Source organism: Bacteroides sp. 224 (genome assembly GCF_010500995.1).
Classification (GTDB): Bacteria; Bacteroidota; Bacteroidia; order Bacteroidales; family Bacteroidaceae; genus Bacteroides.
Map to the genome: position 1 here is coordinate 1 of NZ_QVMK01000032.1, position 86,199 is coordinate 86,199.

Here is an 86,199-nt window from a genome sequence, read left to right on the forward strand (position 1 = left end):
AGGTTCCTCATTACCCATTGAATGAGACAGGGGAATGAAAAACCTGAAACCTTAAAGTGAAAGCGAAAAGCTGACACAGTTTAATTTACGCTCCCGAAAAAAACAGAAAAGGAGTTTAATACTCCTTCTCCCCATTCACCTTTACATTCTTCAAAGTAAAATTTGATATATAATCGGTATGAATTTTACCGTTCTTCTTCGCCTGGATATCTAAATTTTCAAGCGTAAAGTCAGTCATTTCATACTGATCAGAGTTACGAACATCAAATAACACATCACAATCTAACTTAATATTTCTCATGGTTACATGAGAAGAGTAAGAGATCGGCATTTCTTTTTGTCCCTTCAAATCAAAAAACTGTGTCCACGGTTTAATATATAAAAAGCTGGAGGCATCTCCTTTTATATCTTCCACCAATACATATTCATAGTTTTGAGGAGTGTCCGGACGCATTTTTAACCACAAAAGGCGTTTAGCATTATTAATCTGACAACGACGTAATACAATATTCCGACAATGGATAGATTCGCTCCCAAACGTCAACGCACTATGGCAAAAACCATAAGTACAGTCTTCAATAATAATATTCTTATTAGCACCATTATTTTCATCTTTATTTGCCAACGGTCCCTTTCCCCCTTTTAACGCCACGGCATCATCATTCACCGACATATAACAACCTTTGATATGTACATTTGTACAAGCATCAATATCAACTGCATCTGTACTGGGTGCTTTCACGGGTTTCTCGGGTGAATAGATATACACATTCAACATCTTCACGTTCTCGCATTTATAAATATGAGTAGTCCAAAATGGAGAGTTTATCAGTCTGACACCGGATAATTGTACATCTTTACAATTTGATATATATACCAATCGTGGACGAAGCTCATCCATATTGGTACAATCGGGGTTTACTTTTCTACGCAACCAAAAAGACTTCCAATAACGCAAACCGTTTCCATTAATGGTTCCTTTACCGGAAATAGTAAAGCCATCTACCTGATCGGCATTAATTAAGGCTGCGAAATAATTCAAAGTCTGCCCCTCTACACGTGTTTTTACAATGGGAAAGTCACTAATATCATCACTTCCTTTCAATACGGCACCTTGTTCCAGATGCAAATGAGTACCCGGCTTAAAGAAAAGAGAACTACATAAAAAAGTCCCCTTAGGAATAACAATCACTCCGCCTCCTTCGCTGTGTGCCTTGTCAATGACAGTCTGTATAGCTTGGGTCTGAAGAACAGTACTATCATTCACAACACCAAAATCTGTGATATTAAATGCTTTACCCAGCGATTTCATATTTACCTCTTCATTCTGACGGAACCAATCCGGTACAGGTGTACCATCAGGAAATACATCCTTGGCAAAGGATTGCAAACTAAAAGAAGCACAGAATAATAATGCAATAAGCTTCACGGTTTTCATATTTATTGTTTTATGTTATTTATATCGTTTTGGGTTAATTCACCACAGAGTACGCAGAGGACACAGAGTATTAAATTACGATGCCGCAGGGAAATTAAAACCTCTGTGTCCTCTGCGTACTCTGTGGTGAAAAGTCTTCCTTTCCGAACCCTTTTAAACCACCCCTTCAATACAAAATTGTGAATTTTGTTTTTCTCCACAAAACGAAACGGACGATCGTTCACAACTAAAGTCAGATATTACAGTCTTTTGTTGCCTGATCTTAATTCTTATGGACAATATTACAGTCGGGTGAACAAAATTCCATATTTTTGTAGTATATAACTTATATAAATACCATAATGAAACAAAGCTATTTTTTCACAACGGCTTGCATCTGTCTGTTTGCATTTGCCGGTTGTACAAATTCCATGAACAAAGAAAAGAGTGAAAACCTGTCAAGAGCCGAGCTTACATTAGACTCTCTTTATGCACATTACTCCATTCCGGAAACAAATTTATTGAGAGAAAACCATCCGTTCGACGACAGCTACCGGGCTACTTATTTAGCGACGGAAGAACAATCAGACGCGCCAAACCCTTATGCCTATCTTTGGCCGTATTCTGGCACTTTCTCAGCAGTTAATGCGCTATTTGAAGCGACTAATGATTCCAAGTATCGTAAAATACTCGATTCAAAGGTGTTGCCCGGTCTTGAAGAGTACTTTGATACCCGCAGGGAACCACACGCATACGCCTCTTACATCCGATCTGCTCCTCTTTCCGATCGTTTTTATGATGACAATGTATGGATAGGTATCGACTTCACCGATACTTATATGCTCACTAAAGATGTTCGCTACTTAGATAAAGCGCTCCTTATCTGGAAGTTCATCCTTAGCGGAACAGACGACAAATTAGGAGGAGGTATCTATTGGTGCGAACAAAAGAAAGGATCAAAGAACACCTGTTCCAACGCACCGGGTTCCGTATATGCCTTCAAGCTTTTCGAAGCAACTAAAGACAGCCTCTACTTTCACCAGGGAAAAGCGCTCTATGAATGGACTAAACAAAACTTGCAAGATCCCAACGACTGTCTTTATTTCGACAACATAAACCTGAACGGACATGTAGATAAAGCCAAATTTGCATATAACAGCGGGCAGATGCTACAAGCAGCCGCTCTCCTATTTAAATTCACCGGAGAGCAAGAGTATCTTACCGAAGCGCAGCACATCGCCCAATCATGCCATAATTATTTCTTTTCCGACTTTTCGGGCAAAAATGGAGAAGCATTTAAACTACTCAACCGAAGAGATGTATGGTTTACAGCAGTTATGTTGAGAGGCTTTATCGAACTTTATCACTTAGACAATAATAGGCTCTATATAAATACCTTCCAACAGAACTTAGCTTACGCATGGGATCATGCACGCGAGGATACAGGTCTTTTTAATGCCAACTTCAGCGGAGAGAAAAAGGATAAAAAGAAATGGTTACTCACTCAAGCGGCTATGATAGAAATGTATGCCCGGCTGGCAACTATCACCCAAAGCAAGGACTGAAAACGTGGTTAATAAAATAAGTAAGTGAAATAATCCCGTTTTAACCGTCAAATAACCCTGTTTTTAATCTATTAATAATTAGATTTACAAACACGTTTTTCAACAACTATAAAGATATTATGAACAAGAAGAGCCTTAGATTATGTACTGTAGCAGCCATGCTATTGATTGGAGGACAAGTAAGTGCTTCCATATTCACACTACCTAAAGACAATACAACTGTAGTAAACCATGCTGCCGAAAAGGCAGCTTACAAAAGCAATCGCCCTCTAAAAAAGGATCGACTTTTTACCTCTAAAGCCGTAGAAGAAGAGATTGTAAGAGTAAAGAAACTCTTAACTAATCAGAAACTCGGATGGATGTTCGAAAACTGTTTCCCTAATACACTGGAAACAACCGTTCATTATCGTACTATAGATGGTAAACCCGATACATTTGTATATACAGGAGATATCCATGCCATGTGGTTGCGCGATTCCGGTGCACAGGTATGGCCTTATGTACAATTAGCGAACAGAGATCCTGAATTGAAGAAAATGTTGGCAGGAGTAATCAATCGCCAGTTTAAATGTATCATTATAGATCCTTATGCAAATGCATTTAATGATGGCCCGGTAAAAGATGGACATTGGATGAGCGACATGACAAAGATGATACCCGAATTGCACGAGCGCAAATGGGAAATTGATTCTCTGTGCTACCCTATCCGTCTGGCTTATCATTACTGGAAAACCACCGGAGACACCAGTATATTCGGCGAAGAGTGGTTGAAAGCCATTGAACTCGTACTCCAAACATTCAAAGAACAACAACGTAAAGAAGGAGTAGGACCGTATAAGTTCCAACGCAAAACAGAGCGTGCACTTGATACATTAAATAATGACGGTTTAGGAGCCCCTGTAAAGCCTGTAGGATTGATCGTTTCCTGTTTCCGTCCTTCGGATGATGCAACTACACTTCAATTCTTAGTGCCATCTAATTTCTTTGCAGTTACTTCTTTAAGAAAAGCAGCCGAAATATTGACTGCTGTAAATAAGAAAGCGAATCTGGCACAAGAATGTACAAATCTGGCACAGGAAGTTGAAACAGCCTTGAAAAAGTATGCAACCTATAACCATCCTAAGCATGGTACTATCTATACTTTCGAAGTAGATGGTTTCGGCAACCACTTCTTAATGGATGATGCCAATGTACCCAGCCTTTTAGCTATGCCTTACCTGGGAGATATGGATGTGAATGATCCGATTTACCAAAATACCCGCAAATATGTATGGAGTGAAGATAATCCTTACTTCTTTAAGGGAAAAGCCGGAGAAGGTATCGGAGGTCCTCATATCGGTTACAACATGGTTTGGCCTATGAGTATCATGATGAAGGCTTTCACCAGCCAATGCGATGATGAGATCAAAGCTTGCGTAAAAATGCTGATGGATACAGATGCCGATACAGGATTCATGCACGAATCATTCCACAAAGATGATCCTAAGAACTTCACCAGAGCTTGGTTTGCTTGGCAAAATACACTCTTTGGGGAGTTGATACTCAAATTAGTAAACGAAGGAAAAGTAGATTTACTAAACAGTATTCAATAATTTATTTAAACGATATAGTTTTTTAAACCGCAGATTAACGCGGATTAACGCAGATTTTTTTAATTTTCCTGCGGCATCGTAACTTTTAAACTCTGCGTTAATCTGCGTTAATCTGTGGTTCAAAATAATATAACCCAATTGCCATATACTTATACAATAACATCTAATTTATGAACAAGCCCTTATTATTAATGATATTATCTGCCTGTTTATTCTTTGCCTCTTGCGAAAAGAAACAGATAGTTTACAGCGGAAATCCCATATTCGAAGGATGGTACGCTGATCCGGAAGGTATTATTTATAATGATACTTATTGGATTTACCCTACCTGGAGCGATAAATATGAAAACCAGGTATTCTTTGATTGTTTCTCTTCTAAAGATCTTGTGAACTGGACCAAACACAGTCATATCTTGGATACGACGGCTGTGAAATGGGCTAAAATAGCCATGTGGGCACCATCGGTTATTAGAAACAACAATAAATACTATCTCTTCTTCGGAGCCAACGATGTTCATCCAGGAGAGATCGGAGGTATTGGTGTGGCTGTAAGCGATCGTCCGGAAGGTCCATACAAAGATTTGTTAGGTAAACCGCTCATCAATGAAAATGTGAATGGAGCACAACCTATCGACCAGTTTGTTTTCCGCGATGATGACGGTACTCACTATATGTATTATGGAGGCTGGGGGCACTGTAACATTACCAAATTGAATAATGATTTTACAGCGCTTGTGCCTTTCGAAGATGGCGAACTATTCAAAGAAGTAACCCCTGAGGGATATACTGAAGGCCCTTTTATGTTCAAAAAGAATGGCAAATATTACTTTATGTGGAGCGAAGGCGGCTGGGGAGGCCCGGATTATTCCGTTGCTTATGCCATTGCCAATTCTCCTTTCGGTCCTTTTAAACGTATAGCTAAAATTTTGCAACAAGACGATACGGTAGCAACAAGTGCCGGTCATCACTCCATCATGCATGTACCGGGATCGGAAGATTATTATATAGTATATCACCGTCGTCCTTTGGGAGACAATGGACGTGACCACCGCGTCACCTGTATTGATAAAATGACATTTGATGAAAATGGGCTTATCAATCCGGTTAAAATAACATTCGAAGGGGTTCCTCAGCGAACTATTAAATAGACACACAACGTATACCATTTTACAAATACCATGAACAAAAACAAATTATTTCTTCTTGCATCCTGCTTCGTCATAGCAGGATGCGGGAACAACGTGTCCAAAGAAAAAGAAGTTTCCATAGTCGATCGCCCATCAGTGGAAACTACCAACAGTTACTATACAAGTAATCGTCGCCCATTGCTCCCCGAGCACTTCATTAAACTTCCTGTGGGTCATGTAAAACCTCAGGGATGGACTAAAAGATATCTGGAGCTTCAACGTGACGGATTAACCGGACAATTGGGAGAAATCAGCGCATGGCTTAACAAAAAGAACAATGCCTGGCTGAATGCCGGAGGAGAATACGGATGGGAAGAAGTTCCCTACTGGCTGAAAGGATATGCCAATATCGGTTATATTCTGGAAGATACCAAAATGATTGAAGAAGCCAAAACATGGATTGAAGCTGCCTTCGCCAGTGTTCAGCCTGATGGTTATTTCGGTCCCATCAACGAACGAAGTGGGAAACGAGAACTATGGGCCAACATGATTATGCTGTGGTGCCTTCAATCTTATTATGAATATTCAAATGATCAACGGGTGATTGAGTTAATGACCAATTATTTTAAATGGCAATTAACCGTTCCCGATGAAAACTTCCTGAAAGATTACTGGGAAAACTCACGCGGAGGCGACAATATGTATAGTGTTTATTGGCTATACAACATCACAGGAGATGAATTCCTATTGGATTTAGTGCACAAGCTACACCGAAACACTGCCAACTGGATGCAAGATACCAACTTACCTAACTGGCACAATGTAAATATCGCGCAAGGATTCAGAGAGCCTGCCACCTATTATATGTTGACTAAAGACTCCGCACACCTGCATGCTGCCTACAATGTACATCATTTAATTCGCCGTACTTTCGGACAGGTATCGGGAGGTATGTTCGGAGCCGATGAGAACGCACGTATGGGCTATATAGACCCCCGGCAAGGAACAGAAACCTGTGGATTTGTAGAGCAAATGGCCTCGGATGAAATCATGTACCGTTACACCGGTGATCCTTTCTGGGCAGAACATTGCGAAGATATCGCATTCAACTCCTATCCGGCAGCTGTTATGCCCGACTTTAAAGCACTGCGTTATATAACCTGCCCTAATCATGTAATGAGTGATTCCGAAAATCACAAGCCCGGTATAGATAATGGAGGTCCCTTCCTATCTATGAATCCTTTCAGTAGTCGTTGTTGCCAGCATAATCATGCACAAGGTTGGCCCTATTTTGTGGAGAACCTGATATTAGCTACCGCCGATAATGGAGCAGCTGCCAGCATTTACAGTGCTTGCGAGGCGCGCATCAAGGTAGGAGACGGAACGGAAATCAAGGTAGAAGAAGACACACATTATCCTTTCGATGGAACCATCAAATTCCGCATAAGTACCCCAAATGAGGTTGTTTTCCCATTCTATTTCCGAATTCCTTCATGGACTAAGAATGCCAAACTACTTATAAACGGTAAAGATTATCCCTCTGCCATGACACCCGGAAAATACCTGTGTATCAGTCGGGAATGGAAAGATGGGGATGTTATTACCCTCACTTTCCCCATGGATTTCTCAATGAAAACATGGCAGGTTAACCAAAACAGTGTAAGCGTAAACTACGGTCCTCTAACTCTTTCTCTTAATATTGATGAAGAGTATAAAAAGGTAGACAGTAAAGAAAGTGCTATCTGGGATTCAAAATGGCAGGAAACCGCCGATCCAAGCAAATGGCCGACTTACGAAATTTACCCGAAAACACCTTGGAATTATGCATTGGTATTGAATAACAACAACCCGCTTTCCGGATTTAGCGTAGAAAAAAGAGCATGGCCAAAAGATAATTATCCATTTACCCAAGATTCATCGCCACTATTATTCAAAGCTAAAGGTCGCCAGGTTCCTTCATGGAAGATAGATCAATACAAACTTTGTGGAGTACTTCCGGCAGAAGAATGTCCGAAAGCTGAACAAGTGGAAGATATTACATTAGTTCCTATGGGAACAGCAAGATTGCGTATAACTTCTTTCCCGGCTTCGTGGGAATAAAATAAACAACATTAAGCCTTCCTTCAACCATATTAATGCGGTTGAAGGAGGCTAAAATGTCTATTCCGACAAGCTATTACAGATTCTACGATTCATTTCCCTTAGTCTATCCTCTTCAAGTTTAATCACCTTACGATCATAGGTAATTAGTCCGTTTACTTCCACTTCCACGTCGGTAGTTTGTGTATAAACAGCTCCGGATATACCTCTATTTACAAGTTTAAGAAGTTCCTCTCCATATTTAATATACTCATCTGTTACCTCTTTGGCACTTTTAAACTGAACATATCCCCAGTTTTTATCCGTTTGCCAGAGGTGGTCTTTCATTGGGAAGCCAATGCCGCCATACTCTCCTACCACAGTTACCCTTTCAGGATCGTACATCATAAACTCAGGTCCCGGATATTTATGGTAATCAAGTATATCTCCTACTTTATAATGATTACCTCCACTGGCCGGGTTAACCAAACGAGAAGGATCATAATATTTAGTCCACTCAGCTATTTCAACAGTCTTGAATTGTCCCCATGCCTCGTTGAATGGCACCCATACGGCTATAGACGGATAAGGCATCAAGTAATCCATAATCTCTTTCCATTCTTTACGGAAGTTATCTTCAGATTCTATGGAATGAGTCATCTCTTTCCCATCAAAGTACTGATACATTTGCCATTGCGGAGTCTTGTCACCATTCGGCATATCCTGCCACACAAGAATACCTAAACGATCACAATGTGTGTACCAACGGGCGGGTTCAACCTTCACATGCTTACGGATCATATTATATCCGAAGTCTTTGGTTTTCTGGATGTCATAAACAAGCGCTTCATCCGTAGGAGCGGTATATAAGCCATCGGGCCACCAGCCTTGATCGAGTGGACCAAAATGGAAACAATCCTTATTATTCAACTGCATACGTACAATTCCGTCTTTATCCTTCTTTCTGGAAATCTTGCGCATAGCTGCATAGCTATTTACTTTATCTACCGCTTTACCTTTATCTAATATAGCCACTTCCATATCATAAAGGAAAGGTGATTCGGGCCACCAAAGTTTCATATCGGGAACATACAAATCTACCGTCTGCCCCGGTACGCTTTTGCCAACAGCTACCACTTTATTACCATCTTTCAATGTAACTTGTATAAGATCAGATGATTGTGTGTTTTGAGTGTTGACTTTTACTTTCAGACTTCCTCCGTCAATATTGGCAGTTGGAGTAATAGATGTGATATGCTTCTGATTTACGGGTTCCAACCATACAGTCTGCCAGATACCGGACACGGGCGTGTACCAGATTCCATGAGGACGATTATGTTGTTTACCTACAGGTTGAAAACCTTCTGTGGTTGGGTCCCATACTTTAACAATTAGTTTTTGTGCACCCGACTTCAGATAAGGAGTAATATCAAAAGAGAAAGGAGCATAGCCTCCGGTATGGCTACCAATTTTGATATCATTCAAATATACTTCTGTTTTCCAATCAACAGCTCCAAAATGCAATAACACGTTTTTGCTTCTCCATCCGGAAGGAATGGTAAATGTACGCTTATACCACAGTTCATTATCTTTACCCAACTCCTTTTGAACGCCGGATAAACTTGATTCAACGGCAAACGGTACTAAAATCTGACCATCATATTTAGTAGGTTCCTGCTTGCCCACAGGTAATATGGCATATTCCCACAATCCATTCAGGTTTTGCCAATCAGGGCGTTCCATAATAGGCCGTGGATATTCCGGCAAAACATTCGTTGGGTCAAGAGTCTCTGCCCACTTCGTTTTTAACTTGTCACCCTTAGGCTCCCATTGTGCAAAAACACTGGTGCAAGATAGCGCCAGTGCTGCAACTAACAATTTTGTTCTCATTGATATTTGTTATTGGTAAATAATATAATAAATGTATTTAATCTAATAATCATGGCATTTTTCAATTGGATTATGATCTGTAAGCAATCACCCCGAATGGGGTGAGATGTGCATAACCCCGTGCAAGCGAAGCGCAGCTCGGGGTAGATATCACCCCCCTCTCACCCCAACCCCAAAGGGGTTGAACCCACTTCGGGGTTCAGTTTGACTGTGGTACCTTGCCACCCCCGGGTTACGCTACGCTCACCCGGGGTTATGCACATTTTACCCCTATCGGGGTAATTGCCTATAATTTATAATCTATTCAAAGAGCAATTGGACTTTTGACACCTCCCCTTAACTTTACTACCAAACCAGTAAAGGTTACAGTCACAAAAATAAGCAAACTCATATATTCACCTATATCATTTATTAGCCAAAAAATGTCACTTATTGTTCATTTAAGCAGATAGTCTCCATTTATATCTTCTGTATACCCAAAAACACATTCCGTCTACAAAACAATCCGTTCTATCTCATAAATAAAAAGAGCATTGAAATAGCCTTTACCTTCGTCTCAGAATCAAACAAAAAACAACGATTATGAACAGAACAGAAGTCATCACAGAAATCTCACAACTATCCGGAGTAACTCCCCAAGATTGTGATAAAGTTATAAATGCACTGGAACAAGTACTAAACAGAGAGTTAGAATCTTCCAAAGGAATAAAGAATGCATTTGGAAAAATCTATAAACTAATGAGCATATTTAAAAACAATTAATCTAATACACCCGATAGTCATGAAACAGTTTAAATTATTCAGCATTTTAGTAACAGTTCTATTGTTCGCCTCAGCTATACAGGCACAAAATCGCCCGACACAGACCATACGGGGCACAGTAGTCGATCATTCATCCGGAACTCCCCTCCCCTACATCCATGTTATACTTACCGATTTGCCGGAAATTGGCGCTTCGACAGATAACGACGGAAAATTTGTTTTATCCAATGTCCCTGTGGGTCGCCACGATTTGAGAGCAGGTGCTATCGGCTATGAAACAAGCATGTTTCGCGAAATAATGGTAACCTCTGCCAAAGAAGTAAACCTGGAGATACGCCTCAAAGAAAGTACACAACAACTTGAAGAAGTAACCGTTACTGTTAGAACCAACAAAGATCAACCCTTAAACAATATGGCACTTTCGGGAGCACGTATGTTAAGTGTAGAAGAAGCAAGCCGTTTTGCAGGAGGTATGGACGATCCGGCCAGATTGGTAAGTTCCTTCGCCGGCGTATCGCCGGGGGTAGGTAATAACGGAATTTCAGTTCATGGCAATGCGCCCAGTTTACTTCAATGGAGATTGGAAGATGTGGAAATACCTAATCCCAACCATTTTGCAGATGTTGCCACGCTGGGTGGAGGAATATTATCTTCATTAAGCAGCAATGTATTGGGTAATTCAGATTTCTTCACCAGCGCTTTTCCTGCTGAGTACAATAATGCTGTTTCAGGTGTATTTGATATGCGCTTAAGAAATGGAAACAGCCAAAAGTTTCAACATACACTTCAGGCCGGAATACTCGGATTAGATATTGCTTCTGAAGGTCCTATAAGCAAAAAACATAATTCCTCTTACATCTTTAATTACAGATATTCAACCACAGGACTTATGAACAAAGTAAGTCCGGCAGGAGATCTGGAACAAGTAATGGACTATCAGGACCTGAACTTCAAACTTAATTTTCCTACCCGGAAAGCAGGCGTATTCTCGGTATGGGGAACAGCTTTGAAAGATAAAATCAAACCCGAAATAGAATCGCCCGAGGAATGGGAATTTAAAGATGATGCCAAAGACTCTCGAATGAATCAAACCTCGGCGGCAGCAGGACTTAGTCATCGCTATTTCTTCAATGAAAATACCTCTTTAAAAACAACAGTTGCCACCACTTACTCCGAAGCTAAAGCATGGGAGAAGATTTATAATCAAGAGATGATTTCAACTCCCTGGCTCGACTTCAACAGCAAGTATACAAATTTAGTGTTAACATCTCACCTAAATAAAAAGTACAGTAATAAACACACCAACAAAACCGGATTTACAGTTACTAATATGAGATACGATACTCATCTTAAACTGGCTCCATTCGAGACTAAACCATTGGAAACCGTTTCAGAAGGAAAAGGTAACACCAATCTGATCTCAGCATATACAAGTTCTTTGTTTAATTTCAACGATCAGTTATCAGCTACCATAGGAGTAAACGGACAGATTCTTACTTTAAACAATCGTTGGACAGTAGAACCGCGTGCCGCCATCAAATGGCAAGCCTCTTCCAGAAGTTCTTTCGGCCTTGCTTATGGATTGCATAGCAGAATGGAGAAAATGGATGTGTACTTTGTGAAGACCAAAGAATCAGGAGATAAGTTAGTCAATAAAGACCTTGACTTTACCAAAACTCATCACCTTTCTTTATCCTATAATTACAAGTTGTCTGATAACATGAATCTAAAAGTAGAAACTTATCTTCAATACCTATACGACGTACCGGTAATGGCCGACAGCTCTTATTCTATACTTAATCGCAATCTGTTTTATGTGGAAAACGAGTTAGTCAATAAAGGTAAAGGACGAAATTACGGTGTAGATGTTACGCTCGAAAAATATATGACCAAAGGAATGTATTATATGCTCACAGCTTCTTTATTTAATTCTGAATATTGTGGCGGAGACGGCGTATGGCACAATACAAAGTTCAATCGTAACTATATTATAAACGGATTGGTAGGAAAAGAGTGGATGATGGGGCGCAACAAACAAAACGTATTAAGTGTAAACCTCAAACTTACCCTACAAGGTGGCGAGAGATACTCTCTGGTTGATGTAGCTGCCTCTATGGCGCATCCCGACAAGGAAACACAATACGATGAAACCCGTGCTTATTCGCAACAAATGTCTCCTATGTTTCTGGCAAACTATACCGTCAGTTACAGAATGAACCGGAAAAAAGTTTCGCACGAATTTGCAGTCAAAGGAATGAATGCTACCGGATACAAAGAATATTTCGGACATGAACACAACTTTCAAACCGGTTCTATTGAGCCTAAAAGAATCAAAAATTCTATCTTCAACGTTGTATACAGACTTGATTTTTAATGTATCTTTGTTTCACCCATAGAAAGGAAAAATGAATCGTAAAGGAAACAACATCTTATCTGACTTTTTAGTCAACCCTGCCTATAGGATTTGGAGACATCTACTCTTTATCCTGGCAGGAGCCATCATCACATTCAATCAGACATTTATTGCTTACCAAGATTGTGCCGGCTTATTAGGAAATCGCATTTACTGGATTTGTTTTTCCTCTTTCTTACTCTACCTGATTGCTATTTATTTCAATTATTGGTTCCTGATACCTAAATATCTTCTGACAGGAAAATATGCGGTTTACTCAGTCACACTATCTATCATTGTTTTACTGCTACCTATAAGCGCTATCGTACAAGAATATTGGGTGCGTACGCTGTTGGAGCTTCCGCATCGGATTTCATCCTATACCAATCCGCTTATATTGATAGATAGTTTGGCTGCGTTCATGATAACCGTCATCTGTTTCCTGGCGGTATCAGCCGTGGTTTTATTCAGAGAATGGGCTAACAGAACCAAGCGAATCAATGAAATGGAATATGAGCACCTTAAATCAGAGGTTAACAAGTTGAAAGGACAGATTACTCCGGATTTTCTATCTAAAACTTTGCTGAATGCCTCTTCATTAGCCAAGGAAAATCCTGATAAATCTTCTGAAATGCTGATGCAATTAGGACAGTTATTGAGATATCAATTGTATGACTGTAACAGAGACAAAGTATTATTAAAGTCTGAAATAAACTTCCTCGAGAATTTTCTTCATTTGGAGCAACTGAATAACGAAGCGTTTACATACAATATCCAAACGAAAGATTTAAAAGGTAACATTCTTATATCCCCTTTACTGTTCATATCTATTATCCAGTATATGGTTAACGGAAGTAATACATTAGATGTAAGCTTTCATTATAATGATGAACTGCTTTGTTTTGAAAGTCAATCAAACAACGATATTAATTGGACAGAGAATGATTTAGGCCTGATAAAAAAGAGATTAGACCTTTTGTACCCAACTAAAAATCATTTGTCTGTAAAGGCTCAATCTGTACAACTTCAACTTAACATAATAGAATAACAATGAATAAAGCAACACCCTATCATATACCTTCATTCTTATTCGATGATAAATATAGCTTATACAGACACCTTGCGTTACAAGCTGTAATCTTGCTCATTACACTTAGTATATTCTTTGATGCACCCGACAAGCTAAATCTTACAATCAATCGCTTTTATGGTTGGATAAGTTATTATCTATTTATGAATATGCTTGTTTATTTCAATGTTTATGTCTTGTTTCCACGCTTTCTGGCAAAAAACAAAATAGCTTTGTATATTCTGTCAGTCATAGCATTCACCCTTTTTTCTCTTTTCTTTATGATGATATTACAAGATCTTTTTTATGATATAGGTGTTACTCATCAAGAAGAGCCATCAGTCATGGCCATTTTTTTAAGCATAACCTCTTCCATGTTATCCATATTTCTTTTTCTGGGGGGAGTATCGGCATTCCTGTTATTCAAACGTTGGATGACGAGTAACTATCGCATGAATAATCTTCGATTGGCCACTTCACAATCGGAACTCAACTTTTTGAAGAGTCAAATAAATCCTCATTTCTTGTTTAACATGATTAACAACGCCAATATATTGGTGGATGAAGATCCAGAAATGGCTTCATCTATATTAGTTAAACTGGATGATTTACTCCGTTACCAACTGGATGGAAGTACAAAAGACAAAGTCTATCTGGAAGCCGACATCAATTTCCTGACTAATTTTCTGGAACTGGAAAAAACCAGAAGAGATCAGTTTGAGTACAAAATAAATGTTTGCGGAGATATAAGAAATGTCGAGGTAGCTCCCCTGTTATTCATTCCTTTTGTTGAAAACGCTGTCAAACATAATTCGGATAATCTGCAAAAATCATATATATATATATCGTTTGAAAGCCAGGCAGACACACTTATCTTCACTTGTGAGAATTCAATTCCTACCCATATCGTAAAAAAGAAAGATGGAGGATTGGGATTAGCCAATATCAAACGAAGGTTGGATTTACTCTTCGATAATAAATATACTTTAGAACAAATAAAAACGGATACCCAATATACCGTCAAATTACAATTGTATATATGAAATGTATTATAGTAGATGATGAGCCTATCGCTCGCAAAGGAATCAAAAAGCTGGTAGATCAAATCTCACAGTTAGAACTACTTGACAGTTTCAACAATGCAGAAACAGCTTCGGCATTTATGAGTACAACAACTGTGGATCTTGTCTTTTTAGATATTCAGATGCCGGGTATCAATGGCATTGAATTTGCCCGTAGCATTCCTAGACACACATTAATAATCTTCACAACAGCCTATTCAGAGTACGCTTTAGACAGTTATGAAGTAGATGCAATTGATTACCTTGTCAAGCCTATTGACCCGGTTAAATTCAGAAAAGCAGTCGATAAAGCCATTACTTACCACTCTTTATTAATGGATGAGGAAAAGAAAAGCGTGGAAACCTTTGAAGATGATTATATTTTCGTTAAATCAGACAGACGCTTTTTCAAGGTGAATCTTAAGGATATTCTTTTTATTGAAGGATTAAAAGATTATGTTATCATTCAGTTGGAAAACCAACGCCTTATCACCCGGATGAACTTAAAGTCAATACATGAATCACTTCCTCCAAGTATATTCCTCAGAATTAACCGATCTTATATTGTGAATAAAAATCACATCGATTCATTCGATAATAATGATGTGTTTATTAAAACGCATGAGATAGGTATCGGAAATTTCTATCGGGATGCTTTCTTTGAGGAGTTTATGAAGAAATCAGGAGGGGTTAAAGGGACTTAATAAATGATGCTTCTTATGTCAGATTTTGCTGCGGCCGCAGCAAAGTTTTGTCACGGCCGTGGCAAATTCTTGTTGCGGCCGCGGCAAAATCCTGCTACGGCCGTGGCTAAATCTTGTTACGGCCGTGACAAAATCTTGCTAAAGCAATCAGGATGGTTTTTATTTATGAATGTCTAAACGGCGGTTTTACTACCACAACCTTTAACTTACGTCCTCTCATATCTATCAACAATTCCGCACCTATTTTAGTATATTCAGGCTTCACATACCCCATACCAATTCCAATCTTGCGAGTAGGCGACATTGTACCGGAAGTAACCGTTCCAATCTTCTCTCCTTCTGCATTCACCAAATCATATCCCTGACGAGGAATACCACGATCCAGCATTTCAAAACCAATCAAACGACGGGCAACACCTTCGTTCTTTTGTTTCTCTAAAGCCGGGCGGTTGATAAAATCTTTTCCATCAACAAATTTAGTGATCCATCCCAGCCCCGCTTCAATTGGTGATGTTGTATCATTCAGGTCGTTGCCATACAAGCAAAAGCCCATTTCAAGACGTAGTGTATCACGGGCTCCCAATCCTATTGGCTTTATTCCATAATCGGCTCCCACTTCAAAAATAGCGTTCCATATCTTTTCCGCTGCTTCCGGATAGAAATAAAGTTCGAATCCTCCGGCACCTGTATATCCGGTATTTGAGATTATCACTTCCTTTTCGCCGGCAAACTCGCCTACCTTAAATGTATAATAAGGAATATCAGATAAGTTGATAGCTGTAAGCTTTTGCAATACCTCAATAGCTTTAGGACCCTGCACTGCTAATTGAGCAATATGATCGGAAGAGTTCTCCAAAATCGCACCCTCTGTATTGTTGGCTACACACCAATCCCAGTCTTTTTGAATATTAGAGGCATTCACCACCAACAGATATTTCTCCGGGTCGTATTGATAAACCAGGAAATCATCCACAATCCCTCCCTCTTTGTTTGGGAAACAGGAATACTGGATCTTACCCGGGGTAAGAGCTGCCACATTATTAGATGTTATCTTTTGAAGAAAAGGCAAAGCATTGGGTCCCTTCACCCAAAACTCACCCATGTGAGATACATCAAAAACTCCTACTGCATTACATACAGTGAGATGTTCGTCAATAATACCAGCGTATTCTATCGGCATATTATAGCCGGCAAACTCGTGCATCTTAGCTCCCAGAGCAATATGCTTTTCTGTAAATGGGGTGTTCTTCATAATTTTTAGTTCAACGTTATTTTATCTTTTTGCCACCAGCTCCGCAATCTTAACAATCACCCGAACTGCCTTTTCCATACTTTGTATAGGAACAAATTCATATCTACCATGAAAGTTAACGCCACCTGCAAAGATATTAGGGCATGGAAGTCCCATAAAAGAAAGTCGGGCACCATCTGTTCCCCCGCGAATGGGTTTTATATTGGGAACAACCTCCACAGCCTCCATAGCTGCAAAGGCAATATCAATGATATGCATCACAGGTGCTACTTTTTCTCGCATGTTGTAATACTGATCACGCAGTTCGATAACAGCTGTTCCTTCGCCAAACTCCGCATTGATTTTATTCACCAAGTGTTGCATTTCTTCTTTACGGCTTTCAAACTTTCCACGGTTATGATCGCGAATGATATAAGATAAAGTAGTTTGCTCTACTTCGCCCTGCATACCTATCAGATGATAAAAGCCCTCATAGCCTTCTGCATGTTCCGGAGTTTCGTGACGGGGCAACATGGAAATAAACTGATTGGCAATGCGCATAGAATTAATCATCTTATGCTTGGCATACCCCGGATGTACGTTTCTACCTTTAAAGGTTATTTTGGCAGAGGCAGCATTGAAGTTTTCATATTCCAACTCTCCTACCTCACTTCCGTCCATTGTATAGGCCCACTCACAGCCGAATTTGGCCACATCGAATTTGTCGGCACCACGACCAATTTCTTCATCAGGTGTAAATCCGATACGTATTTTCCCATGTTTAATCTCCGGATGCTCTTTCAGATAAGCAACAGCAGTAATGATTTCTGCAACACCTGCTTTATCGTCTGCACCCAACAAAGTTTTTCCGTCTGTAACAATTAAGTCTTCACCTAAATGGGCTAACAATTCCGGAAATTGATCGGGTGATAAAGTATAGCCTTCTTCGGCCGAAAGAATAATATCTTTTCCATCATAGTTTTCCACAATACGAGGATTCACATTCTGCCCACTCATATCAGGGCTTGTATCCAGGTGGGCAATAAACCCAATTGTTGGAACTTCTCTATCTATATTGGAAGGTAATGTAGCAAATAAGTATCCATTTTCATCTAAACTAATATCTTCCAGACCCAAAGACTCCAATTCCAACTTTAGATTTCGGGCAAAGTCCATCTGCCCGGGCGTACTTGGTGTAAGTTTACTATCCTCATTTGATTCAGTATTGATCTTTACATACCTCAAAAAACGGTCGGCTACATTCATTTTCCTATCTTTTTGCATTTAAAATCTTAAAAATAAGGGTAAAGGTAGAAAAAGAGGGGAGAAGAAACAAGAGTCACCAACTATTTTTATATCTTTGCACAAACAAACCATTAAAATACAGAATGTTTTTGTTTGAAGCGTACAATGCAAATTGTGTTCCCTACGCATCAGCTTAGATATTAAACAAATTCCTTAGGGAACAAGGAGGAGCAAAACTACTATATTTACATCGTAATGAAAACGCTACTTAAACTAGCACTCCTTACTGGAGTACTGACAGGCTTGATGGCCTGCATTGGTGACAAAGTTGTAATCTATGATCCTATCAGAGTTGTTGATGAATCCAAAGTCAATCAAAAACTTTATGCTGACGTTACAGAAGCCGAATTTAAATTTATACCGGAAGCTAACTGGCAAGTAGAACTTTATGAAATTGAGTGTTATGTAGGAAAAAACGTTCCGGATACACTGGGAAGTCCCAACTGGCTTCAATTTTACCCGGATCCTGATTTAGCCGGAGGCGAAGTTATAAACCCCAATGATACAGTTACACTAAAATTCAAACTCGAACCAAATTACATTGGTTTAGAGCGTGCAGCTGTAGTAAAGATTACATGTGGTGGACAGGTGAAGACTGTTGACCTCAAACAAGAAGCTACTTTAAAGAAAACAGGAAGAAAGTTGCTGAATACACGTTTGGTAAAAAGTATTTCGGGAACCAATGACAATCCCAATAGTTCTACTATATTAGACCTAACTTTTGAATACTTCAATGCAGGAGAAGGAGCATTAAAAGATAATTTGAGTAATTTCACTATCTCTGAGAGAAGGACAAACTACCACAATGCTTATAATTATAAGATTTATAATCAAGACTTTTATGAAGGGCTTGACAACAGAAGAATCCGCATAGAAAGAGACGCAGATAGCCCAGGAGGAATATTTCATACAGGTAGAACAACTACCCATCTGAATAGAGGACATTATGTAGACTCCTCTAGGTTTGGAGATATAAAAAACAATTGGGATGGAACAAGTGGAGACTGGCATTTCGAAATTATTGAATATATGAATGGATGGCCAGTTAGAATATTAACCCAAAGTGATAAAACATATCTTACCAATGACACTGTTGATCTTCAGTGGAACAAACCTGGTGATTTAACCAGAATAGATTGTATCCAATTTAGTAAAGAAGGTCAATTGCTACAACGCTATTCGTATGCTTATCAATATGATGAAACTTTGGTTAACAAAACCAATATTGATTTAAACTGGTTTATCTTAACTACCACCACCATTAATGCTACATTAAATATGAGAACAATTGCTACTCCCGATACTTCTCATTTAAATTTAGCCGGATTAATGGGAAAAAGAAGTAAACACTTGCTTACGTCAGCTGCGGAAACATATTATCAATCAAGTGATCCTATGCCTTCCAATGCTTACAATATCTCCTACAAATTTGATGAATGGGGATATGTAACCGAATTCGTTATTAATGGCGGGTTTGACACAACCGGTACTTATAAGATAGAATATGTTGCTCCTCCTATTCTTGACGAAAAATAAAAACTGAATAAATAAGAATAAACCCAACTAACTTGCAATGAGATAGTTGGGTTTATTATTTTAATCTAAATTAAACGTACATTACTTCCTCCCCACAAGCGCCTCCTTAATCCCCTCCAGATTTTCATTAAACTCAGTTAGCTGAGTGATCACCTGATTGGTTTGATTGCCTTGATTCATACCGGCAAACTTATTATTCTTGCGGAATATGCTCTTAATCTGTTCCCATCGTTCCTGTTCTTCCACAGATAGTAAACCTGCAATTTCTTTCAGTTTCAACAAATTGGCTTCACTGTCAGCGGTTAATGTTTGCGATTCACTTTCATAATGGGTAAGCACAAGAGAGGTTACCTCCTTCGTATTCATCAAAGGCACCAGTTGACCAACCATCTTGTTCATATCGCGATAAGAACCTTGCAGCTTAAAAGCAGGTTCTACTCGGTAAGCATCCTGCATGGCAGCACTGGAAATGTAGTTTTGATTAACCTTCTGCACTATATTTCTAACTAAAAGGGCATTCTTTATAACCGCTATAAAGTCATCAATATCTTGCTGGGTATGATTGGATTCCAAGTCGGGCATCAACTCTGCCTTTGTTTCAACGTACTCTACCAGGTTGTAGAAATCGGTAAAGCTTTTCGCTGTTATCTTCTGAATATACGGATTCTCTACCACCGCATTTTCGAGTAAGCTTAAATTGAACAAGTGGGCAGAATCACCAATCACATCTCCAAGGTTATATACATCGGCACGGTTGGCAAGCATATCGGGTATTTGGAATTTCTCTCCACTTTCCGTATAAGGATTACCAGCCATAATCACACAAAAACGCTTTCCACGCAAATCGTAGGTTTTGCTTTCTCCCTCAAAAGTACCGTCCATCTTGCGCTGACCATCGGCCAGGGAAATGAACTTTTGAAGAAACTCGGAACTACAGTGCTGAATATCATCCAAGTAAAGCATCACATTATCTGCCATCTCGAAAGATAGATTAATCTTTTTCAGTTCTTCCCGAGCACCCGACGTTTTAGCCTCATCGGGATCGATGGAGGTTATGGAATGTCCGATGGTAGGTCCGTTGATCTTCACAAAGTTAAGCCCCATAACGCTGGCCAGATACTCCATCAATGTAGTTTTACCATATCCGGGAGGAGAAAGCAATAACAGCATCCCCATACGAGCCGTACGTTTAGTTTCGCCTGCCACCCCAAGTTGCTTAGCCAAATTGGCTCCGATTAATGGCAGATATACCTGGTTAATCAGTTTGTTGCGAACAAATGAGGTCAGCACCCGAGGCTTCAGTTCATTGATTCTGAGTGTTTTCCGATATCCTCCAACAGTTTTCTCCTTCAATTCGGTGAAGGCGGTGAAGCGAGGCACACTCTGGTCGGTGAAGCGCGTTAACTTCTGCATCAGCCTATGATAGTCTGCCTTATACTCATTATTTATAATAACGGGGTGAGTTCCGCGCAAGTCGTGAATTTCGAGTACATCAGAACTTTTCCTTAATTCAAACTGATATTCTTTCAGCAATAATAAGCAAGCGGTTTCTCCTCTATACTTCTTATATTTCTTATGCTCATCGGCCAAATCGATAAAAGAGGTAAGCCAGTTGCGAACCAACAAAAAGCGCTCTACCGTTCCGAAAGACTTATTTTCCAAATCCGCATTAAAGCTTTCCGATAGTTTTTGTTCTTTCAAGTAAGCCAGAAACTCTTCTTTAAACTCCTTAGATTGCTGGGTTACTGTGAAAGAATGATTATTGCTGAACTCGCAAAACAGGTAATTAGCCACCCTCTCCGGCAATATTTTAGCAGAATTGAAATAGGTATTCCAGTTATTATATGCATCCTGAATGGTGTTAATCACATACTGATAATTACGAGAAGTAGGGAATGCTTTCAGTACATTATTGGCAGATACTATCAAGCCTTTCAGCAATTCCTTTTCCGCAGCATCTATACTGTACCAGAACAGTTGAGCAGCTACCCTTGCCTGAGGTTTGAAAGATAATACGCCCAACTGGTTGGTAATTCGGGTCAGTTCATTGAAAATAGCTACTGCATCATAATCGTGCACGCCTTTCAGGTAAGATTCGGCATAGCTGCTTTCTATCTTTTTAGAGATAAAGGCTTGTACATCAAATGAATTATTCTTCCGGCTTTCCAACCAGGCTAAATAGGCCAGGTATTCTGCCCGGTAAACCAGTTTGTTTTCAGACACCACATCTTGTTCCCAAATATCCTGATAGGAATTAATTTCCTCATTCTTTAGTTCGTGATAGAAGTTGGTACCTGTAAGATGGTAGAATAGTTTGTCTTCGCGTCTGACCACAGTCATATCGAGCAACTGCTTATTAACTGCAAATTTATAGTTGCCCAACGAAATAATGTTTTCGCCATCAGCAAAGAGTTCTGTTTTGTCTTTTAGGATTCTCAATGCATCTTCCAAAGACGTTTTCAGGCTATTCTCTAAATTCTCAGCTTTGGATATATCGCCCAGTTCTTTCAAATCGCCAATTAATTTGCGGACTTTATCCACCATCAAATCCGATGAATAGAAAGACTGTATTTCTTCTTTGGTTTTAAAAGATTGTGCTTTGTTTTCTACATTCTTCAATACACGGATCCCTATCTGCTCCAACGAAGAGGTGCGACGATTGATTTGTTCTACCAGTTGCGCCTTGCGTCCGTCAAAAGCCTTCACTACTTCGGAACGTTTATCGGCAATGACCAGAATAAACTCTTCAAAGTCGGCAAATTTACTTTCGAGTTCTTCGATCTGAACACTTACCTTCGTGAAATACTCGTCGCATTTATCCGGTGTGGAAGATAACTCCAGAAAATTAACGATGCTATGTTCAAGCAACGTTAGCTGAGCACGAAATTCGGCCATAGACTCTTTGCTTTTCAAAGAATCTACCTTCTTTTTAAGTTGCGCCCTAACCTCGTTCAGCGAAGAGAATATCAACGATATTTTTTCTATGATACGAGTGGTTTGGGTGGTATCTTCTATTTTCAGGCTGTTGAGAATATCAATCAGCAATTCCAATTCGGAAGAGATTTCTTTGCAGCCGGTTTCTATAAGCTGGGCATCTACCACTTTTTCTACCTGCTGAACTGCCTGTTTCTGAAGAACCACCTTTTCTTCATAAGGAGATAAAGCCTCGTCGCCAAGCAGAAACTCTACAGTTTTGGCAGAAAGATCGGCAGCGGTTTTAGATAATGCTTCCTTCAGCCCATCTACTCGTGCCGTATCCATATAGCGCAGGTTGACAAGCTCAATGATTTCTCCCTGCATCCGCCGGGTATCTGCCAATAGTTTTACCAACTGCTCTAAGGCATTGAACTTGGTGTTTTTTATGGCAAACAATAGTTTATCTACTTTCTGCGTGGCTTCTTCGAGCACCTGAGCCGAGTGTTTTTTCTGCTGTTTTACTTTCTCAAACTCATCAATGGCCGTATTGGCTATCTCTTTTATTTGAGTTAAGGGGTCGGACAAGGCAGAAGCCTCTTCATTAGCTATCCAGAAATAAGCATCTATAATATCATTCGACTTCTTAACAATGTCTTCGTAAAGCCCTTCGTAAGTATCTTCCTTATTCACTAAGTGAATAACTTCATGACACTCTGCCATAGCCTTTACGATTGATTTATTACCTATTTTATATAGCAGATGATCTTTCTTCTCATTGTTCTCGGGCAAGCGGTCGGCATAAGGTGTTCGCCATATTTGCACCTGATGGTGGCGAGTGGCTTCCTGCTCAGAACGGAAAAAGATTAAAGTGCCATCCTTATACAACGTAAATCCATTGCAGATAATAGGCGTTTCCACCTGCTGCCGGATAATATTGTAAGACATCAATACATACATATTCCGCTCGTTCTGATAAAATACATACAGAAAATCTTCTCCGTTGGGAGAAGCTACCTTACGAAAGAACTCAAGTTTATTGAGGTCGCTCTCGAATATCTTATATTCTCCGTTTTGCAGATAGTATCCGTTCGGGAAAATCACACCGTGATTGTCGGGGAGCAAGATACCGGCATCATTCAGCATCTTAATGTTCACCACTTCTTTGGTACGTGTATTAAACACATACGCCCGGAAGTCTTCCTGATAAGGTTTGATTCGCAACAGAATCAAGTTTCCCAGATCGGAATAATAGTAATCGGCATCATCCAGTTGCTGATCTTTATTCTCTACAGGCTCGGCATAGATTCCTTTCCCGGTTTTTGTGTTATCTTCTATTTTAAAGGTGATATCGCCACCCACAGCTTCTATAAATACCTTATCTAAAATAGACACGTGCGGATGTGTGCCCAAGCGCCTGTCTTCCAGTGTGGTTTTAATCCACTTGAACTCGTGTTGGGGTGCTTTTACTACCTCATGAATACTTCTGTCATCCTGATAAATCAGTTTACCGCCTTTAATGAGCCACTTAAAGGCTTTTTCATCTCCCGGATTCTTACTGGTTTGGAAAACCATATAGAAGTAGTTCTCCGTTCTCCTGAACCTTGAGAAGATAGAATCTCTATAGTATTTATAGAGGTTTTTAAAGTCGGTAATGAAACTTTCGTCCTCGATAAGAGTTAATGGTTGAGGCACAAACTGGTTATCCTGAAACGAGTAAATACTGAAAACATCGCTCAACTGAATATCCGACCGTAACCCAAAATGAACATTGTAGCCAAATATGCAAAGGTTGCCCAAAGCAGTGATTCCTCTCGACTCGCAATTATTTTCCGTATTAATACGCTGATTGGCTAAAAGCGAAAATTCGGCCGAGGTAAATACTTCCTTCCTGGCCTGATTCAGCGAACCAAGTTTGTTGAGTAATACGTCTTTTTGCGTTTGCAGACGTTTTCTTATGATTTCGTAAGTTCCGGCTTCAAGCCTCTCCCCTGCCAGCCTCTCCCCTGCCCTCTCCAAAGGAGAGGGAGATGGGAATGCTTTATCTTTAGATTCCATTGTTTTTTAATATAGTAAGTAGGTATTCAAAATTAATTTATATAAGTAGATGTTCATAGTTAGTTGTATGATCCCCCCCCTCCGCCCTTTGGGCACCTCCCCCTTGCAGGGGAGGAATTCCTGCGGCATCGACTCCTCCCCTGCAAGGGGGAGGTGCCCAAAGGGCGGAGGGGGTATTTTATAAATTAATTATGAATACCTACTTAAGAAATATTATTAACCTGCATAGTCTTCCTCCCTCTCCTTTGGAGAGGGTTGGGGAGAGGCTATAATTTCTTATTAGAGATACCTAAAGTCTTCGCCATATTCAGCAAATTACCCAAGAACCCTTTATCGCTTTCGTCTTCACTCTTGCTTTGCATTTTCAAGATAAGAGAAGCAATGGTCAAGTTCTTTATATCTTCGGTAGAAATACCTGTTCGGTTGGCATAATAACGGATACGTTCCAATAAATCGCCTTCCGAATTGCCATCGCCCAACAACGCTTTTTTAAGTTGAGTAGCGTTCTCGCTTTCATTAACCAGACGGTCAAATCCTTTCGCATTGGATATTTGTTTCACGATGTTTTCGAAGAACATGGTTTCTCCTCCTACAATGTCGATATCGGCATTCTTCAAAGCTTCGGACAATACGTGTGCCTGAGCGTCGGCAATGTCTTTCTGAATGCTGATCTGAGCCAGTTCCACATCTTTCTCCTTTTGGAGCGCCAATTTGAACTCTTCGTGTTCTTTGCCCACACCATCCAGTTTCTTCATGGCGGCAGCTTTCTCTTCAATTCCGGTGGCTTCGGCCAGTGCTTTCTCTTTCAATACTTCGGCTTCCATCAAACCTTCCTTACGTTTCGCTTCGGCTTTGGCTTCAATGCCTGTGGCTTCGGCCAGAGATGTTTTCTCGATGATGCTTGCTTCGCCGGTAGCAGATGCCAAGGCTTTTTCTTTGGTTACTTCGGCTTCTACCAATCCTTCTTTTTTCTTGGCTTCGGCTTTGGCTTCGATACTAAAGGCTTCGGCTTTGGCTTTTTTCTCAATAACTACCGCTTCGGCCATACCTTGTTGTTCAAGAGCTTCGGCTTTGGCTTTAATTACTTCGGCTTCGGCCAGTCCGTAAGTAGCATCTTCGCGCGCTTTGGCATCTGCCAGAATCTTTCTTGCTTCTGCTTGCTTAGCCGATGCTTCTTTCTGCGCCTCTGCGTCGATCAGTAATTCTTTCGCCTTTTCTTCGGCAGCAAGTTTGGCAGCTTCGGCAGATTTAACGGTTTCAATCAATCTTTGTTCGGCTTCTTGCGAGGCTTCTGTGATACCTACTTGTTTCTGGCGATCGATGCTTCTGAAAGCTTCTATATCTTTGATGTTCTGCTGTTCTTCCACCACCCCTTTTTCGAGCTGCACTCTTTCGCGTATTACGTCCTGAATGTTTTTCTTTTCAATTTCGATGGCACGCTCTTTATCAATTTGAGAGAGGGTTACTATTCTTTCTCTTTCGGTTTGTTCCAAAGCACGATCTTTCTCAACACGTTCTTTTTCTACAGCTTCGGTTCTTTGCTTGTTTTTTTCAGCAATAATGATCTGACGGAGTTTGTTTTCTTCCTGAATGGCAAGCGATTCTTCTGTAGATATTCTTACGGTTTCGGATTTCAGCCTTTCTTCTTCTCTTACCTTTTGAATTTCGGCTTCTTCGCGAGCTCTTACATTATCAATTTCGCGTTTTTGCTTTTCTTCTTTCTCTGCCAATTGTCTTTCGAGTTCGAGAATGGCTTCGCGAGCTTCCACGTTTTGTTTCTTAATCACTTTCTCTTCTTCCCGACGAATTAAATTGGCTTTAATATTCTGAGCAGCTGTCAGGTCTGTGATTTTACGGATACCTTCGGAATCGAGAATGTTTTCGGGGCTAAGGAATTGGAGTTCTGTTTGCTCCAAATAGTCGATGGCACAGTCGTCCAGTACATATCCGTTCAGGTCGGTTCCTATAATATTTAAAATCTCATCACGGAACTCACGACGAGCTTCATATAATTCGATGAAATCAAACTTCTTACCTACTGTTTTCAATGCTTCGGAGAATTTAGCTTCAAAAACATCCTTTAATGTAGATATATCACTGGCTCTTTCGCATCCGATGGTTTGTGCCACATTGATTACGTCATTGATCGACTTATTTACACGCACAAAGAAGGCTACTTTTATATCGGCACGAATGTTGTCTTTACAAATCAATCCGTCGTGTTGCATTCTTTCTATCTGCACTTTCTTCAAAGCAATGTCCATAATCTCCATCTTATGGAATATAGGAATTACATACATACCCTTGTTGAAAGCAACTTTAGTGCCTCCTACGCCTGTACGTACAATGGCTTTTCCTTGAGGTATTTTCTTGTAAAAGGTTGCCAGCATTCCCATTAAAACCAGCAAAACGAAAATAGCAGCACCGGCTATTATAAAAACAAATTCTGTCATAAGTTAATTGATTTTTGAGTTATTTTTATCTTGTTTTGAGGAGGTTCACCACAGAGTACGCAGAGGACACAGAGTTTTTAATTTCCCTGCGGCATCGCAACTTAATACTCTGTGTACTCTGCGTACTCTGTGGTGAAAAATCCTCTTTTCCATATTATTTCTACTAATAATCTGCGGTATATAAAAGAATTAAAAATTGCGGATACTGATTTCTTTAGTCACCAGATATATTTTTTTATCGTCCGATTCATCGGATACAATTATATAATCTCCGTATTTCAGTTCTTCACCGTCCATACTTCTCACATTTAGTTTAATTGGGTTCTTATCTATCAGAAGCTCCGCACAGCCTATCTTGTCATCCTTAATATTGGAAAGCATTTTACCCGATCGGCCCAGAAAGTCGATTTCTTCTTCTCCTTTATATCCTATTGCTTTAAAAAACTTAGCTAAAGGAGTGGTTGAAAATTTAGTGAATAGTAACGCTATAACCAACAAAGGTAACAGAAGCAATAATGACCAAACGCCCCATCCGCTTACGTCCACAAATTGAGTGGTGATGAGCGAACCTACCCATGCGAAAAACTTCCAGAAAGAAAGAATCAGCATGAAAGGCACTCTCCCTACGTTCATAAAGGTCAGGAATTTCATGAAGAAACCGGGTGATTTCTCTTGTGGCACTTCCACGTCGTCATCGCCGGCTCCTTCTACTTCCACGTCGGAGGCTTCCGGCTCGGGAACATCTACATCGAAGTCGAACCCCAGATCCAGATCGTCCATGCCTACACCCAACAGGAATACGAAGAGCCAATAAAGAACAAGCACACCCATAATGGCTGTCATCACAGCATTGGGCAAGGGGTGCATCAAGTGGTGTAAGAATTCGGTCATAGTAATAAGAATATAGATAATAGGATGAAAACCAAGCAAATAATTACAATAGCCAAAGATACTATTATTAATTTAAAGTCCATATTACTTGGTTATTCTATTCCAAGTTTGCGCTTTATCTCATCTAAATGCTGATTTACTGTTCCGGACTGACTCCCGATGGCTGCATTAATTTCATCATCTAAGTTGCTTTTCTTATTTGCCAAGTCGCCATAGGCTTGTGCCAGTGCTTCTTCCTCTTCTACCTTTTCTTTCATGCGTTCCAGCATACTGATTGTGCTGTTGCTGTCTATCTTGGCCATCTGCTTATTCACCTCTTTGGTGGCTTTGCTCACCCGAATACGCGATTTGAGTGTTTTCAGCTCGTTCTCCCATTTGGTGATGTTAAATTTCAAGACCTCAATATTGCTTTGGATGCTTGCTGCAGCCTTTTCATGCTCTTCTTGTTGTGTTTCAAGCGTAGCGGCATCTGCCAACAAACGTTCTTTCAGGGTAAGGGCTTCGGTAGCCAAATGCTCGGCTTGTGCCATATCGAGCTCTCCTTTTTGAGCTTTAGTCAGCAATAAGATTGCTTTGTTTTCATACTCTTTGGCTTCTGCCTGTTTCTTATTCTTATCATTGCCGGTGCGTATAGCCATAGCTTTGATTTGTGCCAACGATTCAATGGATTTATCCAAATCATCTCTCATCTCTCTGATTCCCTGTTCCGTCATACGGATGGGGTCTTCCATTTTCTCAATTACAGAGTTTATCTCTGCTTGTCCGATTCTAAATAGTCTTTTAAAAATATTCATGGGGTTTGGGGTTTTAAGTTTATAGTTTTGAGTTTGTAGTTTATAGGTTCTTGGGTTTGTGGGTTCTTGGGGAAGGGTTGAGTTTAAACAACCTAAAAACCCAAAAACTTAAAAACCCAAAAGCCTATAAACCTATCCTCGAAAATTCAATAATTTCTTCATAATATTCGCCCAGTAATAGGCCTAAAGAGTTTAGTGCACCTGCCAACTCATTCAAATCCAGATTTTCGATCTGCATGGTATAGCGGAAGATCACCTTTTTTCCTTCTTCATCGAGCACAAAGGCTCCATGAATGATATCTCTGTTCTTTATCAGCAATGATTTTAGTATTTCTTTATCATCGCTCTTAAGGGTAAAGAGATATTGCTCAAGTATCAAGATAGGAGGAGCTACACCTATAATCAGGTTCTTAACTCCATCCGATTCACTTTCAATACAAAAGATACCTTCTTTTTCATCCCGGTATGAGATGGAGTATCCCAACTTAGTTATAAATGTTTCAACCTTTTTAAAGTACATGTTATTTAAGTTTTGAGTTTTTGAGTTTTTAGTTTTTAGTTTTTAGGGGGTTAGGTTCTTAAGTTTTTAGGTTTTTAGGGGTTTAGGTTCTTAAGTTTTTAGGGGTTGGGGGAAATAGTACTTAAGTATTCAATATTAAGTAACTATTCATAATTAGTTGTATGATACCCCCTCCGCCCTTTGGGCACCTCCCCCTTGCAGGGGAGGAGTCGATGCCGCAGGAATTCCTCCCCTGCAAGGGGGAGGTGCCCAAAGGGCGGAGGGGGCAATGATATAAACTAATTATGAGCATCTAGTTATTAATTAAACTACAAGCATTTACCCCGATAGGGGTAATATATGCATAACCTCGGGTGAGCGAAGCGTAACCCGGGGATGATAGCACTCTCTCTTCTCTGAGCCCCGAAGTGGGTTCAACCCCTTCAATTTCTGAACACTTAATAGCATTTTATTTCAAGTTTAATATAACCTACAAACTCACAAACTTAAAAACCTATAAACTTAAGAACTTAAAAACCTAAATTTGTTTTTGAGCAAATAAAAGCTTAGATTTGCAAATAGTTTTAGCAAATATACAGAAAGAATTTTAATTTGCAAATAGTTTTAGCAATTTATGAATAAAACGGGTAAAAACATAAAGAAGATAAGGAATGTAAAGGGATTGAGCCAACAAGCCTTTGCAGACCTGTTTCAGCTTTCCAGAGGGAATATTTCCTCGTATGAAGAGTTACGTGCAGAACCTAAAATAGAAGTCTTATTGAAAATTGCTAATTATTTTGGCATACCGGTTGCCGATCTTATAGAAAAAGATCTTTCGGTGAATGAGCTTCTGCATTACAATACGCAGTTGGTGGTTGAAACCGAAAAGTTAAAGATTACTCAGCAATTGGTGAAGGTTCCTTATATACCGGCTCTTTATATCAACGATTATATTTGCCAATATAAAAATGAGGAGTTCTTCCATAAGCTTCCACATTTAATAGTGCCCAGCAATTCCAAATTCAGATTGATTGCCATTGAAGTTGACAATAGAGAAAACCTACCTGCCGAGTTCAACTATCAAAATGGGGATATTCTTATCTACGAGCAGGTTATAAAAGAAAACATTCATCGAATCACCCACAAACTGGGTATTTTGGTAAATAATGAAGGTATAAAAATGGGAATCTACAAAGAAAAAGAGAACCATATAACACTGGCACTAAATAACTGGATTGAATATCCTTTTGAAATAGAATCGCAAGAGAATCAGTATTGGGTACTGAAAGCTTGTTATAGTCAATCGTAGATTCGATAAAATGCTACCGGCAATTGAACGAAATGCTACCGGCAATTAAAGCAAATGCCGATAGCATTTATAATAAATCTCACGAGCAATGCCGATAAAAGATTAATGCATTTTTTGAAACTTTCCCTGATTCCAAGTATACATTAAAGGCTCGCGAAGATATTCGGATAGTTTTTCGGCATCTTCTTTCACCATATACTCGGGGGTGGTGTAGCTGAAAGTCAATACCTTACTTTCTTTCGAGAGAGATGCTTTTACTAAGAATAAATCTGCTTTCTTATATAAAATCCGGAAGTCTTCTGTTGAAGTATCATCCGGTTGTGCCAGAAAGAAGTCTTCTTTTTTAGGGAGGGTTATATACAAATTGTAATTAAGAGGTTTCCAGTCGGCAGTATAAAGCTGTATCCGGCTATCGCATATAGGCGCACAAGCGGTGGAGATAATGCAAATAATGCTTTGTGCATCATCTACCGGAAGCACTTTCATCTCCCAAGTACTTTGGGGAGTCATTTGAATGCGTATATAATCGGCTGTTAAATCCGTCATTTCAGATTCGGATTCAAATCGGTTTTTGACTTTGGCTTTCATATTGCTTTCCAAAAAGTCGATAAAATCGGCACGATTTACTTCTGTAAGTAAGGGGGTTACAGATTCAGGACTTTTCAGGAATAAGGTTTTGGCCTCCTGAGCATAAGCGCTCGTAAAAAGGGTAAACGCAAAAAGAAACAACAATATTTTTTTCATTCCAATAGCTATTTGCCTTCAAAAATAAAGAAAAAGAAGAGAGTGAAGAGAGAGAAAATAGGTTTTAACATAAAGAAACCGTTTTTCTGCTGCAGATTAAGGAGAATTAGATAAAAATGAGTTAAATCAAAGTAAATGAGGATAGATACGCGGAAAAAACGGAATGAGCGGATGAACGCTGAAAATATATTTTCGTCCTCATACCGTAGGGTAAAAAAGAATTCCGCGTTCATCCGCTCATTCCGTTTTTTCCGCGTACCCATCACCACTTAACTCTAACCTATATAGAAAGGGGCACAATTTCAAAGTTAATCAAAATAGATATACAGAAAGCCCTGATGAGTTCAATAAAAGTCCTTTGCTTTTTGTAGATTTGCATCGAAAATCATTTATATGCTAAGGATATGCCAACAATAAAAAAGCACCTCATATCTCTCCTTACTATTCTCAATGAAGAAGTTTACGAAAAAGAGCACGTCATTGCTTTGTCGCTTTTGTCGAGTCTTGCCGGTGAAAGTATTTTCTTGTTAGGGCCTCCGGGAGTTGCCAAGAGTTTAGTTGCTCGTAGACTAAAACTGGCATTTAAAGATGCCAATGCTTTTGAATATTTGATGTCCAGATTCAGTACGCCCGATGAGATATTCGGTCCGGTATCTATATCAAAACTTAAAGATGAGGATAAATATGAGCGTATTGTTCATGGTTATCTACCTTCTGCCACAGTTGTTTTCCTGGATGAGATATGGAAAGCAGGACCGGCTATACAAAATTCACTACTTACGGTTCTGAACGAAAAGGTGTACCGTAACGGACAATTTACCATTCGGGTGCCGCTGAAAGCCTTGATTGCCGCTTCTAATGAGCTACCTGCCAAAGGTGAAGGGTTGGAAGCCTTATACGACCGTTTCCTTATCCGCTTGTTTGTAGGATGCATTGAACAGGAATTTGCTTTCGACAGAATGATAGCATCGACAGGAGATGTTGAGCCGACTATCCCCGAAAAGCTGCTTATCAGCAATGAACTATATACCCAAATCCGTAAAGAAGCAAATAAAGTAGAACTGCATTATACTTTCTTCGAGCTCGTTCACAGCATTAAACGGGAAATAGAACAGTATAATAAACAGCGCGCAGAAGATACTCCACCCATTTATATATCCGACCGTCGTTGGAAAAAGATTGTATCACTGCTTCGCACATCGGCTTATCTGAATGAATCGGGTTCCGTAAACTTCTCCGATTGTTTATTGATGTATTATTGCTTGTGGGACGAAGTTAGTCAGACACCTATTATTGAGGAGATTGTGCGTCAGGCCATTTCAATATGTATTAAGTCTTATTTATTGGGAGAGAAACAGTTGGAAGAAAAGCTGGATGCACTGAAAGAAGATATGAAAGCCGAATTCAGCTTGCGCGAATCGGGCGACCCGACTATTCAGGTGGTAGATACATTTTATCATCGCATTGAAAATTATCCCATTGCAGGGAATCTGTTGATATTCGCTTCGGACTATCAGGATTTGAAAAAGGACAGTAACCGGATGTTTTATCTGCAACAAGACAAATTTCGTCCTGTCAACAAAATACTGAAGGTTTATGATTTCGCCAGGAATCGTAATATTCCGCAGAAAAATGTATTTTCGCTCAAGAAAGGGAATCGCTCTGTGTATGTTAACAATCAGGAATATCCATTGCTTTGTTATGACAACAGTGCGCCATTGACTCAGCAAGATACCGGCACCCCATTCGAGTTCAGGCTACAAGAGGTTATCGACATTATTGGCTATATGGAACATACGTTCAACAAATTGAAGGAACGCGAAACCAACTACATGAAAGAACATATCTTCCTGGATTCAAAACACAAAAATGATATGAAAAGGATTCTTACCGGCGCCGGTCATATCATCGAAAGCTACCAAAATGAATTGCGGATTATTGCCCACGCTCATGAACAGGAAAACAGAGAATATAAGGCTTAAAGAACTGCATCGTATTTACTACGATAAATTGCAGAAAACGGGATATGGTATCTACAACGAGCAATTGCACAACCAGATTGTAAAGCCCGAAGAACTGGATACGGATATTCTTTTGTATTTTCGAAAAACACTTCCTTCGCTACAGGAATTCTACTCGAAGTATGCCAGCCAGTGGGAATACTATCACGAAATACAGGAAGCTACAGATAAAGCTTTCTACCATTTCCTGAAAAACAGCGCTTATCCACTTGCTATGCGCTACAACCTGGTAGATCTGAATGTGAAATATTATATAGACAGATTCGAAACCCTCAAACCACGCTCGCACGAGTGGAAAAGGTTGAGGGATTTATTTATGGATAAATGGTTCAACCTTCTGTCTAACAATGAGGTTCATTATCAGATTGAACATATTGACAGTCTATGTGCCGACTTTTACAAAATACATATAGCATTGTGCAACAATCTTCCGGTTAGAGGAGGTTCCCGACTTATCTGGTTGCTGAGAAACCATAAACACTTGGCCGAACAAATATTAGAATATGATGAGTTAATTAGAAAGAGCCCTGCCATACGTGAGTTGATTGAGGTACTGGGTAAAAAACACGATGGAAAACAAAAGAAATTCCGAATGACTGCCGGTATACGACGCGAGAAAATAATTACACACGGCAGCAAAAGCGACATCAGTGGGATTACTGTAGGAAATGACCTCAACAGCCTGCTGCCTATTGAGTATTGCTATCTTTCGGATAAGAGTCTACAGCCCTTGTTCTTCGAACGATTTATTGAGCGAAAACTACAACTGATAGATTATAAATCGCAGGAATACCGAAGGCTGGATGAGAAGAAAGTACCCGGATTTGATATTTCGGAAGAAACAGAAGGTCCGTTTATTGTTTGTATAGACACCTCGGGGTCAATGGCAGGAAGACGGGAGCAAATTGCCAAATCAGCCTTGCTTGCCATCGCACAGCTTACAGAGCAACAACACCGGAAATGTTTCATTATCATTTTTTCAGATGATATAGAATGTATTGAGATTGCAGATTTTGGAACTAATTTCGATCGCTTGGTCGATTTTCTGTGTCAGTCTTTTCATGGAGGAACAGACCTTTCTCCTGCCATAAATTACACCATCGACTTAATACTTAAAGAAGAGTATCAGGAAGCTGATGTAGTGATTGTGTCGGACTTTGAATTTCCTCCAATGAATAAAGAGCTACAGAAAGGAATCCATTTAATCAAAGAAAACGAAACACGTATTTACGGACTTTCTATGGGAGATGATCCGGAACAAAGCTTTATTGAAATCTGTGACAGGTGTTGGAAAGTGAAATAGCAGGTTCACCTCGTTCCAATATACAAAAACACCATCCCAATTAACACCAGCACCAAATCGACAGCCTTGCTTTTCAAATTCTTTTCACGGAAGAAGATAGCTCCACAGATAAATGAAACAATTACGCTGCTTCGCCTTACCATCGAAACAATAGAGATCATAGAGTCTTCGTAGCTTAGGGCATAGAAATAAGCAAAATCGGCTGCGGAAAGAAATATGGAGATTAAGATAATCGTCCAATCCCACCGGAAAGGAGTAGTGGTTTTTCTCTTGGGCCACCACAATAATAGGATAATCGGACACATAATAAATACCTGATACACATTATACCAAGATTGCACCAGCATCGGATTTAGCTCTTTCATCAGGTACTTATCATACAAACCGCTAATGGCTCCGGTAATGGCAGCCAGAATTATAAAAACAATCCATTTATTGTGGGCAAAGTCAATGCCTTCTTTCTTTCCCGAACGGCTCAACATAAAGAAAGATATGATAGCCAACATGACTCCAATCCATTGATACAGGTTTAAACGCTCTCCGAAAATTAACATCGCTCCAACTAATACCATAACAGGACGTGTAGCATTAATAGGACCTACAATTGTTAATGGCAAATGTTTCATCCCAAAATAGCCGAATATCCAAGAGGAAAGCACAATAAATGATTTGACCAGAATAAACTTATGAACCTCCCACCCTACTACAGGCATATCGAAAATGGTATTTCCCAGTACCTTCGGCGCAAAGGAGGCAAGGAAGATAAAAGGAAGAAAGATGATGCTTGAGAAAATAGTATTCAGAAACAATACCGGAAGAACGGCATTGTCTTTTAATGATCGTTTTTTACATACATCGTAAAATCCGAGTAAGGCGGCGGAGAGGAAGGCAAGGAGTAGCCACATATTTATTTTAAGTTTTATATATTGAGTATTTTAATTGAATATAAATAGATACTCATAATTAGTATGATACCCCCTCCGCCCTTTGGGCACCTCCCCCTTGCAGGGGAGGAATTCCTGCGGCATCGACTCCTCCCCTGCAAGGGGGAGGTGCCCAAAGGGCGGAGGGGGTGTTTTATAAACTAATTATGAATACTTACTTATCATTATAAGTCAGTAGCCTCTTTCATGAAATTATACAGCCATTCCAAAGCCGTGAAGTCTTCGATGATTGAATCGGCAAAATTCGCCGAGTACAGTTCCTCGCTTATGGGGCCTGTTTTTTCCACCCATATACCTTTTCGTTGTATCCAAGGCTGGAAGTATTCCGGCAGGTCATTTGCTATCGGACGCTTGTAGAGATCTCCATTCACGGTATACCCTCTATCTAAAACGGTTTTCTGAGTTACTTCCTGAAATTCGCCGGCTTCATAAATAATTGCATCACGCAAATTATCCATCACTTTTTTCTTGGGTTGAAAGAGTCCCAAACCAAGCGTATAACTTTTTTCTCTCAGATCGAGAAAGAAGCCCGGATAGTCTTTCCACTCCTCGCGACTAACAGGACGCTGAAAAGACATCCACATAAATGTTTTATACGGACTCTTGTCTTTCGAGAAACGAACATCTCTGTATATACGCGATATGGCACGGTGAGGGCGCATCTCAAATTGCGGATCAATGGCATACATCACCGGAGTTAATGCTCCGAAAAGAGCTTTCAACGGATTCAACAGTTCCGATTCGTATATATGCTTATTGGCATCAAACCATTCTTTATTGTTGTTTTCTTCCAGATCTCTAAGAAACTGAAACGTTTGCGGTGTGAAACCTCTAAATATTTGTTTTTCCATTTACAGTTAGCAGTTTATAGTCAGCGATTAAGTAGCATCAATTTTCAATTCTCACCTTTCAATTCTCAATTTAAAAAGTTTTCTTCAGGGTATTCTACATCCACCAGAAACAAAGCATTGCCCGGCACAGATGATCCGGCTTTGCATCGATCTTTTTGCTCTATAACATTCCGAAAGCCTTGCAGTGTCATTTTTCCTCTACCTACTTCAAGTAAGGTGCCTACTACGGCACGTACCATATTACGCAAAAAACGATCGGCACGAATCGTAAATACCCAGGTATATTCATCCTGTTGTTCCCATTGGGCGTGAGTAACCTTGCAGTTGTTGGTCTTTACATCGGTATGCAATTTACTGAAACTGGTAAAGTCGGTATATTCAAAAAGAAGTTTGGCGGCTTCATTCATCTTCGCAAAATCCAAAGGGGTAGAAATTCGATACCGATAAAAACGATCGAACGGGTATTTATGTGTAGTGATATAATATTTATAGGTACGAGCGGTCGCATCAAAACGGGCATGAGCGTCGGGCTTTACTTTCCGCACCTTATATATAGATATATCTTGAGGAAGAATGCGGTTTAGCTTATCAGCCACTTGCACTACGTCCAGTTCGTTTTCATAATCGAAGTGGGCTATCATCAGAGATGCGTGCACACCGGCATCCGTTCGTCCGGCACCGATTACTTCGATGTCTTTTCTCAGGAAAGTAGACAAAGCCTTCATTAAACACTCCTGAATGCTTTTCCCATTAGGCTGTATCTGCCAACCGTGGTAATTGGTTCCATCGTAAGCAAGGTAAATAAAATAGCGCTGCACGTTTCGGTGGTTTTGAGTTATTGGGCAGCAAAGGTAGTGATTTTCTAAATGACAACATTAAATGTTAACGAAAACATTGTCAGACTATATTTGACCGAATTACACAATCATCTGGTGGGTAACGGCGGATTCAAACAAAAATATTCGGTGGATAACGGCAATACATCAAAAAATATTTGGTGATAGCGTTAGGATTATGTATTTTCGCGTCATTAAATAAACAGAGAGATGGAAAACAAACCTAAGATATTATTTCGCAGAAAGATGTACGACCGTATGCTACAATGGAAACGACAGCGAAATGGGCAGTCTGCTCTGTTGATTCAGGGAGCTAGGCGAATAGGCAAGTCTACATTAGTTGAGGAGTTTGCACAAAACGAGTATAAATCATATATTCTTATCGACTTTGCGTTTGCTCCGAAAGAAGTACACGATTTGTTCAAGGACATCTCGAACCTGAACTATATTTTTCTCCAACTCCAACTAATATATGGTGTACAGCTTTATACCAGAGAGTCGGTTATCATCTTCGATGAAGTTCAGAAGCAGCCATTAGCTCGCCAAGCGATAAAAATGTTAGTGAAAGACCATCGTTATGACTACATTGAAACAGGCTCGCTGATTTCTGTTCACTCTACCAGTGATAAAATTCTGATCCCAAGCGAAGAAACAAAAATGGATATGTTTCCGATGGACTATGAAGAGTTTCGTTGGGCTATGAACGACACTGCCACAGTTCCACTTCTCCGTCAGACTTTCGAACAAAAAATTCCGCTTGGCGATGCCATTCATCGCAGAATGATGCGCGACTTCCGTCTTTATATGCTTGTTGGCGGAATGCCACAGGCTGTAGCAGAGTATATAAAGACAAATAACCTGGCAGCAGTAGACTTAATAAAGCGCGATATTATATCGCTCTATATGGAAGATTTAAGAAAAATCGACCCGTCGGGCCGTGCTTCAAAAATGTATCAGTTTATTCCGGCCCAGCTGAGCAAGAATGCCTCTCGTTATCAAGTTGGAGCAGTAATTGAAGGAGAGAAACCCGACCGCGTGACCGGTATCATAAAAAAAATGGCGGATTCAATGACTACCAATGTAGCTTATCATTCCAATGACCCAAATGCGGGATTAGCGTTGACTGCTGATTTCGAGCGTTATAAGATGTATACCAGCGACACTGGATTGTTCATCACACTTGCTTTTATGGACAAGGATTTTACCGACAATGTGATTTATACGAAATTACTGAATGATAAACTGAGTACAAACCTCGGCTACGTTTATGAAAACATGATTGCACAGATGTTGCGAGCAGCCGGTAAAGAACTATACTATCATACAATACCTTATCAAGAAGGTAAAAAATTCTATGAAGTTGATTTTGTATTGGCCGACCAGTTCAAGATTTCCCCAATCGAAGTGAAATCTTCAGGATACAAGAGCCATGCTTCGCTTGACGAATTTTGTAGAAAGTATTCCAACCGTATTCAAAACAAGTATCTGATTTATACCAAAGACTTGCAAAAAGAACAGAGTGTACTACATCTACCTGTGTATATGACAATGTTTCTGTAAATGATATTATTCTTTAAGTAGGTGTTCATAATTAATTCATATAAGTAGATGTGTTCATAATTAGTTATATCATTACCCCCTCCGCCCTTTGGGCACCTCCCCCTTGCAGGGGAGGAATTCCTGCGGCATCGACTCCTCTCCTGCAAGGGCAGGCCTGTTAAATTCTAATTTTCTCTTTATCAATTGCCGTCTGCTTTAGCTGACGGACTATGAAATCTTTATACAACCAGGGCTTCAGCCAAATGATTTGTTTGGCTAAAGCCAAGAAAAAGAAAGAAATGCTCTGAACCGTCAGCTAAAGCAGACGGCAATTGATAGAACTTAACAACCCTCCCCTGCAAGGGGGAGGTGCCCAAAGGGCGGAGGGGGACTTTCTCATACTATGAATTAATTTTGAATACCTACTTATGAATTAAACTGCAAGCATTTACCCCTCTCGGGGTGACTACTAAGACATGATTTGTTCCATTATTTTCCCTTGAGGTTCACCTTGGGGTTCTTGAGGTTCACCTTGAGGTTCAGCTATAGCTTTTAGTGGATCGAATTCATTTGATTTTTTATAAACGTCTATCTCTTTACGTAAATTGTAGATATGTTCAATGATTCAAATCACAATCTTACGTACCACCTCTATGCCATAATTTTGGCAAGCTTCTTTATCGGTTACATCGAAATATAGAATCAGGTTTACAAAGCCCAGGTACTTACGGCCGTTATGCTCCAGAATACCTACCCTATCGTTGGAGGTTATAAATAACAATCCTTCATTTAAGCTCTTGGGTACACGGTAGTATGAATTCTGACCCTCCGGATCGAAGTTTGTTTCTGTACAAAAGTAGATATATTCGCTTGTTATAGCAACCGGAACAATCCACAAATCATATTCGGACTCCGGATATTGGTTGATCAACTTAAATGTTTCGCCATCTATGCATTTTTGCAATTGCGCGGCCATGTCTTCATCTTGCAACCTGATAATTTTTTGAGCAGGAAAGGTTCTATTGACATCCAATATAGACTGCAATTCTATAACAGTGGGTGCATCCCAGTCGTCCAGTTCGCAAGCAAACAGAAAGGTGCTGTCTTTAAATAGGTGCTGCCTTTTGAGAAATGCCGTAGTGCTATCGGGATGTTCCACAAACAGCGTTAGTCCTTGTTTATTATCGTCCGAAAACACAGCCTCGTAGCGCACATAAAGCGTTTGCTTTTTTTCTGTATTCACCACATAGCGATACAAGAAATAATCATCGGTGGCTACCTGCTCAAATCTCCAAAATACGGTAGGGGCAGAAAGCATCGTGGGCTCTACCCAAAAGCAATCACCTAAATCAAAAAGTACCTTGCTTTTTGCTACCTCTGCATTCAGTTCGTATAGGTTTGATGAATTAGAGAAACTACGATAGGTTTCGAGTACGGTAGATGCTACATAAATCAGGTATGCCCGGTTGCAACGTATTCGTTCTCTGACGGCTTTCTCGAATCTATCCAGTACCGGCAGACGATACAATGCTTCGTCGCATTCTATAAAGTCGCGCAGAAAGACATACATCTCCTTGAAATCGGCCATAATATTCTTAACATCCCCCCTCTTAGAGGTATACAGAGGCAAAACGCCCAACATTAAAAGTATCAATACAGGAACATCGCCCCCTCTGTTGGGCATTCTATTAGCTATATCTCTCAAGAATCTTTTATTATCGGGCAACTGATAGTCTTTTATATAGGCGCATTTCAACAAAACGTGTATATTTTCTTTTTGAAGAACCTTGTCCCTACCTCTTATATATCTGCAATAGAACTCCGAAGCTGTTTTGTACCAATCTAAGATATCTTCCAAATCTAAGGTTTCATCCAGCAGTTCGTACGTTTCGCGATTAAGTTCACGAAAAATACACCGTGCAGCAAATGGCTGTATAGTGTTAATACTATTATTCGAAGTGAGATTATATCCAATATATTGCCCCAACTCATCATTCGTATTACAGAAAAGTCGAAGCCTAACAGTCTGATTTAACAACTCTCTTAATTCTATATTGGTTTTAGAAGATTCTTTTTTCATATTTAGCATTAGTATTTTAGTACAAAAGTACGTTTTACTCCATTTTCTGCTGTAGAGCACAAAGATAATGAAATCTATTTTTGAGGAAATGGTTTGAATAGACTTACTTTGTAATTTAATAATGTGAATCTTATGAATAAAGTAACAAAAGCACAATATGAGTTTGCTTTAGCAAGAATAGAGGAACTCCTACCATTAGTTGATGACAATATTCCTGCCAACAACAAATATGCAGTAGAACTTTCTGTTATGTCCGACATTGTTATTGCATACGAAAAAGAACATTATCCAATAGAAAAGCCAACTATTGTGAACTGATACTTGGGCTTTAAGCAACTTCACTCCGGGGCTTTTCAAAAGGTCGGACCTAACGCTACATTAGGTCGGACCTTTTGAGTAATTAGGTCTGACCATTTGCCTCGTTAGGTCCGACCAAACTAAATTTATCTTCCTTGTAAAACAAAAAAACTATATTGAAGGGGAGTAATCAAGTACTTCTACCTCTTTAATATTCTTAATGTGAATCCCCTAACCGGAATTTTAATGAACCATTTTTCACCATGTATTTAGTATCCATATACTATTTACTCCTTTTTCTATCAAAACCTCCCAACAAAAGATCTGATATTTTTGCCTGCTCCCTGATTTGTAGATTACTTCGCAGAGGATAAACATCCAATATCAGTACATGATAAGTAGGTATTCAAAATTAATTCATATAAGTAGATGCTCATTATTAGTTGTACTATACCCCCTCCGCCCTTTGGGCACCTCCCCCTTACAGGGGAGGAGTCGATGCCGCAGGAATTCCTCCCCTGTAAGGGGGAGGTGCCCAAAGGGCGGAGGGGGCTTATTATATAAACTAATTCTGAACACTTACTTACAACTTTAATTCCACCAATGGAACAAATATAGTTATCAAACCAAATAAATATGAGAAAAGTAGTTTACTTATTTATCTTATCGCTTTGTATATTTGCGTGCAACAAGCAAGAATCAGAAATCACACATCTGGCATTTAAAAGAACAGATTCCGACAGGTGGGGACTAATTAGTACCGATGGTAAAATCTTATTCGAAAATGAGTTTGAAGAAGAACCTTCTTTTGCTGTGAATGGTCTTTTTTATGTTAGAAACACCGAAGGATTATACGAATACTACACAGCAGAGAAGAAGCCAATAAAGGTAGGGGAAGAATACGTGTCGGCTTGCCCGTTTTGGAATGAGATAACCCCGGTAGCCAAACCCGAAAAGCCCATAAGCTTTATAAACAAAAATGGAAAAGAGGTATTTGAACTGACTACATATAAAGGTGTAGCCATAAAAAGTGCCAGTACCTTCAGCGATGGATTATCAAGAATAAAAACAGAAAGCGGCTTGTATGGTTATGTAAATACCAAAGGCGAAATGGTAATCCCACCCCAATATACCGTAGCAAATCAATTTGCAGATGGACTGGCTGCCGTTTGGGAAAACGACTCCATTGCTTATGTGATAAATACTAAAGGCGAAAAAACGATTGATTTGAATACTGCTCCTAGCGATTATGGATCTCAGGCCTATTTTAATATGTATTCAAATGGAATAATGCTTTGTGGTTATCAGGGAGAAATGCCTTACTTTACATATTCTATAAATAAAAAAGGAGAGAAAAAGGAGTTTCCCGAAAACATTTTCACACAAGATTCCAATTCACGTTATGGACACTTATTCTTTACTCAAAAGAATCAAAATGGGAAAACTTTTTTTGGAGTAATGACCAACAAAGGGGATATTATAATACGTGCAAAATATGAAGCAGGCCGTGAGTTTGGAGGAACCGATTTTGATTGCGATAATCGTATGGGCTTTTTCGGCAAAGATTATATCTGCATTTTCGACAAAGGAAAATATGGCTTAATCAACTATAAAGAAGATGTGCTTTTTAAACCTAAGTTTGATGACCTTTTACCTTTCTACAACAATAAACAAGCCTTTGCCAAAGAGCGTAATTCGTACCGCTTAATCAATAAAGAAGGAGAAAGGGTAGACAAGGAGGAATATGATATTGTTTCTTCTGCGCAAGAGGGTTACAATATTGCATATAGCGATTATTTCGATTTTTCGAGTATCACAGCACACTTAGATTCTATGCTAACCGATGAAGGAACTATTTATTTCAATATAGGCATGACCCTTCGCGATGTAAGAGGTAGACTGACCGATTGTAACAATCCTAAAAAATATAGAAATGAGGAAGAATTGAAAGTAAACATCTCGGAGACAAACAATATTCGCCTTGAGAACAATCTCCGTTTTGATAATGATATAGTAAAAACCATCTATGAAGAAAGCTGGTGGAGCCGCACTCCTGTAGATTATAAATTTAACGACGATGCCTTATTGAAGATCATAGAAGTTAAGTTTAATTTCGGAAGTATTTCAATCCGGAATCTAAGAGAGCGAAAAAACAGAGCTTTTGAAGAGTATTTTAAAGCTAACTTTCAAGAAGACGAAAATGCTTATGATGATTTCTCATCATACATTAAACCGAATCTCAACTACAAAATAATGATTCCGGATTACAACAGAAATAGAGGCTACGAGTATTCCTTATTTATTGTAAGCAAAGACTATAAATGAAATTAAAACAACTTCTACAAAACTATAGTTTTAACAGCATTGTGCCGCACCTTGTGAGGCTATACCCTAATCAAGCAGGATCAATACCTGCTTATAAAGGCGCGTACGATATTTTGCTTCATACAGAAGAGGTTGAATCCGACGAAGTTATGGCTATAAAGCGATGGAAAGACCCTGACAACGAGGTATATATCCATGTGACCAATTGCGAGGGAGACAGTTGGGACTGGAACTTAGGAAAAGAACTGGTAATTGAAGACGGCATAGTGCTTTCCGGCGAAGAACTTGCTGCACACTGTCTGTGGAGCTTGACTTTTTACGGATTCAGTCCACGCGATAAGGCACACGCCTTTGACGAAGAGCCTAATTTTAAGAACAGAAAGCAACGAATAGAGCACCTCATTGCACGTTTAACGGCAAACAAAACGCTTTGCCGCAAAGAAATCAACTATCTGCATCGCACAAAACGAATCATGGAAATTCCCTATAATTCGTATGCCTATAATAAAGAACAACGGCTTCCGTACTTAATTGATCTTTTAGAAAACTACGAACAGAATGACCTTAGTCCATACAACACCTTCATCTTGATGATAAGTACCTCGAAAGAAAACCCTATACTTGCAAGCGAAAAAGAATACCTCTCGCAGTTTACAGCATGGTTACCAAAAGGGGCAACATATCGTTGGGCTTTTGGCATAAACGAGGAACTGGGCGAAGAAGCAGAATTACTGTTAGTAGGATCATATTGAACCGGTTTTATATTCCTTGCAAACTACCTTTACCGACCAGTACTGGTGGGGAGTACCGAGCAGTACAGATGGGGACTACCGACCAGTACTGGTCGGTAACACTTTTTGCAGCAAAACGAAAAACTGTATTGCAGGGAACTAATCAAGTACTTCTACCTCTTCAATATTCTTATATAAGCAACCCATTGGCAGAATTAAATAAGGTACGTGAATCCTCATTAGGGGATTTAGTGGCAAGTATTTAGTACGCATATACTATTTACTCCTTTTTTTATTATAACCTCCAAACAAAATATCTGATATTTTTGACCGTTCTCCAATATATAAATTACTTCGTAGCATTAAACGCATTCAGCTATTAAGCATTAGCAGTTATTAATATTTTAATGATATATTTTTCTTAAAAATAGATTCTTTTTGTATGTTTGTAAACGATTAAACATTAAAAACAGAATTATAGAAGAAAAAGAAAGAAATTAAAATATTGATTGAACGTTAAGACGGTTATTTGGTTCACTAAAATCTAGCAGTTTTATATCGAATCCAAAGTAATAAGTCTAAAAGCGTTCACACCCCAACGAGGGCGTGGACTGCTTTTGCTTATTCTGGATTCAGGGCATGCTAGAGCCTTAGTGAGCGGATAATGCGGAAGTAGGGACACGCTCTTTTTTTGTAGGTGTATATTGTATTTTTTATATAATCTAAAATTAAAAAATAAAGTTATGAAAGATGTAAAAAGATGTATGAGGTAATTTTGAAACATATGCAATCTAAATTTCAAATACTTCAAAGAACTTTTTGCTATTTCAATGGAACAACAAAATAAATTACTATTTAACCATGTCAGACTACTTTTTTTATTGTATCATAAATGCAACAATGTTCCTTATAGGAATCATCATGCTTTTTATACCTATTAATGTTGGTAAGTATAAACGTATAAATGAACAGATAGGGTTTTTTTTTATTGTAATTTCATTTCTAATAGGAATATTGTCTTCGTTGGGTTATGTATTAAATAGTTGGGTTATGTATTAAATATTTAATAGCGTTGGCTGTAGGACTCATGTTTAGTATAGAAAGAACAAAGAAGTTAGAAGAGCAATAAAATTGTGATGCTGTCGCGAATGTGATGACCATCGCAACGGTTGCATAAAATAATGAAGTAAAAATTTAAAAAAACAAGCATATTTGCTGCTATTTGAACAAGTGACAAAAAAATGAATCTATAATTTTCTCAAAACAGTTTAATTAAAATTACAATGAAAAAAGGACAAAGCACAGAGAACGTTGAAAACGTTGAGAATTTAAAAAAATACGAAAAGGAATATTCAGAGAGTAAATTATTAGATAAGATAGTCAAATTTGCTAAGAAAGCTGGCGTTAAGACTATTTACGCAGTAATGTTAGGCTACTATGTTTTGCAAGACGAAAATTTTCCTAAAGAGCAGAAACTTCTCATTATAGGAGCTTTAGGCTACTTTATTCTTCCAATAGACTTAATCCCCGATGCAATTCCTATTGTAGGTTTTGGTGATGACCTTGCAGCCCTAACTTATGCTTTATGGAAAGTCTGGGCTCATGTCACTCCTGAAATTCAAGAAAAAGCACGTTTTAAAGTAGAATCGATCTTCGGAAAAGTAAAAGATGAGGATATTGTTTTATTTTAGTAATAGTAAGGAATATTCTTTTCTAAATAGGTTGGTGATAGAGAAAGGTATTGATAATCCATTTAATACCAACAATAAAATTCCATAATAAAGCAAAGAACATGAACAATGAAGAAGAAGCGGTTCAAAAAATAGAAGGAGAAAAATTCATAAATGAATTAGCTAATGGGAAAAGACCAATACTCCCATTGGAACTTTCTGTTGAATTCATCAAAGGTGTTGTAAACAATATTGATGGATTAATAAATGTCTTGAAAATAGAGTCGGAAACAGAAGAAAAAATAGATTCTAACATATTGAGTTTTATTCAACCAATAAGAGATTCTTTGTTATCTATGATTCAAGATGGAGAATTATCTAAAGATGAGAAAAAAGAGGCTAAAGATATGCTCATGCGGTTAACTGATTGGTATTTAAAGTATTGCGAAAATAGAGCCAAAGAACAACAAGAGTCTAAAAAGGATATCAAAAAGCTAATTACTGCATTTGGGGGCTTATTAACTATGATAGTAGGGGGCTTAGTCTATGCTTTGAAAAGAAAAAACGAGACGTCATGAATATTTCCACCATCAACTCCCACCTAGAGAGTTCCCTTACTAGTAAGGTTTCTTTCCGTCGTAAGAGCTTTACCATTCATGGTATATCCGTGAATGGCGTGTTCCCTGTATTTGAAGGTATAGAAATTCGATTACCCGACTATTACATGACAGACGCTTTTTGGGCAGCACACAATAATAACGACCAAGTATGTTATCGCGAGCAAATGCGAGCAGCATCACGACAGTTGCATGAAATGATAAAGAAAAATCCCAAGTTAGCCAATCAATATACCACACAGCAACAAAGCGCCATTGCAGAAGGAAAACATCAAATACCAGAACTCACATGGCATCATAAAGAAGACTGGTTGATAATGCAATTGGTTGATGCCGATTTACATAAACGATATAAACATACAGGTGGAAGCTATACATGGAATAAGAAGCATTTTCAAAAGTAATTACCTATAAAAACAACAATTGTAATCATTATAATATTAATTAGCCATGCCCATTTACAGAGTAACAGTAAAAAATGCAAGAAACGCCAACGGCGTTCGTTTAGAGAAAGGAATGTCAGTAGACGTAGTAACAAACAACATAAGCAACCCAGTTGTTGCGAATGGCGGACAAGCCGTTATTGATGCCTTCTTTCGTATTTATGGAATTGATATAAAGAAAGCAGGAGCACTAACAACAGCTTATTTGGATGCAGTGAAGATAGGGTAAGTATTGAATTAGATTCTTGTACACATTAACATTAATAACGATTTATGAAAGATTTTGATTTATTGAAAAATGCTGTTGAATTAGTGAATATATTAGATAAGACAGCAGATGGGAGCTTACCGCAAGAAATTGCTGATATTGTTAAATTTCATACCAAAGGAGCAACAGTATCTGCCTTAGCTACTGCTTGGATTCCTGGAGTGGGCAGTACAGCAGCTCTTGTAGCAGGAGCAGGATTTGTTTGGGGTATGTATTTGCGTATCAATACCAAAATAGGCCTTACAATGACAAGTAATATAGTAAAAACATTAGCTTCAGGTGTACTAACCAATCTTGCTGCTGCTGCTGCGACAAGTGTTATTGTTTCTTCTGCAATGTCTTTTTTCCCTGGGATAGGAAATGTGGGTGCATCGGCAATAATGGCAGGAACCGTTTATGCTGCCACAATAGCCTCTGGCGTTATTTATCTTAAAGTGCTCACAAACTTATTTAAAGCAGGGAAAAATCCAGAAGGGCTATCAGCGGAAGAACTAAAAAATGCAGCAAAAAGAGTTACTAACGAAATGGATGTAAAAGAATTTATGAATAAAGCCAAAAAAGAATATAAAAAGGCCAAAGAAGCTGGAGAGTTTGACAAGGCTAAAGCTTTTTCTATTTGTGAATCTTGTGGAGCTCAAATGGAAATAAACATGAAATTCTGTCCTGATTGTGGGGCAAGAGTTAAGAATTAAAAATAAGAATAGATGAGAATATTCTGTACTGTTTTACTTTTTTTGAAAAATAAAGTAAATAAAGGATTGTAAAATAATGGAAGTGGCTATCCATAATATTAATTTGCAAACAAAAAGAAAATTATGAGAAACCTTCAAGAAATATCACAAAAAGAGTATGTTAATCAATTCTTATTAGGGGTAATTATTAGCGTAATTTGCACAGGAATCATCTATTATTGCCTTGATAATTCGTTTTGGCTAATGTTATTGGGTTGGCCTCTTATTTTAGTTGGAATAATTGTATCCATAAACTTATTGGTTAAGTATATTAAATACAATACAATGGATGAGTATGAATGGAGAGAATATGCAAGAACTCATCGAGCTTTCCTTAGTAAGGCTACTTATACTCATCCATTAACAAACGACACTCAAACTGTTAGAAGAGGGTTTTCAATACCAGTATTCTTATTTGCTGATTGGGTTCCATTATTTAGAGGGCAATGGAGTTTATTTTTCAAATTTTTCATTATTATATTCACTATTGCATTTTTAGGGCTAACAATACCCGTTATAGGGCCTCTGCTTATGCGACAGGTTGGAGCCTTTGCTTTAGCTAGAAGATATAATTCTATGTATGAAAATTGGCTAATTAAACAAGGGTATATTTTAGAAAAAACCGAATATATTAATGATAGTGCTTCGAAAGTAAGAAAACAAATCAATAGCACTACCTTAAGCATAGATATTTCTCCAAAAAATAAAAAGGAAAATACACCATTAATTGCGCAATTCACTAAAGAAGAACAAGAGTACTTAGATTCTATAAACAATTGCATTGAAAATGAAGATATTTCTGAAGAAGAAAGAAAAGATCTTTTAAAGTTACAAGAAAGGGTAATAGAAGAAAGTTACAAAACTAAAATATTCTAATTTTCTTAGTATCCTCTTCATGCTCCAATACATCGCCTCCCAATCCCACTACCCCCTCTTGATGCAACAACTTCAAGCGGTAAAACACACATTGTGGATAGGTACTGCCGACCTCAAGGACCTCTATGTGAAGCCGGGAAATGTGGCCATTCCGCTACTTGCTGTATTGGAGCAAAAGATTCGGCAAGATGTATCCATCCGCTTGATTCATGCCAAAGAGCCCGGGAAGAACTTCCGCGAAGATTTTGACAAGTACCCACTACTATGGGAAGCTATGGAGCGAGTACTCTGTCCCAGAGTACACTTCAAAATGTTGATTTTCGACCTGCAATCTGTTTACATTGGCTCTGCCAACCTTACAGGAGCAGCCTTTGGCATGAAAAGCGAAACAACCCGAAACTTCGAAACCGGACTCTTTACCGATATTCCCGGTGTAGTAGAAGCCGCCACCAACCAATTTGATGAAGTGTGGATGGGGAAACATTGCAAGGCGTGCAAAAGGAAGAGGTATTGTGGGGATAGGATAGGATAGAATAAGGATAGCCCGAATGGGCTTAAATATAAATAACCCCCAGTGAAGCGAAGCGACTGGGGGATAATAATAATATCAACCCACACGTGAACCCCGTAGTGGGTTCAATTGACTATTCAACACCTACGGCGTTGGTGGTGAGGGTGAGTTTCTTTCCTCCCCCAGTCGCTTCGCTTCACTGGGGGTTATTCACATTTTACCCCTGTTGGGGTAATTGTTTGTGAATCTCGTTTCAATCATTTCCGAACCGTTATGAGTTAATCCCCTCAAACTCATTGCCTCTCCAAATAAAAGCGTTATTTTTGTCATAGAAAAGAACATTTAATAAACCCATATATGCGATACCTCGACCCCAAAGCCGACCTGACCTTCAAGCGTGTATTTGGCGAACACCCTGATTTGGTGATGAGCCTACTGAACGCCCTTCTCCCTCTAAACGACGAGGAAGAGATAACCGATATAGAGTACCTTGCTTGCGAGATGGTGCCCGAAAATCCTTTGCGCAAGAATAGCATTGTAGACGTTCGCTGCAAAGACAAACAAGGCAGGCAGTTTATTGTAGAGATGCAAATGATATGGTCGCCCGAGTTTAAACAGCGTGTATTGTTCAATGCTTCCAAAGCTTATGTTCGGCAGATAGATACCGGCGAACATTATGAGCTTTTGCAACCGGTATATTCACTCAATCTGGTGAATGAAGTCTTCGAATCGGATTTAGAGGGCTATTACCATTACTACAAATTGGTGCACGTAGAGCATACCGAAAAGGTGATCAACGGTCTTCACCTTATATTTGTTGAGCTTCCTAAGTTTACTCCTGATACTTACGCTGCCAAGAAAATGCAGGTATTGTGGCTTCGTTATCTTACGGAAATCAGCCAGCATACACGAGAAGTTCCGCAAGAGTTAATGGATAACCCTCAAATAAAGAAGGCTGTTACTGCCTTAGAGGAATCTGCCTTTACTGATGCTCAACTGCTGGGTTATGAGAAGTTTTGGGATATTATTAGTGTGGAGAAAACACTATATAGTAGCGCCGAGCGGAAAGGACTAAAAGCAGGGATGGAACAAGGTCTGAAAATTGGTCGTGAAAAAGGCCGCGAAGAAGGTCGTGAAGAAGGTCGTGAAGAAGGTCGTGAAGAAGGTCGCGAAGAAGGTGTAAAAGAAGAAAGAATTGCTAATGCGCGAAACTTCAAGCAGCTTGGAGTATCTGCTGATATTATAGCTAAAGCAACCGGGTTGTCGATAGAGGAGATAGAGGGGTTGTGATAGGTTAAATACGAATCAATTATTTAATCACCCAATTTTCGTCAATCGTATTTTATAAATTAGTACCTTTGCGAAAACATTTCAATTATGATTGATGAAATTCTCAGAAAAAAGATATTTATTCCTCGCCCATTATATACAGAAAAGATAAAACCGTTTATCGACAAAGAAATCATCAAAGTCATTACAGGACAGCGGCGAGTAGGCAAGAGTTATATCCTTTTTCAACTAATAAAGGATATACAGGAAACTGATCATTCGGCGAATATTATCTATATCAATAAAGAGCTACAGCCCCATCAACACATTACAGATGATGCTATATTCTACCAATATGTAAAAGAACTGCTGCAACCTAATGTAAAGAACTATCTTTTCGTTGATGAAATACAAGAAATCAAAGATTTCGAAAAAACACTAAGAAGTTTATTAGCTGAGAATTGCTGCGACATTTTTTGCAGTGGAAGCAATGCCAATATGCTATCAGGAGAACTAGCAACTTTTTTAGCCGGCCGCTATATTGAGTTTAAAATACATTCATTGGGATACGAAGAATTTATGCGCTTCTTATCATTGGAAAATTCTGTTCAAACGTTAAACAAATACCTTACTATTGGTGGAATGCCATACATACACATCATTGGGACAGAAGAATTTGCGGTGTTTGAATACTTACGCAATGTCTATTCTACCATTTTACTAAAAGATGTTGTGGCACGTGAGAATATTCGTAATGTGACGTTTCTCGAAAATTTAGTAGATTTTTTAGCGGATAATGTTGGTAATCTTTTCTCTGCAAGCAATATTGCTAAATACTTAAAATCACAACATTCTTCTGTTTCTACACAAACAGTTCTGAATTACTTAAAGCCACTTTCTAATGCCTACTTTGTACATAAAGTGCAACGGTATGACATTTCAGGCTTAAAAATATTTGAAGTAGGAGAAAAATACTATTTTGAAGACTTAGGTTTGCGCAATTGTATCCGTGGCTTTAATATCCGAAAAGATATTCACAAAGTAATGGAAAATGCAGTTTACCTACATTTAATACAGTTAGGATACAAAGTATATGTAGGACAACAAGCATCTACAGAAATAGATTTTGTAGCAGAAAAAGATGGACAATCCGTATATATCCAAGTATGCTATATGCTACATGATGAGAGCACCATTCAGCGCGAATTTGGCAATCTGTTAAAAATAGAAGATAATTACCCCAAATATGTAGTAACAATGGACGAATACAGCGCCGGAAGCTATAATGGTATTCTACAACTGCACCTAAAAGACTTCCTTATGAAACGATCTTTTTAAAGATAAAATCTCATGTTCGTATCAAATCATCTTTGCAAACTAATTTTACGTCTAAATACGAATCAATTATTTAATCATGAAAAAAACGATCATAAAACTGAGCTTACTAAGCTTATTGCTGATGCTGTTTTGCCGGAATGCTTCGGCACAATCTGATATTGTAAAAGAATACCTTCATTACGGTCCGTTTGAAGTGCGAACTCCGTTAATGATTGATACAGTAGATATTAACAAGAAGAAGTTCGATGTAAAAGCATTAATGACAGAGTCGCTACCGGTTGCGGCATACTCGGGAAAAGGAGATGTTGTAAAAACAGACGAAGAGGGTACGCTCATTATCAACCCTCAGAAACAGGGCTATGCCATTGGCTTGCTGACGTTCTATCTGGATGCTCCCGTTTTCTGCACACCGGAATTAACCATAAAAGGACTACCGGATGCAGCCGAGCTTTATCTTAACGAAAAAAAAGAAAACCTGAAAAACGGATCGGCTAAATTGACATTGGAACCCGTGCGCCACGAACTGGTTATTAAATATATAGCCGAACCCAACAAGGAGTATAAGGTAAAAGCCACAATCAGCGATCCGAAAGGGTTAACTCCTGCTGCTACTACCAATCCATCAAAGAGATACAGTATATATGATGCTGTTAACGGAAGGCGAATACAATCGGCTAACATCTCGCCCGACGGAAAGTATTATTTAGTTCACTATTATGATGTACTTCCTACCGGAAAGAGAACCGAAAATATAGTGTTGATTGACAGCAAAAGCAACAAACAAACAACATTGAAACACACCGGATTGCGATGGATGCCTACAACCGGAAAGCTGTTTTATGTATCGGAAAGCGCCCAAGGACTTAACTTGGTAACAGTAGACCCAAGCTCTTTGGAAGAAGAAGTTATTGCATGGGGACTCCCAACCAAACAATTCACAATATCGCCTACAGAAGATTTCATCATCTTCTCGAAACCGGATATCGGACCGGCCGAGAAAGGAGAGGTAAAACAGGTATTAGACCCAAGCGACCGAAGCCGCAGTTGGAGAAACAGATCTTCTTTATACAGGCATAATCTATTGAGCGGAGTTACGGAAAGGCTGACTTTCGGCAACACATCAAATAGTTTGCAGGATATTTCGCAAGATGGACGTTATTTGCTATTCGGCAGTTGGCACTCAGATTACAGTGATACTCCTTTTACTTGTATGACCTTCTGCACATTAGATATGCAAACCATGAAGGCAGATACCATAGTAATAAACGACAGAGATGCAAACAGAATGCTTTTCTCGCCCGACGGAAAGGAGTTGCTTGTTCTGGCATCAGCAAATGCTTTCGGCGGCATCGGGGCGAATGTGCCCGAAGGACGAATTATAAACAGCTACGATAAACAATTGTTTTTATACAATATTGCCGACAGAAAGGCAAAAGCTTTAACCAAAGATTTTGATCCATCCGTAAAATCATTCATCTGGAGTGACTACGATAACCTTATTTACATAACTGCCGAGAATGAAGACCGAGTATCACTCTATTCCATCAATCCAATCAAAGAACAAATAACGGCTATAGCAACAACAGAAGATGTGGTGTCGAGCCTATCCTTGAGTCGGGCTACCCCTGAACTTCTTTACTACGGATCGGGACTATCGAACACATATCGGCTGTACACTATAAATCTAAAGAAAAAACAAGAACAGTTGCTCGATGATGTATCAGCTAAAACACTTAAAGACGTTCGATTTGGAGAGGCAGGAGATTGGAACTTCACCAGTAGCGAAGGAGATCTGATTAAGGGGCGGTATTATCTGCCGGCAGATTTCGATGCAAATAAGAAATACCCGATGATAGTGTACTACTATGGAGGCACAAATCCTACAACCCGACGCTTAGAAGGACATTACTCCCCTCACATCTTTGCCGGAATGGGATTTGTGGTTTATATTCTGCAACCCAGTGGTACAACAGGCTTCGGACAGGAGTTCTCTTCGCGACACGTTAATGCTTGGGGAAAAAGAACAGCGGATGAAATAATAGAGGGAACAACGAAGTTCTGTGATGAACATTCATTTGTTGACAGAAAGAAAGTGGGCTGCGTAGGTGCTTCATACGGGGGATTCATGACTATGTATCTGCAAACGGTGACGGATATATTTGCCGCTGCCATTTCTCATGCCGGCATAAGTAACATTTCCGCTTACTGGGGCGAGGGTCTTTCAGGTCACAGCTACAGTGCCATAGCCAGTGCCGGAAGCTATCCGTGGAATGCAGAATGGCTTTATGCCGGACAAAGTCCGCTGTATAATGCCGATAAGATAAACACTCCCCTCCTCCTTTTACATGGAACAGCAGACACCAATGTACCGGTAGGGCAAAGCTATGAAATGTTTGTGGCTCTCAAGATATTGAAAAAAGACGTTGCCCTGGTAGTAGTAGAAGGCGAAAACCATGGCATCATGAAGTACGACAACCGGATAAAATGGAGCAACACCATGTATGCCTGGTTCTGCAAATGGCTGAAAGACAGACCGGAATGGTGGGAATCGCTTTATCCGGAGAAAGAGTTGTTAGAAAGGTAATGAAAAGGGGGTTAATTCCCCCTTACCAAATATTCTCCAATATTTCTTGTTTCGGCGTTAAACTGTACAAGAAATCTGAGGAAAGCATATTCTACTTCATTATTTGGAAACTTCAGCAGATACATATTTAGCCTCGATTCATAACCTTTGATAGTTAGATAACCACTTTGGTAAAATACAGGAATAGGATTATTGGCCTCAACACGATATTGCATAAAAATATCCGAACTAGTTTCTACTCCGTCTATTAACTCTCGCAAATCATAATCGCTCCGTTTAAGCAACTCAACAAGAAAAGTAGGCGTACCAGTCTGGAACCAATAGTTTTCAAACTGCTGCTTATAGAATGAGTTCAGTACACTAAATGGATTAAACATTCCCGGCGAGTTTGCGCTGAAGTGATAACCATCATATTGAGCTTTCATATATGCAACCGTTTCCTCAAACGAAAGGTTATTACTGAGGCTCATTTGTTTTATCTCAGGAGTGAAAGTAGCTACAAGTTCCTCTTCTGTAATACCACACACTGCACTATATCGCATATCCATGCTGATATCATTCAATTGATTGAGATCACTGAATATACTGACATGCGAAAACTTGGTAACCCCTGTTAAGAGCACAAAACGTAAATAGCGATCAGAACTTTTCAATACAGCATAGAAAGCTTTCAAAATATTGCGGTACTCCTCTGCCAACGGCTCATTAAACATAGTCTGCAGCAAGGGTTTATCATATTCGTCTATAAGAATAACCACACCACGGCCAGTTTGCTCGTAAGCTCGATGGATAACATCCATAAAACGACCGGAAAGAGTTTCACTTGTACTGTTTGATGAATAGAAGGTTTCCCACTTACGAAGCTGGCGATCAATAATATCTACCAACCGTTCTGCCGAATCGTATTTCTCTGCATTCAAATCAAGATGCAACACAGGGTAAGTATTCCATTCTTTCTCCCATTTCTCTATTGCCAGTCCTTCAAAAAGATCTTTCCGCCCTTGAAAGTAAGATTCAAAAGTAGAAAGCAGCAGACTTTTACCAAAGCGACGGGGACGACTCAGAAAATAAACACTCCCCGTATTGGCTATTTGCCACATAAGAGCACTTTTATCAACATAAAGATAACCTTCCTTACGAATTCTTTCAAAGGTTTGTATCCCAATGGGGAGTTTGCGAGTTAAATCTATTGCTGAGATATCCATAATTACCAAGGTTTGATAGTAAAAACAAAAGTAAGCATAATTATTGATTATGGGAGAAAGGAAAGTACACAAAAAAACACAGAAACTCAAAAGCAAGTTTCTGTGTTATATTCAAATTAAAGTAATATCAGCATCAATATTCCAATACTCTGGGAAGAGTTTTAGCTTCTTCAACCCATTTTTCCACTTCTTTTAAAGATGGAGTGCGACGGGTTAGTTTTTTCTGTTCGTTTACTTCTTCCATTTTAGCGCAAAGATTGTCTGCTCTTCTTTGTGCCAACTCAGGAACTGTATCTACACCGGCTGCTTCAAGCAGTTCAGAATACTCCTGACCTACTCCGGTAATACGAAACAAGTCAACCATATTGGCAAACTTCAAAATCAGCTTCTCTGATATCTCGGTTTGCTCGGCAAGATTTTTTCTTTGAGTCTTTGTTTTTACGTTTTCAAGCAATTTGTCGGTAGTGTTAATACCTACATTGCGAAACTTCTCTCCCATAACAGGACCTATGCCCTCAATTTCTTCAATTTTATAATTTGCCATAAAAAGTGTGTTTGTTGACCCTCCTGAAAAGAAGGTCGGTTATTAATATTAGTTATCATTCTCTATCAATGATTTCTCAAAAGTAGGAATAAATTAATTAATAATCAAGTTTCGCCCCTCTAATCAACAGAAGCGAGAGTTGTCTGCCAACCTAAACCCACGAAGCAGTTCTTCAATACTCAACCGTTTCTTGCCTGCCACTTGCAGGGTTTTCACGGATATCATCCCATCTGCTGTGGCTACATACAGGTAGGTTTTTCCATCTGTCAGAAGCGATCCTTCCGGCAAATTATGTTCTTTATTTATCTTTTCTGTTTCGTAGATTTTTACGGCAATGCGTTTTCCATCCGGTGTTTCCATCTCCGTCCATGCAGCAGGGTAAGGAGAAAGACCACGAATGAAATCATATATCCTTTTTGTTGGCTGCGACCAATCAATGCGACAGGTATCTTTAAAGATTTTAGGAGCCGGACGAAGCTCTCCAACTACCGCCATCTCCTCCTGAGGAATTGACCTGACCGTGCCATTAAGAATAGCCTCAACTGTTTCTACCACCAGTTCTCCACCAAGATTCATCAACTTATCATGCACAACACCCACATTGTCGGTATCGGCAATAGGTACACGAACTTGCTGAATGACTTCTCCCGTATCAATTTCATGAGTCAGGAAGAAGGTTGTGATACCCGTTTCCGTATCGCCATTCATCACCGCCCAGTTGATAGGAGCTGCACCGCGATACTGTGGAAGCAAAGAAGCATGAAGATTGAAAGTTCCCAAACGAGGCATATCCCAAACCACCTCGGGCAGCATACGAAAGGCAACTACTATCTGCAAATCGGCTTTCCATGCACGAAGCGCACTTAAAAATTCTTCATCTTTCAACTTCACGGGTTGCAACAAAGGCAAATTCTTCGACTCGGCATATTGCTTCACCGGAGAAGCCTGTAATTCACTTTGATGCCGACCCACCGGCTTATCGGGCATGGTAATTACCCCTACCACATTATAGCCGCCTTCTACTAAACAACGAAGAGGTTCCACCGCGAAATCGGGGGTACCCATATATACAATACGCAGAGCCTCTACAGCCCCTATAGCCTCTCCCCGACCCTCTCCAAAGGAGAGGGAGGAGGGAGATTGATTATTTTGTGTATTCAAATCCTTATCCATGATTTCTATTTTAATGCCATCTTCTTTCACCCTCTCCTTTGGAGAGGGCCGGGGAGAGGCTTTTAGTCTTCCGAGAAGTGTACCAACACCTCTCTATATGAATTAAATATCTTCGATTTCGATACAAATCCTAAGTATTTCCCTTCGGTAGTTACCACAGGTAAGTTCCACGCTCCGGTATCATCGAACGTGCGCATCACTTGCTCCATACTGTCGCTATCATAAAGGCGAGCCGGAATGGCAGTCATCAGTTTTTGCACCTTAAAACGATGGTACAGTTCTTGCCTGAACATGATATTACGAATATCATCCAGCAATACTACACCAACCAGTACTTCATCTCTATCGGTTACCGGAAACATATTGCGATGCGAATTAGAAATAACCTTTACCAGTTCTCCTAAATCCATTTCCGGATGAACTATGGCAAAATCTTTCTCTACCACATGCTCCATACGCATCAAGGTAAGCACTGCTTTATCTTTATGATGAGTTATCAGTTGACCTTTTTTTGCCAAACGCATAGAATAAATGCTATGGGGTTCAAAGATTATTATTGTCAGGTAAGAGCTAACAGATACCATCATTAGAGGCAGAAACAGATCATAGCCCCCGGTTAATTCAGCTATCAGAAACACTCCGGTTAAGGGTGCATGCATAACCCCACTCATCAAGCCCGCCATTCCCATCAACGCAAAATTCTTCTCCGGCAGGTCGGGTGTTGTTTCAAAAAGGTTACTGAAATGAGAGAATATAAAACCTACAATACACCCTAAGAAGAGTGTAGGAGCAAAAGTTCCTCCGGTTCCCCCTCCCCCATTGGTGGCGCTGGTTGCAAATACTTTAAACACTACAATTAATAAAAGGTATATTAACAGCAGATTTCCTGCGCCATAAAAAAGCGAGTTATTCATGGCGGTATCCCATTCTTCGCTGCTTGTTCCGTTCAGCAGAAGCTCTATGGTATCATACCCTTCGCCATAAAGAGATGGGAATAAGAAAATAAGTATGCTCAGCATTATACCACCCACCAAGAGTTTCCTATAAGGAGATTTCAGTTTACCGAAAATACCCTCAGTCATATTCATGGCACGGGTGAAGTAGAAAGAAACTAATCCGCAGAAAATACCCAACAGTAGTACGTAGGGAATACGTTCCATCTCAAACGGGTTGTCTAAGTTGAACTTAAACATAGCACCGGCACCGGTAGCTATATAAGATACAGTGGCAGCGGTTACTGACGAGATTAGTAAAGGCAATAAAGAAGACATGGTAAGATCGAGCATTAATACCTCTAAGGTAAATACCAAGCCGGCTATAGGAGCTTTGAAAATACCTGCCACCGCGCCTGCTGCTCCACAGCCCACCAAAAGCAATAAGGTGCGGTGTTGCATTTTAAACACACTACCCAGATTAGAGCCTATGGCCGACCCCGTTAGCACAATGGGGGCTTCGGCTCCTACCGAACCTCCAAATCCGATAGTAATACTACTGGCAAATATTGACGACCAGATGTTGTGTCTTTTAATTCTTCCCTGCCTGCGAGATATGGCATAAAGAATTTTGGTGACCCCATGACTGATATCATCTTTCACAATATAACGAACAAACAAGCCTGCCAGCAAAATACCTACCACAGGATAAACCAGATATAAGTAGTTGGCACCTGTTGCGCTAAAATTATCTGTCAGAAAATTCTGAATTAAGTGAATCAGCCACTTCAGCAGCAAAGCAGCCAAAGCTGTAAAAATGCCCACCAGAAAACTTAAAATCAGGATAAATTGCTTTTCTTTTATATTCTTTTCGCGCCATAACAATAGACGCTGAAACAAACTTACTTTCTCTTTTTTCATTCTCTGATAATCTTTATTACGCCACCTTTACCCAATTTTATAATACTCGAAGGTTTGGGGCGACTCATATCTTCTTGTCTATACTGAACAACATAATCTACTGCCGACTTTATATCCTCACTAATTTCACTAAAGCTTGCCGGCGAAGGTTGTCCGCTGATATTAGCAGATGTAGAAACAATGGCTTTGCGGAACCGTTGACAAAGTTGATGCGAAAACTTCTCGGTCGTCACCCGAATGCCTACACTTCCGTCTTCTGCCAAAAGATCGGGTGCGAGGTTTCTTGCACCGGAGTAAATAATGGTTATCGGTTTATCCGAAAGTTCGATAAGATCCCAAGCTACATCGGGCACCTCATCCACATAAAAGTCTACTTTCACGGGCGAATCTACCAACACAAGCATGGCTTTGCTGTCCACACGCTGTTTAATTTCATATATTTTGCGAACGGCTTCCGGATTAGTTGCATCACAGCCCAATCCCCAAATCGTGTCTGTCGGATAAAGGATAATGCCTCCTTCGTTCATCACCCGACAGGCTTCTTTAATGTCATCTATCATAATTCCTGTATACAATCTTTCGGATACGAATTGCAAAAATACATAATACTTTCCTTTATTTGCACGAATATGGATAAAAAGCTACTTTTGCAGATTCATATAGTTAGAACAACGTTATTAAAACTCATTATTATGGAAAATATTACTTTTCATCATACACTCCCTATTCAATTAAGATTTAACGATGTAGACAAATTCGGTCATGTTAATAATACAGTATATTTTACTTATTATGATTTAGGAAAAACCGAATACTTCTCCAGAGCATATCCGGGAATCAATTTCGAGAAAGAAGGTGTGGTAGTGGTTCATCTGGAAACGAATTTTCTTTCTCAAATTTTAGCACATCATCGCATTGCCGTACAGACTGCAACCACAGAAATCGGAAACAAGAGTTTAACCATTATACAACGTGTAATTGATACGGATACCAACGAGGTCAAATGTATCTGTAAATCGGTTTTAGTGGCTTTCGATCTCGAAAAGCATGATTCTATCGAAATACCGGAACATTGGAAAGAAGCACTTTGTGCCTTCGAAGGAAAGGATTTAAGAAAGAAAGTGGGTTGAAGTAACCTAATAATTCATTCAACATAGAATATACTTCCTTTTTTTTTAGTACTTTTACACGTTATTGAAAAATCGTGTCTTTCTGACACCTTGAGAGCAAAAAAAGGAAAAAACAATATATAATGAATTACAAATGGAATTATCAACCCATTACCCCCGAACAAGAAGAGACAAGCCAAACATTGGCGCAGGAATTAGGCATTAGCCCGATTCTTGGCAAGCTTTTGGTGCAAAGGGGCATTGAGACGGCCTCTGAAGCACGAAAATACTTCCGTCCGCAATTGCCGGACTTGCACGATCCGTTCCTGATGAAAGATATGGATTTGGCAGTGGAACGCCTCAACAGGGCAATGGGTAAAAAAGAACGTATTCTCGTTTATGGAGATTATGATGTAGATGGCACCACATCGGTAGCATTAGTTTACAAATTCCTCCAACAGTACTATTCAAACATCGATTATTACATCCCCGATCGATATGAGGAAGGGTATGGTGTTTCGTTTAAGGGCATAGATTATGCTTTTGATACGGATGTAAAACTAATCATCGTTTTAGACTGCGGTATCAAAGCCGTGGAGGAAATAACGTATGCCAAAGAAAAGGGCATCGATTTTATTATCTGCGATCATCATGTACCCGACGATGTTTTGCCACCGGCAGTAGCCATTCTGAATGCTAAACGCTTGGATAACACCTATCCTTATGCACACTTATCAGGTTGTGGTGTGGGATTTAAGTTTATGCAGGCTTTCACCATCAATAACGGTATTGAATTTCATCATCTGATACCTTTACTTGATTTAGTAGCAGTAAGCGTTGCTTCGGATATTGTTCCTATTATGGGAGAAAACCGTATCCTCACTTATCACGGATTAAAGCAACTGAACAGCAATCCCAGTGTAGGTCTAAAAGCGATTATTGATATTTGCGGATTGACAGAGAAAGAAATCACGGTAAGTGATATCGTCTTTAAGATAGGGCCTCGTATTAATGCATCAGGGCGTATTCAAAGTGGTAAAGAAGCGGTTGACTTACTTACCGAAAAAGATTTCTCGCTTGCCTTGGAAAAAGCAAACCAGATCAATCAGTACAATGAAACGCGTAAGGATCTGGATAAGAACATGACCGAAGAGGCCAACCATATTGTTGATAGCCTGGAAGGACTCTCCGATCGTCGCTCTATTGTTATCTACAACGAAAACTGGCACAAAGGAGTTATCGGTATTGTGGCTTCGCGTCTGACAGAAGTTTATTATCGCCCCGCCGTTGTATTGACACGCACCGACGATATGGCAACCGGTTCGGCTCGCTCCGTATCAGGATTTGATGTATATAAGGCTATCGAACATTGCCGTGATCTTCTTGAAAACTTCGGAGGACATACCTACGCAGCCGGCTTATCCATGAAGGTAGAAAATGTACCTTTATTCATAGAAAGATTCGAAACGTATGTAGCAGAACACATTCTTCCGGAACAAACCAGTGCGGTGATAGACATTGATGCGGTGATCGATTTCAGAGATATCACTTCCAAATTTTACAGCGACCTGAAAAAGTTTAATCCTTACGGCCCGGACAATCAGAAACCAATTTTCAGCACGAATCATGTGTATGATTATGGCACAAGTAAAGTGGTAGGAAGAGAACAGGAGCACATTAAACTGGAATTGGTAGATAATAAATCAAATAATGTCATGAACGGAATTGCTTTCGGGCAAAGTTCGCATGTACGTTACATAAAGACAAAACGCTCGTTTGATATTTGCTACACTATCGAGGAAAATACACACAAACGAGGAGAAGTTCAACTGCAAATTGAAGATATAAAACCGGCGGAGTAAGAGCCTCTCCCCGACCCTCTCCCAAGGAGAGGGAGGAGAACCTTGCGGCATTGTTTCGGTTTATATATTATGAATACCCCATCTAAGAAAGATATTACGCCGAATGGTCCTTCCCCCTCTCCTTTGGAGAGGGATGGGGTGAGGCTGTTAAAGCAATACTGGGGCTATGATTCCTTCCGCGACTTACAGGAAGAGATCATTAACAGTATACTGGCAGGCAAAGACACATTAGGACTTATGCCCACAGGTGGAGGAAAGTCCATCACATTTCAGGTACCGGCTTTAGCCAAAGAAGGATTATGTCTGGTAGTTACCCCCCTCATAGCCCTGATGAAAGATCAGGTACAAAACCTTCGCAAAAGGGGTATCAAAGCAGTAGCAGTATACTCCGGCATGAGCCGTCAGGAGATTATTATTGCGCTGGAAAACTGTATTTTCGGCGATTATAAGTTTCTATACATTTCGCCGGAACGTTTGGCTACCGAGATATTCCGCATCAAACTCCGCTCCATGAAAGTGAATATGATAGCAGTAGACGAAAGTCACTGTATATCACAATGGGGATACGATTTCCGTCCAGCTTACCTTAAAATATCAGAAATCCGGGAACTCTTACCCGGAGTGCCTGTATTAGCGCTCACAGCTACTGCTACACCGGAGGTAGTTAAAGACATTCAGCAGAAATTACTCTTTAAGAAAGAGAATGTATTCCGAATGAGCTTTGAACGTAAAAATCTGGCATACATTGTTCGGCCTACCGATAATAAAAACGGAGAACTACTACACATTCTCAATCAGGTAGCAGGTAGTGCTGTTGTATATGTACGGAATCGCAGAAAAACAAAGGAGATTACAGAACTATTAGTCAACGAAGGTATTACTGCCGATTTTTATCATGCAGGGCTAAACAATGATCTCAAAGACCTTCGCCAGAAACGCTGGCAAAACAATGAATGCCGGGTTATGGTAGCTACCAATGCTTTTGGCATGGGTATCGACAAGCCCGACGTGAGAGTGGTTATCCACATAGATCTACCCGACTCCATCGAAGCTTACTTCCAGGAAGCAGGGAGAGCCGGAAGAGACGGACAAAAAGCATACGCCGTTATTCTATACTCCAAATCGGACAAACTGACGTTGAGCAAGCGTATTGCCGACACCTTCCCCGAGAAAGATTATATTAAAGGTATTTATGAGAATCTGAACTATTATTATCAGATGGCTATGGGCGACGGACAGGATTGTGTGTACGATTTCAACCTGGAGGAATTCTGTCGCCGCTTCAAATATTTCCCCGTTCCGGCAGACAGTGCACTCAAACTGTTGACGCAAGCCGGATATATTGAATATACAGAAGAACAAGACAATGCTTCAAGACTTATATTCATCATTCACCGCGAAGAATTATATAAGTTGAAAGAAATGGGTGCCGAAGCCGATACATTGATACAATGCATTCTTCGCTCGTATACCGGAGTATTCACCGATTATACGTATATTAATGAAGAATCATTATCTTTGCGCACGGGGCTTACGCGTCCGCAGATCTATGAATTACTAAAAATGCTTTCCAAGCGTCGTATCATTGACTACATCCCTCATAAAAAGACTCCTTTTATTATCTATACAAGAGAGCGCATCGATCTCAAATATCTACATATCGGCAAGTCTGTTTATGAGGAACGCAAAGAACGATACGAGAAGCGAATTCATGCAATGATAGCGTATACAACCTCAGAAAATAAATGCAGAAGTCGCATGCTATTACACTACTTTGGAGAGAAGGAAACAGAAGATTGTGGACAGTGTGATGTATGTATCGACCAAAAGAAACAATCATTAAGCGCCGACGATTTTAATCGTATCAAAGATCAAATCATTGATCTGTTAAAGGATGCGGCTTTAACTCCGGTAGAAATTGCCGGTATGATACAGATAGAGCATAATCAACTAACAAAAGTAATCCGCTATTTGTTAGACGAAGAAATATTGAACATGCAAGATGGTAAAATTATAATCTCAAAACATAAGAACTCATGATAAAGTTATTGAAATCCCTGATTAAAGGAAAAGACAAAGAGGAAAATGCGAACAGCAAAGAACAAAAGAACTTCGAGATACTGAAATATGATGGTATGCGCGCCCAACGCATAGGACGAATGGATTACGCCATTAAGTGCTTTACAAGTGCCATCGAGCTACAGGAAGATTTCGAGGTATTGAGTTATCTGTCTCAAATCTACACTCAAACCGGAGAAATATCCAAAGCCAAAGAAACCATCACCCGTATGGTAGAGCTGGAACCTTCTTTAATAAATCCCTACCTAAACCTTGCCAACATTTGCTATATGCAGGAAGAATACGACGAAATGGCTACCGCTGCCCAAAACGCCATCCGGTTAGAAGCAGATAATGATATGGCTTTCTACTTACTGGCCAAGGCAAACCACGGAAAGAATGATGAAATCAACGCCATCGTCAACCTAACCAAAGCCATCACACTAAAACCGGAGTTTATTGATGCACTCCTGATGCGTGCCGAAATTCTTTTAGGCATGCGGCAACACAAAGAAGCCATGGAAGATGTAACAGCCGTTCTCCAACTGAATGCCGAAGAAGAGCATGCCTTGTTATTGCGCGGTAAAATAAAAGAAGCAACGGGAGAGGCAGAGGAAGCAGAAAAAGATTTCAGAACCATCACAGCCATGAATCCTTTTAATGAGCAAGCTTATATTTGCTTAGGACAATTATACATTGAACAAAAGAAAATTCCGGAAGCCATAGAGTTATTCGACGAAGCCATTGAGTTGAATCCTAATTCTGCTCAAGCATATTATGAAAGAGGAAGAGCGAAATTACTAAATGGAGATAAGGAGGGTTCTACAGAAGATATGAAAATGTCTTTGCAGCTTAACCCGAAGAATGAAGAGGGTATCAATGGAGAGTATAATTATCAAAAATCTAAGATAGATAGTGGATTGAGAAGCATGTTAGGTTAGATAATTGATAAAAAACATCACTTTTTATTTGTTTTCCAAAGAAAAGTATTACTTTTGTCAACAGAAACAAAAACAAAAGTCATTTCATGAATTCATTTGCATTTACATATAGCTTCTTTTTTTACTTTTACTTTAGCCAGAAAGTAGAGCGGGAACTTATGTGTAAGTAAATATACGTAGAATTCAAAATACGAATAATAACAGCAAATCCCGCTCAAAGTTGAGTGGGATTTTTTTATATATAGATGTATAATATGGAAAAAGTAGCTATTCAGGGAACAGTAGGTTCTTATCATGACATTGCAGCTCATAAGTATTTCAGCAATAACAGCATTGAACTTCTTTGTTGTACCAAATTCGATGATATATTTGCAGCCATGAGAAAGGATAATCATATCATAGGTATGTTGGCTATCGAAAATACAATTGCAGGCAGCTTACTGCAAAACTATGAGCTGATTCGTCAGAGTAATGCACAAATTATCGGAGAATATAAGCTACGCATTTCCCACTGTTTTGTATGCCTACCCGATGAAGATTGGGATGATATTACAGAGGTAAATTCCCACCCCATTGCCTTGATGCAATGCCGGGAATTTCTCGATCAACACCCTAATATAAAGGTAGTGGAAGGAGAAGATACAGCACGTAGTGCAGAAACTATCCAAAAAAACAACCTACGTGGTCATGCCGCCATCTGCTCCAAAGCGGCTGCCGAACTCTATGGAATGAAAATTCTACAGGAGGGTATCGAAACAAACAAACATAACTTCACCCGCTTTCTTGTAATAGCCGATTCCTGGAAATCGGATGAATATCTGAATAAGCAAAATATTAATAAAGCGAGCATCGTATTTTCTCTTCCACATGCAGAAGGAAGTCTCTCGCAGGTGCTTTCTATCCTTTCTTATTATAATATTAATCTTACCAAAATACAATCGTTACCCATCATCGGACGAGAATGGGAGTATCTATTCTATATAGATGTGGTATTTACCGATTATGTAAGATACAAACAAGCTATTGCTGCTATCAGTCCGTTAACCAAAGAATTAAAAATATTAGGCGAATATGAAGAAGGAAAGTCGAGCATATAATATAAAGCCAGCCAATCGCTTAAATAGTGTGAGCGAATACTACTTCTCTAAAAAGCTGAAAGAAGTAGCACAGATGAATGCAGAAAGTAAAGACGTTATCAGTTTAGGCATCGGAAGCCCCGACATGCCTCCATCAGATGATGTGATTCAAACTTTATGCAGCAATGCCCACAAAGCCGACGGGCATGGATATCAACCTTATACAGGTATCCCCGAACTACGCAAAGGAATGGCCGACTGGTATAAGAAGTGGTACAACGTAGAACTCGACCCAACCAGCGAGGTACTTCCCTTAATTGGTTCTAAAGAAGGTATCTTACATATCACGCTGGCTTTTGTCAATCCGGGAGATCAGATACTTGTTCCCAACCCCGGCTATCCTACCTATACATCATTAAGTACTCTCTTGGGAGCCGAAGTAATAAACTACAATCTGAAAGAGGAAAACGGATGGATGCCCAACTTCGAAGAACTGGAGCAACTGGATTTAAGCCGTGTAAAACTGATGTGGGTAAACTACCCGAATATGCCGACCGGAACAAATGCTACTACAGAGCTGTTTGAGCAATTAGTTGATTTTGCCCAACACAAAGGCATTGTAATAGTGAACGACAATCCTTATAGCTTCATTCTGAATAAACAACCTCTTAGCATTCTTTCCATACCCGGAGCCAAAGATTGTTGCATTGAGCTTAACTCTATGAGTAAAAGTCATAATATGCCCGGATGGCGTATCGGCATGCTGCTTGGCAATCCTACTTTTGTGCAATGGATACTAAAGGTGAAAAGCAATATAGACAGTGGCATGTTTCGTGCGATACAATTAGCTGCCGCACAAGCCCTGAAAGCAGAAGAAGACTGGTACGAATCTAACAACAACAATTATAGAGAACGTAGAAAAATAGCCGGCGAAATAATGGACACACTGGGATGTACATACAATGACAACCAAGTAGGCATGTTCCTGTGGGGGAAGATTCCCGATACTTGTGCCAATGTAGAAGAACTAACAGAGCAAGTACTTCATGAAGCTCGCGTATTTATTACACCGGGATTCATCTTCGGAAGCAACGGCGCACGATATATACGTATCTCCCTTTGTTGCAAAAAAGAGAAACTGGAAGAAGCATTGAAAAGAATAAAGAAAATGTAGGAGGGTAAGTAGGTTTTTGAGCTCAAAGAAGCAAACCTCCAAAACCTCCAACCCCCAAAAAACTATAAACTTAAAACTTAAAAACTCAAATAACATGGAATTAGAATCAATTTTATTGCCCGGCATAACCGCTGAAAGACCCATTGTAATAGCAGGTCCTTGCAGTATTGAAACAGAGGAGCAAACCATGAATACCGCCAAGCAATTGGCAGAGAAAGGTATTAAGATATTCCGGGGCGGTATTTGGAAACCGCGTACCAAACCAGGTGGATTCGAAGGAATAGGCGTTCCCGGTTTAGCCTGGATGAAACAGGTTAAAAAAGAAACAGGCATGTACACCGGCATCGAAGTAGCTACCGCATTGCATGTGTACGAAGCACTCAAAGCCGGCATAGATATACTCTGGATAGGTGCCCGTACATCTGCCAACCCATTTGCCGTACAAGAAATAGCAGATGCACTGAAAGGAGTCGACATTCCTGTACTTATTAAAAATCCGGTGAATCCCGATATTGAACTTTGGATAGGTGCTTTCGAACGATTGAACAATGCCGGACTAAAAAGGCTCGGTGCCATTCATCGTGGATTCAGCAGCTACGACAAGAAAATATATCGCAATTTACCCCAATGGCACATCCCCATTGAGTTACGCAGACGATTCCCCAATCTGCCGATATTCTGCGACCCAAGCCATATCGGAGGCAAAAGAGAACTGATAGCACCAATCTCCCAACAAGCTATGGATATGAATTTCGACGGATTAATCATCGAGAGTCATTGCAACCCGGATGCCGCATGGAGTGATGCATCTCAACAAATAACCCCCGAGGTATTAGAATACATTCTCAACCTGTTAGTTATACGTCAGGAAACTCAAACCACGGAAAACCTGAACGAGCTTCGTAAGCAAATTGATGAGTGCGACAATAATCTACTTGCAGAGTTGGCCAAACGTATGCGTATAGCACGCGAAATCGGTACTTACAAAAAAGAGCATAACATGCCCGTATTGCAGGCCGGTCGCTACAATGAAATATTGGATAAATATGCCATCCAGGCTACTTCATGCGGGTTAGATCCCGAATTTATCAAGAAAGTATTTGAGGCTATACACGAAGAGAGTGTGCGTCAGCAAGTTGAAATCATTAATAAGTAACCATCATGCGTATATTGATACTGGGAGCCGGAAAAATGGGCTCCTTCTTCACCGACGTTTTAAGTTTTCAGCATGAAACTGCTGTATTCGACATCAACCCTCATCAACTTCGGTTTGTATATAACACCTACCGCTTCACTACTTTAGAGGAAATTAAAGAGTTCGAACCGGAATTGGTTATCAACGCAGTTACGGTGAAGTACACATTGGACGCTTTCCGACAGGTATTGCCTGTATTGCCCAAGAATTGTATTCTAAGCGATATTGCATCGGTTAAAAACGGATTGAAGAAATTCTACGAAGAAAGCGGCTTCCGGTATGTATCTACCCATCCGATGTTTGGCCCTACCTTTGCCAGTTTAAATAACCTGAGCAGTGAAAGTGCGATCATTATCAGCGAAAGCGATCATTTAGGGAAAGTATTCTTTAAAGATTTATACAGTAGTATGCGCCTGAACATCTTCGAATACACTTTCGAAGGGCATGATGATACTGTGGCTTATTCTTTATCTATTCCTTTTGTCTCTACATTCGTTTTCGCAGCAATAATGAAACACCAGGAGGCTCCGGGCACCACTTTCAAAAAACACATGGCCATAGCCAAAGGCTTGCTGGGCGAAGATGATTATTTGCTACAGGAAATTCTATTCAATCCGAGAACGCCTTCTCAGGTAGAGAAAATACGAACCGAGCTCAAAAAGCTGTTAGATATTATCAGCACTAAAGATGGAGAGGGTATGAAGAATTATCTCGCTAAGATCAGAGAAAACATTAAATAGTCATTTTAAACCTTATCAGACTGATTTTTTCGATCAAAAAGTGTCACAAGTGTCACACAGCGCGCTAACAGGTTGATTTACAGAATCAAATAGTGGGTGACACTTTTCTAAAAAGCATCACAGAAGTGTCACAAGTGTCACACTTACAAACGACGTATTGTCCTGAATTCAGACACAGTTTTAAGCATCTTTCTCCACCCGGGTGTAGACACCTTCTCCACCTGGGTGTAAGCGGTTTATACATCCGGGTGGAGCAGGCTTCTACACCCGGATGTGGAAAAACATTTCAAAATAGACTCATAAATTTAAGATAGAAACGATTAGAATTCATTGTATATTTTCCTGCTGCAAACTCTATATTATGCAGAAAATATGGCGTACATTTGTATGGCGTTATAGATATGATAGATCAAGCTACAGTAGACAGGATAATAGATGCAGCACAGATTGTGGATGTTGTATCGGAATTTGTAACCCTTCGTAAACGAGGGGTTAACTATGTGGGGCTATGTCCTTTCCATAATGAAAAGACAGCCTCTTTCAGTGTTTCTCCGGCCAAAGGGCTTTGCAAATGCTTTAGCTGTGGCAAAGGAGGAAACTCCATCCATTTCATTATGGAGCATGAGCAGTTATCTTACTACGAAGCGCTCAAATACCTGGCAAAGAAATACAATATTGAAATCAAAGAGCGGGAGCTTACCAACGAAGAAAAACAAGTTCAGAGCATCCGCGAGAGTATGTTCGTCGTCAACCAGTATGCGCGCGATTATTTTCAGGAGATCTTAAAAAATCACATCGACGGCCGAAGCATCGGTATGGCTTACTTCCGGCAAAGAGGATTCAGAGACGACATCATTGATAAGTTTCAGTTGGGATTCAGCATCGACGAACGAGATGCATTTGCTCAGGAAGCTCTAAAGAAAGGATACAAAAAAGAATTTCTAATAAAAACGGGATTGTGCTATGAAACGGAAGATAATAAACTGCGAGATCGTTTCCGCGGACGCGTAATCTTCCCTGTGCACACACTTTCCGGCAAGGTGGTTGCTTTTGGAGGACGTATTCTCAGCACCGAAAATAAGAAGCTGGCCAAATACGTCAACTCCCCGGAATCGGAAATTTACCACAAGAGCAATGAACTTTACGGAATCTATTTTGCCAAACAATCTATTGTAAAGCAAGACCGTTGTTTTTTGGTAGAAGGGTATACGGATGTTATCTCTATGCATCAGTCGGGCGTAGAGAATGTAGTATCTTCTTCGGGCACCTCGCTCACCCCCGGACAAATCCGGCTGATTCATCGATTTACCAATAACATCACCGTTTTGTATGATGGGGATATGGCAGGTATCAAAGCTTCAATTCGTGGTATTGATATGCTGTTGGAAGAAGGGATGAACATCAAAGTTGTTCTCTTGCCGGATGGTGACGACCCCGACTCCTTTGCCCGCAAACATAACGCCACCGATTTCCAGGCATATATTGCTGCGCATGAAGTTGATTTTATTCGCTTCAAAATTAATCTGCTGATGGAGGATGCTCAGAAAGATCCAATCAAGCAAGCTGCATTAATTAGCGACATCGTAAAAAGCATCTCTATTGTACCCGAAAGTATTATGCGAGATGTGTATACGCGAGAATCGGCGCGGCAACTAAAAGTAGAAGAAAAGCTATTAGTGAGAGAAGTTGCCAAAATGCTGGCAAGCCAACATGATAAAGCTAATAGACCTGCTGCCGACGCCAATCCTGCTCCGGAAACGGAACAACCTCCGATGACACCATCGCCGGATGCCTACCAATCTCTCATTCCCCAAGAAGGCACTGAGAATCAGGAGTTTTATAAATTTGAACGTTTGATTCTGCAAATGGTTATCCGATATGGCGAAAGAATTATTTGCAGCATACCCGATGAAGAAGGAAATGAAGTCCCAATATCGGTCATTCAATACATAGCCGATGATTTAAGGGCGGATGAAATTTCATTGCACCACCCGTTGCACATCAAAATATTCAATGAAGCTGTTAATCAGATTCAAAAAGAAGGTTTTATAGCAGAAAGGTACTTTACATCCTATCCGGATCCTGAGATAGCCAAGTTCAGCACCGAGTTAGCCAGCGAAAGATATCAACTAAGCAATATACACTCTAAAACTCAAAAAATATTAAGTGAAGAGGAACGCCTGTTAGAGATTGTACCTATGCTTCTCATTAATTATAAAGGAGCTATTATCCGAACAGAGATAAAATACATCAGCAGTGCTTTACAAGATCCGGCTGTGTATAACGATGTTGAGAAATGCCAGAACACCCTCAAACGCTACAAGGAGTTACATGAGATTTTAAGAGTGATAGAAAAACAGGAAGGAGATCGAGTTATTCTACTCCTTTAGCTATTCCGGATAAGGTTCATAAACTCTTCACGGGTTTTTGCCTGCTTAAATGCTCCTGTAAAGTCAGAAGTAGTTGTGATAGCATTTTGCTTCTCCACACCACGCATTTGCATACACATGTGTTTGGCTTCCACTACCACCATTACCCCTAAAGGATTCAGTGTATTCTGAATACATTCTTTGATTTGCAAGGTCATTCTTTCCTGCACTTGCAGGCGATGCGAAAAGATATCAACTACCCGGGCAATTTTACTGAGTCCGGTTATATATCCGTTAGGGATATAAGCCACATGTGCTTTCCCGTAGAAAGGGAGTATATGATGTTCGCAAAGAGAGAAGAAATCTATATCCTTTACAATCACCATCTGACTGTATTCTTCCTTAAACTTGGCCGAAAGAAGTACTTCGTGAGGATCCATCCGGTATCCTTCGGTAAGGGTTAACATGGCTTTAGCTACACGTTCCGGTGTTTTCAATAACCCTTCCCGTTCTACATCTTCACCAAATAAAGAGATGATATGACGATAATGATCTTTTAGTTCCTCTATCTGAGGATATTCTATTTCTTCTTTTGCTAACATATATTAGTAATATAGAATGATGGTATCTCTAACTATCGAAACGCTTCTAAAAGCGCCGGTTCCTCTCAACTTACGCATAACGGCATCAGCTTCTTCAACACTGCGAAAATCGCCTACGCGACAAAGCCAACGAGGAGGGATAAATGATTTATAAACAGACAGTTCCGGGAAATACTCTTTTACTTTAGCTGCCATTCCCTCTGCCTCTGTTTTTGATGCACGAGAATTACCACCAGCATAAACCTGCACCCGATAACCTTGCACTTTTACTTGCGCATCACTTCCGTCGGCTCCACGTCTTACACCAAGCAGTGCTTCGATGCGAGCGTCTTGATGAACAGTCACTTTGCCTTCTCCCGCAACCGGGGTTTCAAGGCTTTTTACAATATTATCCTGCGCACTTACAGTAGCAGCACATAAAGTAAAAAGTATAAAGCAGTAAAAAATAGGATGTTTCATTCGAATGCAGATTTATGTGATTATAATTATGCTTTAAAGCCGTCGATTACACCTTTGAAATCGGCTACCTTCAAAGCGGCTCCACCAATCAAACCACCATCAACATCAGGATTGCTGAATAATTCTTTTGCGTTTGATGGATTACAACTTCCACCGTATAAGATTGAAGTATTATCAGCCACTTCTTTACCGTATTTCTCTGCAATTACCGAACGGATGTAAGCATGTATTTCTTGTGCTTGCTGAGAAGTAGCAGTTTTTCCGGTACCAATAGCCCAAACCGGCTCATAAGCCAATACTATTTTAGAGAACTCTTCGGCAGAGAAATCAAATAAAGATTCGGCTAATTGTGCATAAACAACTTCATTTTGTTTGTTTGCTTCGCGTTCTGCCAATACTTCACCAATACAGAAAATCGGAGTCAAGTCATTAGCCAAAGCTAATTTAGTTTTTTCTTTAAGGATCTCAGCAGTTTCGCCATAGTAAGCGCGACGTTCTGAGTGACCTAAGATTACATATTTAGCACCGGTAGAAGCTACCATAGTAGCAGATACTTCTCCTGTATAGGCACCCGATACTTTATCGGCACAGTTTTCAGCACCTACACCAATATTAGTTACCTCCAGAATAGTAGCTACAGATGCTAAATGAATGAAAGGAGTACATACTACCACCTCGCAAGCGGGTTTATCAGCAGCTAATACATCTTTCAACTCTTTTACCAACTCAATACCTTCCTGTAAGGTTTTGTTCATTTTCCAGTTTCCTGCAACAATGTTTTTTCTCATTTCTTTTTTATTTTAAAGGGTTAAATGAATCCTGTTTACCTTTCTTTTCTTCTGCAACCGGTTTGTCGTCTTTTACAAAAATCCAGTCCACCACTCCTACTATCAGTATAGGAGCTAAGAGCCATAATAATACCCATCTTATGGTTCGTGAATCATTTACATCTTTGGGGTTTCCAAATTCTATTTTATCTAATGAATCAGTTAAATCATATTCGTCCGGAAGATTTGCATCGCTCCACTTATTAAGAATGGTACCTTCTTTCATCAAAATCAAGCCGGGATTAGAACGAATCATTGTCTTCAAGGTAATATCATCCATTAAGCAGAAAGGATATTCCGCTCCGGTTCTGTCTTTCCACTGTTCTATCTGATAATCGGGCGAAGCAGTCAGGCAATAAAAAGCATACTCATGCTCTACCGCATAATCATATATTTCATTGATCAGATCAATATGGTTGTCGCTGGCCTCTTCCAATCTATGGGCTACTAATAAAAAGGTATAACTTTTCCTTGATAAAACATCGCTGGTTATATCCTCACCTGTTTCCTGGTCAATCATGGAAAAATCCTGAATAGTGGGTTCATATCCTTTTTCTTTCACAATGGTACGGGCATCCACAAAAGTCCAGGTGCTGTCCGGGTAGTTATCTAAGGTGAACTCCTGTACCTTACCATCCTTCTTCAGGGCAAATACAGATTCATAAACAGTGAGCTTGGCTCCTTCCGGTATTCTCATTCCATCGGGAATATTTACACCTATTTTATAAGGACGAAAGTCGAGAATGGGTAAACGGCTATAACAATAAAGAGATAAAACTATGATAAATAGCATGCCATATAAAGAAACCACCCAGTCTGAAGTTGGCTTGATAAAACGTATAATCAACTTTCGCCACTTAAATGCAGAGATTGCCGCAATCAGCAATACCACATTTTTCCAGAACGTTTGCCAGTTAGTCAATATCCATGCATCACCAAAGCAACCACAATCTGCCACCGGATTTGCTATGGCAAGGTAAAGAGTCAGGGGAGTCATAAAAGACATAAAGAGCACAGCTAATGAGGTGGCTGTACCTCTTCTTACTCCAAAGAGCAATAAAATCCCTATTACAAACTCTATAGTAGATAATGAAATAGCCAGGAAAAAGACGAAGAAAGAGGGAAACCACGACAATATTCCGAAAGCTTCCAGGTAATCCTGAATCTTATATACCGATCCTAACGGATCAACCGCCTTCACAAACCCGGATATAGTAAATACTACCGCTATTAAAAAACGGCAAATATTTGCCCAAACTACCTTTATAATAAGTTTATTCTTATCCTTCAAACTCTAACTTTATTAAACCAAATACTGAATAGTTAATCATATCCATATAATTAGCATCTACTCCTTCGGATACTAACGTATTTCCGGATAAGCTTTCTATCTGTTTGGTACGATGAATTTTCATTAATATCAAATCTGTATACGAACTGATTCGCATGCTTCTCCAAGCTTCATCGTAATCATGATTTTTAATCAGCATTAATTCCAACGCTTCATGAGCGTATTTATCATACAATGCCAATGCTTCTTCATTACTGATATCGGCTGTTTCGGAGTAGTTCAGTGCCAATTGGATAAGCCCTACAATTCCGTAGTTAACAATGGCAATAAACTCGCCACGTATATCTTCTCCAACCAAGGAAACGCCCTTGGTTTCAATACTTCTAATACGATTTGCTTTGATAAATATCTGATCCGTAACAGATGCAGGACGTAATATACGCCACGCAGGACCATAATCATGAAGTTTTTTCGAGAATAAATCACGGCATTGTGCCATGACATGTTCAAATTGTTGCTTGGTATCTCTCATATCCTTACAAATAGATTGCAAAGGTAGCAATAATTAAAGAACTATGAAAAAGAGGGCACTCTAAATTATTATTAAAGTGCCCTCTCCATTCAAGAATCAATTTTATTTATGAACAGCGTAATACTTGTCCCAATCTGAGAACTGTTTTACGAGTTATTCTATTCAGTCTGCAAAGAGTATCAATGGAAACGCCTCGTTGTGCAGCGATTTTAGACAATGAGTCTCCGCTTTTCACCTTATGATACCTGATCACTCCGTCTCCATCGGCTACCATCATACCGGATGCGCTTCTTCCTGCTCTCTTATTATACTTAAAGGTATAGGTATCTGCTACAATATCCTGCTTTTCGAAGTTGAACATGAGTGCCGGATTGATAGCTACCCCCAGAAAACGAGTTTCAAAGTGAAGATGCGATCCGTAAGAACGTCCGGTATTACCACCTAAACCGATTGGTTCTCCGGCTTTTACCAATTGATCTTCTGCTACCAGTTGCTTAGACAAGTGCCCGTATACTGTTTCAAGACCATTATCATGACGAATTACAATATACTTTCCGTATCCTTTGCGGCGCCCTTGATCTCTCACCATACGTATTTTACCATTAAAAGCGGCATAAATAGTATCTCCCACATACACTTTCACGTCTATACCATTATGCATTCTTCCTCTACGAGGACCGAATTTCGATGTAATGCGTGTACTGGGTGTAGGCATAGCAAAGCCTGTTAAATCAAAAGTATAACTTTCGGGCACAGTTGCTCCGGCATAGTTATGAACGGATGTTTGATTCCAACTGGGATATAGGTCAAAAGCGGGAAATTCCGATTGTTCGGCTTTTATAAGTTTTTGTAAAGCTAATGAATCTACACTTTTAAGTTTTTTATCTATCGGTGCTTGTCGAGCTATTAAATCCTGCGAGAAAGCATTTACTCCTACAAATGCTGCCACAGCTATTAATCCGACCTTAATACATTTAAAACTCATTGGTTTATATTCTTCGTTATTCTTTAGGTTTATACTCATCGTCTGCATATATAAAGCCGGAAGTAGCATACGTATAATCAAAAATCTCTCCCGGTCCAAAAAATCTTTTTAGTTCTGCCGCTGCGGTTTCCACCGAATCAGAGGCATGAATAATATTTCTTTGCCCACTCATGCTGTAATCTCCGCGAATAGTTCCCGGCAAGGCCTTTCTTCCGTTTGTAGCTCCGGCCAATGTTCTTACTACACTGATTGCTTCTAAGCCTTCATAACAGCAAACAATAACTGGTGTAGCCATCATTGCTTTTTTTAGTTGCGGATAAAAAGGTTTATCTACCAAATGCGCATAATGTTCATCTAAAAGCTTATCTGTCAGTTGTATCATCTTCATACCAGCCAACTGTAATCCTTTACGTTCGAAAATACTGGTAATCTCACCTACGAGACCTCTTTGAAGGGTTCCCGGTTTTAATATTATAAGTGTTCTTTCAAGCATGGCACAACTGATTTTTAAGGGTTTAGTTTGTATTTTTATTCAAAATTCTTTCAAAGATAATATTTACATCCGATAAAAGCCCTTAATTCTTAACTTTTTTTCTATCTATTGGGTGAACAAAATGAAAAAATAACAATTGAGGGTCTTATTTTAACTAATAGCCGCCCAATTTACATGAGTTTTGCGAAGAGATTTCAACTGACGCCATAAGATCTCATTCTCAGGTAATTGACCGGTAGGATCTCGGTCAACAACAGCTTGTGCTATCTCGCGTACATACTGCAATAACTGACTGTCTCTTGCCAAATCTGCTATCTTTAAATCGAAAGCAATACCACTTTGTTGAGTTCCTTCCAAATCTCCGGGGCCACGTAATTTCAAATCGGCTTCGGCAATTTCAAAGCCGTCATTGGTGCGAACCATTATTTCTAATCGCTTTCGGGTATCTTCGGCCAATTTATAGCTTGTTACCAGTACACAATAAGACTGTTCTGCTCCACGCCCCACTCGTCCGCGAAGCTGATGCAATTGAGACAACCCAAAACGTTCGGCATTCTCAATGATCATTACCGAGGCATTGGGCACGTTCACCCCTACCTCTATTACGGTAGTGGCTACCATGATTTGAGCTTCTCCGGCCACAAACAGTTGCATCTGAGCATCTTTCTCTGCTGCTTTCATTTTGCCATGTACTTTGCAAACCTTGTAACCGGGAAATTCCGCACAGATATGTTCGTACCCTTCTTCCAGGTTCTTAATATCAATTTTTTCACTCTCCTTAATCAGTGGATAGACAATATACACCTGATGTCCTTTTTCTACTTCTTTACTCACAAATTTATAAAGACTTTCCCGCCTGTTATCAAATTGGTGAATCGTACTTATCGGTTTTCTTCCGGGGGGCAGTTCATCTATCACCGAAACATCCAGATCGCCATATAAAGTCATGGCTAATGTCCTGGGGATTGGGGTTGCCGTCATCACCAGTATATGAGGCGGTTGTACATTTTTGCTCCATAAACGGGCACGTTGCGCAACTCCAAACCGGTGTTGCTCGTCAATCACAACCAGACCCAATGAAGAGAAGTTGACAGTATCTTCCAGCACCGCATGGGTACCTATCAATATCTTTATATCTTTAGTTAGCAAACCATCATGAATGGCTTCCCTTTTCTTTCCTTTTATGGAGCCGGTCAATAACTCTACCCGAATATCCATTCCAAACAATAGTTCCTTAATTGTTTCGAAGTGCTGATTGGCAAGTATTTCCGTTGGAGCCATCATACACGCCTGAAAACCATTATCAAGTGCTATGAGCATGCTCATTAATGCAACCAGTGTTTTACCACTACCTACATCTCCCTGAAGCAGTCGATTCATTTGTTTGCCCGAGCCTACATCTCTCCGAATTTCTTTTAACACTCTCTTTTGTGCACCCGTAAGCTGAAAAGGCAGATTCCTTTCATAGAAAGTATTAAATACATCTCCTACCGTTTCAAATACATACCCCCGATATTTCTGTTGCCGATCCTTGGCATAACGCAGAATGTTAAGTTGCACATAAAACAGTTCCTCAAATTTAAGTCTGTATTGAGCTTTTCTAAGTAATTCGGGGTTTACGGGAAAGTGAATATTCTTCAAAGCCTCTGTTAAAGGCATGAGATGATGCTCCGCTATAATATGAGGAGGTAAGGTTTCCGGCAAAGGCTGCTGAAGCAATTGAACTACCGAAGCCATCATCTTTTCGAGAGCGTGTGAGTTCAAAAAGCTTCGCTTCATCTTCTCGGTAGTATTATAATAAGGTTGCATCCCCATGGTCGATAACGACAAGGAAGAAGGATCGTCTATATCCGGATGTGCCACATTAATACGTCCATTAAAGACTGTGGGTTTACCAAATATAATGTACTCCTGATGCAGTTTATACTTACCTGTTATGTATTTTATTCCCTGAAACCATACCAAGTCTACGACTCCCGTCCTATCAGAAAAGTGGGCTATTAGCCTTCTTGCTCTTCCTTCGCCAATGGTTTCGAATCCTAAAATGGTTCCTTTAAGTTGGATGTATGGCATATTGCCATCTATCTCGTGAATATAATAGATGCGACTTCGGTCTACATACTTATAAGGAAAATAATAGAGTAAGTCATGAAGGGAGAAAATTTCCAGTTCTTTATTTAATACTGTAGCTTTCTGAGGACCTACGCCTGATAGGTATTTTATGTCACGGGTAGTCAGATCGAACATCATAGAATGGCACTGGCTATTTTCAAATCAAAAGGAGTGGTTATTTTAATGTTTTCCCGATTTCCTTCGGTCAGGTAAACGGTTTCACCCATAGCTTCTACAACTGAGGCATCGTCTGTAAAGAAGGGGGTGTACGTTTGTGTATAAGCTTGTTTCAACAATCCGCAGTCAAATACCTGAGGGGTTTGAACTAATTTATATTCGTTGCGATCTACTGTTTCACTCCCGGCAGGAGCAACTTTCCGCATAGTTTCCACCACATCCACCACAGGAATAACGGCTTTATGCTCTGTTGCTTTTTGATAACAGGTTGCAATTACTTCCTGAGATACCAGCGGACGAACGCCGTCATGTACCCCGACAATTCCGTCATCTTCTACAAAAGTCAACCCGTTCTTCACGGAATGAAATCGGGTTTCTCCCCCGTTCACGATTCGATGAGGAATCGTAAATGCTTGTTCCGCACACAATTGTTTCCAGTAAGACTGTTGATCGGGAGGCAGTACTAAAATAATATCTATCCGAGAATCATATCGATAGAAAGCCTCCAAGGTATGCATCAATACAGCCCTGCCATCGCCGACGGGAAGAAACTGCTTGGGAAGTTCACTCCCCATGCGCATTCCCTTCCCACCGGCAACAATCAAAGCATATTTTTTCATGAAGTTATCGTTTTATACACATGGCTTCTTCCAGTTCCGCCACCTTTTCTTTACCTACAAGGGCTTCCACAATAGCAAGTGCAAAGTCCATCGCACCGCCGGGGCCAATTGCTGTAATGATATTACCATCTACTACTACTTGTTCTCCGGTACATTCAGCACCTTCCAGATATTGTTCAAAACCCGGATAACAGGTTGCTTTCTTACCTTTCAAAAGACCAAGTTTACCCAATACCATTGGAGCAGCACAAATAGCTGTCATCGGCTTGCCTGTCTTTATGAAGTTGAGAATCAGGTTTCTTAATCCTTCATGGTTACTCAATGTAGCAGCACCGGGCATACCGCCGGGCAATACCAAAGCATCCGCATCACTGTAGTCATGATCTTCAAAGAAGGAATCGCAAACAATCGGAACATCATGTGCACCTGTTACGGTTTCTTTTTCGGTAACAGTCACCATTTCTACATTCAGATTGGCACGTTTCAACACATCAACGGTGGTGAGAGCTTCTATTTCTTCAAAGCCATCCGCAAAAAACATATAAACTGTAGTCATATTATAATTTAGAATTAAGAATTATGAATTAAGAATTTATACATACACTACTATAAGAATCATTTCAGATTGAAGTAATAAGTAATAGTACCTGTTTGGTTATTCAATCCTTCTACAGTATTAAATCTCGCTTTCTTCGCAGCATCTTCAGCAGCTTTGCGAAGGGTTGCGTTTACGGTATTTGTTTGGGGGTTGATGTTTGTAGTTACCACGTATCCGCTTGGGTTTACTGTAATGGTTACTACTACTTTTCCCTCTTCTTGCACACTGTAGGTAGGCTTAGGTAGTCCTCCTTCACCTAATGAACGTCCTCCTAAATCAAATGTACCATATCCTCCGGTTCCGGCAGTTGCACCTGTAGGAGCGTTTCCGGTAGGACTTCCAACCGTTCCTTTACCCTCAGTTTCTCCTTTATCGCTCATTTGCGCGCCTTTTTGCAAAGCTCCTGCCACTCTTTTTGCAGCAGCCTCGGCAGCGGCTTTACGCTCCCGTTCGGCCTTTTCTTCGGCAAGTTTACGCGCTTCTTTCGCTTTCTCGGCTTCTGTTTTCTCGGGTTTCTTTGTCTTTTCTTTTTTAGGCTCGGTCTTGGGTTTAATGGTTACTGTTTTCTCATCGGTCTGGGTAATCAGGTCTTGTTCAACAGCGGGTTGAGGTTTAGGCGGAGCTACTGCCTCTTGGGGAGCTTGTACTTCTACATCTACCAACGAAGAGGGGTCGAAACCTCCGTAGGCATCAGTTGTATTACCCATCATAACAGGTATTCCACTTTCTTCTTCCTTTTCGGGTATTCTAAAACTTATCAGGAACAAGAGGGCAATAATAACTACGTGCACCAAAAGCGCACCCAACAATCCTGTATATTTACCCTTCTTTTTCTCGTTCATCATTTACGACTTTCGGGCGGACGGGTAGCCAGCACCATTTTAAACTGATTTTCGTTTGCTATGTTCAACACATTCACAATCTCTTTATATGGAACCGTTTCGTCTGCATACAAAGCTATATACATTTCCGGTTCTCTGGTAGCACAACTTTGCAGGAAGCCTGCCAGTTCCGATAGTTGAATTACCTGTTCCTTCTCATTACCGAAGGCGGCATAGTAGGTCAGTTCTTTATCTATAACCACCCGTGTCAGTGGTTTGGCAGAGGTTTGCTGCTTTCCCTGTGGCAATAATATTTTAATTGCATTGGGAGATACCACAGTTGATGTAATCATAAAGAAAATCAGTAACAGAAAGATTACATCAGTCATAGATGCCATGCTGAAGTTGGGTGATATTTTATTTCTTCGTTTTAAAGCCATATTTATTTGAATTTTGAATGATGAATGATGAATTTTAAATGAGGCTTCACCTTAATTAAAAATTAAAAATTCACAATTAAAAATTATTTCACCGGTTCATTCAACAAATCCATGAAAGCCATTGTCTTTGCTTCCATCTTATTTACTACCCCATCAACCAAAGTAACCAGATAGTTATAAGCAAACATGGCAATGATGCCTACAATCAAACCTCCCACGGTGGTGATCATGGCTTCGTAGATACCTCCTGAGAGTAAAGTGATGTCGATATTGTTACCTGCATTGGCCATTTCATAGAAGGCACGCACCATACCGGTTACTGTACCTAAGAATCCAATCATCGGAGCACCTCCTGCAATGGTTGCCATGATGGTTAACCCTTTTTCGAGTTTGGCCACTTCAAAGTTTCCTACATTTTCGATGGCAGCCTGTACATCATTGATCGGACGACCTAAGCGGCTGATTCCTTTTTCAATCATACGGGCAGAAGGTGTATTCATAGTTCGGCAGTAATTAAGTGCCGATTTTATTTCGCCTCCCATAATGTAGTCTTTGATCTTCTCCATAAACATAGGATCTTCTTTTCCTGCTTTCCGAATTACATAGATACGTTCAAACAGGATATAAAAGCACAATAGAGAGAGAGCAGCGAGTATCACCATGATCCACCCGCCCTTGAGGGCCATATCAAACAGATTCATACTTTCTTCTGTAACAGGAGTCAGTACGGGGTTGGCTGTAGCCAATGAGTCAGCCAGTGTTTCGGCTCCCTGAGCCATTTGCATCAAATTCATTTACGAAGACAATTTTTATATTCTTGAATTGTTTTTTCTAATCCCAGATACAGTGCATCGCTAATCAGTGCATGACCAATGGATACCTCGTCCAGCCACGAAATCTGCTCAAACAGATAGCGCAGGTTTTCCAAACTTAAATCGTGCCCGGCATTTAATCCCATGCCCAATTTTCGGACGGCTTTGGCAGCCTCCACAAACGGCGCAATGGCTGCTTCGGGATTTTTCGGATAAAGAGTAGCATAAGGCTCGGTATAAAGTTCTACTCTATCGGCACCTGCTTTCGCGGCATATTCTACCATCTCAACATTGGCATCTACAAAAACAGAAGTACGAATACCTGCATTTTTAAATTCATCGAGTATTTCAGTTAAGAATGTCAGATTCGTTTTAGTATCCCATCCTGCATTGGAAGTAATTTGTGTAGGAGAATCGGGTACAAGAGTCACCTGATTGGGCTTCGCCTTCAATACTAAATCAATAAAATCCTTATCGGGGTATCCTTCAATATTAAACTCAGTTTTGAGTAACGGACGCAGTTCATAAACATCTGCACGTTTAATATGCCTTTCGTCGGGGCGAGGATGTACGGTAATGCCTTCTGCTCCAAATTGTTCGCAATCTAAAGCTACTTTCACTACATTGGGAGTATTTGCTCCACGGGCATTACGAAGTGTAGCCACTTTATTTATATTTACACTCAATTTAGTCATTTCTATCTATAATAAACAATAATAGATTATTCCATAAAATTCAAAACGGTTTCTCAGTGATGCAAATGTACTTCTTTCTGTCATATTATCCTAAATAATTTCTATAATCATGGTTAACTCTTTATTCCCCAAATTGCTCATCTCAGAAAAAAAGCCCACATTTGTATCTATTAAATATGTACAAATGTATTTTGATAATTTTCGATGATGAAGTTTGCTATATTTGGAAATACCTATCAAGCTAAAAAGTCTGCCCACATTGAAACCTTATTCAGGTTACTCAAAGAGCTGGATAGCGAAGTTTATATCTGCAAAGACTTTTACCGATTCCTCACTACCGAGTCTAAGCTTACCATTAATGCTAATGGCCTTTTTGAAGGAGATGACTTCGATGCCGATATGGTTATCAGCATAGGAGGCGACGGAACGTTTCTGAAAGCAGCCAATCGGGTGGGTAAAAAGAACATTCCTATCCTGGGCATAAATACAGGTCGTTTAGGCTTCCTGGCCGACATAGCTCCTGAGGAGATTGAAACCACCATCATAGATATTCATCGTAATCACTATAAAATAGAAGAACGCAGCGTCTTAGAACTGGAGTGTGATGATAAACGGCTCCAAATGCGACCGTATGCACTCAATGAAATAGCCATTCTAAAGCGAGACAGCTCTTCTATGATTACCATTCATACCGCAATCAACGATCATTACCTGACTACCTATCAGGCCGATGGTTTAATTATTTCCACTCCCACCGGTTCTACGGCATACTCATTAAGTGTAGGCGGCCCTATTATTGTGCCGCAATCTAACACCATTGCCATTACGCCTGTTGCTCCGCATAGTTTAAATATGCGTCCTATAGTAATAAGAGATGATTGGGAAATTACCTTGGAGGTAGAAAGCCGCAGCCACCACTTCCTGGTTGCCATCGACGGACGTAGCGAAACCTGCAAAGAAAGTAACCGCCTGGCCATTCGCAAAGCCGATTATACCATCAAGGTAGTAAAACGCTATGAGCAGGATTTCTTTAGCACACTACGCAATAAGATGATGTGGGGGGCGGATGGAAGGAGATGAAAGGTTAAACTAAAGCATTCGGCTCATTTCTCTACCTTATTTGGCTCATTCCGGCTCAATTATGAGCCGAATTTCTTATTTTTGTGAGCCGAATAAATAAGAATATGGAAAATAGAAAACTATATTGTACAGTTGAGAAAAGAATCGACTTTTCTTCTCTTTAATAAGTAGATGAGAGTTAACCATGCGGCACATACCTCATAGTTAACTCTCAACTAAAAAAGCTCTCAGCTTTTTTTAATTCTTCCCTTTCCCCAACGGAATGCTCAATCCCAGATAAGCATTTACAGATTTCGAATCCGATGAGTCACCAAAGAACATATAGTCTGTACCGATGAATAACGGACCTACTTTTACTGCTAAACCAAAGGTTTTCATTTCGCTTTGTATTACTGAATAGCTTAAGGTAGTTGCTAACCAGCTTTTGGGGCGATAGTTGGCAGAGAAAGTTAATTCTGAAATGGTTTTAGGTTTCGAGAAACGGGTGGTAGATAAAACACCGGCGCTTAACTTATTGTTTAAGAATGCATATTCAGCACCCAATACCATAGTAGATGCTAATGTGGTTTTATATGATTTTGATTCGTCATCTATCTCATATTTGGGTAGGCTGAAATCGATCATATCACCATTAAACAAACTTTTAAACGTATCTCCATAATCATAATAGATTTCGTTATCGGCTGTTGCGGTAGTCACGGAGTTTTTCGACCATGAAATAAAACCTAAATCAAGAACAGAAGCCGATAAAGTAAGGTTTTCAATAGGTTTGAATGTAGCTCCCAAATCAAATGCCATACCATACCCTGCAAGACCAAATTTATCGAAGTCGACATCATCTACCACATCACTTCCAATTTCCGAGTCATATTCTTCTTCTACAGAAAGTCCTTTCATGGCAACTTTCAGTCTACCGTGCGTATTGATTTCAGAAGATTTCCCATTTTCTTTAATGTGCAGTTTATCAATGCTCATATCAATATTGGCAAGCCCCAACAGTACTTTAGCTTTACCTCCTACTACAAGTTTATCACCAATAGAGCGAGAGTAGCCTACCCCAATTTCGGTATATACATTGGCATTGAGTGTTTGATTTTCCATCAAATAGTCTGCTCCCATAAAGCCATTCATCCAATCTTCATTATCAAATTCGCGCGCATACTCGAACATGGTTTTCGGAATCGAAGCATTGATATCCGAACGAAGCCCTAAGTTAACCGTCCAAAACCCTTTTCCTTTATAGAATCCTAATGAAAAGATATCTGTATTTACATTTACATTTAGTCTATTTGAATTTTTCAACCGATTATACAGTTTATCGTTCTTGTAGAAATCTTCGTCAGAATCAAAAAGATCAACCACATCTTTTACGCCCAGTGCATTGGAAGAAGCAGACACATTCAATGCTCCTACCACCGGAATATCCACAAATCCGTGAGTGGGACGCATAGCTGGGTTCAACCACATACGGCTGGAAACTCCATCCATAAAATAAGACGTACGAAGATATTGAGCAAAGCCCGACATTGGGATCATCGACAAAATCCCTAAAACCCCCATAAGTTTAATGAAACGGGGTACATTTCTTTTTCTCATAAAGTAGTAATTTGATGTTTGTAGTTTTTTAGTCTTGCAAATGTACATGATAATTTTCATATTTCACACAAGCGTATAAAAATGTGTCTTTTCCTGCCTATTATTTTTTCAGATAGATTATCAAGTCCACTGTTT

The 86,199-nt window shown here is 39.8% G+C and carries 69 protein-coding genes and 2 pseudogenes; 37 read left to right on the forward strand and 34 right to left on the reverse strand.

The genetic code is table 11. The features are described 5' to 3' along the window. Positions 1-115: 115 nt before the first annotated feature. On the reverse strand, positions 116-1,429 hold the full coding sequence (locus D0T60_RS13595; protein ID WP_163218716.1) for a glycosyl hydrolase family 28 protein: 1,314 nt from the start codon (positions 1,427-1,429) through the stop codon (positions 116-118). 350 nt (positions 1,430-1,779) lie between these two features. Here D0T60_RS13595 and D0T60_RS13600 point away from each other — a divergent pair, with 350 nt between their 5' ends. The 4 genes from D0T60_RS13600 (at position 1,780) to D0T60_RS13615 (ending at position 7,801) form a co-directional block, all read left to right on the forward strand. Next, positions 1,780-2,982: a glycoside hydrolase family 76 protein gene (locus D0T60_RS13600; RefSeq protein WP_163218653.1), complete on the forward strand. Its 1,203-nt coding sequence runs from the start codon at positions 1,780-1,782 to the stop codon at positions 2,980-2,982. A gap of 119 nt (positions 2,983-3,101) precedes the next feature. Continuing rightward, entirely contained in the window at positions 3,102-4,574 is a 1,473-nt protein-coding gene (locus tag D0T60_RS13605) for a glycoside hydrolase family 125 protein (protein ID WP_163218654.1), read from the forward strand. A 191-nt stretch (positions 4,575-4,765) separates the two neighbouring features. After that, positions 4,766-5,722, forward strand: a complete 957-nt coding sequence (locus D0T60_RS13610) for a glycoside hydrolase family 43 protein (protein WP_239059570.1) — start codon at positions 4,766-4,768, stop codon at positions 5,720-5,722. A gap of 30 nt (positions 5,723-5,752) precedes the next feature. Further along, entirely contained in the window at positions 5,753-7,801 is a 2,049-nt protein-coding gene (locus D0T60_RS13615) for a beta-L-arabinofuranosidase domain-containing protein (RefSeq protein ID WP_163218656.1), read from the forward strand. Positions 7,802-7,861: 60 nt separating this feature from the next. Here the strand turns inward: D0T60_RS13615 and D0T60_RS13620 are convergent, their stop codons facing one another. Further along, complete coding sequence (locus D0T60_RS13620) at positions 7,862-9,670, reverse strand: glycoside hydrolase family 2 protein (protein WP_163218657.1); 1,809 nt, start codon at positions 9,668-9,670, stop codon at positions 7,862-7,864. Between the two features lie 582 nt (positions 9,671-10,252). Between D0T60_RS13620 and D0T60_RS13625 the strand changes: the two genes are divergently transcribed. Genes D0T60_RS13625 through D0T60_RS13645 form a run of 5 tightly spaced genes read left to right on the forward strand, consistent with a single transcriptional unit; the run spans position 10,253 to position 15,658 of the window. Beyond that, a complete protein-coding gene (locus D0T60_RS13625; RefSeq protein ID WP_163218658.1) occupies positions 10,253-10,432 on the forward strand; it encodes an HU family DNA-binding protein in 180 nt (59 codons plus the stop codon). A gap of 19 nt (positions 10,433-10,451) precedes the next feature. Further along, positions 10,452-12,806, forward strand: coding sequence for a carboxypeptidase-like regulatory domain-containing protein (locus D0T60_RS13630; protein ID WP_163218659.1), 2,355 nt, complete (start codon positions 10,452-10,454; stop codon positions 12,804-12,806). A 31-nt stretch (positions 12,807-12,837) separates the two neighbouring features. After that, entirely contained in the window at positions 12,838-13,872 is a 1,035-nt protein-coding gene (locus D0T60_RS13635; protein ID WP_163218660.1) for a sensor histidine kinase, read from the forward strand. 2 nt (positions 13,873-13,874) lie between these two features. Then, positions 13,875-14,936, forward strand: a complete 1,062-nt coding sequence (locus D0T60_RS13640) for a sensor histidine kinase (RefSeq protein ID WP_163218661.1) — start codon at positions 13,875-13,877, stop codon at positions 14,934-14,936. Further along, a complete protein-coding gene (locus D0T60_RS13645; RefSeq protein WP_163218662.1) occupies positions 14,933-15,658 on the forward strand; it encodes a LytTR family DNA-binding domain-containing protein in 726 nt (241 codons plus the stop codon). Before D0T60_RS13640 ends, D0T60_RS13645 begins: the two co-directional genes overlap by 4 nt. Positions 15,659-15,821: 163 nt before the next feature. Here the strand turns inward: D0T60_RS13645 and gcvT are convergent, their stop codons facing one another. Beyond that, a complete protein-coding gene (gcvT, locus tag D0T60_RS13650) occupies positions 15,822-16,910 on the reverse strand; it encodes a glycine cleavage system aminomethyltransferase GcvT (protein ID WP_163218663.1) in 1,089 nt (362 codons plus the stop codon). A gap of 21 nt (positions 16,911-16,931) precedes the next feature. Then, positions 16,932-18,173: a peptidase T gene (gene pepT / locus D0T60_RS13655; RefSeq protein WP_163218664.1), complete on the reverse strand. Its 1,242-nt coding sequence runs from the start codon at positions 18,171-18,173 to the stop codon at positions 16,932-16,934. 216 nt (positions 18,174-18,389) lie between these two features. Between pepT and D0T60_RS13660 the strand changes: the two genes are divergently transcribed. Then, on the forward strand, positions 18,390-19,730 hold the full coding sequence (locus D0T60_RS13660; RefSeq protein ID WP_163218665.1) for a hypothetical protein: 1,341 nt from the start codon (positions 18,390-18,392) through the stop codon (positions 19,728-19,730). A gap of 81 nt (positions 19,731-19,811) precedes the next feature. Here the strand turns inward: D0T60_RS13660 and D0T60_RS13665 are convergent, their stop codons facing one another. The 5 genes from D0T60_RS13665 to D0T60_RS13685 form a co-directional block, all read right to left on the reverse strand. Beyond that, positions 19,812-24,701 (reverse strand): DNA repair ATPase, encoded by a 4,890-nt coding sequence (locus tag D0T60_RS13665; RefSeq protein WP_163218666.1) that lies wholly within the window; start codon positions 24,699-24,701, stop codon positions 19,812-19,814. A 266-nt stretch (positions 24,702-24,967) separates the two neighbouring features. Beyond that, positions 24,968-27,154: a flotillin family protein gene (locus D0T60_RS13670; RefSeq protein ID WP_163218667.1), complete on the reverse strand. Its 2,187-nt coding sequence runs from the start codon at positions 27,152-27,154 to the stop codon at positions 24,968-24,970. Positions 27,155-27,343: 189 nt separating this feature from the next. After that, positions 27,344-28,045, reverse strand: coding sequence for an OB-fold-containig protein (locus tag D0T60_RS13675; protein WP_163218668.1), 702 nt, complete (start codon positions 28,043-28,045; stop codon positions 27,344-27,346). 92 nt (positions 28,046-28,137) lie between these two features. Beyond that, the gene (locus D0T60_RS13680) at positions 28,138-28,839 is read right to left on the reverse strand and encodes a PspA/IM30 family protein (protein ID WP_163218669.1); all 702 of its coding nucleotides are present in this window, start codon (positions 28,837-28,839) and stop codon (positions 28,138-28,140) included. Positions 28,840-28,963: 124 nt separating this feature from the next. Further along, positions 28,964-29,359 carry a YbjN domain-containing protein gene (locus tag D0T60_RS13685; protein WP_163218670.1) on the reverse strand — a complete coding sequence of 132 codons (396 nt, stop codon included), beginning with the start codon at positions 29,357-29,359 and terminating at the stop codon, positions 28,964-28,966. A gap of 613 nt (positions 29,360-29,972) precedes the next feature. On the opposite strand from D0T60_RS13685, the gene D0T60_RS13690 reads away from it, so the two are divergent. Next, the gene (locus tag D0T60_RS13690) at positions 29,973-30,647 is read left to right on the forward strand and encodes a helix-turn-helix domain-containing protein (RefSeq protein ID WP_163218671.1); all 675 of its coding nucleotides are present in this window, start codon (positions 29,973-29,975) and stop codon (positions 30,645-30,647) included. Positions 30,648-30,749: 102 nt separating this feature from the next. On the opposite strand, the gene D0T60_RS13695 is transcribed toward D0T60_RS13690, so the two are convergent. Then, positions 30,750-31,391, reverse strand: a complete 642-nt coding sequence (locus D0T60_RS13695; protein ID WP_163218672.1) for a DUF3256 family protein — start codon at positions 31,389-31,391, stop codon at positions 30,750-30,752. Between the two features lie 404 nt (positions 31,392-31,795). Here D0T60_RS13695 and D0T60_RS13700 point away from each other — a divergent pair, with 404 nt between their 5' ends. After that, positions 31,796-33,373 carry an AAA family ATPase gene (locus D0T60_RS13700; RefSeq protein ID WP_163218673.1) on the forward strand — a complete coding sequence of 526 codons (1,578 nt, stop codon included), beginning with the start codon at positions 31,796-31,798 and terminating at the stop codon, positions 33,371-33,373. Beyond that, on the forward strand, positions 33,342-34,715 hold the full coding sequence (locus D0T60_RS13705) for a VWA domain-containing protein (RefSeq protein ID WP_203558344.1): 1,374 nt from the start codon (positions 33,342-33,344) through the stop codon (positions 34,713-34,715). The genes D0T60_RS13700 and D0T60_RS13705 overlap by 32 nt, the downstream gene beginning before the upstream one ends. Positions 34,716-34,720: 5 nt before the next feature. On the opposite strand, the gene D0T60_RS13710 is transcribed toward D0T60_RS13705, so the two are convergent. The 3 genes from D0T60_RS13710 to truA form a co-directional block, all read right to left on the reverse strand. Further along, positions 34,721-35,620 (reverse strand): DMT family transporter, encoded by a 900-nt coding sequence (locus D0T60_RS13710; protein ID WP_163218674.1) that lies wholly within the window; start codon positions 35,618-35,620, stop codon positions 34,721-34,723. Between the two features lie 203 nt (positions 35,621-35,823). Next, entirely contained in the window at positions 35,824-36,510 is a 687-nt protein-coding gene (locus tag D0T60_RS13715) for a DUF2461 domain-containing protein (RefSeq protein WP_163218675.1), read from the reverse strand. 65 nt (positions 36,511-36,575) lie between these two features. Continuing rightward, positions 36,576-37,328 (reverse strand): tRNA pseudouridine(38-40) synthase TruA, encoded by a 753-nt coding sequence (truA, locus tag D0T60_RS13720; protein ID WP_163218676.1) that lies wholly within the window; start codon positions 37,326-37,328, stop codon positions 36,576-36,578. Positions 37,329-37,556: 228 nt separating this feature from the next. On the opposite strand from truA, the gene D0T60_RS13725 reads away from it, so the two are divergent. Continuing rightward, complete coding sequence (locus D0T60_RS13725) at positions 37,557-38,906, forward strand: ATP-binding protein (RefSeq protein ID WP_203558345.1); 1,350 nt, start codon at positions 37,557-37,559, stop codon at positions 38,904-38,906. 604 nt (positions 38,907-39,510) lie between these two features. Here D0T60_RS13725 and D0T60_RS13730 read toward each other — a convergent pair. Further along, positions 39,511-40,965 carry a hypothetical protein gene (locus tag D0T60_RS13730; protein WP_163218677.1) on the reverse strand — a complete coding sequence of 485 codons (1,455 nt, stop codon included), beginning with the start codon at positions 40,963-40,965 and terminating at the stop codon, positions 39,511-39,513. Positions 40,966-41,097: 132 nt separating this feature from the next. Here D0T60_RS13730 and D0T60_RS13735 point away from each other — a divergent pair. The 13 genes and pseudogenes from D0T60_RS13735 to D0T60_RS13795 all read left to right on the forward strand — a co-directional run. Beyond that, positions 41,098-41,274 (forward strand): annotated as a pseudogene (locus D0T60_RS13735) (transcriptional regulator); the annotation flags it as partial. 624 nt (positions 41,275-41,898) lie between these two features. Continuing rightward, positions 41,899-43,587, forward strand: coding sequence for a WG repeat-containing protein (locus tag D0T60_RS13740; protein ID WP_163218678.1), 1,689 nt, complete (start codon positions 41,899-41,901; stop codon positions 43,585-43,587). Next, the gene (locus tag D0T60_RS13745) at positions 43,584-44,339 is read left to right on the forward strand and encodes a DUF6557 family protein (RefSeq protein WP_163218679.1); all 756 of its coding nucleotides are present in this window, start codon (positions 43,584-43,586) and stop codon (positions 44,337-44,339) included. Before D0T60_RS13740 ends, D0T60_RS13745 begins: the two co-directional genes overlap by 4 nt. A gap of 1,262 nt (positions 44,340-45,601) precedes the next feature. Then, positions 45,602-46,009 (forward strand): YkvA family protein, encoded by a 408-nt coding sequence (locus D0T60_RS13750; protein ID WP_163218680.1) that lies wholly within the window; start codon positions 45,602-45,604, stop codon positions 46,007-46,009. Between the two features lie 101 nt (positions 46,010-46,110). After that, positions 46,111-46,566, forward strand: coding sequence for a hypothetical protein (locus tag D0T60_RS13755; RefSeq protein WP_163218681.1), 456 nt, complete (start codon positions 46,111-46,113; stop codon positions 46,564-46,566). Further along, complete coding sequence (locus D0T60_RS13760) at positions 46,563-47,009, forward strand: HNH endonuclease (protein ID WP_163218682.1); 447 nt, start codon at positions 46,563-46,565, stop codon at positions 47,007-47,009. Before D0T60_RS13755 ends, D0T60_RS13760 begins: the two co-directional genes overlap by 4 nt. 46 nt (positions 47,010-47,055) lie before the next feature. Then, a complete protein-coding gene (locus tag D0T60_RS13765) occupies positions 47,056-47,277 on the forward strand; it encodes a DUF6140 family protein (RefSeq protein WP_163218683.1) in 222 nt (73 codons plus the stop codon). Positions 47,278-47,321: 44 nt separating this feature from the next. After that, entirely contained in the window at positions 47,322-48,008 is a 687-nt protein-coding gene (locus D0T60_RS13770) for a zinc ribbon domain-containing protein (RefSeq protein WP_163218684.1), read from the forward strand. A 123-nt stretch (positions 48,009-48,131) separates the two neighbouring features. Continuing rightward, complete coding sequence (locus D0T60_RS13775; protein ID WP_163218685.1) at positions 48,132-48,923, forward strand: hypothetical protein; 792 nt, start codon at positions 48,132-48,134, stop codon at positions 48,921-48,923. Between the two features lie 61 nt (positions 48,924-48,984). After that, positions 48,985-49,455: a phospholipase D-like domain-containing protein gene (locus D0T60_RS13780; RefSeq protein WP_239059568.1), complete on the forward strand. Its 471-nt coding sequence runs from the start codon at positions 48,985-48,987 to the stop codon at positions 49,453-49,455. A 336-nt stretch (positions 49,456-49,791) separates the two neighbouring features. Then, a complete protein-coding gene (locus D0T60_RS13785; RefSeq protein ID WP_163218687.1) occupies positions 49,792-50,724 on the forward strand; it encodes an Rpn family recombination-promoting nuclease/putative transposase in 933 nt (310 codons plus the stop codon). An 87-nt stretch (positions 50,725-50,811) separates the two neighbouring features. Continuing rightward, positions 50,812-52,041, forward strand: coding sequence for an ATP-binding protein (locus D0T60_RS13790; protein ID WP_163218688.1), 1,230 nt, complete (start codon positions 50,812-50,814; stop codon positions 52,039-52,041). Between the two features lie 76 nt (positions 52,042-52,117). Continuing rightward, positions 52,118-54,625, forward strand: coding sequence for a prolyl oligopeptidase family serine peptidase (locus D0T60_RS13795; protein ID WP_163218689.1), 2,508 nt, complete (start codon positions 52,118-52,120; stop codon positions 54,623-54,625). 59 nt (positions 54,626-54,684) lie between these two features. Here the strand turns inward: D0T60_RS13795 and D0T60_RS13800 are convergent. From D0T60_RS13800 to D0T60_RS13820, 5 genes and pseudogenes are all read right to left on the reverse strand, one after another. After that, positions 54,685-55,830: pseudogene (locus tag D0T60_RS13800) on the reverse strand (AAA family ATPase); the annotation flags it as partial. A 133-nt stretch (positions 55,831-55,963) separates the two neighbouring features. Then, entirely contained in the window at positions 55,964-56,374 is a 411-nt protein-coding gene (locus tag D0T60_RS13805; protein WP_163218691.1) for a DUF4332 domain-containing protein, read from the reverse strand. Positions 56,375-56,497: 123 nt separating this feature from the next. After that, positions 56,498-57,547: a methionyl-tRNA formyltransferase gene (gene fmt, locus D0T60_RS13810; RefSeq protein WP_163218692.1), complete on the reverse strand. Its 1,050-nt coding sequence runs from the start codon at positions 57,545-57,547 to the stop codon at positions 56,498-56,500. Between the two features lie 62 nt (positions 57,548-57,609). After that, positions 57,610-59,400 (reverse strand): chloride channel protein, encoded by a 1,791-nt coding sequence (locus D0T60_RS13815; protein ID WP_163218693.1) that lies wholly within the window; start codon positions 59,398-59,400, stop codon positions 57,610-57,612. Continuing rightward, complete coding sequence (locus D0T60_RS13820) at positions 59,397-59,960, reverse strand: L-threonylcarbamoyladenylate synthase (RefSeq protein WP_163218694.1); 564 nt, start codon at positions 59,958-59,960, stop codon at positions 59,397-59,399. Before D0T60_RS13820 ends, D0T60_RS13815 begins: the two co-directional genes overlap by 4 nt. A 132-nt stretch (positions 59,961-60,092) precedes the next feature. Between D0T60_RS13820 and D0T60_RS13825 the strand changes: the two genes are divergently transcribed. From D0T60_RS13825 to dnaG, 9 genes are all read left to right on the forward strand, one after another. Next, positions 60,093-60,530, forward strand: a complete 438-nt coding sequence (locus tag D0T60_RS13825) for a thioesterase family protein (RefSeq protein WP_163218695.1) — start codon at positions 60,093-60,095, stop codon at positions 60,528-60,530. A 122-nt stretch (positions 60,531-60,652) separates the two neighbouring features. After that, positions 60,653-62,371, forward strand: coding sequence for a single-stranded-DNA-specific exonuclease RecJ (gene recJ / locus D0T60_RS13830; protein ID WP_163218696.1), 1,719 nt, complete (start codon positions 60,653-60,655; stop codon positions 62,369-62,371). A 69-nt stretch (positions 62,372-62,440) separates the two neighbouring features. Further along, the gene (locus D0T60_RS13835) at positions 62,441-64,411 is read left to right on the forward strand and encodes an ATP-dependent DNA helicase RecQ (protein WP_163218697.1); all 1,971 of its coding nucleotides are present in this window, start codon (positions 62,441-62,443) and stop codon (positions 64,409-64,411) included. Beyond that, a complete protein-coding gene (locus tag D0T60_RS13840; protein WP_163218698.1) occupies positions 64,408-65,370 on the forward strand; it encodes a lipopolysaccharide assembly protein LapB in 963 nt (320 codons plus the stop codon). Before D0T60_RS13835 ends, D0T60_RS13840 begins: the two co-directional genes overlap by 4 nt. 254 nt (positions 65,371-65,624) lie before the next feature. After that, positions 65,625-66,467 carry a prephenate dehydratase gene (locus D0T60_RS13845; protein WP_163218699.1) on the forward strand — a complete coding sequence of 281 codons (843 nt, stop codon included), beginning with the start codon at positions 65,625-65,627 and terminating at the stop codon, positions 66,465-66,467. Then, positions 66,442-67,620, forward strand: coding sequence for a pyridoxal phosphate-dependent aminotransferase (locus D0T60_RS13850; protein WP_163218700.1), 1,179 nt, complete (start codon positions 66,442-66,444; stop codon positions 67,618-67,620). The genes D0T60_RS13845 and D0T60_RS13850 overlap by 26 nt, the downstream gene beginning before the upstream one ends. A 94-nt stretch (positions 67,621-67,714) precedes the next feature. After that, positions 67,715-68,776 (forward strand): bifunctional 3-deoxy-7-phosphoheptulonate synthase/chorismate mutase type II, encoded by a 1,062-nt coding sequence (locus tag D0T60_RS13855; protein ID WP_163218701.1) that lies wholly within the window; start codon positions 67,715-67,717, stop codon positions 68,774-68,776. Between the two features lie 5 nt (positions 68,777-68,781). After that, a complete protein-coding gene (locus D0T60_RS13860) occupies positions 68,782-69,555 on the forward strand; it encodes a prephenate dehydrogenase/arogenate dehydrogenase family protein (RefSeq protein WP_163218702.1) in 774 nt (257 codons plus the stop codon). Positions 69,556-69,956: 401 nt separating this feature from the next. Next, positions 69,957-71,945 (forward strand): DNA primase, encoded by a 1,989-nt coding sequence (dnaG, locus tag D0T60_RS13865; protein ID WP_163218703.1) that lies wholly within the window; start codon positions 69,957-69,959, stop codon positions 71,943-71,945. On the opposite strand, the gene folE is transcribed toward dnaG, so the two are convergent. The 14 genes from folE to D0T60_RS13935 form a co-directional block, all read right to left on the reverse strand. Then, positions 71,942-72,526, reverse strand: a complete 585-nt coding sequence (gene folE, locus D0T60_RS13870; RefSeq protein WP_163218704.1) for a GTP cyclohydrolase I FolE — start codon at positions 72,524-72,526, stop codon at positions 71,942-71,944. The two genes, dnaG and folE, sit on opposite strands and share 4 nt — an antisense overlap. 3 nt (positions 72,527-72,529) lie before the next feature. Then, positions 72,530-72,985, reverse strand: a complete 456-nt coding sequence (locus D0T60_RS13875) for an SPOR domain-containing protein (protein WP_163218705.1) — start codon at positions 72,983-72,985, stop codon at positions 72,530-72,532. Between the two features lie 26 nt (positions 72,986-73,011). Next, positions 73,012-73,773 carry a triose-phosphate isomerase gene (gene tpiA / locus D0T60_RS13880; RefSeq protein WP_163218706.1) on the reverse strand — a complete coding sequence of 254 codons (762 nt, stop codon included), beginning with the start codon at positions 73,771-73,773 and terminating at the stop codon, positions 73,012-73,014. 7 nt (positions 73,774-73,780) lie between these two features. Continuing rightward, complete coding sequence (locus D0T60_RS13885) at positions 73,781-75,103, reverse strand: BT_3928 family protein (RefSeq protein ID WP_163218707.1); 1,323 nt, start codon at positions 75,101-75,103, stop codon at positions 73,781-73,783. After that, the gene (locus D0T60_RS13890) at positions 75,093-75,635 is read right to left on the reverse strand and encodes a DUF1599 domain-containing protein (RefSeq protein ID WP_163218708.1); all 543 of its coding nucleotides are present in this window, start codon (positions 75,633-75,635) and stop codon (positions 75,093-75,095) included. Before D0T60_RS13890 ends, D0T60_RS13885 begins: the two co-directional genes overlap by 11 nt. Before the next feature lie 106 nt (positions 75,636-75,741). After that, positions 75,742-76,620: a peptidoglycan DD-metalloendopeptidase family protein gene (locus D0T60_RS13895; protein ID WP_163218719.1), complete on the reverse strand. Its 879-nt coding sequence runs from the start codon at positions 76,618-76,620 to the stop codon at positions 75,742-75,744. 16 nt (positions 76,621-76,636) lie between these two features. Beyond that, the gene (gene ndk, locus D0T60_RS13900) at positions 76,637-77,113 is read right to left on the reverse strand and encodes a nucleoside-diphosphate kinase (RefSeq protein WP_163218709.1); all 477 of its coding nucleotides are present in this window, start codon (positions 77,111-77,113) and stop codon (positions 76,637-76,639) included. Positions 77,114-77,263: 150 nt separating this feature from the next. Further along, positions 77,264-79,360, reverse strand: coding sequence for an ATP-dependent DNA helicase RecG (recG, locus tag D0T60_RS13905; protein WP_163218720.1), 2,097 nt, complete (start codon positions 79,358-79,360; stop codon positions 77,264-77,266). Beyond that, entirely contained in the window at positions 79,360-80,022 is a 663-nt protein-coding gene (locus D0T60_RS13910; RefSeq protein WP_163218710.1) for a 2-C-methyl-D-erythritol 4-phosphate cytidylyltransferase, read from the reverse strand. Before D0T60_RS13910 ends, recG begins: the two co-directional genes overlap by 1 nt. A 4-nt stretch (positions 80,023-80,026) precedes the next feature. After that, positions 80,027-80,578, reverse strand: coding sequence for a DJ-1 family glyoxalase III (locus D0T60_RS13915; protein WP_163218711.1), 552 nt, complete (start codon positions 80,576-80,578; stop codon positions 80,027-80,029). 59 nt (positions 80,579-80,637) lie between these two features. Beyond that, positions 80,638-81,462 carry a TonB family protein gene (locus tag D0T60_RS13920; RefSeq protein WP_163218721.1) on the reverse strand — a complete coding sequence of 275 codons (825 nt, stop codon included), beginning with the start codon at positions 81,460-81,462 and terminating at the stop codon, positions 80,638-80,640. After that, complete coding sequence (locus D0T60_RS13925) at positions 81,462-81,881, reverse strand: biopolymer transporter ExbD (RefSeq protein ID WP_163218712.1); 420 nt, start codon at positions 81,879-81,881, stop codon at positions 81,462-81,464. Before D0T60_RS13925 ends, D0T60_RS13920 begins: the two co-directional genes overlap by 1 nt. Before the next feature lie 83 nt (positions 81,882-81,964). Further along, positions 81,965-82,675 (reverse strand): MotA/TolQ/ExbB proton channel family protein, encoded by a 711-nt coding sequence (locus D0T60_RS13930; protein WP_163218713.1) that lies wholly within the window; start codon positions 82,673-82,675, stop codon positions 81,965-81,967. Then, positions 82,672-83,388: a pyridoxine 5'-phosphate synthase gene (locus D0T60_RS13935; RefSeq protein WP_163218714.1), complete on the reverse strand. Its 717-nt coding sequence runs from the start codon at positions 83,386-83,388 to the stop codon at positions 82,672-82,674. The genes D0T60_RS13930 and D0T60_RS13935 overlap by 4 nt, the downstream gene beginning before the upstream one ends. A 207-nt stretch (positions 83,389-83,595) precedes the next feature. Here D0T60_RS13935 and D0T60_RS13940 point away from each other — a divergent pair, with 207 nt between their 5' ends. After that, positions 83,596-84,468 carry an NAD kinase gene (locus D0T60_RS13940; RefSeq protein WP_163218722.1) on the forward strand — a complete coding sequence of 291 codons (873 nt, stop codon included), beginning with the start codon at positions 83,596-83,598 and terminating at the stop codon, positions 84,466-84,468. Positions 84,469-84,705: 237 nt separating this feature from the next. Here the strand turns inward: D0T60_RS13940 and D0T60_RS13945 are convergent, their stop codons facing one another. Continuing rightward, positions 84,706-86,064 carry a DUF5723 family protein gene (locus D0T60_RS13945; protein ID WP_163218715.1) on the reverse strand — a complete coding sequence of 453 codons (1,359 nt, stop codon included), beginning with the start codon at positions 86,062-86,064 and terminating at the stop codon, positions 84,706-84,708. Positions 86,065-86,199: the final 135 nt, after the last annotated feature.

Excerpts from the sequence above, each read along its gene's own strand:
- D0T60_RS13600 (WP_163218653.1), top strand. The coding sequence starts at position 1,780 with ATGAAACAAAGCTATTTTTTCACAACGGCTTGCATCTGTCTGTTTGCA.
- D0T60_RS13605 (WP_163218654.1), top strand. The coding sequence starts at position 3,102 with ATGAACAAGAAGAGCCTTAGATTATGTACTGTAGCAGCCATGCTATTG.
- D0T60_RS13610 (WP_239059570.1), top strand. The coding sequence starts at position 4,766 with ATGATATTATCTGCCTGTTTATTCTTTGCCTCTTGCGAAAAGAAACAG.
- D0T60_RS13615 (WP_163218656.1), top strand. The coding sequence starts at position 5,753 with ATGAACAAAAACAAATTATTTCTTCTTGCATCCTGCTTCGTCATAGCA.
- D0T60_RS13620 (WP_163218657.1), bottom strand. The coding sequence starts at position 9,670 with ATGAGAACAAAATTGTTAGTTGCAGCACTGGCGCTATCTTGCACCAGT.
- D0T60_RS13625 (WP_163218658.1), top strand. The coding sequence starts at position 10,253 with ATGAACAGAACAGAAGTCATCACAGAAATCTCACAACTATCCGGAGTA.
- D0T60_RS13630 (WP_163218659.1), top strand. The coding sequence starts at position 10,452 with ATGAAACAGTTTAAATTATTCAGCATTTTAGTAACAGTTCTATTGTTC.
- D0T60_RS13635 (WP_163218660.1), top strand. The coding sequence starts at position 12,838 with ATGAATCGTAAAGGAAACAACATCTTATCTGACTTTTTAGTCAACCCT.
- D0T60_RS13640 (WP_163218661.1), top strand. The coding sequence starts at position 13,875 with ATGAATAAAGCAACACCCTATCATATACCTTCATTCTTATTCGATGAT.
- D0T60_RS13645 (WP_163218662.1), top strand. The coding sequence starts at position 14,933 with ATGAAATGTATTATAGTAGATGATGAGCCTATCGCTCGCAAAGGAATC.
- gcvT (WP_163218663.1), bottom strand. The coding sequence starts at position 16,910 with ATGAAGAACACCCCATTTACAGAAAAGCATATTGCTCTGGGAGCTAAG.
- pepT (WP_163218664.1), bottom strand. The coding sequence starts at position 18,173 with ATGCAAAAAGATAGGAAAATGAATGTAGCCGACCGTTTTTTGAGGTAT.
- D0T60_RS13660 (WP_163218665.1), top strand. The coding sequence starts at position 18,390 with ATGAAAACGCTACTTAAACTAGCACTCCTTACTGGAGTACTGACAGGC.
- D0T60_RS13665 (WP_163218666.1), bottom strand. The coding sequence starts at position 24,701 with ATGGAATCTAAAGATAAAGCATTCCCATCTCCCTCTCCTTTGGAGAGG.
- D0T60_RS13670 (WP_163218667.1), bottom strand. The coding sequence starts at position 27,154 with ATGACAGAATTTGTTTTTATAATAGCCGGTGCTGCTATTTTCGTTTTG.
- D0T60_RS13675 (WP_163218668.1), bottom strand. The coding sequence starts at position 28,045 with ATGACCGAATTCTTACACCACTTGATGCACCCCTTGCCCAATGCTGTG.
- D0T60_RS13680 (WP_163218669.1), bottom strand. The coding sequence starts at position 28,839 with ATGAATATTTTTAAAAGACTATTTAGAATCGGACAAGCAGAGATAAAC.
- D0T60_RS13685 (WP_163218670.1), bottom strand. The coding sequence starts at position 29,359 with ATGTACTTTAAAAAGGTTGAAACATTTATAACTAAGTTGGGATACTCC.
- D0T60_RS13690 (WP_163218671.1), top strand. The coding sequence starts at position 29,973 with ATGAATAAAACGGGTAAAAACATAAAGAAGATAAGGAATGTAAAGGGA.
- D0T60_RS13695 (WP_163218672.1), bottom strand. The coding sequence starts at position 31,391 with ATGAAAAAAATATTGTTGTTTCTTTTTGCGTTTACCCTTTTTACGAGC.
- D0T60_RS13700 (WP_163218673.1), top strand. The coding sequence starts at position 31,796 with ATGCCAACAATAAAAAAGCACCTCATATCTCTCCTTACTATTCTCAAT.
- D0T60_RS13705 (WP_203558344.1), top strand. The coding sequence starts at position 33,342 with ATGAACAGGAAAACAGAGAATATAAGGCTTAAAGAACTGCATCGTATT.
- D0T60_RS13710 (WP_163218674.1), bottom strand. The coding sequence starts at position 35,620 with ATGTGGCTACTCCTTGCCTTCCTCTCCGCCGCCTTACTCGGATTTTAC.
- D0T60_RS13715 (WP_163218675.1), bottom strand. The coding sequence starts at position 36,510 with ATGGAAAAACAAATATTTAGAGGTTTCACACCGCAAACGTTTCAGTTT.
- D0T60_RS13725 (WP_203558345.1), top strand. The coding sequence starts at position 37,557 with ATGGAAAACAAACCTAAGATATTATTTCGCAGAAAGATGTACGACCGT.
- D0T60_RS13730 (WP_163218677.1), bottom strand. The coding sequence starts at position 40,965 with ATGAAAAAAGAATCTTCTAAAACCAATATAGAATTAAGAGAGTTGTTA.
- D0T60_RS13740 (WP_163218678.1), top strand. The coding sequence starts at position 41,899 with ATGAGAAAAGTAGTTTACTTATTTATCTTATCGCTTTGTATATTTGCG.
- D0T60_RS13745 (WP_163218679.1), top strand. The coding sequence starts at position 43,584 with ATGAAATTAAAACAACTTCTACAAAACTATAGTTTTAACAGCATTGTG.
- D0T60_RS13750 (WP_163218680.1), top strand. The coding sequence starts at position 45,602 with ATGAAAAAAGGACAAAGCACAGAGAACGTTGAAAACGTTGAGAATTTA.
- D0T60_RS13755 (WP_163218681.1), top strand. The coding sequence starts at position 46,111 with ATGAACAATGAAGAAGAAGCGGTTCAAAAAATAGAAGGAGAAAAATTC.
- D0T60_RS13760 (WP_163218682.1), top strand. The coding sequence starts at position 46,563 with ATGAATATTTCCACCATCAACTCCCACCTAGAGAGTTCCCTTACTAGT.
- D0T60_RS13765 (WP_163218683.1), top strand. The coding sequence starts at position 47,056 with ATGCCCATTTACAGAGTAACAGTAAAAAATGCAAGAAACGCCAACGGC.
- D0T60_RS13770 (WP_163218684.1), top strand. The coding sequence starts at position 47,322 with ATGAAAGATTTTGATTTATTGAAAAATGCTGTTGAATTAGTGAATATA.
- D0T60_RS13775 (WP_163218685.1), top strand. The coding sequence starts at position 48,132 with ATGAGAAACCTTCAAGAAATATCACAAAAAGAGTATGTTAATCAATTC.
- D0T60_RS13780 (WP_239059568.1), top strand. The coding sequence starts at position 48,985 with ATGCAACAACTTCAAGCGGTAAAACACACATTGTGGATAGGTACTGCC.
- D0T60_RS13785 (WP_163218687.1), top strand. The coding sequence starts at position 49,792 with ATGCGATACCTCGACCCCAAAGCCGACCTGACCTTCAAGCGTGTATTT.
- D0T60_RS13790 (WP_163218688.1), top strand. The coding sequence starts at position 50,812 with ATGATTGATGAAATTCTCAGAAAAAAGATATTTATTCCTCGCCCATTA.
- D0T60_RS13795 (WP_163218689.1), top strand. The coding sequence starts at position 52,118 with ATGAAAAAAACGATCATAAAACTGAGCTTACTAAGCTTATTGCTGATG.
- D0T60_RS13805 (WP_163218691.1), bottom strand. The coding sequence starts at position 56,374 with ATGGCAAATTATAAAATTGAAGAAATTGAGGGCATAGGTCCTGTTATG.
- fmt (WP_163218692.1), bottom strand. The coding sequence starts at position 57,547 with ATGGATAAGGATTTGAATACACAAAATAATCAATCTCCCTCCTCCCTC.
- D0T60_RS13815 (WP_163218693.1), bottom strand. The coding sequence starts at position 59,400 with ATGAAAAAAGAGAAAGTAAGTTTGTTTCAGCGTCTATTGTTATGGCGC.
- D0T60_RS13820 (WP_163218694.1), bottom strand. The coding sequence starts at position 59,960 with ATGATAGATGACATTAAAGAAGCCTGTCGGGTGATGAACGAAGGAGGC.
- D0T60_RS13825 (WP_163218695.1), top strand. The coding sequence starts at position 60,093 with ATGGAAAATATTACTTTTCATCATACACTCCCTATTCAATTAAGATTT.
- recJ (WP_163218696.1), top strand. The coding sequence starts at position 60,653 with ATGAATTACAAATGGAATTATCAACCCATTACCCCCGAACAAGAAGAG.
- D0T60_RS13835 (WP_163218697.1), top strand. The coding sequence starts at position 62,441 with ATGAATACCCCATCTAAGAAAGATATTACGCCGAATGGTCCTTCCCCC.
- D0T60_RS13840 (WP_163218698.1), top strand. The coding sequence starts at position 64,408 with ATGATAAAGTTATTGAAATCCCTGATTAAAGGAAAAGACAAAGAGGAA.
- D0T60_RS13845 (WP_163218699.1), top strand. The coding sequence starts at position 65,625 with ATGGAAAAAGTAGCTATTCAGGGAACAGTAGGTTCTTATCATGACATT.
- D0T60_RS13850 (WP_163218700.1), top strand. The coding sequence starts at position 66,442 with ATGAAGAAGGAAAGTCGAGCATATAATATAAAGCCAGCCAATCGCTTA.
- D0T60_RS13855 (WP_163218701.1), top strand. The coding sequence starts at position 67,715 with ATGGAATTAGAATCAATTTTATTGCCCGGCATAACCGCTGAAAGACCC.
- D0T60_RS13860 (WP_163218702.1), top strand. The coding sequence starts at position 68,782 with ATGCGTATATTGATACTGGGAGCCGGAAAAATGGGCTCCTTCTTCACC.
- dnaG (WP_163218703.1), top strand. The coding sequence starts at position 69,957 with ATGATAGATCAAGCTACAGTAGACAGGATAATAGATGCAGCACAGATT.
- folE (WP_163218704.1), bottom strand. The coding sequence starts at position 72,526 with ATGTTAGCAAAAGAAGAAATAGAATATCCTCAGATAGAGGAACTAAAA.
- D0T60_RS13875 (WP_163218705.1), bottom strand. The coding sequence starts at position 72,985 with ATGAAACATCCTATTTTTTACTGCTTTATACTTTTTACTTTATGTGCT.
- tpiA (WP_163218706.1), bottom strand. The coding sequence starts at position 73,773 with ATGAGAAAAAACATTGTTGCAGGAAACTGGAAAATGAACAAAACCTTA.
- D0T60_RS13890 (WP_163218708.1), bottom strand. The coding sequence starts at position 75,635 with ATGAGAGATACCAAGCAACAATTTGAACATGTCATGGCACAATGCCGT.
- D0T60_RS13895 (WP_163218719.1), bottom strand. The coding sequence starts at position 76,620 with ATGAGTTTTAAATGTATTAAGGTCGGATTAATAGCTGTGGCAGCATTT.
- ndk (WP_163218709.1), bottom strand. The coding sequence starts at position 77,113 with ATGCTTGAAAGAACACTTATAATATTAAAACCGGGAACCCTTCAAAGA.
- recG (WP_163218720.1), bottom strand. The coding sequence starts at position 79,360 with ATGTTCGATCTGACTACCCGTGACATAAAATACCTATCAGGCGTAGGT.
- D0T60_RS13910 (WP_163218710.1), bottom strand. The coding sequence starts at position 80,022 with ATGAAAAAATATGCTTTGATTGTTGCCGGTGGGAAGGGAATGCGCATG.
- D0T60_RS13915 (WP_163218711.1), bottom strand. The coding sequence starts at position 80,578 with ATGACTACAGTTTATATGTTTTTTGCGGATGGCTTTGAAGAAATAGAA.
- D0T60_RS13920 (WP_163218721.1), bottom strand. The coding sequence starts at position 81,462 with ATGAACGAGAAAAAGAAGGGTAAATATACAGGATTGTTGGGTGCGCTT.
- D0T60_RS13925 (WP_163218712.1), bottom strand. The coding sequence starts at position 81,881 with ATGGCTTTAAAACGAAGAAATAAAATATCACCCAACTTCAGCATGGCA.
- D0T60_RS13930 (WP_163218713.1), bottom strand. The coding sequence starts at position 82,675 with ATGAATTTGATGCAAATGGCTCAGGGAGCCGAAACACTGGCTGACTCA.
- D0T60_RS13935 (WP_163218714.1), bottom strand. The coding sequence starts at position 83,388 with ATGACTAAATTGAGTGTAAATATAAATAAAGTGGCTACACTTCGTAAT.
- D0T60_RS13940 (WP_163218722.1), top strand. The coding sequence starts at position 83,596 with ATGAAGTTTGCTATATTTGGAAATACCTATCAAGCTAAAAAGTCTGCC.
- D0T60_RS13945 (WP_163218715.1), bottom strand. The coding sequence starts at position 86,064 with ATGAGAAAAAGAAATGTACCCCGTTTCATTAAACTTATGGGGGTTTTA.